The sequence below is a fragment of the Polaromonas aquatica genome (genome assembly GCF_042659145.1).
Lineage (GTDB): Bacteria > Pseudomonadota > Gammaproteobacteria > Burkholderiales > Burkholderiaceae_C > Polaromonas > Polaromonas aquatica.
In genome coordinates this window covers 168975-284317 of record NZ_JBHSRS010000005.1, presented here as the reverse complement: position 1 = coordinate 284317, position 115343 = coordinate 168975, and the positions used below count along the sequence as shown (strand labels likewise).

103 protein-coding genes and 1 riboswitch (2 of these 104 cut by a window edge) are annotated in these 115343 nt (G+C 61.4%); of the genes, 64 read left to right on the top strand and 39 right to left on the bottom strand.

Annotation, left to right across the window (positions count from 1 at the left end):
- From ACFQND_RS03625 to ACFQND_RS03600, 6 genes are all read right to left on the bottom strand, one after another.
- Positions 1–493 carry the 5' portion of an acyl-CoA dehydrogenase gene (locus ACFQND_RS03625; protein WP_371437436.1) on the bottom strand. 1298 nt of this gene lie to the left of the window's left edge, so only the first 493 of its 1791 coding nucleotides appear in the window; its start codon is at positions 491–493; its stop codon lies beyond the left edge, outside the window.
- 86 nt (positions 494–579) lie between these two features.
- Entirely contained in the window at positions 580–1512 is a 933-nt protein-coding gene (locus ACFQND_RS03620; protein WP_371437437.1) for an electron transfer flavoprotein subunit alpha/FixB family protein, read from the bottom strand.
- A gap of 12 nt (positions 1513–1524) precedes the next feature.
- Positions 1525–2274 carry an electron transfer flavoprotein subunit beta/FixA family protein gene (locus ACFQND_RS03615; protein ID WP_371437438.1) on the bottom strand — a complete coding sequence of 250 codons (750 nt, stop codon included), beginning with the start codon at positions 2272–2274 and terminating at the stop codon, positions 1525–1527.
- A 234-nt stretch (positions 2275–2508) separates the two neighbouring features.
- Positions 2509–3825 (bottom strand): mechanosensitive ion channel family protein, encoded by a 1317-nt coding sequence (locus tag ACFQND_RS03610; RefSeq protein ID WP_371437442.1) that lies wholly within the window; start codon positions 3823–3825, stop codon positions 2509–2511.
- 20 nt (positions 3826–3845) lie between these two features.
- Positions 3846–4643 (bottom strand): enoyl-CoA hydratase, encoded by a 798-nt coding sequence (locus ACFQND_RS03605; protein ID WP_377412328.1) that lies wholly within the window; start codon positions 4641–4643, stop codon positions 3846–3848.
- A gap of 10 nt (positions 4644–4653) precedes the next feature.
- The gene (locus tag ACFQND_RS03600) at positions 4654–5607 is read right to left on the bottom strand and encodes a histone deacetylase family protein (RefSeq protein ID WP_371437440.1); all 954 of its coding nucleotides are present in this window, start codon (positions 5605–5607) and stop codon (positions 4654–4656) included.
- A gap of 38 nt (positions 5608–5645) precedes the next feature.
- On the opposite strand from ACFQND_RS03600, the gene ACFQND_RS03595 reads away from it, so the two are divergent.
- The 4 genes from ACFQND_RS03595 to mltB all read left to right on the top strand — a co-directional run bounded on the left by ACFQND_RS03595 (position 5646) and on the right by mltB (position 11443).
- Positions 5646–6566 carry an AAA family ATPase gene (locus ACFQND_RS03595; protein ID WP_371437441.1) on the top strand — a complete coding sequence of 307 codons (921 nt, stop codon included), beginning with the start codon at positions 5646–5648 and terminating at the stop codon, positions 6564–6566.
- A 65-nt stretch (positions 6567–6631) separates the two neighbouring features.
- Complete coding sequence (locus ACFQND_RS03590) at positions 6632–7669, top strand: DUF58 domain-containing protein (protein ID WP_371437443.1); 1038 nt, start codon at positions 6632–6634, stop codon at positions 7667–7669.
- Positions 7670–8276: 607 nt separating this feature from the next.
- Complete coding sequence (locus tag ACFQND_RS03585) at positions 8277–10304, top strand: transglutaminase family protein (RefSeq protein ID WP_371438896.1); 2028 nt, start codon at positions 8277–8279, stop codon at positions 10302–10304.
- A gap of 35 nt (positions 10305–10339) precedes the next feature.
- Complete coding sequence (mltB, locus tag ACFQND_RS03580; RefSeq protein WP_371438897.1) at positions 10340–11443, top strand: lytic murein transglycosylase B; 1104 nt, start codon at positions 10340–10342, stop codon at positions 11441–11443.
- A gap of 17 nt (positions 11444–11460) precedes the next feature.
- Here the strand turns inward: mltB and ACFQND_RS03575 are convergent, their stop codons facing one another.
- The 5 genes from ACFQND_RS03575 to ACFQND_RS03555 form a co-directional block, all read right to left on the bottom strand.
- Positions 11461–12411, bottom strand: coding sequence for a trypsin-like peptidase domain-containing protein (locus ACFQND_RS03575; RefSeq protein WP_371438898.1), 951 nt, complete (start codon positions 12409–12411; stop codon positions 11461–11463).
- 160 nt (positions 12412–12571) lie between these two features.
- Positions 12572–13390 (bottom strand): transglutaminase family protein, encoded by an 819-nt coding sequence (locus ACFQND_RS03570; protein ID WP_371438899.1) that lies wholly within the window; start codon positions 13388–13390, stop codon positions 12572–12574.
- 110 nt (positions 13391–13500) lie between these two features.
- The gene (locus tag ACFQND_RS03565) at positions 13501–14463 is read right to left on the bottom strand and encodes an alpha-E domain-containing protein (RefSeq protein WP_371438900.1); all 963 of its coding nucleotides are present in this window, start codon (positions 14461–14463) and stop codon (positions 13501–13503) included.
- A gap of 2 nt (positions 14464–14465) precedes the next feature.
- Positions 14466–15956, bottom strand: coding sequence for a circularly permuted type 2 ATP-grasp protein (locus tag ACFQND_RS03560; RefSeq protein WP_371438901.1), 1491 nt, complete (start codon positions 15954–15956; stop codon positions 14466–14468).
- 122 nt (positions 15957–16078) lie between these two features.
- A complete protein-coding gene (locus ACFQND_RS03555; RefSeq protein WP_449301345.1) occupies positions 16079–18670 on the bottom strand; it encodes a DNA internalization-related competence protein ComEC/Rec2 in 2592 nt (863 codons plus the stop codon).
- 315 nt (positions 18671–18985) lie between these two features.
- On the opposite strand from ACFQND_RS03555, the gene ACFQND_RS03550 reads away from it, so the two are divergent.
- From ACFQND_RS03550 to ACFQND_RS03530, 5 genes are all read left to right on the top strand, one after another.
- Positions 18986–22516, top strand: a complete 3531-nt coding sequence (locus ACFQND_RS03550) for a transglutaminase family protein (RefSeq protein ID WP_371438902.1) — start codon at positions 18986–18988, stop codon at positions 22514–22516.
- Between the two features lie 158 nt (positions 22517–22674).
- Complete coding sequence (locus ACFQND_RS03545; RefSeq protein ID WP_371438903.1) at positions 22675–25464, top strand: circularly permuted type 2 ATP-grasp protein; 2790 nt, start codon at positions 22675–22677, stop codon at positions 25462–25464.
- Positions 25465–25493: 29 nt separating this feature from the next.
- Entirely contained in the window at positions 25494–26420 is a 927-nt protein-coding gene (locus ACFQND_RS03540) for a transglutaminase family protein (protein WP_371438904.1), read from the top strand.
- 42 nt (positions 26421–26462) lie between these two features.
- Positions 26463–26948, top strand: coding sequence for a RidA family protein (locus tag ACFQND_RS03535; RefSeq protein WP_371438905.1), 486 nt, complete (start codon positions 26463–26465; stop codon positions 26946–26948).
- Between the two features lie 98 nt (positions 26949–27046).
- Positions 27047–27301: riboswitch (FMN riboswitch) on the top strand.
- Positions 27302–27388: 87 nt separating this feature from the next.
- Positions 27389–27871 (top strand): 6,7-dimethyl-8-ribityllumazine synthase, encoded by a 483-nt coding sequence (locus ACFQND_RS03530; protein WP_371438906.1) that lies wholly within the window; start codon positions 27389–27391, stop codon positions 27869–27871.
- Between the two features lie 140 nt (positions 27872–28011).
- Here the strand turns inward: ACFQND_RS03530 and parC are convergent, their stop codons facing one another.
- The 3 genes from parC to ACFQND_RS03515 all read right to left on the bottom strand — a co-directional run bounded on the left by parC (position 28012) and on the right by ACFQND_RS03515 (position 33409).
- Positions 28012–30378, bottom strand: a complete 2367-nt coding sequence (gene parC, locus ACFQND_RS03525; protein ID WP_371438907.1) for a DNA topoisomerase IV subunit A — start codon at positions 30376–30378, stop codon at positions 28012–28014.
- A 143-nt stretch (positions 30379–30521) separates the two neighbouring features.
- Positions 30522–31322, bottom strand: a complete 801-nt coding sequence (locus ACFQND_RS03520; RefSeq protein ID WP_371438913.1) for a lytic transglycosylase domain-containing protein — start codon at positions 31320–31322, stop codon at positions 30522–30524.
- Positions 31323–31438: 116 nt separating this feature from the next.
- Entirely contained in the window at positions 31439–33409 is a 1971-nt protein-coding gene (locus tag ACFQND_RS03515) for a DNA topoisomerase IV subunit B (protein WP_371438908.1), read from the bottom strand.
- 181 nt (positions 33410–33590) lie between these two features.
- Between ACFQND_RS03515 and ACFQND_RS03510 the strand changes: the two genes are divergently transcribed.
- The 21 genes from ACFQND_RS03510 (at position 33591) to ACFQND_RS03410 (ending at position 55990) form a co-directional block, all read left to right on the top strand.
- Entirely contained in the window at positions 33591–34793 is a 1203-nt protein-coding gene (locus tag ACFQND_RS03510) for an MFS transporter (RefSeq protein ID WP_371438909.1), read from the top strand.
- 197 nt (positions 34794–34990) lie between these two features.
- On the top strand, positions 34991–35803 hold the full coding sequence (locus ACFQND_RS03505; RefSeq protein ID WP_371438910.1) for an SDR family oxidoreductase: 813 nt from the start codon (positions 34991–34993) through the stop codon (positions 35801–35803).
- Positions 35800–36420, top strand: coding sequence for a class I SAM-dependent methyltransferase (locus ACFQND_RS03500; RefSeq protein ID WP_377412317.1), 621 nt, complete (start codon positions 35800–35802; stop codon positions 36418–36420). The genes ACFQND_RS03505 and ACFQND_RS03500 overlap by 4 nt, the downstream gene beginning before the upstream one ends.
- Positions 36421–36555: 135 nt before the next feature.
- Positions 36556–37440: a 4-hydroxy-tetrahydrodipicolinate synthase gene (gene dapA / locus ACFQND_RS03495; RefSeq protein WP_371434630.1), complete on the top strand. Its 885-nt coding sequence runs from the start codon at positions 36556–36558 to the stop codon at positions 37438–37440.
- A 17-nt stretch (positions 37441–37457) separates the two neighbouring features.
- On the top strand, positions 37458–38609 hold the full coding sequence (gene bamC, locus ACFQND_RS03490; protein WP_371434629.1) for an outer membrane protein assembly factor BamC: 1152 nt from the start codon (positions 37458–37460) through the stop codon (positions 38607–38609).
- 63 nt (positions 38610–38672) lie between these two features.
- A complete protein-coding gene (locus ACFQND_RS03485; protein ID WP_371434628.1) occupies positions 38673–39446 on the top strand; it encodes an MBL fold metallo-hydrolase in 774 nt (257 codons plus the stop codon).
- A 347-nt stretch (positions 39447–39793) separates the two neighbouring features.
- Complete coding sequence (locus ACFQND_RS03480; RefSeq protein WP_371434627.1) at positions 39794–41230, top strand: collagen-like triple helix repeat-containing protein; 1437 nt, start codon at positions 39794–39796, stop codon at positions 41228–41230.
- Between the two features lie 12 nt (positions 41231–41242).
- Complete coding sequence (locus tag ACFQND_RS03475) at positions 41243–42931, top strand: ShlB/FhaC/HecB family hemolysin secretion/activation protein (protein ID WP_371434626.1); 1689 nt, start codon at positions 41243–41245, stop codon at positions 42929–42931.
- Between the two features lie 227 nt (positions 42932–43158).
- Positions 43159–43338 (top strand): Flp family type IVb pilin, encoded by a 180-nt coding sequence (locus ACFQND_RS03470; RefSeq protein ID WP_371434625.1) that lies wholly within the window; start codon positions 43159–43161, stop codon positions 43336–43338.
- A 35-nt stretch (positions 43339–43373) separates the two neighbouring features.
- The gene (locus ACFQND_RS03465; protein WP_371434624.1) at positions 43374–43871 is read left to right on the top strand and encodes an A24 family peptidase; all 498 of its coding nucleotides are present in this window, start codon (positions 43374–43376) and stop codon (positions 43869–43871) included.
- A gap of 60 nt (positions 43872–43931) precedes the next feature.
- Complete coding sequence (locus ACFQND_RS03460; protein WP_371434623.1) at positions 43932–44465, top strand: TadE/TadG family type IV pilus assembly protein; 534 nt, start codon at positions 43932–43934, stop codon at positions 44463–44465.
- Between the two features lie 55 nt (positions 44466–44520).
- Positions 44521–45465 carry a Flp pilus assembly protein CpaB gene (gene cpaB, locus ACFQND_RS03455; RefSeq protein ID WP_371434622.1) on the top strand — a complete coding sequence of 315 codons (945 nt, stop codon included), beginning with the start codon at positions 44521–44523 and terminating at the stop codon, positions 45463–45465.
- A gap of 8 nt (positions 45466–45473) precedes the next feature.
- Complete coding sequence (locus tag ACFQND_RS03450) at positions 45474–46871, top strand: type II and III secretion system protein family protein (protein ID WP_371434621.1); 1398 nt, start codon at positions 45474–45476, stop codon at positions 46869–46871.
- 23 nt (positions 46872–46894) lie between these two features.
- Complete coding sequence (locus tag ACFQND_RS03445) at positions 46895–48151, top strand: AAA family ATPase (RefSeq protein WP_377412308.1); 1257 nt, start codon at positions 46895–46897, stop codon at positions 48149–48151.
- Positions 48135–49448: a CpaF family protein gene (locus tag ACFQND_RS03440; RefSeq protein ID WP_371434618.1), complete on the top strand. Its 1314-nt coding sequence runs from the start codon at positions 48135–48137 to the stop codon at positions 49446–49448. The genes ACFQND_RS03445 and ACFQND_RS03440 overlap by 17 nt, the downstream gene beginning before the upstream one ends.
- Positions 49441–50427, top strand: coding sequence for a type II secretion system F family protein (locus ACFQND_RS03435; RefSeq protein WP_371434617.1), 987 nt, complete (start codon positions 49441–49443; stop codon positions 50425–50427). Before ACFQND_RS03440 ends, ACFQND_RS03435 begins: the two co-directional genes overlap by 8 nt.
- A gap of 13 nt (positions 50428–50440) precedes the next feature.
- Positions 50441–51403 carry a type II secretion system F family protein gene (locus tag ACFQND_RS03430; RefSeq protein ID WP_371434616.1) on the top strand — a complete coding sequence of 321 codons (963 nt, stop codon included), beginning with the start codon at positions 50441–50443 and terminating at the stop codon, positions 51401–51403.
- Complete coding sequence (locus tag ACFQND_RS03425; RefSeq protein ID WP_371434615.1) at positions 51400–52155, top strand: tetratricopeptide repeat protein; 756 nt, start codon at positions 51400–51402, stop codon at positions 52153–52155. The genes ACFQND_RS03430 and ACFQND_RS03425 overlap by 4 nt, the downstream gene beginning before the upstream one ends.
- 34 nt (positions 52156–52189) lie before the next feature.
- Positions 52190–52516, top strand: a complete 327-nt coding sequence (locus tag ACFQND_RS03420; protein ID WP_371434614.1) for a DUF3613 domain-containing protein — start codon at positions 52190–52192, stop codon at positions 52514–52516.
- A 17-nt stretch (positions 52517–52533) separates the two neighbouring features.
- Positions 52534–54573 (top strand): TadG family pilus assembly protein, encoded by a 2040-nt coding sequence (locus ACFQND_RS03415; protein WP_371434613.1) that lies wholly within the window; start codon positions 52534–52536, stop codon positions 54571–54573.
- 16 nt (positions 54574–54589) lie between these two features.
- Positions 54590–55990, top strand: a complete 1401-nt coding sequence (locus ACFQND_RS03410) for a sigma 54-interacting transcriptional regulator (protein ID WP_371434612.1) — start codon at positions 54590–54592, stop codon at positions 55988–55990.
- A 108-nt stretch (positions 55991–56098) separates the two neighbouring features.
- On the opposite strand, the gene ACFQND_RS03405 is transcribed toward ACFQND_RS03410, so the two are convergent.
- The 3 genes from ACFQND_RS03405 to ACFQND_RS03395 all read right to left on the bottom strand — a co-directional run bounded on the left by ACFQND_RS03405 (position 56099) and on the right by ACFQND_RS03395 (position 58415).
- Positions 56099–56380, bottom strand: a complete 282-nt coding sequence (locus ACFQND_RS03405) for a hypothetical protein (RefSeq protein WP_371434611.1) — start codon at positions 56378–56380, stop codon at positions 56099–56101.
- A 263-nt stretch (positions 56381–56643) separates the two neighbouring features.
- On the bottom strand, positions 56644–57159 hold the full coding sequence (locus tag ACFQND_RS03400) for a hypothetical protein (RefSeq protein ID WP_371434610.1): 516 nt from the start codon (positions 57157–57159) through the stop codon (positions 56644–56646).
- Between the two features lie 17 nt (positions 57160–57176).
- Positions 57177–58415 carry a JmjC domain-containing protein gene (locus ACFQND_RS03395; protein ID WP_371434609.1) on the bottom strand — a complete coding sequence of 413 codons (1239 nt, stop codon included), beginning with the start codon at positions 58413–58415 and terminating at the stop codon, positions 57177–57179.
- A gap of 14 nt (positions 58416–58429) precedes the next feature.
- Here ACFQND_RS03395 and ACFQND_RS03390 point away from each other — a divergent pair, with 14 nt between their 5' ends.
- Positions 58430–58954 (top strand): FKBP-type peptidyl-prolyl cis-trans isomerase, encoded by a 525-nt coding sequence (locus ACFQND_RS03390; protein WP_371434608.1) that lies wholly within the window; start codon positions 58430–58432, stop codon positions 58952–58954.
- Between the two features lie 59 nt (positions 58955–59013).
- Here the strand turns inward: ACFQND_RS03390 and ACFQND_RS03385 are convergent, their stop codons facing one another.
- From ACFQND_RS03385 to coaBC, 4 genes are all read right to left on the bottom strand, one after another.
- Positions 59014–59541 carry an outer membrane lipoprotein gene (locus ACFQND_RS03385; RefSeq protein ID WP_371434607.1) on the bottom strand — a complete coding sequence of 176 codons (528 nt, stop codon included), beginning with the start codon at positions 59539–59541 and terminating at the stop codon, positions 59014–59016.
- 174 nt (positions 59542–59715) lie between these two features.
- Positions 59716–60162, bottom strand: a complete 447-nt coding sequence (gene dut, locus ACFQND_RS03380) for a dUTP diphosphatase (RefSeq protein WP_371434606.1) — start codon at positions 60160–60162, stop codon at positions 59716–59718.
- Entirely contained in the window at positions 60159–60575 is a 417-nt protein-coding gene (locus ACFQND_RS03375; protein WP_371434605.1) for a hypothetical protein, read from the bottom strand. Before ACFQND_RS03375 ends, dut begins: the two co-directional genes overlap by 4 nt.
- A complete protein-coding gene (gene coaBC / locus ACFQND_RS03370; protein ID WP_371434604.1) occupies positions 60572–61867 on the bottom strand; it encodes a bifunctional phosphopantothenoylcysteine decarboxylase/phosphopantothenate--cysteine ligase CoaBC in 1296 nt (431 codons plus the stop codon). The genes ACFQND_RS03375 and coaBC overlap by 4 nt, the downstream gene beginning before the upstream one ends.
- 101 nt (positions 61868–61968) lie before the next feature.
- Between coaBC and ACFQND_RS03365 the strand changes: the two genes are divergently transcribed.
- The 6 genes from ACFQND_RS03365 (at position 61969) to ACFQND_RS03340 (ending at position 67110) form a co-directional block, all read left to right on the top strand.
- Positions 61969–63660: a CTP synthase gene (locus ACFQND_RS03365; protein WP_371434603.1), complete on the top strand. Its 1692-nt coding sequence runs from the start codon at positions 61969–61971 to the stop codon at positions 63658–63660.
- A gap of 2 nt (positions 63661–63662) precedes the next feature.
- Positions 63663–64520: a 3-deoxy-8-phosphooctulonate synthase gene (kdsA, locus tag ACFQND_RS03360; RefSeq protein ID WP_371434602.1), complete on the top strand. Its 858-nt coding sequence runs from the start codon at positions 63663–63665 to the stop codon at positions 64518–64520.
- Positions 64521–64655: 135 nt separating this feature from the next.
- Positions 64656–64946: a DUF1330 domain-containing protein gene (locus ACFQND_RS03355; RefSeq protein WP_371434601.1), complete on the top strand. Its 291-nt coding sequence runs from the start codon at positions 64656–64658 to the stop codon at positions 64944–64946.
- Between the two features lie 53 nt (positions 64947–64999).
- The gene (gene eno, locus ACFQND_RS03350) at positions 65000–66283 is read left to right on the top strand and encodes a phosphopyruvate hydratase (RefSeq protein ID WP_371434600.1); all 1284 of its coding nucleotides are present in this window, start codon (positions 65000–65002) and stop codon (positions 66281–66283) included.
- Positions 66284–66386: 103 nt separating this feature from the next.
- Positions 66387–66662, top strand: coding sequence for a septum formation initiator family protein (locus tag ACFQND_RS03345; protein WP_371434599.1), 276 nt, complete (start codon positions 66387–66389; stop codon positions 66660–66662).
- 7 nt (positions 66663–66669) lie between these two features.
- On the top strand, positions 66670–67110 hold the full coding sequence (locus ACFQND_RS03340; protein ID WP_371434598.1) for a hypothetical protein: 441 nt from the start codon (positions 66670–66672) through the stop codon (positions 67108–67110).
- Here ACFQND_RS03340 and hslO read toward each other — a convergent pair.
- On the bottom strand, positions 67097–68065 hold the full coding sequence (hslO, locus tag ACFQND_RS03335; protein WP_371434597.1) for an Hsp33 family molecular chaperone HslO: 969 nt from the start codon (positions 68063–68065) through the stop codon (positions 67097–67099). The two genes, ACFQND_RS03340 and hslO, sit on opposite strands and share 14 nt — an antisense overlap.
- Before the next feature lie 39 nt (positions 68066–68104).
- On the bottom strand, positions 68105–68629 hold the full coding sequence (locus tag ACFQND_RS03330) for a gamma carbonic anhydrase family protein (RefSeq protein ID WP_371434596.1): 525 nt from the start codon (positions 68627–68629) through the stop codon (positions 68105–68107).
- Between the two features lie 84 nt (positions 68630–68713).
- Here ACFQND_RS03330 and ACFQND_RS03325 point away from each other — a divergent pair, with 84 nt between their 5' ends.
- Both ACFQND_RS03325 and ACFQND_RS03320 read left to right on the top strand, forming a co-directional pair.
- Positions 68714–69544, top strand: coding sequence for a ferritin-like domain-containing protein (locus ACFQND_RS03325; protein ID WP_371434595.1), 831 nt, complete (start codon positions 68714–68716; stop codon positions 69542–69544).
- A gap of 120 nt (positions 69545–69664) precedes the next feature.
- Positions 69665–70960, top strand: a complete 1296-nt coding sequence (locus tag ACFQND_RS03320; RefSeq protein ID WP_371434594.1) for a class I SAM-dependent methyltransferase — start codon at positions 69665–69667, stop codon at positions 70958–70960.
- Between the two features lie 207 nt (positions 70961–71167).
- Here ACFQND_RS03320 and xerD read toward each other — a convergent pair whose 3' ends face one another.
- Together xerD and ACFQND_RS03310 are read right to left on the bottom strand one after the other, a co-directional pair.
- Entirely contained in the window at positions 71168–72070 is a 903-nt protein-coding gene (gene xerD, locus ACFQND_RS03315) for a site-specific tyrosine recombinase XerD (protein WP_371434593.1), read from the bottom strand.
- 82 nt (positions 72071–72152) lie between these two features.
- Positions 72153–73133: a tripartite tricarboxylate transporter substrate binding protein BugE gene (locus ACFQND_RS03310; RefSeq protein ID WP_371434592.1), complete on the bottom strand. Its 981-nt coding sequence runs from the start codon at positions 73131–73133 to the stop codon at positions 72153–72155.
- A 120-nt stretch (positions 73134–73253) separates the two neighbouring features.
- On the opposite strand from ACFQND_RS03310, the gene ACFQND_RS03305 reads away from it, so the two are divergent.
- Entirely contained in the window at positions 73254–74159 is a 906-nt protein-coding gene (locus ACFQND_RS03305) for an AEC family transporter (protein ID WP_371434591.1), read from the top strand.
- A gap of 107 nt (positions 74160–74266) precedes the next feature.
- Here the strand turns inward: ACFQND_RS03305 and queG are convergent, their stop codons facing one another.
- Positions 74267–75307, bottom strand: coding sequence for a tRNA epoxyqueuosine(34) reductase QueG (gene queG, locus ACFQND_RS03300; RefSeq protein ID WP_371434642.1), 1041 nt, complete (start codon positions 75305–75307; stop codon positions 74267–74269).
- A 27-nt stretch (positions 75308–75334) separates the two neighbouring features.
- Between queG and tsaE the strand changes: the two genes are divergently transcribed.
- The 4 genes from tsaE (at position 75335) to ACFQND_RS03280 (ending at position 78031) form a co-directional block, all read left to right on the top strand.
- Complete coding sequence (gene tsaE, locus ACFQND_RS03295) at positions 75335–75829, top strand: tRNA (adenosine(37)-N6)-threonylcarbamoyltransferase complex ATPase subunit type 1 TsaE (protein ID WP_371434590.1); 495 nt, start codon at positions 75335–75337, stop codon at positions 75827–75829.
- Positions 75826–77232, top strand: a complete 1407-nt coding sequence (locus ACFQND_RS03290; RefSeq protein WP_377412291.1) for an N-acetylmuramoyl-L-alanine amidase — start codon at positions 75826–75828, stop codon at positions 77230–77232. Before tsaE ends, ACFQND_RS03290 begins: the two co-directional genes overlap by 4 nt.
- A 237-nt stretch (positions 77233–77469) precedes the next feature.
- A complete protein-coding gene (locus tag ACFQND_RS03285; protein ID WP_371434588.1) occupies positions 77470–77688 on the top strand; it encodes a glycine zipper 2TM domain-containing protein in 219 nt (72 codons plus the stop codon).
- A 124-nt stretch (positions 77689–77812) separates the two neighbouring features.
- Positions 77813–78031 carry a glycine zipper 2TM domain-containing protein gene (locus tag ACFQND_RS03280; RefSeq protein WP_371434587.1) on the top strand — a complete coding sequence of 73 codons (219 nt, stop codon included), beginning with the start codon at positions 77813–77815 and terminating at the stop codon, positions 78029–78031.
- 22 nt (positions 78032–78053) lie between these two features.
- Here the strand turns inward: ACFQND_RS03280 and ACFQND_RS03275 are convergent, their stop codons facing one another.
- From ACFQND_RS03275 to ACFQND_RS03265, 3 genes are all read right to left on the bottom strand, one after another.
- On the bottom strand, positions 78054–78557 hold the full coding sequence (locus ACFQND_RS03275; RefSeq protein ID WP_371434586.1) for an aromatic-ring-hydroxylating dioxygenase subunit beta: 504 nt from the start codon (positions 78555–78557) through the stop codon (positions 78054–78056).
- Positions 78554–79888 carry an aromatic ring-hydroxylating dioxygenase subunit alpha gene (locus ACFQND_RS03270; RefSeq protein ID WP_371434585.1) on the bottom strand — a complete coding sequence of 445 codons (1335 nt, stop codon included), beginning with the start codon at positions 79886–79888 and terminating at the stop codon, positions 78554–78556. Before ACFQND_RS03270 ends, ACFQND_RS03275 begins: the two co-directional genes overlap by 4 nt.
- Positions 79889–79974: 86 nt before the next feature.
- Positions 79975–80625: a DedA family protein gene (locus ACFQND_RS03265; protein WP_371434584.1), complete on the bottom strand. Its 651-nt coding sequence runs from the start codon at positions 80623–80625 to the stop codon at positions 79975–79977.
- 63 nt (positions 80626–80688) lie between these two features.
- Between ACFQND_RS03265 and mutL the strand changes: the two genes are divergently transcribed.
- From mutL to ACFQND_RS03215, 10 genes are all read left to right on the top strand, one after another.
- Positions 80689–82635 (top strand): DNA mismatch repair endonuclease MutL, encoded by a 1947-nt coding sequence (gene mutL, locus ACFQND_RS03260; protein ID WP_371434583.1) that lies wholly within the window; start codon positions 80689–80691, stop codon positions 82633–82635.
- Between the two features lie 412 nt (positions 82636–83047).
- Positions 83048–84391, top strand: a complete 1344-nt coding sequence (gene gdhA, locus ACFQND_RS03255) for an NADP-specific glutamate dehydrogenase (RefSeq protein ID WP_371434582.1) — start codon at positions 83048–83050, stop codon at positions 84389–84391.
- 123 nt (positions 84392–84514) lie between these two features.
- Positions 84515–84892 carry a DUF1090 domain-containing protein gene (locus tag ACFQND_RS03250; RefSeq protein ID WP_371434581.1) on the top strand — a complete coding sequence of 126 codons (378 nt, stop codon included), beginning with the start codon at positions 84515–84517 and terminating at the stop codon, positions 84890–84892.
- 62 nt (positions 84893–84954) lie between these two features.
- Positions 84955–85821 (top strand): alpha/beta hydrolase, encoded by an 867-nt coding sequence (locus ACFQND_RS03245; RefSeq protein ID WP_371434580.1) that lies wholly within the window; start codon positions 84955–84957, stop codon positions 85819–85821.
- 103 nt (positions 85822–85924) lie between these two features.
- The gene (locus ACFQND_RS03240; RefSeq protein ID WP_371434641.1) at positions 85925–87130 is read left to right on the top strand and encodes a multidrug effflux MFS transporter; all 1206 of its coding nucleotides are present in this window, start codon (positions 85925–85927) and stop codon (positions 87128–87130) included.
- A complete protein-coding gene (gene miaA, locus ACFQND_RS03235; RefSeq protein ID WP_371434579.1) occupies positions 87108–88094 on the top strand; it encodes a tRNA (adenosine(37)-N6)-dimethylallyltransferase MiaA in 987 nt (328 codons plus the stop codon). The genes ACFQND_RS03240 and miaA overlap by 23 nt, the downstream gene beginning before the upstream one ends.
- A 114-nt stretch (positions 88095–88208) precedes the next feature.
- The gene (locus ACFQND_RS03230; RefSeq protein WP_371434578.1) at positions 88209–89669 is read left to right on the top strand and encodes a mechanosensitive ion channel; all 1461 of its coding nucleotides are present in this window, start codon (positions 88209–88211) and stop codon (positions 89667–89669) included.
- A gap of 170 nt (positions 89670–89839) precedes the next feature.
- Positions 89840–90484: an ABC transporter ATP-binding protein gene (locus ACFQND_RS03225; protein WP_371434577.1), complete on the top strand. Its 645-nt coding sequence runs from the start codon at positions 89840–89842 to the stop codon at positions 90482–90484.
- A complete protein-coding gene (locus tag ACFQND_RS03220) occupies positions 90468–93116 on the top strand; it encodes an ABC transporter permease (RefSeq protein WP_371434576.1) in 2649 nt (882 codons plus the stop codon). Before ACFQND_RS03225 ends, ACFQND_RS03220 begins: the two co-directional genes overlap by 17 nt.
- 159 nt (positions 93117–93275) lie before the next feature.
- On the top strand, positions 93276–93488 hold the full coding sequence (locus ACFQND_RS03215) for a hypothetical protein (protein ID WP_371434575.1): 213 nt from the start codon (positions 93276–93278) through the stop codon (positions 93486–93488).
- Between the two features lie 16 nt (positions 93489–93504).
- On the opposite strand, the gene ACFQND_RS03210 is transcribed toward ACFQND_RS03215, so the two are convergent.
- Positions 93505–93942 carry a universal stress protein gene (locus tag ACFQND_RS03210; protein ID WP_371434574.1) on the bottom strand — a complete coding sequence of 146 codons (438 nt, stop codon included), beginning with the start codon at positions 93940–93942 and terminating at the stop codon, positions 93505–93507.
- A gap of 168 nt (positions 93943–94110) precedes the next feature.
- Here ACFQND_RS03210 and ACFQND_RS03205 point away from each other — a divergent pair, with 168 nt between their 5' ends.
- Both ACFQND_RS03205 and ACFQND_RS03200 read left to right on the top strand, forming a co-directional pair.
- Positions 94111–95202 carry a PLP-dependent cysteine synthase family protein gene (locus ACFQND_RS03205; RefSeq protein ID WP_371434573.1) on the top strand — a complete coding sequence of 364 codons (1092 nt, stop codon included), beginning with the start codon at positions 94111–94113 and terminating at the stop codon, positions 95200–95202.
- Between the two features lies 1 nt (position 95203).
- Complete coding sequence (locus ACFQND_RS03200) at positions 95204–96283, top strand: lipocalin-like domain-containing protein (protein WP_371434572.1); 1080 nt, start codon at positions 95204–95206, stop codon at positions 96281–96283.
- Between the two features lie 20 nt (positions 96284–96303).
- On the opposite strand, the gene ACFQND_RS03195 is transcribed toward ACFQND_RS03200, so the two are convergent.
- From ACFQND_RS03195 to ACFQND_RS03170, 6 genes are all read right to left on the bottom strand, one after another.
- Positions 96304–96735 (bottom strand): GNAT family N-acetyltransferase, encoded by a 432-nt coding sequence (locus tag ACFQND_RS03195; protein WP_371434571.1) that lies wholly within the window; start codon positions 96733–96735, stop codon positions 96304–96306.
- A gap of 80 nt (positions 96736–96815) precedes the next feature.
- Positions 96816–97142, bottom strand: a complete 327-nt coding sequence (locus ACFQND_RS03190) for a hypothetical protein (protein ID WP_371434570.1) — start codon at positions 97140–97142, stop codon at positions 96816–96818.
- 105 nt (positions 97143–97247) lie between these two features.
- A complete protein-coding gene (locus ACFQND_RS03185; protein WP_371434640.1) occupies positions 97248–98759 on the bottom strand; it encodes a DHA2 family efflux MFS transporter permease subunit in 1512 nt (503 codons plus the stop codon).
- Positions 98760–98927: 168 nt separating this feature from the next.
- A complete protein-coding gene (locus ACFQND_RS03180) occupies positions 98928–100268 on the bottom strand; it encodes an HlyD family efflux transporter periplasmic adaptor subunit (RefSeq protein WP_371434569.1) in 1341 nt (446 codons plus the stop codon).
- Positions 100269–100356: 88 nt separating this feature from the next.
- Positions 100357–101886 carry an efflux transporter outer membrane subunit gene (locus ACFQND_RS03175; protein WP_449301344.1) on the bottom strand — a complete coding sequence of 510 codons (1530 nt, stop codon included), beginning with the start codon at positions 101884–101886 and terminating at the stop codon, positions 100357–100359.
- A gap of 97 nt (positions 101887–101983) precedes the next feature.
- Positions 101984–102574: a MarR family winged helix-turn-helix transcriptional regulator gene (locus ACFQND_RS03170; protein ID WP_371434568.1), complete on the bottom strand. Its 591-nt coding sequence runs from the start codon at positions 102572–102574 to the stop codon at positions 101984–101986.
- 87 nt (positions 102575–102661) lie between these two features.
- Between ACFQND_RS03170 and ACFQND_RS03165 the strand changes: the two genes are divergently transcribed.
- The 3 genes from ACFQND_RS03165 to ACFQND_RS03155 all read left to right on the top strand — a co-directional run bounded on the left by ACFQND_RS03165 (position 102662) and on the right by ACFQND_RS03155 (position 106767).
- A complete protein-coding gene (locus ACFQND_RS03165; RefSeq protein ID WP_371434567.1) occupies positions 102662–104464 on the top strand; it encodes an ABC transporter transmembrane domain-containing protein in 1803 nt (600 codons plus the stop codon).
- Positions 104465–104584: 120 nt separating this feature from the next.
- Positions 104585–105901: a Glu/Leu/Phe/Val family dehydrogenase gene (locus tag ACFQND_RS03160; RefSeq protein WP_371434566.1), complete on the top strand. Its 1317-nt coding sequence runs from the start codon at positions 104585–104587 to the stop codon at positions 105899–105901.
- Positions 105902–106167: 266 nt separating this feature from the next.
- A complete protein-coding gene (locus tag ACFQND_RS03155; protein ID WP_371434565.1) occupies positions 106168–106767 on the top strand; it encodes a peroxidase-related enzyme in 600 nt (199 codons plus the stop codon).
- A gap of 2 nt (positions 106768–106769) precedes the next feature.
- Here the strand turns inward: ACFQND_RS03155 and ACFQND_RS03150 are convergent, their stop codons facing one another.
- The 3 genes from ACFQND_RS03150 to ACFQND_RS03140 all read right to left on the bottom strand — a co-directional run bounded on the left by ACFQND_RS03150 (position 106770) and on the right by ACFQND_RS03140 (position 108974).
- Positions 106770–107192 carry an acyl-CoA thioesterase gene (locus ACFQND_RS03150; RefSeq protein ID WP_371434564.1) on the bottom strand — a complete coding sequence of 141 codons (423 nt, stop codon included), beginning with the start codon at positions 107190–107192 and terminating at the stop codon, positions 106770–106772.
- A 27-nt stretch (positions 107193–107219) separates the two neighbouring features.
- Positions 107220–108122, bottom strand: a complete 903-nt coding sequence (locus ACFQND_RS03145; protein ID WP_371434563.1) for a DMT family transporter — start codon at positions 108120–108122, stop codon at positions 107220–107222.
- A 69-nt stretch (positions 108123–108191) separates the two neighbouring features.
- A complete protein-coding gene (locus tag ACFQND_RS03140) occupies positions 108192–108974 on the bottom strand; it encodes an SDR family oxidoreductase (protein ID WP_371434562.1) in 783 nt (260 codons plus the stop codon).
- 121 nt (positions 108975–109095) lie between these two features.
- Between ACFQND_RS03140 and ACFQND_RS03135 the strand changes: the two genes are divergently transcribed.
- The 5 genes from ACFQND_RS03135 to ACFQND_RS03115 all read left to right on the top strand — a co-directional run.
- A complete protein-coding gene (locus ACFQND_RS03135; protein ID WP_371434561.1) occupies positions 109096–110781 on the top strand; it encodes an electron transfer flavoprotein-ubiquinone oxidoreductase in 1686 nt (561 codons plus the stop codon).
- Between the two features lie 142 nt (positions 110782–110923).
- Complete coding sequence (locus ACFQND_RS03130) at positions 110924–112201, top strand: TAXI family TRAP transporter solute-binding subunit (RefSeq protein ID WP_371434560.1); 1278 nt, start codon at positions 110924–110926, stop codon at positions 112199–112201.
- Positions 112198–113496: a PhnD/SsuA/transferrin family substrate-binding protein gene (locus tag ACFQND_RS03125; protein ID WP_371434559.1), complete on the top strand. Its 1299-nt coding sequence runs from the start codon at positions 112198–112200 to the stop codon at positions 113494–113496. The genes ACFQND_RS03130 and ACFQND_RS03125 overlap by 4 nt, the downstream gene beginning before the upstream one ends.
- Before the next feature lie 40 nt (positions 113497–113536).
- Positions 113537–114553, top strand: a complete 1017-nt coding sequence (gene denD / locus ACFQND_RS03120) for a D-erythronate dehydrogenase (RefSeq protein WP_371434558.1) — start codon at positions 113537–113539, stop codon at positions 114551–114553.
- A gap of 138 nt (positions 114554–114691) precedes the next feature.
- Positions 114692–115343 carry the 5' portion of a TRAP transporter substrate-binding protein gene (locus ACFQND_RS03115; protein ID WP_371434557.1) on the top strand. The gene runs 320 nt beyond the window's last position, so only the first 652 of its 972 coding nucleotides appear in the window; it begins with the start codon at positions 114692–114694; its stop codon lies off the right edge, out of view.

Here is a 115343-nt window from a genome sequence, read left to right as displayed (position 1 = left end):
CGGTGAGGTTCATGGTGCCGGTCCACTGACCGCTCACCAGCTTCTCAAGATAAACCGCCTTGAGCTCATCGGAGCCGGCCGTCAGCAGCGCTTCAATCGCGCCGTCGCTGAGCAGCGGGCACAGCGCAAAACTCATGTTCGCCGAGTTGAGCATTTCACCGCAGGCAGCGCCTATGGTCTTGGGCAGGCCCTGGCCGCCAAAATCCGTCGGGTGCTGCAAGCCCTGCCAGCCGCCTTCGGCGTATTGTTTGAACGCGTCCTTGAAGCCAGGCGTGGTCGTGACGACGCCGGCCTTCAGGCTTGAGGGGTTGATATCGCCTTCCCGGTTCAGGGGCGACAACACACCTTCGTTGAACTTGGCGCACTCTTCAAGCACAGCCTGCGCCGTATCAAAACCCGCCTCTTCAAAACCGGGGATTTGCGCAACCTGGTCGATGTTGGCCAGGTGCTGTATGTCAAACAGCATGTCTTTGAGGGGGGCTTTGTAACTCATCGCTTGTCTCCCGAATTCAGATATTCAATCAATCTCACAACCAAGAAAAAAGGCACCGCGCACGATGCCTTTTTTACGCCCGGTGATTACAGTGCTGCAACCAGTTCAGGCACAGCCACAAACAGGTCAGCAACCAGGCCGTAGTCGGCCACCGAGAAGATAGGCGCTTCTTCGTCCTTGTTGATCGCGACGATGACCTTGGAGTCCTTCATGCCGGCCAGGTGCTGTATGGCGCCCGAGATACCCGCGGCAATGTAAAGCTGGGGCGCGACGATCTTGCCGGTCTGGCCAACCTGCCAGTCATTCGGTGCATAGCCTGCGTCAACGGCAGCGCGTGATGCGCCCAGTGCTGCACCCAGCTTGTCGGCCAGCGGCGTCATGACGTCGTTGAACTTCTCGGCCGAGCCCAGGGCACGGCCACCGGAGACGATGATCTTCGCGGCAGTCAGTTCCGGGCGGTCGCTCTTGGCGATTTCCGAGCCCAGGAAGGTGGACTTGCCGCTGTCGGCCACGCCTGCCGGTGTTTCGATCGCCGCGCTGCCGCCTGTGGCTGCTGCCGCATCAAAGCCGGTGGTGCGCACGGTGATGACCTTGGTCGCATCCAGGCTCTGCACAACCGCGATGGCGTTGCCGGCGTAGATCGGACGCTCAAAGGTGTCGGCGGCATCGACCTTGGTGATGTCGGAGATCTGGCCCACGTCCAGGCTTGCAGCAACGCGGGGGGCGATGTTTTTGCCAGAAGCAGTGGCGGGAAACAGGATGTGCGAGTAGGCGGATGCGATGGCCAGTACCTGCGCGGCCATGTTTTCAGCCAGGCCGTGGGCAAAATGGTCGCCATCCACGTGGATGACTTTGGCGACGCCGGCGATCTGTGCAGCCGCTTTGGCTGCGGCTTCTGCACCCTTGCCGGCCACCAGCACATGCACATCACCGCCACACTGGGCGGCTGCGGTCACGGTGTTGAGCGTGGCGGGCTTGATGGAGTTGTTGTCGTGTTCTGCGATTACTAGTGCGGTCATGTCTTCAACTCCTTAGATGACTTTGGCTTCGTTCTTGAGCTTGTCGACCAGTGCGGCGACATCGGCAACCTTCACGCCGGCGCTGCGTTTTGGCGGCTCGCTGACCTTCAGGGTCTTGATGCGCGGCTTGACATCGACGCCGAGGTCTTCAGGCTTGAAGTTGTCCAGCTGCTTTTTCTTGGCCTTCATGATGTTGGGCAAGGTCACATAACGCGGCTCGTTCAGGCGCAGGTCGGTGGTGATGATGGCCGGCAGCGTGAGCGCCAGGGTTTCCAGGCCGCCGTCGACTTCGCGGGTGACCTTGACCTTGTCGCCTTCAACTTCGACCTTGGAGGCGAAGGTGGCTTGCGGCCAGCCCAGCAGCGCGGCCAGCATCTGGCCGGTCTGGTTGCAGTCGTCGTCAATCGCCTGTTTTCCGAGGATCACCAATTGCGGCTGCTCTTTCTCGACCAGGGCCTTGAGCAGCTTGGCCACGGCCAGGGGTTGCAGTTCTTCTGCGGTTTCGACCAGGATGGCGCGGTCTGCGCCAATGGCCATGGCGGTGCGCAGGGTTTCCTGGCATTGCAGGACGCCGCAGCTGACGGCGATGACTTCGGTCACGGCGCCCTTTTCCTTGAGCCTGGTCGCCTCTTCGACGGCGATCTCGTCAAACGGGTTCATGCTCATCTTGACGTTGGCAATATCGACACCCGTGCCATCTGATTTGACGCGGACTTTCACGTTGTAGTCGACTACACGTTTGACGGGGACCAAGACCTTCATTACACGGCTCCAGAGTTTGTTAATTGACGTTTACGTAAAGGTAAGCTCTACATTCTATGCTGCGGCATGTGGATGCGGGCCGCGAGGCAGCTGCCGGGAGGATCATCCCTGGCGGCCGACAATAAAAAAGAACGGTCGTTCTATTTTATTGATTATAGAGGGCTTACCCCAAGAAATCGCGGCACCTGAAGCAACAGGTGTCCGGCGGGCTTCGGTCACCAGCCATACACGATATCAGGAACCCTTGGCCGGCTCCACCGCAGCCACAGCGGCGGTATGCACCACGCGCTGCGGATACGGGATGTCTATATGGTTGTCGCGCAGGGACTGCAGGATGCGCAAATTGATGTCTGAACGCAGGTTTTGCTGGCCGTTCTCAGGGTCGGCCATCCAGTAATTGAGCGTGAATTCCAGCCCGTCGGCGCCAAAATTGGTCAAGGCCACCGAAGGCCCGGGGTCCCGCAACACGCGGCTTTGCTTCAGGGCCGCCTCCAAGAGCAGGCGCATCACCAGCGCTGCATCGCTGTCATAACCAACAGACACCACGGTGGACTGCAGCACCCGGGTATCCGTCAGTGACAGGTTTTCAATGCGGCTGGTGATGAACATCTCGTTGGGCACGATGGACTCGCGCCCCGACGACGCGCGCACCACGGTGTAGCGGGCATTGATGTCGGTGATGCGGCCCTCGAAGGTGTCTACACGCACGTTGTCCCCTATACGCACGCTGCGTTCAGCCAGTATCACGAAGCCGCTGACATAGTTGGCAGCCAGCTTTTGCAGGCCAAAACCCACACCCACGCCCACCGCGCCGCCCAGCACCGAAAGCGCCGTCAGGTCTATGCCCACGGACGACAACGCCAGCAGCAAGCCGACAAACATCAGCACCGCGCGGGTGGCATTGCTCACCGCCTTGCGCAGGGACAACTCGCTGCCGGTGGCCGAACGCAGCAGGCGCGCCTCGATGGCCGAGGATATCCATAGCGTGATCAGGAGCACCACACCGGCCGTCAATGCGCCTTCCAGCATGGTGCGCACCGACATGGTCGAGTTGCCGACCTTCCACTTGATATCGTCCAGCTCTTCCAGGATGACGGGCAGCAGGCCGCTGACCCAGAGCACCATGGCAATCCAGGCAGCCCAGGAAATGGAGCGTTCCAGCGCGCGCACCCATGGCGCGTCCTTGAACGCCGCCTGCAATACCTTGGCCCCCAGGCGAATCAGCGCCAGCGACAGCAGCACCGGAATGGCCATCCTGAAAACCGCGAGAGGAAACACGCGCGCCAGGAAGCCCTCCACCACATAGGCCAGCAACAGCAGCAGGATGGGAAACAGCACACCGTCGATGATGCGGCGCCCAAAAAGAATCGACGACTCGTCAACCGGGCCGCTGGCACGCCTGATAACCCGCACCACCAGCCAGGCCAGCAGGGCGCAGGCGACCAGCACGGCCACCTCTATCAGCGATGAGGGCCGAAGCAAGGCATCAAACCATTCATCCAGGGTATCGATACGCACATTGGCGCGCGAGCCGGAGCCCCCCGCCGCCATGCCCCCCAAACCCATACTGCCTAGGCTGGCCATTGCGGTTTCCTTTTCTCGATGAAGGCTTGCACGCCCTCCTGTGCGACCGGGTGGCTCATGTTGCAGGCCATGGACTGGCCCGCCAGCTGGTAAGCCGCTTCCACGCCGGTTTCACGTTGCTTGTAAAAAAGTGCCTTGCCCATGGCAATCGCCTCTTTGGGCTTGAGCAGTACGGACTGCACCAGCTTTTCAAGCTCGGCATCAAGTGCTTCAGCAGGCACAACACGGTTCACAAGACCGCGCACACGCGCTTCATCGGCCGTGATGAACTCCCCCGTCAGCAGCATTTCCATGGCCTGCTTGGCGGGCATGTTACGCACCAGGGGCACGCTGGGCGTGGCGCAAAACAGGCCTACGTCAATGCCATTGACGCCGAAACTCGCGTGGCTGGCCGCGACGGCCAGGTCACATTGCGCCACCAGTTGGCAGCCCGCGGCGGTGGCCAGGCCCTGCACTTTGGCAATCACCGGCACCGGCAGGTTCTGGATGCCCAGCATCATGTGTGAACACTGTGCAAACAGCTTCTGGTAATACGCCAGCTCGGGGTGGGCGCGCATGTCCTTGAGGTTGTGGCCGGCGCAAAACGCCTTGCCCTGCGCGGCGATCACGAGCACCCGCGCGGACTTGTCAATCGCAATGGCGTCGAGCGCAGCCTGCATGGCGGCCAGCATGTCTTCACTGAGCGCATTGAACGTGCTGGCGCGGTCAAGCGTCAGGGTGTGTACGCCGCGCCCGTCACGGGTGTGAAGAAGTGGCGACGATGAATTTGGTGGTACTGCATTCATAAATCAAATCCTACAAATCGGCCAGCACCCGGATATGCGCCTCAACGCTGCGGGCTAGCGCCCGCAGGTTGTAGCCGCCTTCCAGCGACGACACGATACGCCCCCTGGCGTGGCGCCTGGCAACATCCTTGATGCGCTGGGTGATCCAGGCATAGTCCTGCTCGACCAGCCCCATCTGCCCCAGGTCGTCATCGCGATGGGCATCGAAGCCGGCACTGATAAAAATCATCTCGGGCTTGAATTCTTCCAGCCTGGGGATCCACATGATCTCGACCAGCTCACGTATGTCCATGCCTTTGGTATAGGCCGGCACCGGCAGGTTGAGCATGTTGGCGGCGGGGTGATCCGTGCCGCTGTACGGGTAAAACGGGTGCTGGAAGAAACCTACCATCAGCACGCGCTCATCCCCCTTGAGGATGTCCTCGGTGCCGTTACCGTGGTGCACATCGAAGTCCACAATTGCCACACGTTGCAGGCCATGGCGCTCCAGCGCATAACGCGCCGCAATGGCGATGTTGTTAAAAAAACAAAAACCCATGGCCTTGTCATGGCAGGCATGGTGCCCCGGTGGACGCACGGCGCAAAAAGCGTTTTCGATCTCGCCGGCCAGCACACGATCCGTGGCCGCCAGCACGGCCCCCGAGGCGCGCAGTGCGGCGTTCCAGGTGTGGACATTCAGCGAAGTGTCCGGGTCTATCTGCGCATAGGGCGGCCCGCCCGCCTTGATGTCGTCTGCCAGGCGGTCGCTCAGGCCGCGCAGGGCCGCGATCATCATGCGGTCGTGTGCCAGTTCAATATCGCCCAGCGCCGCCTGCGGGGCCTCGCGTACATCCAGCGCATCCTTGACACCGGTCGCCAACAGCCAGTCTTCAATCGCATCGAGCCGCTCCGGGCACTCCGGGTGCCCGGGGCCCATTTCATGCTTCCAGCAGTCCTTGTGGGTGAAATAACCAGTCGCGTTCATCGGGAATTTTTACGAAAAATTACGGTATGGTTGACAGCATGAATGTCAAAGAAAAACTTCAGGCGCTTTTAAATCAGCTTAACACGGTCATTGTCGGCAAACCCGCACAGGTGCAGGACTGCGTCGCCTGCCTGCTGGCCGGGGGCCACCTGCTGATTGAGGACGTGCCCGGCGTCGGCAAAACCACCCTGGCCCACGCACTGTCGCGCTCGTTCGGGCTGCAGTTTTCACGCGTGCAATTTACTGCCGACCTGATGCCCAGCGATTTGTCGGGCGTCTCGATCTATGAACGGCAGAAAGAAAGTTTTGTATTTCACCCAGGCCCCTTGTTTGCCCAGGTGCTGCTGGCCGACGAAATCAACCGCGCCAGCCCGAAAACCCAGAGCGCGTTGCTTGAAGCCATGGAAGAAAAACAGGTCACCGTTGAAGGCTCAACCCGCCTGCTGCCGGTGCCGTTTTTTGTGATCGCCACGCAAAACCCGCACGACCAGCTTGGCACCTACGCCCTGCCCGAGTCGCAGCTGGACCGCTTTCACATGCGGATTTCGCTGGGCTACCCGGACCGCGCCGCCGAGCGTGAACTGCTCAAGGGAAGCGACCGCCGCGACATGGTGGACAACCTCAAAGCCGTGCTGGCACCGCACGACCTGCTGGAACTTCAGCAACAGGTCAGCCAGGTCCATGCGGCCGAGCCGCTGTTGAACTATTTGCAGGACCTGATGGCCGCTACCCGCTCGGGCCGCTGGTTTTTACAGGGACTCAGCCCACGCGCCGGCATTGCCGTCATGCGCGCCGCCAGGGCGCAGGCCTTTCTCAGCGGCCGGGATTATGTGGCACCGGACGACATCGCCGCCGTACTGCCACAAACTGCTGCACACCGCCTGATCCCCGTCAGCGATGCCGGCCGCGGCTCACTGGAGCAGGTGCGGGCCATGCTGGATGCGGTGCCTTTGCCGTGAATACGGGCTCCGTTCGCCCTGAGCCCTTCGGCGACGCTCAGGACAGGCCTGTCGAAGGGTTGCCCATGCGCAAGGCTTCGATAGGCTCAGCCCGAACGGTCTGGGTAAACCCCCTCGCCTTCATTCGCGGGCGTTTTCAGAAATGGTGGCAAAGCAAGCTGCCGTTTACCGACCATGTCACGCTGACGCAGCGCAATGTCTACATCCTGCCCACCCGACCCGGACTGATGCTGGGCGTGACCCTGCTGACGCTGCTGGTAGCCTCCATCAACTACCAGCTCAACCTGGGCTATTTGCTGACTTTTTTGCTGGCCGGCAGCGCCCTGGTCGGTATGCATGTGTGCCATGGCACATTGCGCGGCCTCGCTATGAATCTTGTAGCACCTCCTGCGCAGCATGCAGGGGCTACGGCCGCCTTTGACGTCAAACTCACGAATACGCGGCGCACTGCCCGTTACGGCATAGGCCTGAGCGTGCTCAACCCACAGGATGTGGCTGCGAAAAAAGGCAGCGAAACGCACTGGGCCTGGACCGACGTGCCAGCGCAGGGCAGCAGCACCGTGCAGGTGGCGTTCACGCCGCCCAGGCGCGGCCTGCACCGCCTGCCGACGCTGACCGCTGAAACACGCTTTCCGCTGGGCACCTTCAGGGTCTGGACGGTCTGGCGGCCGGCAGCGCAAATCCTGGTCTACCCGGCACCGGAACCCCATCCCCCGCCACTGCCTCCCGGCGAGCCACGGTCCGGCGGCGCTGCGGCGGTCGCCCGGACCCAGGACAGCGGCGAATTTGACGGCGTACGCAGCTACCGGCGCGGCGACCCCATGAAACTGGTGGTCTGGAAAAAAGCCGCCAAGGCCGACGAGCAGGGCAACGGACTGGTCGTACGCGACACCCAGCAAGCCCAGCGCCATGAACTCTGGCTGGACTTCATGCAGGCCGGAACGGCCGATACCGAACACAAACTGTCACGGCTTTGCGCGTGGGTGCTGATGGCGGACAGGCTTGGGCTGGACTATGGACTGCGTTTGCCTGCGCTGGAGGTCAAGCCTTCCAGTGGGGAGGCGCATAGGCGTCAGTGCCTGGAGACGCTGGCGCTATGTTGAACTTTCTCGCCTGTGCAAACAAGCCGGGGGGAGCCCGGCGGCTCGTAACTTTCTTTTGCTTCGCCAAAAGAAAGTCACCAAAGAAAAGGCGAGCCGCAGTCAGGGCCACTACGCTGCGCTGCGTGGTTCCTTGCGCTGCTCGGATGAGCCGGAAATTTCAGAAACTTGTCTGCTGCGCAGCCTTCGGACATCTGAAATTTTTATCCGTCTCCTCCTGTGCTGCTCAGCCCTGCCAGAACGGCACTGCGGGAGCGGGAGCAAATACGGGGCCGGGTTCCGCAGAACGCATCGCGTTCTGCTCCCCGAACCCGATTCCGTTTTCTTTCTCCAAACCCGTCCTGGCTGGGCCGAGCAGCGCAGATGGAGGCGGAAGGTCGGGCCAAACTTGTCTGAGCCGCAGGCGAGTTGTTTGGACCGCCGCCGGAATCGAGCAGCGCAGGTTGCCCGTAGCGCAGCGAAGGGACCCAGACTGCGGGTCGCCTTCTCTTTGCTTACTTTCTCTTGGGCAGAAGCCAAGAGAAAGTGAGTCGCCCGCCGGGGCGAGACCCGGCCTGGTCATACGAGCGAAGAACGTCATCAGCGCAAGCGCGCCAAGGCCAGCACACCCATGCTGACACGCATAAACACCCTTCCCCGCGACAGCCGCGACACCCTGTTCCTGCTGCTGGTCATCGCCTGGGTACTGCTACCCCAGACACCCCACATCCCAGTTTGGTGCAGCGCCCTCGCAGGCGCAGTGCTCATCTGGCGCGGCTGGCTGGCTTTGGGCGCCAGGTCCTTGCCCGGCAAATGGTGGCTGCTGGGCCTGCTGGGGCTGACCATTGCCGCAACACTTTTTACGCATAAAACCCTGCTGGGCCGTGACGCAGGCGTCACGCTGCTGGTCGTGCTGCTGACGCTCAAGACGCTGGAATTACGCGCCCGGCGCGATGCATTTGTGGTGTTTTTCCTCGGCTTTTTCTGCATGCTGAGCAATTTCTTTTACTCGCAGTCACTGCTTACGGCCTTCAGCATGATGCTGGGGTTGCTGGGACTGCTGACCGTGCTGGTCAATGCCCACATGCCGGTCGGCAAACCGCCCCTGCTGCAAGCCGCCAAAACCGCTGGCTGGATGGCCCTGCTGGGCGCGCCCATCATGCTCGTACTGTTTCTACTGTTCCCCCGGCTGGCGCCCTTGTGGGGCGTGCCCAGCGATGCAATGACGGGACGCAGCGGCCTGAGTGCCAGCATGCAGGTGGGCAACATCGCCGCACTGGCGCTGGATGAAAGCGTGGCCATGCGCATCAAGTTTGAAGGCCGGCCACCACCTCAGCAGGACCTCTACTTTCGCGGCCCGGTGCTCTCCGACTTTGACGGCCGCGAATGGCGCCCGCAGCGCTTCAACTTCTCTTCGCGTTATGGCGTGACGTCAAGCCTGGTGGTTTCGGGCGCGCCGGTCAATTACGAAGTCACGCTGGAGCCCACCAATCGCCCCTGGCTGTTTGTCATGGAAGCCGCTGAGCAAAACCCCGTGCTCCCGGGCTACCAGAGCATGATGCAGGCCGACCTTCAGTGGATGGTGAATCGCCCCGTCACCGACCTGGTGCGCTACAAGGTACAAAGCTACCCTAGCTTCCGGCATGGCCCCACCCAGTCAGCCCTTGGGCTGCGCGAGTTCACGGAATTGCCGCCCGGCTCCAACCCGCGCACACTGGACCTGGCCCGCCAGATACGAAGCGATGCCCGCTACGCCAACGCAGGCGGCGCCCAACTCGCACAGCTCGTGATGGACCGGCTGCGTACCGGTGGATACACCTACACGCTGGAACCCGGCGTGTACGGCCAGAACACCGCCGACGAGTTCTGGTTTGATCGCAAGGAAGGTTTTTGCGAACACATCGCGTCGAGTTTTGTCATCCTGATGCGGGCCCTGGGCATCCCGGCGCGCATCGTCACCGGCTACCAGGGCGGCGAACTGAACGCGGTCGGCGGCTTCTGGGTGATCCGGCAAAGCGATGCCCATGCCTGGGCTGAAGTCTGGCAGGAAGGCCGCGGCTGGGTGCGCGTGGACCCGACCTCGGCCGTCGCGCCGGGACGCACCGGCGCCTTCCAGCGCCTGGCCTTGCCCCAGGGCGTGGTCGCGCAAGCCCTGGGCAATATCAGTCCCGGTTTTGCCATGCAGCTGCGCGCCACCTGGGACGCCATCAACAACGGCTGGAATCAATGGGTACTCAACTACACCCAGGGCAAACAGCTCAGCCTGCTCAAGGACATGGGTTTTGAGTCGCCGAGCTGGGCGGACTTGAGCTACGTCCTGATCTGCATCGTCGTGCTGGCCAGCCTGGTTGGCGCTGCCTGGACCTTGTGGGACAGGACCCAGCACGACCCCTGGCTGCGCCTGCTGGCACGTGCGCGCAAGCGGCTGGCCAGGGCCGGCATCCAAAGCACAGCCGCCACCTCGCCACGCCAGCTGGCCGAAAAGGTCATGGCGCAGTCCACCGACCAGGGCGAGGCAAATACCAGGGCACTGTATGACTGGCTGATGCAGCTGGAATTGCAACGCTATGCCGACACATCAGCCATCTCCATCGCACATGGCAGGCAGCGCCTGCATCAACTCAGACGCAAATTCAATGCACTCGTATGGCCTGCTTAAAATCGCACAGCCCACCCGACATTCGTGAAAGCCGCATGACATCTCACACCCCATCCGGGTCGTTTCTTCGATCATTCACACTTGCTATATTTTCAATAGCATTCCTCACCGTGGCGACGGTGGCCAGCCATGCACAAACCCCTAAAAAAACGGTTGCAGCCAAAGCTGCGGCAATACAGGGGCCGCCCTACGCCACCCGCGCCGGGGCCATGCAGTTTGCGGACGACCTGGCCGCCAGGCGCGACCTGGACCCTGCCTGGGTGCGCGATGCGATTGGCCAGGCGCGTTACAACGCTACCGTTTCACGGCTGATGCAGCCACCGGCCAAGGCCTTTGTTAAAAACTGGCGTGTCTACCGCAGCCGCTTCATAGACCCGGTCCGCATTGCCGCCGGCGTTCGTTTCTGGAAAGCCAACCAGGCCGCACTTGAACGCGCCGAAAAGGAATACGGCGTGCCCGCCGACATCATCGTCGGCATCATTGGTGTGGAGACCATCTACGGCCGCGATACCGGCAGCTTCCGTGTCATGGACGCATTGACCACACTGGCCTTCGACTTTCCGGCAAGCCACCCGCGCGCCCGGGAACGCAGCGACTATTTCAAGGGCGAGCTGGAGCAATTCCTGACCCTGCAAAGCCGCCGCAATGCAGACCCGTTTGAGGTGCGCGGCAGCTACGCCGGTGCCATGGGCATGCCGCAGTTCATGCCATCAAGCTGGGTCAAGTACGCAGTGGATTTCGACGGTGACGGCACCATAGACCTGTGGAACAGCCCCGCCGACGTGATCGGCTCGGTCGCGAATTACTTCAAGGCCTTCGGCTGGCAGCCCGGCATGCCCACCGACTACCCCGTAAGTTTTGACAGAAGCCGGCTGGATATGGATGCCCTGATGGCGCCGGACATCCTGCCAACCTTCAGTGTGGCGAGTTTTACCGCCAAAGGCGCGGTACTGAAGGGCCCGGCCCTGCAACACACAGGCCCGCTGGCATTGATAGAGCTGCTGAACGGCGCGGATGCACCGCAGTACGTCGCCGGCACTGAAAATTTTTACGTCATCACGCGCTACAACTGGAGCAGTTATTACGCGATGTCGGTGATTGAACTGGGGTGGGAAGTGGCTGCGCGGGTCAATCCATAGGCCTTTGCCCGCCGAAGCTATTCGCTGAAACGCACACCCGGAAACAGGCCGGACAGCCAGGGCCGCAGCGGGGAGATCCGGGTGAACCATGAAGACTCCCCGTAGCGGGCGGTCCCGGAGCCATTGGAATTGACTCCCACCATCACCCAGTTGCCCTGCAACTGCATCCAGGCGGAGCCACCGCTATCGCCAGAGCCCAGCAGCCCGACCAAGCGCGTCGCGGGTTTGGCTGCACCGCCATAAGGATTGGGAATGCTGCCGTCTTCCTTCGGCAGGTAAACACCGAGGTAATTCCCGCCGTCCCCCTTGCGCGGCAGCGGCATGACGGTCTTGACCAGTTGGTCAACCACACCTTGCGCTGCGGCTTTGTCAGAGCCCCGGTAGAAACGATCCTCTTCACTCGCTGATCCGATGCCGCGGCTGCCGAAACCCACAAAGGTGATCAACTTTCCTGACTCTGCATTGCCGCCGTACAGGACGGGCTGCGGTCCGATACCAGCCAGGGGTTTAGGCAGCCGCAAAACGGCCAGGTCAAAACCGGTACGCATGTCAAAGTCGCCATTCCACTGCGGATGCACCCATATCCGGTCGGGCCTATGGATGCGGCCATCCGGCGAGCGGACCGAATAGGCATCCGGACTGGCAGGCAGCGCATACACATGTGCGGCAGTCAGGACATAGGCGTGTTTTTCATCGTTACCCAGCCATGTGCCCGAAGCCTCGCCCCAGGTTTCGTCGTCACTGGAAAACGCCAGCACGGAGCGGAATTGCGGCTGCGCAGCCAGCCGCAAGTGCGCACCGAAACCTGCGGGTTCGCGCCCCTTGGCGCCGCCCTCTTCGTGCCAGGTCGAGTCCAGAATGGTCACTGCATTTGCCGACAGGGCAAAGATGAACAGAGCCACCCCTATCGCCAGGAAAAAACTCTTGTTGCTGGGGGCGCTTTTTTTGATGTCCAGGGTGTCAGGCATGGCGCTTATTACACCATCTGGAAACGAGCAAGTTTGATTCAGCCGGAGGACTTGGATCGCCTTTTTACAAGCCTTTCAGTCCTGCAACCGGCTTTGGATGCGCGCAAGCAGCTATCAAAACAGAAGCAACCAACAAGACCCGGAAATTCGCAATGCCGGCTCAAACCGGCACGATGGTGATGTCCACCGTCATGGACTCCTCGCCCCCGCCCTGCCGCACGCCCTTGATGGGCGGGCAGGCGTTGTAGTCTGTTCCCATGGCCAGACGCACATGGCGTTCGTCAATCAGGCAGCTGTGGGTCACATCTATGCTCACCCAGCGACGTGTGGCCACGTCCAGGCAGACATCGCACCACGCGTGGCTGGCTAGGTCGGGTTCATTGGCAGCATAAAAATAACCGCTGACGTAACGCGCCGGGTAACCCAGGCTGCGGCAAATGGCGACCATCACATGCGCCTGGTCCTGGCACACGCCGGCCCCCAGGGTAAAAGCCTCCAGTGCCGTGGTGGTGACGCTAGTGCTATTTTTTTTATAGCTGACTGCGCTTGCCACACCTTGGCTGAGGGCCAAAAGTGCTTGTAAATCAGCCGTTCCGTCAATGCTCTGCGGTATGAAGCGGCGGCCAAACTCTGCCAGTTGCCAGTGCGGTTCAGCCAGGTGTGTAGCACGCAAAAAGAAGTAAGGGTGCGGCAGGCTTTCAGCGTCCGTGAACTCGGCCACGCCCAGGGTCTCGACATCGCCCGCGGCATTGACCAGGCTCCAGCGCACGTTGTCGGATTCCTTGCCGACAAAGGTGTAGGACTGGATGGTGTTGCCGAACGCATCCTGTTGGGTGTAGAGCTTTTCAGGCGCGCCCACGCTCCAGAAATTCACGGTCTGTGCGGGGCCGGACTGCGGCGTAAGCCACAACGTTTGCAATGCATACCGTAACGGCTCACTGTAGCGGTAGTCCGTGACGTGCCTGACATGCAGCTTCATGACTTATTGGCCCCCACGTTCGCTCGCTTCGCGTAACTCTCTGCCCCCCCGAGGGGGCTGGCCTTGCTTGGGGCGGCCCGGCGCTGCGGCCGCCCTGTCCTCATGTTGTGTCAATGGGTAGCAGGCACAAGAAACTCGCGGCTCAGGTGCGCGCCCAGCTCGTTCACACGGTCCAGGAACTGCGTGAGGAAGGCATGCAGGCCGTTGGCCAGGATTTCGTCTATGCGTGCGTACTGCAGGTCCGAGCGCAGCTTGCCGGCGCGGCGCAGTGTTTCGCTGGATGGGTCGCTGGTCACCATGGCTAGGTTGCTCATGACCTCGTTGAGGCAGCCCAGCAGCGAGCGCGGCATGTCGGGGCGCAGGATCAGCAGCTCGGCCACACGCTCGGGTTTGATGACATCGCGGTAGACCTTGCGATACACCTCAAAACCTGAAACGCTGCGCAGGATGGCGCTCCAGTGGTAGAAGTCAAACTCCTGGTCTTTCGCATGGGTCACGCCCAGGAAGTCGTTCTTGACGGCATGGAACTTCACGTCCACCAGCCGCGCCGTGTTGTCGGCCCGCTCCAGGAAAGTTCCCAGGCGCAAGAAGTGAAAGGCTTCGTCCTGCAGCATGGTGCCCGCAGTAACACCGCGGGACAGGTGCGAGCGAAACTTGACCCACTCAAAAAACTGCCCGGGATCGCGCTCGAAGTCGCCGCTGCGCAACATGCGCATGACCTCCAGATAAGTCTGGTTCTCGGTCTCCCAGACTTCGGTGGTCAGCGTGCCGCGAACGGCGCGGGCGTTTTCGCGCGCGTTTTTCAGGCATGAGACGATGCTTGAGGCGTTTTTCTCGTCGCGCACCATGAAGTCCATCACATTGCGCGGGGAAATGGCCTCGCCGTATTTGGCGGTGTAGGCGGGTTTGAGCTCGCTGATGCTGAGCAGGCCTTCCCAGCCAGCCAGCGCTTCGCTGGCCGACTGCGGCAGCAGGGATGTCTGGTAATTCACATCCAGCATACGGGCGGTGTTTTCGGCCCGCTCGGTATAGCGGGACATCCAGAATAAATGGTCAGCAGTACGTGACAGCATGATTAAACTCCTGCGCGTTGGGATTGCGACTGGGACTGCAGGGGCGCCGCAGCACCGGCTTCCAGAATCCATGTGTCCTTGGTACCGCCACCCTGTGAAGAATTGACGACCAGCGAGCCGTCCTTCAGCGCCACGCGCGTCAGGCCGCCGGGCACCATCTGCACCTCCTTGCCGCTGAGCACAAAAGGCCGCAAATCGATGTGGCGCGGAGCGATGCCACTGTCCACATAGGTCGGGCAGGTCGACAGGCTGAGCGTAGGCTGGGCGATATAACCCGAGGGATTGGCCAGCAGGGCCGCGCGGAATTCCTCGATCTCGGCCTTGGTCGATGCCGGGCCGACCAGCATGCCATAACCGCCGGCGCCATGCACTTCCTTGACGACCAGGTCTTTCAGGTTGGCCAGGGTGTACTTCAGGTCCTCTGGGTTTCGGCACATGTAGGTCGGCACATTTTTCAGGATCGGTTTTTCGCCCAGATAAAACTCGATCATCCTGGGCACATAGGGGTAGATGGACTTGTCGTCGGCCACGCCGGTGCCTATGGCATTGCAAAGGGCCACATTCCCGCTGCGATACACATTGAGCAGGCCGGCACAGCCCAAGGTCGAGCTTGGGCGGAAAGCCAGCGGGTCCAGGAAGTCATCGTCCACGCGGCGGTAAATCACGTCCACACGTTTGGGCCCGCGTGTGGTCCGCATGTAAACAAAGTTGTCCTTGACAAACAGGTCCTGGCCTTCGACCAGCTCAACCCCCATCTGCTGCGCCAGAAACGCATGCTCAAAATACGCCGAGTTGTACATGCCCGGTGTCAGCACCACCACGGTGGGATCGGCGGTGGCCGGCGGTGCCGAGGCGCGCAGGGTTTCAAGCAGCAGGTCGGGGTAATGGGCCACCGGGGCGACGCGGTTTTCACTGAACAGCTCGGGGAAAAGCCGCATCATCATCTTGCGGTCTTCCAGCATGTAACTCACGCCGCTGGGCACCCGCAAGTTGTCTTCCAGCACGTAGTACTCGCCGGCCCCGCTGGCATCGGGCGCACGAACGATATCGATGCCGCTGATGTGCGAGTAAATATTGCCGGGCACATCCACGCCCATCATCTCGGGGCGGAACTGCGCATTCTGGAAGATCTGCTCGGACGGAATCACGCCGGCCTTGAGGATATCCTGCCCGTGGTAGATGTCGTGGATAAAGCGGTTAAGCGCGGTAACGCGTTGCACCAGGCCTTTTTCCATGCTGGCCCATTCGTGCGCGGGGATGATGCGGGGAATCAGGTCAAACGGGATCAGGCGCTCCGTGCCCGAGCCGTCCTCGTCTTTCGCGCCATAGACGGCAAAGGTAATGCCGACTCGGCGAAATATCATCTCGGCTTCCGCCCGCCGTGCCTGCATGGTCTCAAGTGGCTGGCGCGACAGCCAGTTGCAGTAGCCCTGGTAATGCGCCCGTACGCTCTCGGCACTCACGTTCATTTCGTCAAACATCGGTCGGCTCATAAGCTTTATCTCCGGCTGCGTTCATGGCATTGTTGTGTCTCTAGCTTAGCAAGTTATGCGCCAAGGGTTTGTCCTTAAGGGATTTTTAACCCTTTGTGCCGCCCAGAAAGTTCTGATCCGGGTCAGGGAGGGCTATCAAGACGGTGATGCCAATAACGCAAACCCCGCTGGCGCTGGCAAAGCACCTGGCCGGGGTCGGCGCTGCGCCAGCTTGCAGCGCCGCAGGCAGGTGACTTGAGCACGCTGATGCCGCGTTCACGGTAACGCTCCAGCACGGATTCCACCGGGTGCCCGAAGCGGTTCCGGTACCCGGCCTGCGCCAGCGCGAATTGCGGTTTCACCTGATCCAGGAATACACCGCTTGATGAGGTTTTACTGCCGTGATGGGGTACCAGCAGAAAGTCGGCTTTCAGCTTTTCCCTTAACGCAGGATCACTCACCAGCCTTGACTCCTGTGGGGCTTCAAGGTCACCGACCAGCAGTGCGGTCTGCGCGCCGTTGGAAATGCGCAGCACACAACTCAAGGTGTTGGGCTTGCCAGTGCCCTCGTAGTCGGCTGCCACCGGATGCAGTACCTCAAAATCCACCGCATCCCAACGCCAGCGCTGGCCCGCCGCACAGCGGGTGGATTGGCGTATCGCCTGCAGTTCATGGTCGTCTTCAATCGAGCTGAGCAGCCGGGCCTGCGGCTGCATGGCCAGGACCGCAGGCGCGCCGCCTATATGGTCGCTGTCCCGGTGGCTGAGCATCAGCAGGTCTATACGTTCGCCCAGGGCCCGCAACAAGGGCACGAGTACCCTGTGACCGGCATCGCTTTCACGCGAGAACCGCGGGCCGGTGTCGTAGACCAGGCTGTGGCCGGCGGTGCGCACAATCACCGCGTTCCCCTGGCCAATGTCAGCGCCCAGCACGTCAAAATGCCCGATGGCCGGACGCACGGGCGACCACAGCAGCACGGGCAGCAAAAGCGGCACACCCAGCGCCCGCCAGTGCCATGGCAAACGCATGGCCAGCAGCGCGCCCCCAGCCACGCCGGCAAGCGCGCACCACAGTGGCGCGGCGGCCACACTGATGGAGGCCAAAGGCCAGCTCGCCAGCCATTGCAGGAAAAGCGTCAACAGGCTCACGGCCCACGCCGCAGCGTCCCAGACCGGCGACAAAAACACCCCTAACATCGCCAGCGGCGTAACCAGCAAGGTCACCCACGGAATCGCCACCGCATTCGCCAGCAGGCCGACCAGCGAGACCTGGTTAAACAGCAGCAGGGACAAGGGCGTGAGCGCAAGCGTGACCACCCATTGCTCACGCGCGGCGCCAAGCAGCCCGGCAACGGGTTTTGACAGCCAGGACCGCGATTTTTCTGCTTTTTTTGAATCAATAGTGCCCTCAGCCCCCGTACTACCTGAGCGACCAGCTCCTGAATCTGTAGCAAGATAGCCCCCACGTTCGTTCGCTTCGCGTAACGCCCTGCCCCCCGAGGGGGCTTTTTTGCCTTGGGGCGGCCCGGCGGCAAAAAGCACACCTACGGCAACAAACGACAGCCAGAAGCCAGCCTGCATCAGTGCCCACGGGTCCAGCGCCACCACGACCGCCATGGCCAGCAACCACACGACGGGCCAGGGCCACTGCTTGCCGCTTTGCCTGAGCAGCACCACGGTCGCCAGCATCCAGATGGTTCGCTGCGCGGGTACGCCCCAGCCCGAAAAGAGCGCATAAGCAGCCGCCAGCAGCAAACCACCAAGGGCACTGGCGCTGCTTGCCGGCAGCCAGAGGCACAGGTGCGGCGTGAGTTTGACCGAACGCCGCCACAGCCAGCCCAGCACCAGCGAAGCGACCCAGGCAAACATGGTTATGTGGAGGCCCGAAATGCTCATCAAATGCGCCACACCGGTAGCTCGAAACACATCCCAATCCGCCCGCTCAATCGCGTTCTGGTCGCCGACGACCAGCGCCGCCAGCACCCCCGCCAGCTGCCGGTTCGCCACGCGCCCGAAGATCGCTTCGCGCACCGCCTGGCGAGCCCGTTCCACCGGGTGAGCCCAGCTGTCGCCGAGTTTTACAGGCGGCGCATCACGTACGCCGGTGCGTACATAACCGGTGGCCTGCAGGCCTTGTTCCCACAACCAAAGCTCGTAGTCAAAGCCATGGGGATTGCTGTTGCCATGCGGGGCCTTGAGCCGCACCGTCATTTGCCAGCGCTCACCGGCCCGCAAGGTTTGTGGCTGGCGCTGCAGTTCCGGCGAAAACTCGGCAGGCTCGGTACTGTCGTTGTCTACGGGTTTGATTGGCGATGCGCCGGCCGGACTTTTGGCTGGCCGCGCGCCAAAGCCGGAATACCAGCCCAGATAAATCTGCGGCGGCAGCGGCACAGCCTGGCCGTTCAGGCGTGCTGAATCGACACCAAACCGAAAGCGCAGGCCATCCTCACCAAATTGCGGCATGGCCAGCACCCGGCCAGTCACCCGGATGTCCTTTCCTTCCAGCGCGGGACTCAGGGCCGTTTGCTGGAAAGCCACGGCCCGAAGGCCCGTCAGGCCAAAACCAAAGGCGGCAGAGATGAACAATGCCATCAGGATGGCAGGCAAATTACGGCCCCTCTGGGTGCCCTTCGTGCGCCATACAAAAACCAACGCCAGCAGGCCTGCGCAGCCCAGCGTCAAAACGGCATAGACCCACCACACAAAGAGTGAAGCCTGCTGCAATTGAAGCGCCACGCCGGCAATAAAACCAGCCAACAGGGGGCCCAGCAAGCCTGCAACTGAAACCGGCCGGGACAGGTTTTTTCGCGCTTCCGGTGAAATGTTGTCTCCCACAACCCGCCTCCCTATATTTTTTTGCATGCAGCCCCGGCATGGCTGCATGTTCAACGGGCAAGCAGCCAAAACAGTCTACAACCCCCTATTTGGCTCAGGTCTTGCTAGCATGGGTATAGAGTGAGTTGCCCTGCAGACCGGGTCTCGGAATCGACACACTCTCGGCGGATCATCTGTGCCATGTGACTGTTACAACCTTCAAGAAGCGAGACCATCTTGTCCATCCACGTTGCCCTCAGCCACATCACCCATTACAAATACGACCGACTGGTCAAGCTGGGGCCGCAGATTGTGCGCCTTCGCCCTGCCCCGCACAGCCGGACCCAGGTGCTGTCGTACTCGCTGAAGATCGAGCCGGTGGACCACTTCATCAACTGGCAGCAGGACCCGTTTGCAAACTACCAGGCCAGGCTGGTTTTCCCGCAGCCGACGCGGGAATTCAAGGTCACAGTGGACCTGGTGGTTGACATGGTGGTGCTCAATCCTTTTGATTTTTTCCTGGAGCCTGCGGCTGAAGAGTTCCCCTTCAAATACGAAGCCCCCATGGCACGGGAGCTCGCGCCCTACCTGGCGACGGAGCCCGTCACGCCCCTGCTAAAGGCCTACCTGGCCAAAATCGACCGCAAGCCCAAACGCACCATAGACTTTCTGGTGGGGCTCAACCAGCAATTGCAGTCAGACATCAAATACGCCATACGCATGGAACCGGGTGTGCAGACGCCCGAGGAAACACTGCGCCTGGCCATCGGCTCGTGTCGCGACACCGGCTGGCTATTGGTGCAACTGCTGCGCCACATGGGGCTGGCTGCACGTTTTGTATCCGGCTACCTGATACAGCTGAAAGCTGATGTCAAATCGCTGGACGGCCCCAGCGGCACGGAAGTCGACTTCACCGACCTGCACGCCTGGTGCGAGGTGTTTTTACCTGGCGCAGGCTGGGTCGGGCTGGACCCGACATCAGGCCTGATGGCCGGTGAAGGCCACATCCCGCTGGCCTGCACACCCGAGCCCTCCAGTGCGGCGCCGATTGAAGGCGGCGTGGACGAATCCGGCGTGGAGTTTACCCACCACATGGGCGTGCAGCGCATCTACGAATCACCGCGCGTGACCAAACCCTATACCGAAGAGCAGTGGGCCAAGGTGCTGGCGCTGGGCGCGGCCGTGGACCGCGACCTCGTCAAGGGCGATGTGCGCCTGACCATGGGCGGCGAACCGACTTTTGTGGCCACCAGCGACCGCGATGCCGCCGAATGGAATATCGATGCGCTCGGCCCCACCAAACGCGGCTACGCCACCGAGCTGGTGCAAAAACTGCGAGCCGAATACGGCCAGGGCGGTTTCCTGCATTTTGGCCAGGGCAAGTGGTATCCGGGCGAGCAATTGCCGCGCTGGGCGCTGAGCATTTTCTGGCGCAAGGACGGCCACCCGGTCTGGAAAAACCCTGCGCTGTTTGCCGACGAACGCCAGTCCTGCAACTACAGCGCCGAAGACGCCGCACGCTTCACGGCTACGCTGGCCGGCAAACTCGGCCTGGCGCCGGACTTCATCACACCGGGTTTTGAAGACGTCTGGTATTACCTCTGGCGCGAGCGCCGCCTGCCCGTCAACGTGGACCCGTTTGATTCAAAACTTGACGACCCCATGGAGCGCGAACGCCTGCGGCGCGTTTTCATGCAGGGGCTGGATTCCGTGGTAGGTTATGTGCTGCCGCTCAAGGCCCGCGAAAGTATTCCCGGCTCAACCAAACCGCTGGCCGGGCCCGCGTGGACAACCGGGCCGTGGTTCTTCCGTGACGAGCGCATGTACCTGATGCCCGGCGACTCGCCCATGGGCTACCGCCTGCCGCTGGACTCTGTGCCCTGGGTATCAAAAACCGACTACCCCTACATGATCGAAGCCGACCCGTTTGCACCACGGGACACCTTGCCGCCGGCGGCTGTGCTGGCGGGGCGCTACAACCTTGCTGCGGGCAGCGCTTCGGCGCAGCGTGTCGAGCAGTACCTGGCACGCTTCATCAAAGGTGTGCCACCACGTTACGAAGCCCGCCGGGTCATGCAGGCACCGACAGGTGAACAGGGCAAGCTGTCCCAGACTGCGGAGCCCGGGACCCGCGTGCCCAATGCATTTGAATCTGCCGCATGGCTGACCCGCACCGCGCTGTGTGTGGAGGTGCGCGACCCGCAGCGCGCCAACGGCCCCAAAGACCCAAAAGCAAAAAAGGAGGCCGATGCAAAAACCTCGGGGCAAGCCAGCGCGGGTGCAGGCGAAAAAGGCGCCCTCTACATCTTCATGCCCCCCATGGAAAGGCTTGAGGACTACCTGGACCTGCTGGCCGCCGTTGAAGCGACCGCACAAAGCCTGAACCTGAAAATCGTGCTGGAAGGTTATCCGCCGCCACGCGACCCGCGCCTGAAAATGCTGGCGGTCACGCCGGACCCCGGCGTGATTGAAGTCAACATCCACCCCGCCTACAACTGGGGGGAACTGGTGGAGCACACCGAATTCCTGTACGACGTCGCACACGAGACGCGCCTGTCGGCCGAGAAGTTCATGACCGACGGTCGCCACACCGGCACCGGCGGCGGCAACCACTTTGTGCTCGGTGGCGCCACGCCGGCCGACAGCCCTTTCCTGCGCAAGCCCGAAGTGCTCGCCAGCCTGATTGCCTACTGGCACAACCACCCGTCGCTGAGTTATCTTTTCTCGGGCATGTTCATAGGCCCGACCAGCCAGGCGCCGCGTATCGACGAAGCGCGCAACGACCAGCTTTACGAGCTTGAAATTGCCTTGCGCGAGATCGCCGCCAACCGGGAAAAGTATGGCCAGGATATGCCGCCCTGGATTGTGGACCGCACGTTGCGCAATATTTTGGTGGACGTCACCGGCAACACCCACCGCAGCGAGTTCTGCATAGACAAGCTGTATTCGCCCGACTCATCCACCGGCCGCCTCGGCCTGCTGGAATTGCGCGCTTTTGAAATGCCGCCGCATGCCCGCATGAGCATTGTCCAGCAGCTGTTGCTGCGCGCACTGGTCGCGCGCTTCTGGAACAAGCCCTACCACGGGCGTTTGACGCGCTGGGGCACCGAGCTGCATGACCGCTTTTTGCTGCCCAGCTTTGTGCGCATGGACTTCGGGGATGTGCTGACCGAGCTGAACGATGCAGGCTACGCCTTTGACATGGCCTGGTTCGAACCACATTTCGAATTCCGCTTCCCGATGATTGGCCAGGTAAAAACCAGCAGCATTGAACTGAGCTTGCGCAGCGCGCTGGAACCCTGGCATGTGATGGGCGAGGAAGGCTCTTCAGGCGGCACGGCCCGTTATGTCGACTCCTCCCTCGAACGTATAGAGGTACATGTGTCCGGGCTCAACGACAACCGTTATGTGGTGACCGTCAATGGCCGCGCCCTGCCCCTGCAAAACACCGGCACGGTGGGCGACTACGTGGCGAGTGTGCGTTACAAGGCCTGGAACCCCCCCTCGTCCCTGCACCCATCCATAGGCGTGCATGCACCGCTGACCTTTGACATCGTGGACACATGGATGGAGCGCTCCCTGGGCGGCTGCCAGTACCACGTGGCGCATCCGGGGGGCTTGAGTTACGCCACCCTGCCTGTCAACTCCTATGAGGCGGAAAGCCGCCGGCTGACGCGGTTTTTCCAGATGGGCCATACCCCCGGCAAGATGCGGGTCAGCCCCGCACAACCTAGCCGCGAATTCCCGTTCACACTGGACCTGCGTTAGGGGCGGCTGGACGGCCTGTCATGGGCCGCTTACAAGGACCGGATACTGGAATAAAATCCAGCTTCCGGACGTGGCTGGATCTGCGCTGCTTTTTGCTGACACCGGACCAAGCCAAACACCCGGCTCCCGGCTGGCAAACCGCAAGCATATTGGGTAACGTGGAAAACAATAACAAGTCACTTTTTGCAGCGCACGCGCTGGAGGCGCCGGCCGACCTGGCGTCGGCGCTGGCCATGCCTGCCCTTGCCGGGCATTTCGACGAGTTGCGCGGGAGCACAAAAGCCAGGCCGCCATTGCCCCAGGCTTCTGCACAAAGCCAGTCGCAGTCACAGCCCTCCGCTCCGCTTGCCAGGATAGGCGCGCCTTCTGCAGCGCCCGTTGCCGGGCCGGACTCAAAGACCAGCCCGGCAGCAGCAGTTGCGGGCATTGAAGACGTCGACGCTGCGGCAGAACCACTGGCACAACCCTGGACCACGTTCTTCAACTTTCTCGGCACGGACGGCTTTCATGACCTGAACCGCCGAACCGCCAACCTGCGCCGGCAGATCCGCGACAACGGCGTGACCTACAACGTCTACGCAGACGCCAACGGGCCGCAGCGGCCCTGGTCGCTGGACCTGTTTCCGCTCATGCTTTCGCCGCAGGACTGGTCGCAGATCGAGACCGGCATCCAGCAGCGCACCCGGCTGCTCAACCACATCATGGCCGATGTGTACGGGCCGCAAGACCTCCTGGCGCAAGGCATCCTGCCAGCCGCGCTGGTGCAAGGCCACCCCGGTTACTTGCGCGCCATGCATGGCGTGCAGCCTGCAGGCGGGATCTTTTTGCACATCGCCGCTTTTGACATGGCCCGCGGACCGGACGGCCGCTGGTGGGTAGTGTCCCAACGCACACAAGCGCCCTCAGGCCTGGGTTACCTGCTTGAAAACCGCCTGACCATTTCCCTGCTTTTCCCGGAGGCCTTCCGCGAAATGAAGGTGCAGCGGCTGGCCGCATCGTACAAAGCCCTGGTAGATGGCATGAAGGCCCTGAGCCGGGGTGAGGACAGCCGCATCGTGCTGCTGACACCCGGGCCTTACAACGAAACCTACTTTGAACACGCCTACCTGGCCCGCCACCTCGGCTTGAGCCTGGTCGAGGGCAGCGACCTGCTGGTGCGGGATGAAAAGCTCTACCTCAAAACCCTGCAGGGGCTGGAGCCCGTGCACGGCCTGCTCAAGCGGCTTGACGATGAATTCCTTGACCCGCTGGAGCTGCGTTCGGACTCCACGCTGGGCGTGCCCGGCCTGCTGCAGGTGATTCGCGCCGGCAATGTGCTGGTGGCCAATGCGCCCGGCTCTGCCTTTCTGGAATCCCCTGCTCTGCTTGGTTTCTTGCCTGCACTTTCGGAGCACTTTCTGGGCGAAAAGCTCAGCCTGCCCTCACTCGCCACCTGGTGGTGCGGCGAGCAGGCGGCGATGCAGGACGTGTTGCCCCAGCTCAGGAACTGCGTCATCAAGCCGACCTACCCCGGCTCAGGCATGGAGTCCGTCATAGGCCAGTCGCTGTCGCAACGCTCGCTCGATGAATGGGCCGGCCGCATTGTGCGCCAGGGCGACGACTACACCGTCCAGGCCTACCTGCCATTGTCCCAAACCCCGACCTGGCAGGGCGAGCGAATCGTGCCGCGCTCGGCCATGCTGCGTGTCTTTGCCGTCCCGGATGGCACGGGCTCATGGCAGGTGCTGCCCGGGGGACTGGCACGGCTGGCTGGTAAAAACGAAAACATCGCCTCCATGCAGCACGGCGGCAGCAGTGCCGATGTCTGGGCGCTAGGGGCCATGCCGACAATACCGGCCACGCCGCGCCCCGCAGCAGACCCTGTCCCGGCAGCCCATGCTCCCATCATCAATACCTCCAGCCGCAAGCGGCCTGTGACCAGCCGCTCCGCAGAAAACCTTTTCTGGCTGGGCCGCTACACCGAACGTGCAGAAAACTCCCTGCGCCTGGCCCAGTTGACCCTGCAAAGCCTGGGCGGCGAGGACCAGTCTTCACAACCACTGCTGCTGTGGCTTTCTGAAATGGCCGTGAGCAACGCCCTGGTGCTGGATACCGTGCCGCTCGCGACCCAGGCACGCAAAGTGTTCGAGCGCTCCCTGATTGCAGGCCTGGCCGACACCGAACAAACCGCCAGTGTCGGGTTTAACCTCAGGGCCCTGAAAAGCGCGGCGTCCGCCGTGCGTGAACGCCTGTCGCAGGAACAATGGCATGTGATCGTGCGCGCGGAAGCCGATTTTTTCAGCCGCTGTGAAGCCTTCAAAAGCGCCAGCCACCACGGCCCGCACTCGCTGGAATACTCGTCCGTGGAGGCCTTGCGCACGCTTGAGTCAACAAGCGGCTTCCTGGCCGCCATGACGGGCGCGCAAACCGACCGCATGGTGCGCGATGACGGCTGGCGGCTGCTCAGCATAGGCCGTTTCATCGAACGCCTGGCCACCCTGTCCGCTGCGCTCGCGCTGGGCTTTAGGACCGGCGCCGTGTTTGACGCGGGCGGCTTCAATGCCATGGTGGCGCTGTTTGACAGCACCATCACCTTTCACGCGCAGTACCAGCAACGGCGCGACATACCTGCATTGCTGGACCTCCTGGTACTGGACCGCGACAATCCGCGCTCCCTCAGCTGGGTCATACAGATGCTGGAAGGCCGGCTTGCCAAGCTGGCCACCAGCACACCCGGGGACCTGCCGAGCCTGGCCGCCACCCTGCCTGACCCGGCGAGCTGGGTAGTGGCGCAGCCGCCGGAAACACCGCTGGCCCCGGCACAAACAGGCACGGCACACCAGCCCCATGACGACCTGGTCGAGCAGTTGGAAAAATGCCAGTCTTCGGCCTTCGAGCTCTCGGACAACATCAGCCGCCGCTACTTCAGCCATGCTGCGGCGGGCAGCCACCACAGCCTCGGGGCCTGAGCCTGAAAAGACACCTGTCAAAGACTCCCATGCTGCTCCACGTTGTTCATGAAACCCGCTACCAGTACGCCCCCTCGGTTGACAATGCACACCATGTCGTGCATCTGAAGCCGGCCAGCCGCGCGGGCCAGGCATTGCTTCGTCACGAACTGCGCATCAGCCCCGAGCCGGCACATCAGCGTGAAGTGATGGACGTTTACGGCAACAGCAGCACCTTCTTTTCGCTGCAGGCCAGCCACGACGAGCTGATCGTTGTGGCGGACAGCATAGTGTCAACCACGGCATCCAGCCATGGCCTGGATGCGGATGACTTCATCGCCAGGACGCAACTGCCTTGGGAGCAGGTGCGCGAACAGTTTCGCTACCGTGCCGGCGCGGCTTACCACAGCGCATGGGAATTCCGTTTTGCCTCGCCTTATGTGCCCCGCAACGACGCCTTTGCCCGGTTTGCGCTGCCCAGCTTCACGCCGGGCCGCCTCCTGCCGGAAGCCGCGCATGATTTGATGGAGCGCATACACGGCACCATGGCTTATGAAAGCAACAGCACCGAGGTCAACACGCCAGCGCTCGAAGCCCTGCAACAGGGCAAAGGTGTTTGCCAGGATTTTGCGCACATCATGGTGGCCTGCTGCCGCGCCTTGGGGCTGCCTGCGCGTTACGTCAGCGGCTACCTGCTGACGCAGCCGCCGCCCGGGCAACCGCGGCTGATAGGCAGTGACGCCTCCCATGCCTGGGCCTCGGTCTACTGCCCGGAACCGGGCAAGCCGGGCGCAGGCCACTGGCTCGACCTTGACCCGACCAACAACCGGGCACCCGGCGAGGACTATGTGACCCTGGCCACCGGGCGCGATTTCCTGGACGTCTCGCCCCTGCGCGGCGTCATACGCGGCGGTGCGCAACATATCCTGGACGTCGGCGTGACGGTGACCCCGATTGAATCACTGCCGGTCAAATGATTTTTCAGCCTCCTTCTTTTTAACCCTCCTCAGGAAAACACCATGAGCAAAAACCAGCATCCCATTTACGCAAAGCTTGAACAACTGGGCATCACCCTGCCCCCACTGGCCATCCCTGCCGCGGCTTATGTGCCCTACGTGCAAACCGGCAAACTGATTTTTTTGAGCGGCCACATTGCCAAAAAAGATGGCAAGGTCTGGGCCGGCCAGCTTGGCAAGAACGTCAGCACCGAAGAGGGCAAGGCCGCCGCCCGCCTGGTGGCCATCGACCTGCTGGGAACCCTGCATGCCGCGCTCGCCGCCACAGGCAAGGACCTGGGCAATGTCACCCGCATCGTCAAGCTCATGAGCCTGGTCAACTCCACAGGTGACTACACCGAACAGCACCTGGTCACCAACGGCGCGAGTGAGCTGCTGGGTGAAGTTTTTGGTGCCGGTACTGGCGCCCATGCACGCAGTGCATTTGGCGTGGCGCAAATCCCGCTCGGCGCCTGCGTGGAAATCGAGCTGATTGCCGAAGTGGACTGAAACACCGGCCTGATTCACGGCAAACCAGGCGCAAGCACCTGGCCTGCACGGAATCACCACACGCCTTAGAATCACATGGTTCCGGCCAAACAGCCGGACAGCGTTCTCAGGGCGGGGTGAAACTCCCCACCGGCGGTGATTGCAGGCAACTGCATCAACCCGCGAGCGCCCGATTTTTAGTTCCGTTTCTGATTCGATGCGAGATTAGGCGCGCCGCTGCAGACAGTGCTGTAGCACGGCAAAGCGGCGTAACGACATATCGCGTTGAATCAGTAATGGAATGTGAATCGGGGTCAGCAGATCCGGTGCGATTCCGGGGTCGACGGTCATAGTCCGGATGAAAGAGAGCGCGATGTTTACGGCTGCACCCCGGCTTGAAGCGGGGGCGCGGCCGCAGGCTCGTGCGCCCTGATTCTGGTAACAGCTATCTAGAGGCCTCCATGAGTCAGAAAAATACCTCCGCACCGCACACGGCACGTTTTGCCTTCGTCCAGTCGTCCTGGCACAAGGACATCGTTGACCAGGGGCGCGCGGGCTTCCTCGCCGAACTGGCAAAACACGGCATTGCAGCCGAAGCCGTTGACCTGTTTGAAGTACCCGGTGCATTTGAAATTCCGCTGCACGCGAAAAAGCTTGCCAGCTCGGGCCGCTATGCAGCCGTCATCGCCTGCGGGCTGGTGGTGGACGGCGGTCTCTACCGCCATGATTTTGTCGCCACAGCCGTGATCGACGGGCTCATGCGCGTACAGCTCGACACCGGCGTGCCGGTGTTTTCAGTGGTGCTGACACCGCATCACTTTCACGAGCATGAAGAGCATCGCAACTTCTTCACCCGGCATTTGCTGACAAAGGGCGCGGAGGCAGCCCAGGCTTGCCTGCAAACACTTGCCAGCCTGCAAAAGGTCGAAGCAGCGCTGGCCTGAACGTTCAACATCCGGCATGCCGGATGCTACAAAATAGATAGCTGGTTGCGCTCATAAACAGGGCGCAACAGGCCATTTAGATGCAAAAAGTGGCCGCCCCGAGCAAGAAATGACTCCCTCGTGGGCAGCGCGGGGCTTACTTACTCAACTCGCTCTACAGATGCGGGTTTGAAGCCCAGGTCGGCCGCCTTGCCTTTGCGGGCGCGGGCGGCGCGGGCATTGTTCAGGCTGCGGATTTCAAGCGTTTCCTCGCGCGCCTTGCCGCCGCGGCCAATACCCGTTATGCGCACGCTGCGGGTGTAAGCGGCGGCGCCTGCCAGGCTGTCCTTGGCTTCAAGGTCTATCAGCATCAGTCCGCGCCCGCCCGCAGCCTGCAGCTTGAGTTCGGAGATTTCAAACGTCAGGATGCGGCCGCCCGTGGAAGCACAAGCCACGTGGGTGGCAGGCAGCAGGGGCACAGGGCCGGAACTGCCCGAGACATGCGAAGGTTTGCAGATCGACTCACCCTCGCCGCAGTTGATAAACGCCTTGCCTGCCTTGAGGCGCGAAACCATGTTTTCGACATTGGCGAGGAAACCATAACCACCGCTGCCGCTGAGCAGCAAGGTGGCGCTCGCCGGTCCGGCGAAATAATGCGCCGGCTGCGTGCCGGGTTCCATTTCAATCAATGTTGTCACCGGCTGGCCGTCACCACGCGCGCCCGGCAGCAGCGACACCGCCACCGAGTACACACGGCCAGTGCCTTTGGCGGCGGTACCGAACACCAGCAAGGTATCCACCGTCCGGCATTCAAAGGTGCCGTACAGCTCGTCACCCGCCTTGAAGGCAAAACTCGCCGCGTCATGGCCATGGCCACTGCGCGCGCGTATCCAGCCTTTGCTGCTGATCACCACGGTGACGGGTTCATCAATCACCTTGGCTTCGAACACGGCTTTTTTCTCGGCCTGGATCAACGTACGGCGCGGGTCGGCAAACTGTTTGGCATCGGCTTCGATTTCCTTGATCATCAGCCGCTTCAGGGCGGCGGGGCTGCCAAGGATTTCTTCCAGCCGGCCCTGCTCTTCACGCAGGTTTGTGAGTTCCTGCTCGATCTTGATGGCTTCCAGCCGCGCCAGCTGGCGCAGGCGGATTTCAAGAATGTCTTCGGCCTGGCGGTCGCTAAGCCTGAAGCGGGCTATCAGCGCCGCTTTCGGCTCATCCGACTGGCGGATGATGGCGATGACCTCATCGATGTTGAGCAGCACCAGCTGCCGCCCCTCAAGGATGTGGATGCGGTCCAGCACCTTGTCCAGCCGGTGCTGCGAGCGCCGCTGTATCGTGGTCTGGCGGAACTCGATCCACTCGGCCAGCATCTGCCGCAGGGATTTCTGCGCCGGTTTGCCGTCCAGGCCAACCATGGTCAGGTTGATGGGTGAGGAACTCTCCAGGCTGGTATGCGCCAGCAGGGTCGTGATGAGTTCGGACTGCTCGATGCGGCTGGTCTTGGGCTCAAACACCAGGCGCACGGCGGCTTCCTTGCCCGACTCGTCACGTACCACGTCAAGCACCGACAGCAGCGTTTGCTTGAGCTGGACCTGGTCCGGGCTCAAGGCCTTCTTGCCGGTCTTGATCTTGGGGTTGGTCAGCTCTTCAATCTCTTCCAGCACTCTTTGCGTGCTGACACCGGGCGGCAACTCCTGCACCACCAGTTGCCACTGGCCGCGTGCCAGCTCTTCAATTTTCCAGCGTGCACGCACCTTGAGTGATCCGCGTCCGGTGGTGTAGGCTGCGGCGATCTCCGCTGCATTTGAAATGATCTGGCCACCACCCGGATAGTCGGGGCCGGCAATGACGCTGTACAACTCATCATCGCTGAGCTTGGGCGTCTTGATCAGCGCGATGCAGGCATCCGCCACTTCGCGCAGGTTATGGCTGGGGATTTCAGTGGCCAGGCCCACAGCGATACCGCTGGCGCCATTCAGCAACGTGAAGGGCAAACGCGCGGGCAACTGGCGCGGCTCTTCAAAGGAGCCGTCGTAGTTTGGCGCAAAGTCGACCGTGCCCTCGTCCAGCTCGTCAAGCAGCAGCGTGGTGATGCGCGCCAGCCGCGCTTCGGTGTAGCGCATCGCTGCCGCCCCGTCGCCATCGCGCGAGCCGAAATTACCCTGGCCGTCGACCAGCGGATAACGCTGGCTGAAGTCCTGCGCCATGCGCACCATCGCGTCGTAAGCCGCCTGGTCGCCATGCGGGTGGTATTTACCCAGCACATCGCCGACCACACGCGCACTTTTGACCGGCTTGGCGCCGCTGTTGCCGTTGGCCCCGCCAAAGCCCAGGCCCATGCGCGCCATGCTGTACAAAATGCGCCGCTGCACCGGCTTCTGGCCGTCACACACATCGGGCAGCGCGCGCCCCTTGACCACGCTCAGCGCATATTCAAGGTACGCACGCTGCGCGTACGCGGCAAGCGAGTCCTGGTCAGCGGATTCAGGATTGGCCGATTCGGGGTCTGCAGTGAAAAGATCCATTGTTATTCAGGACAAGGTAAAGATAGTGGTCGGCAGTTTCAGCAAGGAAGTGCCAAAAAATTGTGCGTTGGAGCCTGCCAGGAACAGTCGAGAGCTCAGGCAAGCCGGGAGGCATGCAAGCACCCAGGCAAAGATGATGCGGGCTAGTTCTGCTCCATTTTCAGATCCGGTAAAGCAGGCAGCTCCGCAGATGGGATCACGGCTTGCGCCGCCTGGGACGGCAGCATATTGCTGCGGCCCGAAGCACCGCCCATCATTTCCATGCGTACCCGGCTGGATGTTCGCACCCCGCCTGGCGGCTTGAGGTTGCTGTACAGCTGCATGACGGTTTTGACGTAATTCCTGGTCTCGGGATAGTTCGGAATCTTGTTGCCAGCGCGCTGCACAGCACCTTCGCCTGCGTTGTAGGCTGCGATGGCCAGCTCAAGCTGCCCTGGAAAAAGATTGATCAGGTCGCGCAGGTAACTGGTGCCTGCCCGGATATTGGTTTTCGGGTCGGTGAGTTTTTTGGCTATGGGCGAATTCTTGTCGGCCTTGACCCCGTAGCGTTCGGCGGTCGGTGGTATCAGCTGCATCAGGCCAACCGCGCCCTTGGGCGACACGGCATGGGTGTCAAAACCCGACTCAGTCGCAATCAGGGCCTGCAGCAACTCGTAGTCAATGCCGTGCAAAACTGCGGCATCCCGCAGCAGGTGCTTGACCGCCTTGTAGTTGGGTGACACGTCAAAGTAAGCCAACAGCCTGGGCGGCGCATACGCACCACCCACATATTTTTCCGTCAGCCCGGCCGGTGCTTTACCTCCTGCGCCAGCAGAAAAACTTTCGTTGCCCCGGAAAAAAAGCTCGTACCGTTCGTCGAGCCGCTCGGCTGAAAAGTGCGCCACCCCTCTGGCATCCACATAGCCCCACACATCCGCCCGGGCAGGAGCGGTATACAAACCCATCAACAATGCGGCCAACGCCAGCGAAAGCAGGGCGCGCCAGCGCACGCCAGCCCGCGCCAGCGATGCCGCAATGGCTGCCGGATGGCGAATTCGCAATGTATTCAGGGCAAGAATCATCAAATATCGATTTCCACGGCGTCCCCGTGCAACTCCATCAGCTCACGGCGAGCCGCGGCTTCACCCTTGCCCATCAACCTGGTGATCAGGTCTTCGGTTTGCAGGAAGCTCTGGTTGCCCAGTTGCACAGGCAACAGGCGGCGGGTGTCGGGGTTGAGTGTGGTTTCCCACAGTTGTTCCGCGCTCATCTCGCCCAAGCCCTTGAAACGGCTGATGCTCCAGGAGCCCTCCTTCACGCCTTCTTTGCGTAATTTATCAAGAATTGCCGTCAACTCACCCTCATCCAGCGCGTAAACCTTGGATGCCGGCTTTTTGCCACGCGCCGGCGCATCCACCCGGAACAGCGGCGGCCTGGCCACATAAACATTCCCGGCCTCAATCAGTTTGGGGAAATGGCGGAAAAAGAGCGTCAACAGCAGCACCTGGATGTGCGATCCGTCCACGTCTGCATCACTGAGGATGCAGACCTTGCCATAACGCAAGCCGCTCATGTCCGGCGTGTCGTCCGGCCCATGCGGGTCCACGCCGATTGCCACGGCGATGTCATGGATTTCAGTGTTTGCGAACAGCCGGTCGCGCTCGACCTCCCAGGTATTGAGCACCTTGCCGCGCAGCGGCAGGATGGCCTGGCTTTCCTTGTCGCGGCCCATCTTGGCGCTGCCGCCGGCGGAGTCGCCCTCGACCAGGAACACTTCGTTGTGCGCCAGATCCCGGCTTTCGCAGTCAGTAAGTTTGCCGGGCAGCACGGCAACGCCGGAGCCCTTGCGTTTTTCGACTTTCTGGCCGGCCTTCTGGCGCGTTTGCGCGGCCCGGATGGCCAGCTCGGCCAGCTTCTTGCCGTAATCCACATGCTGGTTCAGCCACAGCTCCAGCGCCGGGCGCACATAACTTGACACCAGCCGCACGGCGTCACGCGAGTTCAGCCGCTCCTTGATCTGGCCCTGGAACTGCGGGTCCAGCACCTTGGCGCTCAATACATAACTGGCGCGGGCAAACACGTCTTCGGGCAGCAGCTTGACGCCCTTGGGCAGCAGCGAATGCAGCTCGATAAAATTCTTGACCGCATTAAAAAGCCCGTCGCGCAGGCCGCTTTCATGCGTGCCGCCGGCACTGGTTGGAATCAGGTTGACGTAGCTTTCGCGCACCGGCTGGCCGTCTTCGGTAAAGGCCACGCACCAGCTGGCGCCCTCGCCCTCGGCAAAACTGTCGTGCGAGGCATCGGCAAAACCCTCGCCCTCGAACATGGGGATCACCGGGTCGGCTGTCAGCGTCTGCATCAGGTAGTCGCGCAGGCCGCCTTTGTATACCCAGGTTTGGGTTTCCTTTGTTTTTTCGCTCGTGAGCGTCACCGTCACGCCCGGCATCAGCACGGCCTTGCTGCGCAGCAGGTGCGTCAACTCGGCCATGGGCAGGACGGAAGACTCGAAATATTTGGCGTCCGGCCAGGCGCGCACCGTGGTGCCGCATTTGCGGTCGCCCTCACCCGCCTTGCGCAGGTCCAGCTTTTCGATGACATCACCGCCCGAAAACACCAGCCGGGCCACCATGCCCTCCCGATAGGAAGTGACTTCAAGACGCTTGGACAAGGCATTCGTCACGCTGACACCCACGCCGTGCAGGCCGCCTGAGAAGCTGTAGGCGCCGCCTTTGCCCTTGTCAAACTTGCCGCCGGCATGCAGGCGGGTAAAGACCAGCTCGACCACCGGCGCCTTTTCTTCAGGGTGCAAACCGAAGGGAATGCCCCGGCCATCGTCCTCGATGCTGACCGAGCCATCGGTGTGCAGCGTGACCTTGATCTTTTTGCCGTGCCCGGCCAACGCTTCGTCAGCCGAGTTGTCGAGCACCTCCTGGATGATGTGCAGGGGGTTATCGGTGCGGGTGTACATGCCCGGACGCTGCTTGACGGGCTCTAGGCCCTTGAGCACGCGTATCGAGCCTTCGGAGTATTCGGGGGATAGTTTGTCAGCCATGGAAGGATGGATTGTAGACCCGGATGATTTTAAAGCTGTACAAATATACAGCATCAATACATGAGGCCGACTATCCATGTGCTGCGCGCATCAAATGGCACAAAAACTTTCAGCAGCAGGAGCACGCCTGTTTGGGTACATTCACCGGATGCAACCCAAAAATCAAAAAAGAAATCTTTCCATGGCGCAGGTGCTCATCTGTGGCGCCGCCATCGTCACACTGTCCATGGGCATACGCCACGGCTTCGGCCTCTGGCTGCAGCCTATTACCCAGGCGCAGGGATGGACGCGCGAGACCTTTGCCTTTGCGATCGCCATCCAGAACCTGGCCTGGGGTGTTTTTGGCATCTTTGCGGGCATGGCGGCCGACCGCTTTGGCGCTTTTCGCGTCATCGTCGGTGGCACCCTGCTGTACGCGCTGGGCCTGGTGGGGATGGCGCTGTCGCCCACAGGGCTGCTATTTACCCTGACGGCCGGCGTGCTGATTGGCGCGGCGCAGGCCGGCACCACCTATGCGGTGATTTACGGTGTGATAGGGCGCAATATTTCAGCCGACAAACGTTCCTGGGCCATGGGCGTGGCAGCCGCAGCGGGTTCCTTCGGCCAGTTCTTGATGGTGCCGACCGAAGGCTTTCTGATCAGCAGCCTGGGCTGGAAAGAAGCCCTGCTGGTATTGAGCGGCGCCGTGCTGTTGATCGTGCCGTTGGCTTTGGGCTTGCGGGAAACCAGCCTTGCCGGCGGTGCATCGGCCAACCGTGAGCAGACCATTGGCCAGGCGCTGAAAGAAGCATTCAAATACCCGAGCTTCCAGTTGCTGCTTGCGGGTTATTTTGTCTGCGGCTTCCAGGTGGTGTTTATTGGCGTTCACATGCCCAGCTACCTGAAGGACAAGGGCCTGTCGCCGCAGGTCGCCAGTTACGCGCTGGCGCTGATCGGCCTGTTCAATGTGTTTGGCACCTATGCCGCAGGAGCCTTGGGCCAGAGGATTGCCAAAAAGAACATATTGGCATTTATTTATTTTGCCCGCTCGCTGGTGATCGCGGTTTTCCTTATAGCGCCGCTCAGCCCAACCAGCGTTTATATTTTTGCCAGCGTAATGGGCCTGCTGTGGCTGTCGACCATCCCCCCGACCAATGCGGTGGTGGCGCAGATCTTCGGCATCCAGCACCTCTCCATGCTCAGCGGCTTTATCTTCTTCAGCCACCAGATCGGCTCCTTCATGGGGGTCTGGCTGGGCGGCTACCTGTATGACCGCACCGGCAGTTATGACATCGTCTGGTACATCGCCATTGGCCTGGGCATTTTTGCCGGACTGGTCAATTTGCCGGTTCGGGAAGCGCCCATCAAACGCATGGCACCAGGCCAATTGCCATTGGGGGCCTGAGTTGATCCGTCCCCTTCTCCTGAAAACAGCCGGCTGCATAGCGGCGCTGGCAGCCCTGCTAGGCGTGTTTGCCCTGTACACACAGCCGGATTTTCTGGTCACACTTGCGAACCAGGTCTGGGCCTGTTTTTAGGCCCCAGCCCACGTTTTCAAGGCCATTTCGGCCTGCAAGTCAATAGGGACGGGCACAATAAGCTATGAAAATTATAGTAATCACCGGTGCTTCCGATGGCATAGGCGCTGAAATGGCGCGCCAGCTGGCCGCCCGCCATGGCGCGGAGCTTGGCCTCGTGCTGGCCGCAAGGGACGAAGCCCGACTCCATCAAGTGGCAAACCAGTGCACCGCACTGGGCGCCCAGGCGCTGGTCGTCAGGACCGACGTGTCACTGGAGCCCGCCTGCCGCGCGCTGATCGCCTCCGCCGCGCAACACTTTGGCCGCGTAGATGCACTCATCAACAACGCCGGCATGTCCGCCCAGGCCCTGTTTGAGGACGTCAAGGCCGATGACCTGGCCTGGTACGAGCAATTGATGCGCATCAACCTGTGGGGCAGCGTCTGGTGCACCCATGCCGCCCTGCCCTGGTTAAAACAAAGCCGCGGCAGCATCGTGGCAGTGTCCAGCCTGGCCGGGCTGATAGGTGTGCCAGGGCGCACAGCCTACAGCGCGACAAAATTTGCCATGACCGGTTTTTTTGAAGCATTGCGCGCGGAACTGAAAACCGCAGGAATCAGCGTGACAACGGCCTACCCCGGCGTTGTTTCCACCAATATCCGCCACCACGGCTTTAATGCTGCGGGTGTTGCCGCAGGCTCCAGCGGCCTGAAAGAAGACGACGCCATGAGCGTCGAGGAATGCGCCCGGCTGATCCTGCAAGGCATGGACCAGCGTGAACGAGAGGTCGTCATGACAGCCAAAGGCAGGCTGGGGCGCTGGCTCAAACTGATCGCGCCCGCCAAGGTTGAAGCCATGGCGCTGGCAGCCCTTAAAGACGAGGTCAAACCCCATTGAAAGATATTGATTTGCATGGACTGGAAGCCGCATCGATCTGGGTGCAACGCTGGTCGCACCTTGTCAAGCCTGGCGGGACAGTGCTGGACGTCGCCTGCGGCCATGGCCGCCATAGCCGGTGGTTTTATGAACAAAACCACCCCGTGGTCGCCGTAGATCGTGCGCAGGCAGCTATTGAATCAATAGCAAATACGATCCCTGCCGGCGCCTGTGAAACTGTTGTTGCCGACATTGAATCGGGACCCTGGCCCTTTACAGGCCGGCAGTTTGACGCGGTGGTGGCCACCAACTATCTCTGGCGCCCACTGATACCCACCCTCCTGGCCAGCCTGGCAGCCGGCGGCGTGCTGATTTACGAAACCTTTACGCAGGGCAATGAAACCGTGGGCAAGCCGTCCCGCCCGGATTTTTTGCTGCGCCCCGGCGAATTGCTCGATATCTGCAAGGATTTGCGAGTGGTTGCTTTTGAAGAAGGCTTCCAGGACGAATCCGCAACGCCGCTGGGACGGCCAGCGCGGTTTATCCAGCGCATTGCAGCGGTACGCCCTCCCGCAGAACGGGTTGCAGGCGCATCCCCACAGACACAACAAATCCCGCCGCGCTATCACTTGCCCTGAGAAACCACCCTGGGAACCCAAAAGCCCGGCCAGAGTCTGACCGGGCTCTGGGTAGAATGCTAGATTGGTTTTTGGACCGGTCTGTACAAATCCCGAGCCAGGCCACCGACCACCCCGACAAGTTACATCCAAGACATGAAAACCCTTACTGGCAGCATCGTTGCACTGGCGACACCCTTGCATGAAGACGGCAGAGTTGACTACCCCACCCTGCGCAAGCTGGTGGACTGGCATGTCACCGAGGGCACCGACTGCATAGGTGTGGTCGGCACCACCGGCGAATCGCCTACCGTCAATGTTGAAGAACACTGCGAGATCATTCGCGTGTCTGTCGAACAGGCTGCCGGGCGCGTGCCCATCATGGCCGGCTGTGGCGCCAACTCGACGGCCGAAGCCATCGAGCTGGCCAAATTCGCAAAACAGGTAGGCGCCGACAGCCAGTTGCAGGTCGTGCCCTACTACAACAAACCGACGCAGCAAGGCCAGTACCTGCACTTCAAGGCAATTGCCGAAGCCGTGGGCGACCTGCCCACCGTGCTTTACAACGTGCCCGGCCGCACCGTGGCCGATATGGCGCACGCCACCGTCCTTCGCCTGGCGCAAATACCGGGCATCGTCGGCATCAAGGAAGCCACCGGCAATATCGAACGTGCACAATGGCTCATCAAGGAAGTGCCCAAGGGCTTTGCGGTGTATTCCGGCGACGATCCGACGGCAGTGGCCCTGATGCTGTGCGGCGGACAGGGCAACATCAGCGTGACCGCCAACATTGCCCCGAAATTGATGCACGAGTTGTGCGTGGCGGCAATCGCAGGTGATGCGAAACGCGCCATGGAACTGCAACTGAAGTTGCTGCCCCTGCACAAAAACCTGTTTGTCGAAGCGAATCCGATTCCCGTCAAATGGGCCATGGCCCGCATGGGCCTTTGTGGCCCAACCCTGCGCCTGCCCATGACCCCGCTGGAAACGTCGAATGAAGCAACTGTCGAGGGCGCGTTGCGCCTTTGCGGTTTGATCTGATTTTTAAGGAACCCCAAGTGAAGACATTGCAACAACGCACTGGATTGTGGACGGCAAAAAACGCGGCAACCGCCTCGATACTGATGGTCACATTGCTGCTGGCAAGCTGCTCTACCGTCAGCGACCTGATGCAGGGTGACAAGATCGATTACAAATCGAACGGCAAGGCAGGCCCTTCGCTGGATGTTCCACCCGACCTGACACAGCTTTCCAGGGAAACGCGCTACGTGGTGCCGGGCACGGCCGTCAGCGCCAATGCCTTCCAGGTAGGCCAGGCATCCTCCCAGACCGTTCCGGTCGCAGCCACCTCTGTCGGAGATGTACGGATTGAGCGCGCCGGCAACCAGCGCTGGCTGGTCGTCAACCGCCCCGCCGACAAGCTCTGGAGCCCGGTGCGCGACTTCTGGCTGGAAAGCGGCTTCCTGCTGTCGCTGGACCAGGAAAACCTCGGCATCATGGAAACCGACTACGCTGAAAACCGCGCCAAGCTCCCGCAGGACTTCATCCGTTCAACCATAGGCAAGGTGTTTGACGGTTTGTACTCCACCGGCGAACGCGACAAGTTCCGCACGCGCCTGGAGCGCAATGCTGCCGGGGGAACCGAGATTTACATCAGCCACAGGGGCATGATAGAAACCCTCAACACCAACAATACCAATGCAGGCCAGGCAGGCGCCAACACAACATGGCAGGCCCGGCCATCCGACCCGGAACTTGAAGCCGAATTCTTGCGCCGCCTGATGGTCAAGCTCGGTGTGAACCAGGAGCAATCCAGGGCACTGATCGCTGCGGGCGCCTCGCAACCCACTTCACGTATCGCCAATGTCAATGGCACACCCGTCGTCCAGATGGATGAAGACTTTGACCGCGCTTGGCGCCGCGTTGGTCTGGCACTGGACCGCACGGGCTTCACTGTAGAAGACCGTGACCGGGCACAAGGCACTTATTTCGTACGTTATGTAGCCCCCGTTACCGATGCCAAGGAGCCCGGGTTCTTTGCAAAACTCTTCAGCGGTTCCGCCCCTTCCGTGCCACCGCTCAAGTACCGCATTACCGTGAAGAGCCAGGCCAATGCCACGACGGTGTCCGTGCTGAATGCCCAAGGTGCCCCTGAAGCCTCAGCCAATGCCCAACGCATTGTTCAGGTGATTGCCGACGACCTTAAATAACAAGACGGCGCGACGCGTGGCAACCCTGCGACCGCGGCCACGCCACGCACCGACGCTGGACCCGTGTTGAGATTCAAAAGCCTGGGCAGCGGCAGTTCAGGCAACGCCACGCTGGTCGAAGCAAGCGGGCTTGTGCCGTTCCGGCTTTTAATTGATTGTGGGCTGGGGCTCAAACACCTGTCGCATCGCCTCGGGCAAGCGGGGCTGCAGCCCCAGGATGTCCACGCAGTGTTCATCACCCATGAGCACGGAGACCACATAGGCTGCGCCCGGGCGCTGGCCCTGCGCTACAGGATTCCTGTATGGATGAGCCGCGGCACCCATGCGGCCATCGGGTCCCCTGATTTTGATGGCCTGCTGCACATCGCCCGTGATGGCGATGCCATAAACCTCGGCGGCCTTCAACTAATGCCCTTTACAGTGCCGCACGACGCCAGGGAGCCCCTGCAACTCAGTTGCACAGACGGCGCCTCAAAACTCGGCATCCTGACCGATCTGGGCCATGCCACGGCGCATGTCATGGCGCATCTGGAAGCCTGCAACGCGCTGCTGCTGGAGTGCAACCACGATGCGGAGATGCTGGCGCAGTCGACCTACCCTGCCTTCCTGAAAAAACGGGTCGCTGGCCCCTACGGCCACCTGTCAAACACGGCAGCAGCCGAGGTCGCACACACGGTAAAAAATCCAGGCCTCAGGCATGTCGTAGCTGCGCATCTAAGCGTGCAAAACAACCGCCCGGCACTGGCTCAAGCCATGCTTGCAGAAGCCCTGTCCTGCACGGAAGGCGACATTGTTGTGGCAGGCCCGGACAACGGGTGTGGCTGGCTGCAGGCCTGAGCACGGGACCAGGTGGTACAGAAACAAATGAGGTGAGCGCCTAAACATGGAGGTAGAAACCCGCGTAGCGCCGCAGGGTCGCCTCGCATCAGTTGCCTGGGTATTTGTATGGTTTGCTCGCCGTGACATTGAGGCAAACGTTACGGCAAACGTTACGAAAAGATAACCGCGCGTTACGAAACATACGCTTATTTTTGGCTGGAACCAATATTCGTCAGAATTCGAAGTTTATTTTTCCCCTTTTAAATCAATGACTTGCATGTTGACACAGAACAATTGACGCAGTAGTCACCCGTCGGCATGCATGTTGCCTTGTATTGATCTCACGTTTACTTCTGGAGGTCAATATGGTCAACGGTTACTTGAACGATTTGACGCTGCGACGCAGCCTGGTGGCGACGGGTGTCGCTATTCTTCTGGGGCTCACTGGCTGCGCCAGCAATGGTGCTCCCGGTGCTCCCGGTGCTGCTGGCGCTTCTGGTACGGCAAACCCAGGAGGAGGAGGAGGTGGTGGTGGTGGTGGCACCCCATTCGTCACGCCAAATGCCGAGGTACTCGGCCCCGTCAACGGCGTGATCCAGCAAACCGGCAACTCGACAAGCACGCTGGGCGGCGCTGTCGGCACCCTGGGTACGCAACTGGTCGCAGCCTTGCCGGGTGGGCTGAACAACCCCCTCACGCAAAGTGCCGGCGGCGCACTGGTAAAAGTTGGCGATGCGGTCGACTCTCTGGGCACAGGCCTGACCAAGGGCCTGGGCCAATTGGGCAAGGTAGAGAACCCCGTCGGCGTCACCGTGGGTTCTTTGGAAGGCGTGGTGGTCAACACCGGGCAGGCTGTCAGCGTGCTGGGAAAAGGCGTCTCGGCAGGTGTGCCACAACCCGGCATTGTGGGCAACCTGGTCGACAAAACCGGCGTGGGCGTCAGCAACCTCGGCGTCGGTCTTGGCAACACGCTGGACAGCGGCGTGGTTCAGCAGGTCACCCGCACAGCCAGCAATGTGGTCGTGCCCATCACCATCGGGCTGCTCCAGACAACAGAGCGGGTCGGTGAAACAAGCGGCCTAGGCCGGCCGGTTGCCAACCTGCTCACCACCGTCGGCGGCACGGTGAATCAGCTGGGTGTTCGGGTCACCGGCGATGGCAAGACGCCGGTGATAAGCCCCGTCGGCCAGGTCGTCGCCAACACCGGCGCAAGCGTAGCCATACTGGGTGGCGCCGTCGTGACACCGTCGGGAACGCCTGGCTATGGGTCGTCCGGACTGGGCCTGCTCACGCCGGTAACCGGATTGCTTGGTGGCCTGGGCAATGGTGGCTCGACAGGCAATCCGCTTGCGCCGGTAACAGGCCTGCTGGGCGGCCTGGGCGCAGGGAATGCGGGGTCGTCAGGACTGCTTTCACCGGTGACTGATCTTGTCGGTGGATTGACTGGGGGGCTGGGGAGCGGAACCAGTCCGGCCGGTGGCCTGCTCTCGCCAGTTACCGGACTGCTTGGCGGCTTGGGCAGCACTGGCGGCGGCTCGCCAAACAATCTGTTGGCTCCCGTTACGGGCTTGCTGGGTGGCCTGGACTCTGGCGGTGCCGGCGCAGGCCTGCTCGCGCCGGTGACAGGTCTTGCCGGTAGCCTGACCGGCGGCGCTTCATCTCCGGGCGGTGCGTTGGCGCCTGTGACCGGGCTTGTGGCCGGTGTCACGGGTGGGTTGACGGGAGGCAACGCCACAACTAACAATGTGCTGACGCCTGTACTCAACCTGCTCGGAGGCCTGACCGGCGGACTCAAAAAATAAGGAGGAGCCGGTTTGAAGCATCACTGCGCCATGATTCTCGCGGGAGCGGCCATTCTGGGCGCGGGGGCGCCGCGAGGCGCCCTGGCCCAGGCCGGTGGAGGCAATCCTCTTGACACCCTGCCGGTCGCGCCACGGATCGAAATCCGGCCCGGCGGCGTGGTCAGTCCACCAGTGGCCGCGCCCACGACGGCGCAACAGGTGATGGCAGTCCGGCTGACACCCGCACGTTTCGACATCGAAGGCGTGCAGTCCATTCCGTTTGCAGAAGTGTCATCGCGGTTTGCCCCACTGGCACACCGCGAAATCACGGTCGGCCAGTTGGTGGAGGTGGCGCGCGAAATCACACAGCTGTACCAGGACCGCGGTTACGCGCTGTCGTTTTGCTACGTGCCCACGCAGGACTTCAAGGACGGCATCGTGCGCATTGTGGCCGTGGAAGGGCATGTCAGCGAGGTGCGCATTGAAGGCGACGCCGGCAATGCAGAACCGAAGATTCGTGAGATGGCCGCCCGCATCCAGGCAGACAAGCCGCTGCGCCGCGCAACCTTCGAGCGTTACGTCGGCCTGCTGGGCCAGTTGCCAGGCCTGCGTGTCCAGGCCAACGCCCTGCCCCCCAGCAATACCGACGGTGCCACCGTCATGACGCTCAAGGTGACGCGACGTCCCGTCACTGCTTCGGCCAGCGTGGATGCACGGCAATCCAGACCACGCCTGTTGTTGACGGGGTCGCTGAACGACGCCATCTTTTCCGGCAGCCAGTTAAGCGCATCGGTTATTGCATCGCCCTTGCCGGGCGAAACCTTCCAGTCAGCCCAGTTCACACAGTTCATCGGCAGCAACGGACTGAGCGCCAGGATAGACGCATCGCATTACCGTGGCGACCCCGATGCACAGTTTGACGCAAACCGCAGTACGCAACGCAGCGTGATCAACGACCGGCTGGAGCTTTCGGCAAGTTATCCGCTGGTCCTGAGCAACACCATGAGCTTCGTGGTGAGCGGCGGCACCTACGCGGTGAACTACAGCGATGGCTACAGCAACCCGTCCAATGGCGCGGTACTGGCCTACGACACGCGTGTGCGCGCGGTTTTCGGCCAGCTCAGCTATACCTTGAGCCTGCCCGACACGGTACGCCGGCTCAGCATCCTGCTGGCGCATGGTATCAACGGCCTGGGAGCCCAGGCCACGGCACGAACCAATGTGGCCGGCCTGGCAGCGGTCAACCTGGCAAACACGGGCTTCAGCAAGGTCTTGCTGCAAGCGAGCCAGGCCAACCAATGGTCCGGCGGCTTTGGCAGCGTCATTTCACTGATGGGGCAATACAGCCCGCACATCTTGCCCACCACCGAGCGCATTTCGTTTGGGGGCTTGCGCATGGCCCGGGGTTACGCCCCTGGAGAAGCTTCGGGAGATTCAGGCTGGGGCCTGGGTGCGGAGCTCAACCGCAGCTTCGCAGTGGATGCAGCCTACCTGAAGCAGATACAGCCTTATCTGCTACTTGAGATAGCACGTGTCTACAACCAAAGCGGCACATTCACGCCATCCCAACTCAAATCCATTGCCATGGGAGCCCGGCTGTCTGATCAGAAATTTTTTACTGTTGATGTATCGGTAGCCAAACCCGTGGGAGACCAGCCCATTGAGAACGTAGAGCGCCGCCCGCGTTTCCAGGCCTTTTTGAACTACAGGCTGGCACCGTGATCAGCGCTCATTTTGTGTTGCACACGTCGAGGGTCTTCCCGGTGAGGCAACACGCCATCAGCAGTTGCAGGCACGCCTGATATTTGTCGCAAACCTACCGTACTTGTACGTATTTGACTTCGAAAAATACTGCTAGCATGAATTCGTTGGGGGCGAGTTTGAATGAAAAATTATGAAATCTGAGTTGAATTTGAACTGCAAGTTTGTCTTTAAATCAGGAGCTCATTATGGGAAATTCTGTCATTCGCTTTTTGAAAGATGAAGAAGGTGCGAGCGCCATCGAATACGGCCTGATCGCAGGCTTGATTGCAGTCGGGATTCTTCTTCCCGTAGGGGATATTGGCAAATACCTGACTGTCATCTTCACAAAAATTGCAACGGCCATCACAACGGCAGGCACACCCTAAAAACACTAATTCGACCACTTGTGCAATCAGCAGGGATGTACATCTTTTTGCTGTATCTGCTTTTTGCTGCGGCATTCGATTTACGCGAGCGCCGTGTCCCCAACTGGTTGGTCATCGCAGGATGCCTTTCAGCCGCACTCACTTTGCTGCTGGATATCCAACCTCTGAGCCTGACAGGAACGCAGGCGGTGACTGGTGCCTTTGCCGGATTTTTTGGCCTGCTTATTTTCTATGTACTGGGGTTAATGGGTGCGGGCGACGTCAAGTTCGCCGGGACTCTCGGGTTGTGGATCGGGTGGCAAATGATCATTCCAGTCTGGGCAGTCGGCACCATGATCGCTGGAATGCACGGTGTTTTTACCCTGATTACCCGTTGGCTTGCGCGAGGAGCAGGCGTGCAAGTCACTGAGACCAAAACGAATTTGACGCAGCCAGCACGCTTTCACAGGGACAGATGGAAACGGCAAACACCTTATGCCGCCTGCCTCGCCGCAGGTACGGTGATTGTCATGTTCTGGAATTCGGCAACCTAGCGGAGATGCAGCGAACGACAGGATTCAAATCTCGGCTAAGGGTGACATAGGGAGACTTTCATGACTCGAAAAAAGAAGGCTGAGGAGGGTGCCAGGCATCACGGCTCTCAAAGCCGCTCCGTAAAAAAAACGCGTGGCGTTGTGGCCATTGAATTCGCTTTTATATTTCCTGCGTTTTTCATACTGTTCTACGCCATCATCACTTACGGCCTCATCTTTGCAGCACAACATACATTGGCGCTTGCAGCAGCAGAAGGTGGACGCGCGGCATTGCGCTATCCCGGAGGAGCGACGGACTCCTTGAGCATGCGGCAAAACAATGCCTGTGCCGCAGCGCTGTTGCCTCTGGGCTGGCTTCGGAACATGGGAGGCCTGGGTGCAGGATCGGGCTGCAGCGCCAGCGCGTCAGCTCCAGGCGTCTACGTCAAGGATGATGGCTGTCCCTACGCGCCTTTGCTGCGCTGCTTCACCGTGACAGTGCGCTATGCCTACCAGGACCACCCCATGGTGCCACAGTTGTTCGGGAATTTTCTTCGCCTGCCAACGCCGAACGCCCTGCAAGGGGCAGCCGTGGTTCAAGTAAGCGCACTGTGAATCATCCGGATCAAAAAAACAATGTGCCGCAGTCTCGCGGTAGAGAGGCATCATCGTGGTCAATCTCGGAAAAATCATCGCGGCTGTTCTGGTCCTCGCAGGACTTGCGCTTGGCATTTATGCCTGGACGCTAAGCCGTCAGCCCGTGCTGTCGGGCCCTCCCCCAGTCGCAGCCAAACCCAGCTATGCGGTGGTTGTGGCAAACAAGCCCCTGCCGGCAGGGCAGGCCATCAAGGCAGAAGACCTGCGCATCGAACAGTTGCCGATGCAGCCGACGGACGCCTTTCATGACCCGCAACTGGTGGCGGGACGCGTTCCCATCATGGACATGGGTGCCGGCTCGCCCATCGTAGACCAGCAGCTGGCCTCCGGCCTGTCCATCAAGATTGCCGAAGGAGAGCGAGCCGTGGCCGTCAAGGTGGACGAATCCGTCGGCGTAGGCCACAAGGTACGCCCTGGTGATTTCGTTGATGTGTTTTTCGTGCTCAAGCGCGATGGCAACGAGATCGACAGCAGCCAGGCGCGATTGCTGTTGTCGCGCAAGCGCGTTCTGGCTTATGGTGCAAGTTCGGTGGACGGTGTGCAGAAAGACCCTGGCCAGGCATCCGGCGGCGGTGCGCGAACGGCCATCCTGGCGGTGCCTGTAGAGGAGGTCAACCCGCTCGTTCTTGGCGAAGCCAATGGGCGCCTGCTGCTGGCCTTGCGCAACCCCAAAGACACCGCCGAACCCGATCCAAAGACGATGGCGTCCTGGATGCAGACAGCGTCTCCCGCCTCGCGCAAGCCATCGGCAACTGAGCCTCTGGCCGCATCCGATCGTGCTGCAACCGGAACCGCCCTGGCCACCCTCGCCGGCCGCACGCAAGCCGTCTCCCCGACGGTCCGCGCCGTGGTGGCCCAGCGTGTCAACGCCCGCTCCGGCAGCACGCTTGCGGCAACGTCCGGTGCAGCGAGCGTGGAAGTCATTCGCGGCGGCAAGCAGGAAATCGTGACTTACTAAAACATCACATGCCTCACATCTTCCATTCCATCCCTTACGCCCCGGCTTCATCCTTTGTACTCAGGTCATGCCTGCTGCTCGCATGTACTGCAACGGTACCGTTTTCAAGCACGGCCCAACCGGTGTCCCAGGAAATCCCCCAGGAGAAATCACTTTCCCTGCAAGTGGGCGCCCAGCGCGAAATCCTGATTGAGCAGGGGCTGGAACGCATGGCGATCGGTGACCCAGGGGTTGCTGATGCGAGCATCCTGCGTTCTGCCAGGGGCAAGGCAGGCGCGCGCATCCTGGTACTGGGAAAAGCTGCCGGCCAAACCAGCTTGCTGGTATGGCCCAGAGACGGAAGTGCACCACAGCGTTACACCATCCAGGTCAGTGGAACTGCAGCAACACCCCTTTCAGGCAAGGGGAGTGTTGAAACCTACGGCAAGACGGTGGTGATCGAAGGGCGCCTGCCCGACGCCGACAGCCACCGGCAACTGACAGCGGTAGCTGGCGATGCCTCGGGAAAACCCGTTGTCGTCGACCGCTCCGTGGTTGATGTCCGGAGCAACACGGTTCAGGTGGACGTGAAGATTGTGGAGTTCAGCAAAAGCGTTTTGAAAGAAGCTGGCTTTAACTTTTTCACCAATCGGGGGGGCTTCGGTTTTGGCATATTCAGACCGGGCGGCGTGCAGTCAATTTCGGGCGGGGGCAATGCAGCCCCCATCGGTTTTGGCGGCGTCACACCACTCACGCAGGCATTCAACCTCATATTCAGCTCCAGCAACAGCGGCATCGTGACGAATCTTGGGATTCTTGAGGGCAACGGCCTGGCGCGTGTGCTGGCTGAACCAACCCTGGTGGCACTGTCGGGACAAAGCGCGAGCTTCCTTGCCGGCGGCGAGATTCCCGTGCCGGTGCCACAAAGCCTGGGCACCATCAGCATCCAGTACAAACCATTCGGCATAGGCTTGTCATTAACACCGACGATACTGGCCACCGACCGTATCGCACTGAAAGTCGCACCGGAAGCCAGCGATCTGGACTTCACCAACGCTGTCACCATCAACGGCATTGCCGTGCCTGCCATCACCACACGCCGGGTGGACACCATGGTTGAACTCGGCGACGGCGAAAGCTTTGTAATAGGCGGACTCGTCAGCCGCACAACCCTGTCCAACGTCGACAAGGTGCCCATGCTTGGCGACCTGCCAATAGTCGGCACCTTCTTCAAACGCCAGAGCTACAAACAGAACGAAAAAGAATTGGTGATCGTGGTCACGCCGCATCTGGTCAAGCCCATCGCCAAAGGCACCGACCTGCAGCCCATGCTGCCGGGGCGCGCAGAGCAGCGTGATGCCGCCGTCTGGCGATCTTTCCTGGCTGGGGGAGCGAGCAAGGATTCGCTGCCCGGATTTTCCGACTGAACAACAAGGTGCCTGCCCGCAGCATGAACGCCCGACACTTTTCCCTTGTTGAACCGGTGACCCAGATTTGCCTGTGGGTATCTGGTACAGCCGAGTATGGCCACCAGCTTGAAGCCACCCTCGCGGGACAGTACACCCTGGCCCGGGTTGCGCCGGACATGGCCTTGCTCAAGGAGCGTCTGGCCACCCTGCTACCGGTTGCGGTGATTTTCGACTTTTCACCGCCCGATGCGCAAGCGATAGCCGGGCTGGTCGAGGACGTGCGCAGACTTCAACCCGGGCTACCGGTGCTGGGCGCAGGCTCGGTCGGCCAACCCGGTGCCACGCTGGCGGCCCTGCGCGCTGGCGTGGACGATTTCATCGGCCCGGAAATGGCCGCTGAAGAGGTACTGCAGGCCCTGAGAAAGTGTATTTCTGCCGCGCACATATCTGAAACCGGCCGCGTGGCCATGCTGCTGGGCGCTCGCAGCGGCCTTGGCGTCAGCACCATTGCCTGCAACCTGTCGCAGGTACTGCGCGATGCCGGCCACGCAGCGCGTCCTGAAGTGGCCCTGCTGGACCTGGGTTTACCTGCCGGCGACGGCTTGCTGTACATGGACATGAACAGCGATTTCAGTTTCGTTGATGGCGTACGCAATCTGAAGCGGATGGACCAGACGCTGGTCCAGACCACGCTGGCGCGCCAGGCCGGCGGCGTGGCGGTGCTGCCGCTTCCCGCCAATCTGGCACAGATGCGCGAGATCTCGCATGGCGACAGCGTGGCACTGATCAATCGCCTGCGCGATTTTTTTCATTTCCAGGTTGCCGACTTCGGTGGTTTCTCCAACCTCGATTTCCTCGCACAGGTATTGAACCGCACCCAGGGCGACCGGGTATGGGTAGTTTGCGACCAAAGCCTCGGGGCTATCGTCTCCACCACCCAGTTGCTGGCTGAGTTGCGCGATCGCGGGGTGGATCTGAAGGATTTTGGCCTGGTCGTGAACCGCTTTGACGTCCATGTGGACATCGTCGCCAGGGACATCGCGGATCGCCTCGGTCTCACGCTGGATGCCGTTCTGCCGGCGCGCGGCCCGGCGCTGATGAACGCCTGCAGTCGCGGGCAAATGCTGGCAGTGACCCACCGAAGCGATCCTTTCATTCATGGCCTGCAAGGGCTCGCCCGGCAACTGCTGGACCAGTCAACATCCAGCAGCAAGCCACTGCCGCGCTCGCCATGGGTAGAAAAACTATCGCATTTCGCAGACAAATGGAGAGGAGGCGCCCATGTCAACGGAGATTGAATTCGCGGACGACGGTCAGGCCTTCATGCAGACCCAGCAGTTCCAGGACATCAAATCCTGGGCACATGAACACCTGCTCAACCGCATCGAGGAGCTGGGCGCGGAGTTCGGCCGCTGGTCGCGAGCGGCCATCCGGCAGTTCGTGGACCTGGAACTGGACAGTTTCGTGCGGCTGCAACGCGTACCCATCAACGACGCTGAAACCCGCCTGATTGCCGAGGCGCTAACCAAAGAGCTCTCTGGTTTCGGCCCCATCGAGGACCTGCTGCAGGATCCCGCGGTCGAAGATATTCTCATCAACGGGCACAAGCATGTCTATGTGTCCCGCCACGGCATCCTGCAGCGGGTGTCGCTGCGCTTCACTGACGACGACCACGTGCTGCGCATCGTGCGGCGCATCCTGGCCCCCATCGGACGGCGTCTGGATGAGTCCAACCCCATGGTCGACGCCCGCCTGCCGGATGGTGGCCGCATCAACGTCATCATTGAGCCCCTGTCCATCGATGGCCCGGCTGTGTCCATACGCAAATTCCGCAAGGATCCACTGAGCCCGGCCGATCTGGTGAAACTCGGAACCTTCGACACGGCCATCTGCCAACTGCTGGAGATGGCCGTTCAGGGACGATGCAACATCATCGTCAGCGGAGGGACCAGTTCCGGCAAAACCTCGCTGCTCAATGCGCTCGCCACGTTTGTGCCTGAAACCGAGCGCGTAGTCACCATCGAGGACACAGCGGAACTGTCGCTCAATCACCCGCATGTGGTGCGACTCGAAAGCCGGCCCGGCGGTTTCGATGCATCAGGCGTGGTCGCCATTCGCGACCTGCTGCGCAACAGCCTGCGCATGCGGCCCGACCGCATCATCGTCGGCGAGGTTCGCGGTGGTGAAGTACTGGAGATGATGCAGGCCATGAACACCGGCCATGATGGTTCCATGGGCACCATCCACGCAAGTTCGCCACGCGAATGCATCTACCGGCTGGAGATGCTGGCCGGCTTTGCCGGTTACCAGGGCAGTGAGGTGAGCCTGCGCCGCCAGATCGCCAATGCCGTGGACTTCATCATCCAGATCGGCCGCCTGTCCGGCGGCCAGCGCCGCATCCTGTCCGTGACTGAAGTCACCGGACTCAACGACAGCGTGGTGGCGATGCAGGAGCTCTACCGCTACGAGCCCATCCTCAACCCGGATGGCACCGAACGCGATCGATGGGTCACGCTAGGCATCTCGCCGCACTCGCCCAAACTCGCACGCTTCCGGCAGGCACTGCAAAAACTCAATGGAGACGGTCGTGTCTAGCGCGGCCCTCACCGTCATGAGCCTGGGACTGCTGCTACTGGCAGGAGGCCTGTCGTTCTGGCTCTGGGCGCAAGGGCGCCAGTCACGCCAGGCCGTTGGCCGACATCTCGACAAGCGCCTCGCAGCGGAAGCCAGTGAACGTGCGGAGGTTTTCTTCCATCCGGGCGGTCGGGCCTCGGGCGAGAGTACGGAAGGCGCCTCGAACGTGGCGACCGAAGGCACGCCGCTGCTCAGACAGTGGGTTGAACGCCTGAAGCGCTGGCTGCTACCGGCCTGGCAACTGGGCGTGCTCAGTCCGCGCGCCTTGCTTGGGCTGCTTGGCCTGATCATTGTCCTGGTGGTGTTTGCCGGGCTCGGTGCGGGCATGGTGGCAGCGGTGGGCCTGGCCGTGATGCTGATACTGGCATTGTTTTTTTACGTCTGGTACCGCGCACAGCACCGCAGGCGCCAGCTCGTGCATCAATTGCCAGGATTTCTCGACTCGATGGTGCGACTGATCAGTATCGGCAACTCCACACATGCGGCGTTCCAGATTTCAGTGCCCGCAGTCAAGGCACCGCTACGGCGCTACCTGGACGACGTGAGCGCGCTGCTCAGGGTCGGGGTGGAACTCGAGCCGGCACTGTTGCAGGTGGCTCGCGGCATGAAGATCGATGAACTTCACCTGCTTGCATCCATCCTGGGCCTGAGCGTGCGCTACGGCGGCCGGGCCGACATACTGCTCGAGCGCATGGCCAATTTCATGCGCGACCGCGAACAGGCCGACGCCGAGCTCATCGCGATGTCTGCGGAAACACGCCTGTCGGCCTGGGTACTGGGCCTGCTACCCGTGCTGGTTGGCACGGGCATTATCGTCATCAACGCATCCTATTTCATGCGCATGTGGGACGACGCCACCGGACGCAGCATGCTTTACGGGGCGCTTGGCCTGCAACTGACAGGCGCGTTCCTGTTGTACCGCCTGGCGCGGCTGAGTTGAGGTGCCGCAAGCCATGACAGCACAGCAACTTTTGATGGCTGCCGCAGGGCTGGTAGCGCTGGGAATGCTGGCCCTGGGCGTGCTCCTGCTGGTCCAGCAATGGCATCGCACGCAGGGCCTGCGTGCCATCGACCGGGTCATGCATCGCAATGCCAGCAGTTCTGTGGCAGCAGACCGGTCCCGGCCTGTTGCCGCGCAGGAAACACAGGAGGTGCTCTGGACGGCATCCCTGCGCGAGGAAGGCGCCGCGGCCCGCTGGCTGAACTCCCGGATGGGGCGGCTGCTCGTGATCGACGAAGACCGGCGGCTCATAGAGCAATGCGGTTTCCCCTCTCTGCGGGCGCAACTGATCTTTCTGGCGACCCGCGTTGGGCTCGCGATACTGCTGCCGGCGCTCTACTACGCGCTGGCGCCCGGGCCTGCACATGTCATTTATGCTGCATCACTTTTTGCAGCGGGCGTGCTCGGCCCAAAGTTATTTTTGGGATGGTTCGCCGCCCAGCGCAAGCGCCAGGTAGCGCGGGAACTCCCGTTGCTTGTGGACCTGATAGGCCTGCTGCAGGGCGTGGGACTAAGCCTGGACCAGACGCTGCAGGTCATAGCGCACGACTTCCGGATGGTGCTCAAGGTGCTCGGCAAGGAGCTGGACCTCGCCAACCGCCAATACAGCCAGGGCCGCACGCGCGAACAGTCCCTGCAACGCTTCGGCCAGCTTCACGACAACGCGCATCTCGGCAACCTGGTTGCCCTGCTGGTCCAGGTGGACAAGCATGGCGGCGCGGTCCAGGAGCCGCTGCGCCAGTTCAGCGAGCGTTTGCGCGAAACACGCAAGTCGGAGATGAAGGCGCAGATCGGAAAGATCACCGTAAAGATGACGGTTGTCATGGTGACAACGCTGTTGCCGGCCCTCATCCTTGTAACTGCCGGGCCGGGCTTCCTGGCCGTTATCCGTTCCCTGGGAGCCATGACCCGATGAAAGCCAGAATCTTTTCCCTTGCAACAAGCGTCGCAAGCACATTGGTGCTTGCAGCTTGCACGGCGCCCTCCGGTTATGGACTGGCATCCGACCGCGCTTCTGCGGCAGTGCCTGAAGAAGTCCCCATCAACACGAAGAGTACTTACGTCAACCTGATCCAGCAGATGCAGCAAAAAGGCTTGTGGTTTGCTTCGCTGGCGCATATTGACGCCTTTGAACAGCAAAGCGGTGTGTCGCCCGAAACGCTGCTGATGCGCGGCGACGCCTTGCGGCAGATCGGGCAACACGACGAAAGTGCAGCTGTCTACCGCAAGCTGATGGGCACGCCGGTCGAGGCGGCAGGCTACCGCGGGCTAGGGCTGATTGCCGGTGCTCGCGGTGATTTTCTCCAGTCGACCCAGATGCTGGAGCAGGCGCAACGCCGCAACCCTACAGACGCGATCGTACTGAGCGACCTGGCCTATGCCTATATGCGGGCAGGCCGTGTAGCCCAGGCACGGGTTCCGGTCATGCAGGCATCGCAACTGCAGCCGGGCCTCGCGAAAGTTCAGGGCAACCTGGCTCTGTTTCTGCTGGTCGATGGCCAGCGATCACAGGCCGAAGCCATGATGGATGGCGCCAAAATGCCGGCCAGCCTGCGCGAGGCTATTGAGCGCGAAGCGCAGCTTGTTCAACCAGGCCATGCGGTTGTGGCCGATTCCGCCGGCGTTCCATTGCGGCTCAAGGCCTCTCAATGGCCGTTCAGCAATTGATGGCTTTCAAGCCCACTTATCAAGGAGCTCTTGCATGAACAGGAATATCGTTATTGACCAACTCGCCTGGCAAGCCAGCATGTTGCTCGTGATAGCAGCGCCAAGCGTTCCGGCCTTGGCCCAGACTCCGCCGGTCCCAGCGCTAACAAGCGCAGCGGCAGCAGCCGCAGAACCCGTGCGCATAGGCGATGCCACTCGCCAGTTGCTGTCCATGCAGCGCAACGCCGCCGGGCCCGACCGGCCGATTCCCGGCGAGCAGGCCGGGCTGAGTTACCAACGCTACCTCGACAGCTTCAAGCACCCAATTCCGGAGCGCACCGGATCAAGTATCTCAAGTACAGGCGGCCCCAAAGCGCAATAGGACGCTTTCAGACACCCATGCGGACACGCCCACGTCTAGCCAGCAACTACCTCCAGCGTTCACAGCAGCAGGGAGCGGTCGCCATCATGGGCGCCATCTGGATGATGGTGGCGCTTATCGTGCTGATGGGCCTGGATATCGGCAACCTGTTCTGGCAAAAGCGGGAGTTGCAAAAGATTGCCGATATGGCCGCGCTGGCGGGCGTGCAGGGGACGAGCGCTGGATGCGCAACGGTCCGGTCGTATGCCCAGTCTAATGCGCAGCTCAACGGGCTGCGGTCGAGTGGCCTGAATGCAGATACGTTCTTGCCGGCTGATTGCGGAAACTGGGATCCCAGGCTGCCTCCGGTTGTAGAGTCTGGCGTCAATTGCAATCCGGCTTGCTATTTCGACAAATCCCGCACGCCAGTGAATGCCGTGCGCGTAACGGTCTCCCGAACGGTTCCTTATTTTTTTGTTTTTAACTGGGGAAGCGACGGACGGCTGATGAAAGCGACAGCCACGGCAGCCGGGACATCGTCCAGAGCGGCGCTAAATATCAGGAGCACGCTGGTGACAGTCGACAGCAGCAAGTCCACTTTGCTCAATGCCGTGTTCGGGGGTCTGTTGGGAGGCAGCCTGAACCTCGGGGTCGTGGGCTGGCAAGGCCTTGTGAACACGAATCTTAACCTGCTCAGCTACCTGGACAAGCTGGCAGTGAATCTTGGCGCCGCCGCTGGGGACTACAACACGCTCCTTGACACAAACGCATCCGCCGGAGCGCTGCTGCAAGCCGCCATAGATGTTCTGCAACGTGACGGAGGCACTGCTGCGGTGGATGCCATTACGGCATTGATTGCCTTGCAGGCGGCAGTGCCCTCTTCCGCACCTCTTTTGAAACTGAAAGATATCTTGCAGGTGCAGACCGGAACGCCAGCAGCGGGGCTGGACCTTGACTTGCAGGCATTTCAACTGGCGCAAGGGCTGGTTCAGCTTGCGAACCAGAAGAATGCGGTCCTTGCAGCAGTCTCACTTCCAGTTCCCGGTATCGGATCGGTAACTGTAAACCTGAAAGTGATCGAACCACCGCAGCTGTCGGCCATAGGCAACCCTGAACTGGCCAAGTCCGACCCAACCGGCCCAAATGCCATTTTCGTACGTACGGCACAGGTGCGTACATTGCTATCGGTTAACCTGAACTCCCCACTGACGAGCCTCGCCACAACGCTGTCTGCGGCAGTCGGCAACATCGTTTCTCCAATCACCAATCTACTCAACAGCGTCCTGACGCTGAATCTCGTAGATGTGCTGAGTAATCTCCTGTGTCTCGGCTGTACCCGGAACGTGACCGACATCATCGTCCTGCCAGCCCCTTTCCGCTTCGACGTGAATCTGGAACTGGCAGCAGGAAAAGCCTACGTCTCGGATTTCAGTTGCAACTCAAGCACGAACAAGTCATTGACAGTGCCCGCATCGACTGCGGCGCTCGAAGTGCGTATCGGAAGCATGGGTATTCTCCCCGCCGATGCGGTGAACAATGCGTTTGCCAGCAATAGCGCGCCAACGGTGGCCCCTGTTCCATTAATAGACATCGGTGTCAAGTCCTGCACAGTGACCTGTGTCGCCGGCATCTGCCTCCCAGCCGTCTGCCAGCCACGCCAGCCATTTGCCGGGGGCGGCTTGGGCCTCATGGCCGATGCTCCGCTGGCCGCTTCTTCGCAAGTGCTGCAGTACTCGGCGCCACCAGCCACGGCTCTCCCCGAAATTGCCGAGGCGCCGGCCTATCAGTCGATTTCGTCCTCCAACATTGTTAACAGCCTGTCCACCACCTTGTCAGGCGTCAGCATTCAAGCATACAAGCCAAAGATTTCCGGCAGTGGCCTTGGCAACGTACTGTCGGGAGCAGGAACGATCATCGACACTGTGGTTGGCTTGCTTCAAACTGCTGTGTCCACGGTTCTCTCACCATTGCTGGATCCAATCGTCAATTCGCTCTTGCAGACGCTGGGAATTGATTTAGCCCAGACCAGTGTTGGCGCCCGGCTGAGCTGCCAACAAGGCGCAGAACTGGTTTACTGAATAGAGACACCCCGACATGCGAACCCCATTCCACTTCGATGAACTCGACCTTTATGTCTGGGAAGGCAAGGCCGACGTTCTTGATCGCATCGCGCGTTGCATGGCCAGCTTCGACGTGGAGGTCATCCGCGCCGACGGTATTCCTCAACCTCAGGAGCGTCTCAAGGGCCGGGTGGGCGTGGCGATCATCAGCGTCACGGTGATTGATGGCGGTGGATTGTCCATGGCAAGCGAGGTGCTGCAAGGCATGCCGGTCATCTGGGTTGCCGCGGCGAACCGGGACCGAGACACGCGGCTCTATCCGGCGGAATACCAGCACATCCTGCCCTTCGACTTCACCGGGGCCGAGCTGCGCACCCTGGTGACCAAACTCGTGCAGCAGTTGCGCGCCCACGACGCCACGCCGGACCGGCCTGATGTCCTGGTGGCCAACTCCGAGTGCATGCAGTCGCTGCTGAGCGAGGTAACGGCCTTCGCCGACTGTGACCACAACGTGTTGGTGCACGGCGATACCGGCGTAGGCAAGGAACGGATCGCGCAGCAGCTCCATGTGGGGCACAGCCTCTACGGCAAGGGACCATTTGTCCCGGTGAACTGCGGCGCCATTCCGGATGGCTTGTTCGAGTCGCACTTCTTCGGGCACGCCAAAGGCTCTTTCACAGGCGCGGTGCATGCGCACAGGGGTTACTTTGAACAAGCCACGGGCGGCACGCTCTTTCTGGACGAGATCGGCGACCTGCCGCGCTACCAGCAGGTCAAGCTGCTGCGCGTGCTGGAGGACAACGTGGTGACCCGCCTGGGCTCGACTGTACCCATCAAGCTGGACTTCCGCCTGGTAGCCGCAACCAACTGTGATCTGCGCGAACTGGTGCAGTCGGGCGACTTCAGGGCCGACCTGTTCTACCGGCTCGCTGTGATCGAGCTTCAGGTACCGTCACTGGAAGCCCGGGGAGCGGTGGACAAAATCGCCATTTTCAAGGCTGTCATGGCATCGGTCATGGGCGAGGCGCATCGCGAGAGCCTGCATGATTTGCCCTATTGGCTGACCGACGCCATTGCGGACATGTATTTCCCGGGGAATGTTCGGCAACTTCGCAACCTGGCGGAACGTGTTGGCGTGATCGTGCGGCAAATGGGCGCCTGGGACCAGACGCTGATCGAACGTGCGCTGGCATTGGCCCGCCGCATGTCGCCGGCACCAGGATCCGCCCCCGCCGACACCGAACCAGGCGAGCCTGCTTCGCGCAGAAACTGGGATGCGACGGAACGCAACCGCATCATCAGCGCACTGGAAACCAAGGAGTGGCGGCGACTGGAAACAGCGCAATTCCTTGGAATCAGCCGCAAAGTACTCTGGGAAAAGATGCGCAAATACCAGATCACCAATGGCGAACCCGGAATCCCTCAACCGGACTAAATGCCGATGACACTCCCGTTTTCTACGGGTAGATAGGCACTAATCGCGAAAAGCATAAAAAAAGCCGCCTCACGGCGGCTTTTTTTGACTGACCGAAGAATTACTTCTTCATTGCGTCTTTAGCAGCGTCAGCGGCCTTCTTGGCAGCGTCGCCAGCAGCAGCTGCTGCGTCTTTGGCTGCGTCAACTGCAACGCCAGCGGAAGATGCGGCTTGCGTTGCTGCACCAACGGCAGCAGAAGCGGCGCCAGCGGCGGCATCAGCTGCAGGGGCTGCGGCAGCAGCAGGAGCGGATGCATCAGCTGCTGGAGCTGGGGCTGGAGCAACGGCGGCTGGAGCAGCAGCAGGAGCTTCTTCTTTTTTACCGCAAGCAGCCAGGGCAACAGCTGCAACCAGAGCTGCCAAAACGAGGGACTTATTCATTTTTACTATCCTTGATGATTGAAAAGAAAACAATTTCCGGAAATTGTCAAAAAACAAAACTGAGAACTCAGGTGTTAATTGACCAGGTAAAAGGACTCGAGCTCTTTTACCTAACTTGTGATTGTAGCCCGGTTTTACGGATATGAAAAAGTTCCCGTTTGCAAGGAAAAGGCGCGCATTTCCTTGCTCAGGGAGGGCACCGGGGCTCCGCGCAAGCCCGAATACACAGCAATTAAATCCCCAGCGTTGTTGCGGGAAAGGCAGGCGAGCTTCTGCGCAGGCATTCGTCGAGCCGCTCTTTTAATACCACTCGCCGCGCGGCCTCCGGGCCGGCAACTCCGGCGCAGCGCTCCAGGTCAAGCCGCTGAAACACCCAGGAAGGACTCCACAGCGCGCTCGGCAGGTCGTCAGCAGAAATGGAAGTATTGCCCCGGCACTCGACAATATGCGCCCATGTGCGCCGCCAGGTCACAAAACGTGCATGGCGGCGAAGCACCTCGTCGTAGCTCCTGGCCAGCATGGTCAGCTTGCGCCCGGACTTTGACCAGTCGTTCAATGATTGCGCCACCACCCGCTCGCCCAGCGGCCAATCCTCAAAACTGCTATCGCTCAGGATGATTTCACGCCAACCCTGCGCCGCCGCCGTGGCAAAAGCCATGCGAATCATCTCCGCGAATTCTGCAGGCCCGCTGAAACGTCCTTGCAGCAGCGAAGGCAAGGGTGTATCGGAAAGGCTTTCGGCATCCATGCTGGCGCACTCCTGATCTACGAATGTTCTGGTAAACCCACTGACGGCAAAGCAACCCGGACCCATCCCGCTTCATGCCAGTCTGCCAGCAAATCCAGCGCGTCCGGGCTGGCCTTGCCCAACTCCCGCGCGGACAGCGCGCGCTGGTCCGCGAGACGCTGCATCAGGCGGGCATCTGCGCCTTTGGCCCGGTAACTTTCACCGTTCATGAAGACATGGTGTTTGTCATACATCATCCGGGTCCGAGCATCAAGACATATGCCCACACCACCATCAGAAGGATCCCACTCGGTGCCGGGTGCATCAAACCACACAGAAGGCTTTACTTCGGTCATGTACTCGCCCAGGGCGCAAGCCACGGCAAGCGGATCCTGCAATGCCTCCAGAACGGCCTCGGCCGCAAACGTCGCCAGCGTCGCAGGCAGTTCGGCAGGCGTAGCTGTTGCGGTTTGATCGGGATCACGATACAGGACCGGCCCGCGATTGGTCCGGCGCACGCCCTGCCCTTCAGCATCGCCAGGAGATACCTCGGTCGCATCCTCGCTGAATTCCGCCAGGCGATGCAGCAATTCCGCCGCCAGCTCACCCCGGGCCGGTGCCCGAAAACCAATGGAATAGGTCATGCAATCAGCGGTTTTTCCGTCAGGGCCTGTGGCCGCCTCGGCAATACCGTCGTGCGCATAGCGCGGCGGCAGGTACAGCATGTCTCCAGCCTCCAGCACAAATTCCTGCCCGGGCTCGAAGTTCTGCAAAATCTTCAAGGGCACATCGGCCTGCAGCGTCAGGTCTTTTTGTTTGCTGATTTTCCAGCGGCGGCGACCGCTTGCCTGCAACAGGAACACGTCATAACTGTCGAAATGCGGGCCTACGCCACCTCCAGGCGTGGCAAACGAGATCATCAGATCATCCAGCCGCGCATCGGGTACAAAGCGAAATTGCTGCAACAGCTGATGTGCCTTTTCATCATGCAAATCCACGCCCTGCACCAACAAGGTCCATTCCGCCTGGCTCAGGGGCGGCAGGCTGCGTGCTGCAAAAGGGCCCGGCTTCATGCGCCAGCCCGTCTTATTCTGGACGATCAGCCGGGACTCAACCTCCTCGCGAGCTGCCAGATTGAACAGCTCGGCGCGGCTGAGCACGGGCTTAAAGCCAGGCAAAGCCTGACGCACCAGAAGGGGTTTTTTCTGCCAGTGACGGCGCATGAATTGCGCGGGCGTCAAACCCGCAAGAAGGGACAAGGCTTGATTTACATCCATGGGACAATTGTCGGATGAAAATCACCCCGCAATGCGTCGTTGCCCTGACATGGACGCTGAAAGACACTTTGGGCGAAGTACTGGACGAACTGGACGAGCCCGTCGAATTTTTATTGGGCGGCAACGACCTGCTCGCAAAAATTGAAGAGGCCCTGCAGGGGCACGAGGCTGGTGACAAAACCGACCTGCACCTTGAACCCGAAAACGCTTTCGGCGACTATGACGAAAACCTTGTTTTCCTGGAGCTGCGCAAACTGTTTCCTGCCGAACTTGAAGAAGGCATGACCTTTGATGGCAACGCCCTGCCCGCGGGAACCAGCCCGGACATGCCTAAAAACAGCATCTATACGGTGACGGAGATTTATCCGGACCATGTTGTACTCGACGGCAACCATCCACTGGCAGGTATCGCCTTGCGACTGTCGCTGAAAGTGGAGTCGGTCCGGGAAGCCACCGAGGCGGAAATAGGACAAGGCTCCATGGGCACCGGCTTTTTCAAGCTCGAACCCATGGAACCGGGCAACCATACCCTGCATTAACCGCACCAACAGGGCGGTGCTGCAAGCGCGGCGTGGCGGTGCAGCACCGTCTCCGGGGGCTACATGCGGTACAACTGGCCGTTTTCAATCCGCACGCGGTCGCCAGCCCTCAAATCCACCTGCGTCGCCAGGTCATAAGCACGGTAGCTGCCATTGTCGACCTGTACGGAAACACGATACACATCCCGGACCTGCGTGTTGCCGCTATTCTGGATGGCGTTCCCGGCCACTGCACCGCCCACCCCGCCGGCGATGGTGGCCAGGTCTTTCCCTGTGCCACGACCTATCTGGTGTCCAATCACCGCACCGGCAATGCCGCCGATCACCGCACCGGCAGCACCTGGACGGCCAGGCTCTTGCGTACGGATAAGCTCAACATTGGTCACCCGTCCGTATTCCACCCCGCCTACCTGGCCCCCCATGCTTGAGGGATACGCCGTGCCGGCGGGATAGGCATTCCCCGCCGGATAAGCTGTCCCCGGATATCCCTCAGGCGAGGCATACATGGGTTGCGAGGCGCAAGCGGCCAGGCCGGCAAGCAAGGCAACGGCCGAAATTGCTGAACCAAAACGAAATGATGAACGCATGGGGTTCTCCTTTGAACAAGATTGACAGCGGCAATCACCGCTGATAGTCCTATTCAAACCGCCGCACAGACCGTTTCCCATCGGCAGACAGAGGGCATGCACCTAGGATGGGCCTCACGCGCCTTGTAGGCGCAGGCCGATCGCCTGTAAAAGCGATGTAAAGAAAAGGCCTTGCTAGGCCTTGCCTGTCGAACCGTATCCGCCCTCGCCGCGCTCGCTGGCCGGAAACTCGGTCACCACATTAAATTCGGCCTGCGCCACAGGCACGATGACCAGTTGTGCAATGCGTTCCATCGGCTCTATGGTGAATGGCACATCGCTGCGGTTCCAGGCGCTCACCATGAGTTGGCCCTGGTAATCGCTGTCGATCAGGCCCACCAGGTTGCCCAGCACAATGCCGTGTTTGTGGCCCAGGCCGGAGCGCGGCAGGATGAGCGCGGCATAACCCGGGTTGTGCAGGTAGATCGCGATACCGGTCGGCACCAGTTGCCAGGCGTTCGCAGCCAGCGTCAGCGGCTTGTCCAGACAGGCACGCAGGTCCAGGCCGGCACTGCCGGGCGTGGCGTAATGGGGAAGATTGCCCTGAAGGCGGGGGTCCAGGATCTTGACGTCGATTTTCATTTGGTGTTTTTCTGTTGTGCTTTTTTAACTTCTTCGGCAGCGCGCTGCAGCAATTCACGAACACGTTGAGCCGGGGCACCTGAGGCATTCCGGTTGATCCTGAAAATTACCCATGCGGCATATGCCAGCAGCGCCGGAACAAACAGGAAGCCAAGGCCGGGCACAAGCTTCGCCAGCAGCTGTGTACCTATCCATGCCGCAACCACCCACTTCACATGCGCGAAGAATGTGATGCCGGCCAAGGGCTCAAGAGCAGCCTTGGCCGGGCTCGGCGCCGCAGGCGCGCTCACCTGTTGGACAGCCTTGGGCTGGAGCATGTTTTCACGCGTACCCAGCGCCGCATTGCTGGCCGTCAGCCGTTCAACGTAGCGCGCAAAGTCGCCATCCGGCGGGGTGTCTGAAGAGTGCATCATGAAGCTTTGGCTTTCTGGCCCAAAGCAGGCCGTGCAGCCATCCGGCCAGCGATTTCCTGGACCAGTCGCCGGGCGAGCAGCAACTTGGACGCCCTGGGCAGCTCGGTACTGCCCCGCTCGTCCACCAGCAGCAGCGCATTGTCGTCCAGCCCAAAAGTGTCAGGCCCTATGTTGCCAACCAGCAGCGGCACATTCTTGCGCAGGCGCTTGGCCTGGGCGTTCTCAAGCAGGTCATGGCTTTCTGCCGCAAAGCCGACGCAAAACAGCTTGCCCGCCAGTGCGGCTGCCGACTGCGCGACCGTTGCCAGAATGTCGGCGTTCTCCGTGAATGCCAGTTGCGGCGTTTGGCCCGAGCCGTCTTTCTTGATTTTCTGGGTCGATGGCGCACTCGGCCGCCAGTCGGCCACCGCCGCAGTTGCTATAAAAACAGTAGCTGCCTGCGCGCTACCTGTCACGGCCTGGAGCATATTTTCTGCTGATTTCACGTCAATACGGGTCACACCACGCGGCGTGGGTAGGCCCACAGGCCCCGCAACCAGGGTCACATCCGCACCGGCCTCGCGTGCAGCCCGGGCAATGGCAAAACCCATTTTCCCGCTGGACAGGTTGGTAATGCCGCGCACCGGGTCAATCGCCTCGTAGGTCGGCCCGGCCGTCACCAGCACGCGCTGGCCAGCCAGCGTTTTGGGCGTAAAAAATGCGATGACGTCTTCCAGCAACTGCTCCGGCTCCAGCATGCGGCCATCACCGGTCTCGCCGCAGGCCTGAAAACCGTTGCCGACGCCCAGTACCCGCGCACCGTCCGCCTCAAGCTGTACAAAGTTGCGTTGTGTCGCCGGATGCGCATACATCTCGCGATTCATGGCCGGCGCCACCAGCAAAGGCACCTTGTCGATGGGCCGCGCCAGGCACATCAGGCTCAGCAGGTCATCTGCACGGCCATGCAGCAGTTTGGCCATGAAGTCGGCGCTCATGGGCGCAACCAGGATGGCATCGGACTCGCGCGACAGATTGATGTGAGCCATGCTGTTCGGCTCGCGGCTGTCCCACTGGCTGGTGTAAACCGGTCGCCCGCTCAGGGCTTGCATGGTCACCGGCGTGATGAACTGCTCCGCAGCCTCGGTCATCACCACCTGCACCGTGGCTCCGGCCTTGATGAGGGCGCGGCACAGCTCGGCCGACTTGTAGCAGGCGATGCCCCCGGATAGGCCCAGCACGATGTGTTTGCCCGCAAGGTCCAGCGCCGGTCCTTGGCCCGGGTCAATTACTGCAGGATTTTCTTGATTCGTCATGCCCCGCAATGTATCAGTTTGCTGTTTTCCGCAGCCTGGGCAGGGGTCAACCCTTATAATCAGCATTTCCCACCTCTGCGAACTTATGGTTCGTATCTGACATGACCAAATTTGTCTTCGTCACCGGCGGTGTGGTGTCTTCCCTGGGCAAGGGAATCGCCTCAGCCTCCTTAGCGGCGCTCCTCGAATCGCGCGGCCTCAACGTCACTCTCATCAAGCTGGACCCGTACCTCAACGTGGATCCGGGCACCATGTCTCCCTTCCAGCATGGCGAAGTGTTTGTCACCGATGACGGTGCAGAAACCGACCTTGACCTGGGCCACTATGAGCGTTTTATCGAAACGCGCATGCGCAAGGCCAACAATTTCACCACGGGCCAGATCTACAAAAGCGTGCTTGAAAAAGAACGCCGCGGCGACTACCTTGGCAAAACCGTGCAGGTCATCCCGCACGTCACCAATGAAATCCAGGAGTTCGTCAAACGCGGCGCCGGTTTTGAAACACCCGACGCCGTGGACGTTGCCATTGTCGAGATAGGCGGCACTGTCGGCGACATCGAGTCCCTGCCCTTCCTGGAAGCCGTGCGGCAGATGAGCCTGCGTCTGGGCACCAACAACACCGCCTTTGTCCACCTGAGCTATGTGCCCTGGATCGCAGCAGCTGGTGAACTCAAAACCAAACCGACCCAGCACACCGCCAAACAACTTCGTGAAATCGGCATACAGGCCGACGTGTTGCTGTGCCGCGCCGACCGCCGCATCCCGAATGAAGAGCGCGAAAAGATCTCGCTGTTTTCCAACGTCCCCGAGTGGGGCGTGATCTCCATGTGGGACGTGGACACGATTTACAAGGTCCCGCGCATGCTGCATGAGCAGGGCCTGGATGGACTGATCTGCGACAAGCTTCGCCTGAACACGCCGCCGGCCAACCTCAAGCGCTGGGACGACCTGGTGTACGAAACCGAACACCCGAAAACTGAAGTCAACATTGCCATGGTCGGCAAGTATGTGGACCTCTCTGACAGCTACAAGTCGCTCAATGAGGCCCTGCGCCACGCCGGCATGAAAAACCATGCCAAGGTGGTCATTGAATATGTCGACTCCGAAACCATCACGCCCGACAACGTTTCGCGCCTGACCAAGTTCGACGGCATCCTGGTGCCCGGCGGCTTCGGTGTGCGCGGTGTCGAAGGCAAAATCTGCGCGGCGCGTTTCGCCCGCGAGAAAAAAATGCCTTACCTGGGCATCTGCCTGGGCATGCAGGTCGCGACCATCGAGTTCGCGCGCCACGTTGCCGGCCTGAAGGACGCCAACAGCACCGAGTTCGACCCGGCCACCCCGCACCCCGTGATTGCGCTCATCACCGAGTGGAAGGACGCTGACGGTACGATCAAGACACGCGATGCCAAGTCCGATCTGGGCGGCACCATGCGCCTGGGTGCGCAAAGCTCCGATGTCTCCAAAGGCACGCTGGCGCACAAGATCTACGGCGACGTGGTGACCGAGCGCCACCGCCACCGCTATGAAGCCAATGTCAATTACCTCGATGCGCTGCGCAAGTCGGGCCTGGTAATTTCCGCACTGACACAGCGCGAGCACCTGACGGAAATCGTCGAGTTGCCGCAGGACGTCCACCCCTGGTTCATGGGCGTGCAATTCCACCCTGAATTCAAGTCCACGCCCTGGAACGGCCACCCGCTGTTCAATGCCTACATTGCCGCTGCGCTACAGCAGCGCACCACGGCAGGCCAGGACAACAAATCTGCCGGAAAACCCCTTAAAGTTGTGGCCTGACCATGAAACTCTGCGGATTTGACATAGGCCTGAATCAGCCGTTTTTCCTGATTGCAGGCCCCTGTGTGGTGGAGTCCGAACAGTTGCAGATGGACACCGCCGGCACGCTGAAGGAAATCACCGCATCGCTGGGCATTCCATTTATCTTCAAGTCCAGCTACGACAAGGCCAACCGCTCCAGCGGCACGAGTTTTCGCGGCCCAGGCATGCACAAGGGCCTGGAAATTCTGGCCAAGGTCAAACGCGAACTCGGGTTGCCCATCCTGACGGATGTGCATTCCGAAGCTGACATTGCCACGGTAGCCGCAGTAGTTGACGTGTTGCAGACGCCGGCCTTCCTGTGCCGCCAGACCGACTTCATCCACGCGGTCGCGCAATCGGGCAAGCCGGTCAACATCAAAAAAGGTCAGTTCCTGGCGCCCGGTGACATGAAAAACGTCATCGACAAGGCCCGTGCCGCCGCGCGCGAAAAAGGCCTGGACGAAGACCGTTTCATGGCCTGCGAGCGCGGTGCCAGTTTTGGCTACAACAACCTGGTGTCCGACATGCGCAGCCTGGCCATCATGCGCGAGACCCGGGCGCCCGTGGTGTTTGACGCCACCCACTCGGTGCAGTTGCCCGGTGGCAACGGCACCAGCAGCGGCGGCCAGCGCGAGATGGTGCCTGTGCTGGCGCGTGCGGCGGTCGCCGTTGGTGTCGCCGGCCTCTTCATGGAAACCCACCCGGACCCGGCCAAGGCCATGAGCGACGGCCCCAACGCCGTTCCCCTCAAGCACATGAAGGCCCTGCTTGAGACCCTGCTTGAGCTGGACCGGGTTACCAAGAAAAACGGCTACCTCGAAAACGACTTTGGAGCTTAGCATGCGAGACGCCGCTCGACAATTCACCATTGATATCCAGGACAGGCGCAGCCATTTTTCCGACGGGCCGCCCCCAGGAAAAATAACCCCCTCGAGGGGCAACGTAGTACACGAAGCGACAAGCGTGGGGGCTCCATGAGCAGTGCTTACATCATTGCCAACGTCAATGTCACCAATCCGGTGCAGTACGAAGAGTACAAAAAGTGGTCGTCTGCAGCCATGCAGGCACACGGCGCCGAAGTCTGCGTACGGGGCGGCAAGGTTCAGGTACTGGAGGGCGACTGGTCGCCCGACCGGCTGGTGATTCTGAAGTTTCCCAGCGTCGAAGCAGCCAAAACTTTTGATGCCTCGCCCGAATACGGCAAAGCCCGCGCAGCCCGGCAAGGTGCAGCCATCATGCGCATGGTCGTGGTCGAAGGCGTTTGAGGCGTATGGATCCGGTTTTGTAATTTTTGATTTTTTGATTTGAAAGAACCTAAATGAGCGCAATTGTTGATATCGTCGGCCGCGAAATTCTCGACAGCCGTGGCAACCCCACCGTTGAATGTGACGTGCTGCTGGAGTCCGGCGTCATGGGCCGTGCGGCTGTGCCTTCCGGCGCCTCCACCGGCTCGCGAGAGGCCATCGAATTGCGCGACGGCGACAAATCGCGTTACCTAGGCAAGGGCGTGCTCAAGGCGGTTGAGCACATCAACACCGAGATCTCGGAAGCCGTGCTGGGCCTGGACGCCAGCGAACAGGCCTTCCTCGATCGCACCATGATTGACCTGGACGGCACCGAGAACAAATCCCGCCTGGGCGCCAATGCCATGCTGGCCGTCAGCATGGCCGTGGCACGGGCAGCAGCCGAAGAAGCCGGCCTGCCGCTCTACCGCTACTTTGGCGGCAGCGGCGGCATGCAGATGCCCGTGCCCATGATGAACGTGGTCAACGGCGGCGCACACGCCAACAACAACCTGGACCTGCAGGAGTTGATGATCATTCCTGTGGGCGCACCGAGCTTTCGCGAAGCCGTGCGTTATGGCGCCGAGGTTTTCCATGCGCTCAAAAAAATCCTGCACGACAAGGGCATGAGCGTGGCTGTCGGTGACGAAGGCGGTTTTGCACCCAACGTACCCAGCCATGAAGCGGCTATCCAGATGATCCTGGAAGCCATCGACAAAGCCGGCTTTGTGGCCGGCGAGCAGATCGCCCTGGGCCTGGACTGCGCCGCGTCGGAGTTTTACAAGGACGGCAAGTACGTGCTGTCCGGTGAAGGCCTGAGCCTGGACGCCACCGAGTGGACCAATATCCTGGCCACCTGGGTCGACAAATACCCCATCATCAGCATTGAGGACGGCATGGCCGAAGGCGACTGGGACGGCTGGAAAATCCTGACCGAGCGCCTTGGTAAAAAAGTGCAGCTGGTCGGTGACGACCTGTTTGTCACCAACACCAAGATCCTCAAGGAAGGCATCGACAAGCACATTGCCAACTCCATCCTGATCAAGATCAACCAGATCGGCACCCTGACCGAAACCTTCGCCGCAATTGAGATGGCAAAGCGCGCCGGGTACACCGCCGTGATTTCGCACCGCTCCGGCGAGACCGAAGACACCACGATTGCCGACATCGCCGTCGGCACCAATGCCGGCCAGATCAAGACCGGCTCGCTGTCGCGCTCTGACCGCATGGCCAAGTACAACCAGTTGCTGCGCATAGAAGAAGACCTGGGTGATGTTGCGACCTATCCCGGACGTGCAGCGTTTTACAACCTGAAGTAATGACCCCCACGCTCGCGCACTCCGTGTCGTTCGCTGCCCCCCGAGGGGGCCGCGTTTCGTCTTGGGGCGGCCCGGCGACGAAACATCACTCTCCAGATTAGGCATGAGCTCACGCTTCGTCCCGGCTATCCTGATTGCGCTGCTGGTGCTGCTCCACGCGCAACTCTGGATGGGCCGGGGCAGCATTCCCAGTGTGCAGGAGATGCAGCACCGGCTGAATGAGCAAAATGCAAAAAATGCGAGTGCCCAGGCCGGCAACGACCAGCTGGCAGCCGAGGTCAGGGACCTGAAAGAAGGCATGGAAATGGTTGAAGAAAAGGCGCGCAGCGAGCTGGGCATGGTCAAGCCCAATGAGATTTTTGTGCAGGTCACAAAATAAACCACACGTGACGGTTTTGAATGTGACGCTGGCTGGTGCACCGGGCAGCGGAAAATCCCGGTTGGCCGCGGCACTGACGCAGGCACTCAACAAGGCCGGCTGGCCTGCTGCCGTAGGGCTTGCCGACCCGGCAACGCAAGACAACAACGCCCTCATCCTGCTCATGGGACTGGAGTCCCAGGCAGAGGACATACATGCCGCAGACCAGACAATCCGGGCAGCACTGACCCGCGCCGGCACCGTCTATGACGTACTGTATGGTTCCATGGAAGAGCGCCTGGCCCAGGCCCTGGGGCTCATCGAAAAGCGACTCACGGGAGCCGACCCGCGCTCACCGACGAAAAACAACAGGCCCTGGATCTGGGTGTGCGACAAATGCAGCGACCCGCAGTGTGAGCACAGGCTGCTCACCGACCTGCTGGCGAAACGGCTGATTACTGCACCGTAGCAGGCGGGGGGTGCTGGCGGCCGGGGTGGGTAAATATCTGCGCCGCGTCCACCGGGTCAAAATCGTACTGCGCGCCGCAGAACTCGCAGGTCACACCGACGTTGCCACGCTCGGCAATCACACTTTCAACTTCCTCTGGCCCCAGGCCGCGCAGCATGTTGCCGACGCGCTCACGCGAGCAATTGCAGGCAAAGCTGGGTGTCAGGGGTTCAAACCGGGTGATGGGCTCTTCCCAAAACAGGCGGCGCAAAATCGTGTCGGCATCAAGCGTCAACAGCTCTTCGCGTTTGAGCGTTCCCGCCAGCATGGCGATGCGCTTGTAATCCTCGTTGATGCCTATCTGGTCTTCATTGGCATCGCTGTCGATTTGCCCTTCCAGGTTGCCCTGGCCTTTCACCGGCAGGCGCTGTACCAGCAAACCAGCTGCCACATTGCCGTCCGCCGCCAGGATCAGTTTGGTATCGAGCTGTTCGCTCTGCAGCATGTAGTGCTCCAGCACTTCACCCAGGCTCTCGATTTTTTCACGCTGGTCACCGAACAGCGGCACCACACCCTGGTAGGCCTGTTGCCCGGGCAGCTTGTCTTTCGGGTCCAGCGTGATGGCACAACGCCCTTCGTTGTTCACATTGACCAGCTGGCTCAGGGAGCTGCCGGCATCAACCACACCCGTCACGGTGGCGGTCGCACGCAGGCTCAGGTCGGGCTGGACTTCAGCCACCGCGAGTTTGACCGGGCCATCGCCCAGGATCTGCAGCACCAGCGCGCCGTTGAATTTGATATTGCCCTGCATCAGCGTGCCTGCCGCCGCCATTTCACCCAGCAGGTGCATGACCTCCACCGGGTAGCCGCCAGCAGCTTGCCTGCGCTTGAGGATTTCCTGCCAGGAATCCGTCAGGCGCACGAGCATGCCGCGCACTGGCAAGCCGTCAAAGATAAATTTATGAAGTTCAGACATATCAGGGGGAGAAACAGGGAAAAGGTGAAAAAAATAGGCTCAAGCCAGCTTCTTGAGCCCTGACTTGTAGCGGTTCGCGTTGTCTATATAGTGCTTCGCGCTCATTTTTAAACCCTCAATCTGCTCGGGGGTCAATTGGCGCACGGCTTTGGCAGGGCTGCCCAGGATCATGGAACCGTCCGGGAACTCCTTGCCCTCGGTCACCAGCGAGCCCGCGCCCACCAGGCAGTTCTTGCCTATTTTTGCGCCATTAAGCACCACGGCCGCAATGCCGATCAGCGAGTTGTCGCCTATGGTGCAGCCATGCAGCATGACCTGGTGGCCGACGGTGACATTCTCGCCAACGACCAGCGGCAGGCCATGGTCGGCGTGCAAAACGCTGTTGTCCTGGATATTGGAGCCACGCCCCACGGTAATCGTCTCGGTGTCGCCGCGTATCACCACGCCAAACCAGACACTGCTGTCTTCTGCGAGCGTCACGTTGCCCAGGACCTGGGCATCTTCGGCTACCCAGGCAGAGGCATGGATGGATGGGGTCAGGTTGTCCAGCTGGTAAATCGCCATGGTTGTCCTTTGTAGCGGGAAGTAAACGCGGTTTGGGTGGGGTGTACAGAGATTGTAAGGAGCCCTATCGCTGACAATCAGGCCATGAATGCCAAGCCGCCCGCCAAAGAGCTTCGCCAGCAGGCCCTGGAGGCCCTTCTGGAGCCAAATCCGGAAAGAAAAGTGGCCATGGCCGCCTGTTTATGCGCGCAGCCAGCTACTCTTTTAATAGCAAGCGACATGCCCCCGGAAGCCTTTCAGCAGCCGCAAACCCTGCCCGGCTGCCCGGCGCGGCCTGAATTGCGCTCGCACCTGGATGTGCCCAAACGCTCGCCCTTCACCACCGAAGGCCTGGCAGCACTGCTGCATGCCGTCACGCACATTGAATTTAATGCCATCAACCTGGCGCTCGACGCCATCTGGCGTTTTGACGGCATGCCGCATGCGTACTACCTCGACTGGCTCAAGGTCGCGGCCGAGGAAGCGCAGCATTTCAGCCTGCTGCGCAGCCATTTAAAAACAATGGGTTACGACTATGGCGACTTCCCCGCCCATACCGGCCTGTGGGACATGACTGAAAAAACCCGGGGCGACGTGCTGGCACGCATGGCCCTGGTACCGCGCACGCTGGAGGCGCGCGGCCTGGATGCCACCCCGCCCATGCAGGCCAAGCTGCGCAAAGTGGGCACAGCCCAGGCCCTGCGCGCCGTGGAGATCCTTGACGTCATCCTGCGCGACGAAATCGGCCACGTGGCGATAGGCAACCACTGGTACCGCCACCTGTGCGGCCTGCGCGGGCTGGACCCGGTTACCACCTATGCGGTGCTGGCCCGGCAATATGGCGCACCTCGATTGAAAGGCCCGCTCAACCTGGACGCCCGCCGCGATGCCGGGTTTGATGAAGAAGAACTGGCCCTGCTCAGCCACGGCACCTGAAGGCATCGGCTATCGCCTACGTACACCGGGGCCCCAGTCGGACAGGCTGAAAAAGCCCATGCGCTGACAAAAAACCTGATCGGTATTAAGCTTGTAGTGCTGAAAAAAGGAGCTCGCCTGATGATCCCGAACCTGGTTTCAAGTCTCTCGTCACATGCACCCAGCCTGCCGCCCGATGTCTCGGTGCAGTTGCCCCAGGGTCAGCTTCTTGGCGCGCCCAATGCCCCGGTCAAGCTGACATTCTCAAGCTGGTCCAGCATTGCGCGCCTCAAGGCAGGCCAGATCGGCGCTCTGGCCGAGGACTACGTCGAGGGCAAACTGCAGCTTGAAGGCGCCATGCGCGATGTCATGCGTGCGGTGACCCGGCTGTTGCCAGGCAATCCCGTGGAAAGCGACACAGGCTGGTGGTCTGGCCTGCTACGCCGGGCCAGGTCCATGGCGGCCCACACCCATGCAAAAGACGCGGCGCAAATCCAGTTTCACTATGACGTTTCAGATGCGTTTTACGAACTCTGGCTGGACCCGCGCCGGGTGTATTCCTGTGCCTACTACCGTGACCTGACGGATACCTCCATCACGGTTGCCCAGGCGCAGGAGGCCAAGCTGGACCATATCTGCCGCAAGCTGATGCTCAAACCGGGCGAGCGTTACCTGGATGTTGGCTCCGGCTGGGGCGCCCTGCTGCTCTGGGCCGCCGAACACTACGGCGTGGATGCTACCGGCATCACCCTGTCAAAGAACCAGTACGCCTATGTTCAGAAACTCATTGAACAAAAAGGCCTGGGCCACCGTGTGCGTGTGGAACTGCGCGACTACCGGGACCTGCCGGAAGACAAGCCCTTTGACAAGATTTCATCGGTCGGCATGTTCGAGCATGTAGGCCATGCCAACATGACCGCCTACTTCACCAAGATCATGCACCTGCTGGCACCCGGCGGGCTGGTGATGAACCACGGCATCACCGCAGGCGGCCTGGAAAACCGGCAGCTAGGCGCCGGCATGGGCGACTTCATTGAGAAATACATCTTCCCCGGCGGCGAGCTGCTGCATGTCAGCGCCGTGCTGGAGCACATGTCCCGCGCCGGGCTGGAACTGGTGGATGCCGAAAACCTGCGCCCACACTATGCCCGCACACTCTGGGACTGGTCAAACGCGCTGGAGGCGCGGCTCGATGAAGCACGCAAGGTGCTCGCCATAGACGGCGGCAACGAACGCGCCGAAAAAACCCTGCGCGCCTACCGCCTCTACCTGGCTGGCAGTGCCATGAGTTTTGAGCAGGGCTGGATATCCCTGAACCAGTTGCTGGCCGCCAAGCCCTCCGGCGATGTGTCCAGCACCACGGTCAAGGGCGCCCAGTCGGTCTACCCCTTCAACAGGGACTATATGTACACCCCTGTCCAGGCTCACTGCGTGTAGCCTGTTCCCCCCTCAAGGGGGCGGCGCCTGCGGTCTGGCGAAGCCAGTCCCGCGGCCCCCACTGGTTGTGCCCGCTGTACTCTTCAACTCAGCATGAGCCGTGGAACCGGTTTTGCCGGGCCAAAGACGGGCGGCCCCCCGACGGGCTGGAGCCCGCGACCTGCAAGGCCCGGGAGTTACACGCAGTGAACGACCGTGGGGGCCATATCACCCTCTCGGGTGATGCTTTCCGTGCAAAGCCTTCAGGCGCTCACGTGCCACATGCGTGTAAATCGTGGTGGTTGAAATATCGGCATGCCCAAGCAGCATTTGAACCGCCCGAAGGTCCGCGCCGTGGTTCAGCAGATGGGTGGCAAAGGCATGGCGCAGGGTATGCGGCGACAGCGGCGAGGTGATGCCCGACAGCAAGGCGTATTTTTTCACCAGCATCCAGAACATCACCCGGCTCATGCCGTGGCCTCGGGCGGTCACAAACAGGTCCTCGGTCTGCTGGCCGCCCAGTATCTCCGGCCGGCCCTCGGCAAGATAAAACACCACGGCATCGCGCGCAACCTGGCCAAAAGGCACCAGCCGCTCCTTGCTGCCCTTGCCCATGACACGCAGCACGCCTTCATTCAGGCCCAAATGAAAAGTCTTGAGCCCCACCAGTTCGCTGACACGCAGGCCGCTGGCATACATCAGCTCCAGCATGGCGCGGTCGCGCTGGCCCAGCGGCGTACCGTTATCGGGCGCGGCCAGCAGGGATTCGACCTGGGCCTCGCTCATGACCTTGGGCACCCGCAAAGCCTGTTTGGCGGATTGAAGCTTCAGGGTCGGGTCGGCCGTAATGAAGCGCTCACGCAGGGCCCAACGAAAGTAGCGCTTGAATACTGTCAATCGCCGGTTGGCCGAAGTTGCCTTGGTGCTAGCGTGTTTGGCCGAGAAATAGCGGTTGAGATCGTTCTCAGAGGTGTCGTCGAGCTTGCGCCCCCCCTGCTCCTTCGTGCCCAGCCAGGCTGCATAAAGCGAGAGGTCGCGCCTGTACGCAGCCAGCGTGTTTTTCGACAGCCCGTCCTCCAGCCACAGGGCGTCTATGAATGCGTCAATACTGGACTGGCTGGCGGAATGCATGCCTGCGACCTTACCAAAGATCCGGGCGAAAAAAAGCCGCCGGGCAGAAATCCTGCGCGGAGGCCTGGCTGTAAGAGCCCGTTCAGTCCAGCTTGAGCTTGGCAGCGTCAACCACCTTTTTGTAGACCTCGTACTCCGCCTTGATCTGCGCCGTGAACTGCTCAGGCGTGTTGGCAACAATCAGCGAGCCGGTGTCTTCAATGCGCTTGCGGATGGCTGGGTCTTCCAGGGATTTTTTCACGCCGGCGCTTACCTTGTCGACCACCTCTTTCGGCAGGCCCTTGGGACCCAGGATACCGTAATAGGCCATGCGGTTTACGGGCTCCAGGCCCAGTTCCTTGAAGGTAGGCACATCAGGCAACACGGCCAGGCGCTGCGGCGCTGCAACCACGATAGGCACCAGCCGTTTTTGCTGGATGAAAGGCAGCGCGGAAGGCAGGTTGTCAAAAATCATGTTGACTTGGCCTGCCACCGTGTCATTCAGTGCCGGGCCGGCACCGCGGTAAGGGATGTGCGTCACAAACGTGCCGCTCAGGCTCTTGTACAACTCCATCTGCAGATGGCCAATGCCGCCTGTGCCCGACGATGAGTAGGAGTATTTACCGGGGTTTTTCTTGAGCTCGGCAATGAACTCCTTGTAGTTTTTCGCCGGAAAGCTTGGGTGCACCGCAATGATGTTGGGCGTTGCAGCAATATTGATGATGGGCGTGAAGTCCGTGAGCGTGTTGTACGGAATCTTCGGGTTGATGGCCGGATTCGCCGCCGTGGTCGACACCGTGGCCACGCCCAGCGTGTAGCCATCAGGCACAGCGCGGGCGAGCTCAGTCGCGCCCACAACACCGCCGCCGCCCGCTTTGTTTTCAACAATGACGTTTTGACCCAGCGCCTTGCCCAGCGGATCGGCAATCACGCGGGCCACGATGTCGGTTGTGCCGCCCGGTGCAAAAGGCACCTGCAGCTTGATGACCTTGTTGGGATAGCCCTGGGCAAATGCAGAGCCCGCCCCGGTGGTCAGCACGAGTGCGGAAAGGGCAGATAAGGCAAACAGGTAACGACGTTGCATGGTCAGGTCCTTCAAATGAAAACAGCCTGAATGGTAAAGGCAAGAGGCCTGTCTGGATGTTGTGGATTACGCATAAGGGCAAACCCGAGTCGCGCACAATTTTGGGGTTATTCTCAGGCGGTGAATTACGCTCAACTTCTTTTCCCCGACTTTTTCCTCATCGCCTGCGGCTACCTGCTCTGCCGCCATACAGCCCTCAACCGCAACATCTGGGAACCGGTGGAAAGCCTGGTGTACTACGTCCTGTTTCCGGTTTTGCTGTTCCAGTCAATTGTCAAAAGCCCGCTGGACCTGGGCGCGACCTCCAGCCTGATCAGCGCGGGGCTGCTGATGGGCCTGGGCGGTATCGCAATGGCCTACAGCCTGCCCTACATTCCCTGGCTGGGCCGCCATATTGACAGGCGCGAGCATGCAGCCAGCGCCCAGGTGGCTTTTCGCTTCAACTCCTTTATGGCCCTGGCCCTGGCCGACCGGCTCGCGGGCAGCGAGGGCCTGCAGCTGATTGCGGTGCTGATCGGCGTTTGTGTGCCGCTTTTTAATGTTGCCGCCGTCTGGCCCATGGCCAGGCACGCCGGGCGCGGCTTTTTACGTGAGCTGGTGCGCAATCCGCTCATCATTGCCACGGTCGCGGGCCTGATAGCCAACCTGCTGGGCTTTTCCATGCCGACCTGGCTGGAGCCTGCCGTCACACGCATTGGTGCCGCGTCGCTGGCGCTGGGCCTGATGGCTGCCGGCGCCGGCATGCAGTTTGGCCACCTGTCACAAGCCAAAACACTGGCGGCAGCGGTATTGTCGATAAGGCATCTGTTCATCCCGCTCCTTGCATTCGGCCTGGCGAAAGCCTTTGGCTTGTCCTATACACAAAGCACCATCCTGCTGGCCTTCTCTGCCGTACCGACCGCATCAAGCGCCTATGTGCTGGCCACCCGCATGGGCTACAACGGTGGCTATGTAGCGGGCCTGGTGACCTTATCGACGGTGCTGGGCGTGGTGAGTTTGCCGTTTGCGCTTGGAGTGCTGCGATAGCGCTGAAACCAAAAACAAAGACTCTTGATCGCTACAAAATCAATAGCTGCTTGCGCGCTTTTTAATTGGGCTACAGGCACTTTTTATTCAAAAAATGACCGCCGGACTCATGCAAGAGCCCAGTCAATGTGCTCCTGAACCACCTCGCCGACGTGCCCGCGCCGTGCCAGCAATGCCCGGCGTATCCCCTCGTCGCATCCGGCACGCAAGGCATTGCCCATGGCCACGGCAATATTGCGCAACCAGCGCTCATGCCCAATGCGGCGTATCGCGCTGCCTTCGGTGAAGCGTAAAAACTCTTCTTCGCTCCAGGCAAACAGGGTCACAAGCTGCTGGCCCGTCAAACCCTGGCGTTCATCAAAGTCGGGCAAGGCGCTGCGCTGCGCAAACTTGTTCCAGGGGCAGATCAGCTGGCAGTCGTCGCAACCATAGATGCGGTTGCCCATCAGCGGCCTCAACTCCAGCGGGATAGACCCGTCGTGTTCTATGGTCAGGTAGGAAATGCAGCGCCGTGCGTCAAGCTTGTAGGGCGCAACAATGGCCTGCGTGGGGCAGACGTCTATGCAGGAGGTGCAACTGCCGCAATGCGGTGTCACGGGCTCGCTGGGCGGCAAGGCAAGGTCCACGTAGATCTCGCCGAGAAAAAACATGGAGCCCGCTTCGCGGTTGAGCAGCAGCGTGTGCTTGCCGCGCCAGCCCTGGCCGGACCTTGCTGCCAGTTCGGCTTCAAGCACCGGGGCGGAGTCTGTGAAAGCGCGGTGGCCCAGCTTTTCGACGTGTCCGGAAATCCGCTCGCCCAGTTTTTGCAAACGGTTACGCATGACCTTGTGGTAATCGCGCCCACGAGCATAAACGGAGACAACGCCTTCGGCCGGCCGCTGCAGGCGGCTGAACTCCACCGCCTGCCACTCCCCCGACGAGGTGGGGGTGGATGCCGGTAAATAATCCATGCGTGCAGTGATGACGCTCACGGTGCCGGGAATCAGCTCGGCCGGCCTGGCCCGTTTTAGCCCGTGCGACGCCATGTAATGCATGTCACCATGAAAACCTGCTGCCAGCCAGGCCGATAATCCGGGTTCTGCTGACGATAAATCAACGCCGGCAATGCCAATTTGCGAAAATCCAAGCTCGCGCGCCCACGTTTGAATTTGACTGACAAATTGTTGATTGACCTGATGACTGTTGAGAACCACCCGTTGATTGTAAAAAGTATTGCCTGGCAAGACGAGACGGCTACGCAGGCCTTCGCTCAGACGCTGGCAAGCCGGCCCTCCATCGGCAATGCCATGATTGAACTCAGCGGCGACCTGGGCGCCGGCAAAACCACATTTGTGCGCCACCTGCTCAAGGCACTGGGCGTGCAGGGCCGCATCAAAAGCCCGACCTATGCCGTGGTGGAGCCCTATGCCGTAGATGTCCCGGGTTTGGGTTCAACATTGAACATCTGGCACTTCGATTTTTACCGGTTCAACGATCCGCGCGAGTGGGAAGAAGCCGGCTTCCGCGATATTTTTGCGAGCCCCGGGCTCAAGCTGGTCGAATGGCCTGAAAAGGCAGGCAAACACCTGCCAAAACCGGACCTGCTGCTGGCCATTGAGGTGCAAGGCAACGAATCGCGTACGGTCACATTGACGGCCCACACAGCCGCCGGCAAGGAACTGCTCGCATGAACAAAAAAACACCTTCGAGTAAATCGGCCCGGCCCACCCGCCGTATGGCCCTGCAAATGGGCACGGTGGCATTGCTGCTTGGCACGCAGCACATCGCGCGCGGCGCAAGCATTGTGGCCGTGCGGGTTTGGCCGTCCAAGGATTACACCCGCCTCACAATCGAGTCCGATGGTGAAATCAAGACACGCCAGTTTTTTGTGGCCGAGCCGCCGCGCCTGGCGGTGGATATTGAAGGCATTGACCTGATACCCGCCCTGCGCGAACTGGTGGCCAAGGTCAAGTCAGATGACCCGAACATCTCGGGCATCCGCGTCGGGCAAAACGCACCCGGTGTGGTACGGCTGGTGATAGACCTGAAGCAGCAGATACTCCCGCAGGTGTTCACGCTGGCGCCAGTTGCAGCCTACAAGTACCGGCTGGTGCTTGACCTCTACCCGGCACAGGCTGCGGACCCGCTGGAAGTCCTGATTGCGGAAAAACTCATAGACAACCGATCAACCGCGCCCCGTACTGAAAATCCCCCGGCAGCGGCCCACGACCCGCTGGGCGACCTGATTGCCCAGCAGTCGGGTAAACCGGCCTCAAGTGCATCATTGTCGCCAGGCAAACCTGCAGACAACAAAGCGCCGGCGGCAAACTCAGTACCGGCAAAACCACCAACGGCGATCGCCTCCGCGCCCAATGGCAAAACCGACCGGCTGGTGATCGTCGCCCTGGACCCGGGCCATGGCGGTGAAGACCCCGGCGCGATCGGTCCCGGCGGCACGCGTGAAAAGGACGTGGTGCTGCAGATTGCCCATCGCCTGCGCGACCGCATCAACCAGCAGCCGAACATGCGGGCCTACCTGACACGTGATGCCGATTTTTTTGTTCCACTCCAGGTCCGTGTGCAGAAAGCACGCCGCGTGCAGGCCGATCTTTTTATCAGCATCCACGCCGATGCCTTTTTCACGGCCAGGCCGCAGGGCGCAAGCGTGTTTGCGCTCAGCGACAAGGGCGCGTCCAGCAGTGCCGCACGCTGGATAGCCGACAAGGAAAACTCGGCCGACCTGGTGGGCGGCATCAATGTCAAAGCCAAGGATGCGCAGGTTCAAAAAGCCCTGCTGGACATGAGCACCACCGCACAGATCAAGGACAGCCTCAAACTCGGAACCGCCATGCTGGGTGAAATCGGCAGCGTGGGCAAGCTGCATAAACCCAAGGTCGAGCAGGCCGGTTTTGCGGTATTAAAAGCACCGGACATTCCCAGCGTGTTGGTCGAGACCGCCTTTATCAGCAATCCCGATGAAGAGGCCAAGCTGCGCAGCGATGACTACCAGGTGCAACTGGCCGATGCGCTGATGCGCGGCATCAGCCGCTACTTTGCGCACAACCCGCCGCTGGCACGCAACCGGCAGATATAGCACGCCCGCCCTGCAGCGCACAAGGAATCACCCCTCGCTGCACACAATATGTTTCAACCGAAACGCTGTGCCCACAATCTGCAACGGTTTTCTCCTACAGAATTAACCTTTGGCATGGCCTACATTCAATTCACAGGCAAAGCCGGATCATCACAGCACCAAACAAGGTTGCTGAAATGGACGGCGGTAGTGATAAATGAGTGAAGAGCCTGGAACTTCCAATAAAAGGTACTCAATATGAACTCGAAACTATTAATGTCAACGGCCGCGTCCGTGATCGCACTGTCGGCCATGGTGGGCTGTGGCACCAACCCCACCAACGCACAAATAGGTACGGCCACCGGCGCAGTGCTGGGTGGCGTTGCAGGCAACGCCCTCTTCGGCGGCACGCTGGGTACAGTCGGTGGCGCAGCTGCTGGGGCCGTGATCGGCAACGAAGTTGGTAAAAAACGCTGACCTGTTCGCGGGCGGCGCAGGCCGGCCCGCGCATGGGCGCAAAGGGATGGTTCAAGCAGTTGAAGCCCATCCCTCTTATTAAAAAAACATAATGGGCCTGAACGGGCTTTAGAAAGTATCCAGAATGAAATCAAAACTCCTGATGACCATGGCCGCATCCATCCTCGCCTTGTCGGCCATGGCGGGTTGCAGCTCCAACCCCACCAGGACCCAGATCGGCACCGGCGTAGGTGCCGTTGTTGGCGGTGTGGCCGGTAATGTGCTGCTGGGCGGCCCGCTGGCCACCATTGGCGGCGCAGCCGCTGGTGCGCTGATCGGCAATGAAGTCGGTAAAAAACGCTAAGCGGCAAACCCGGCAGATACGGTCAAACGGGGTAAATCAGTGAGTTGAGAATCATCTCGCTGTCGTACACGCAAAGGCGGCTCCTGAATTTCAGGGTGCCGTCTTTTTTTATGATGTCGTCGATATACCGGCCCACGTTGTAGACCTCGCTCACACTGCCCGGTTTGGTCCGGAATACCGCATAGTTCGCCTCGGCCCGAACCACGTCGCCTTCCTGCGAGAGGACTCGCGCAGGGCTGACGACATGGCGCATGTAATAAGGGCCGTGGTAAATGGTCTGCGTGATGCCATAGACCCGGTCTTTCATCATGCCCTGGCTCTCCAGCGCGATCAGCGCCAGCGGCAGGCCGCGGTCGAAGTTTTCCCGGGCCTGCACCTTGTACTGCCCATCTTCAACAAAGAAAAGCGGCCAGTCGTCAAAACGTTTTTCATCCAGCGCGGCTGCGTAATCTGCATTGAGCCGGTCGATCTCGTATTGCAGTTGAAGCCTTTCAACCAGATCAAGGCGAACGGGGTTGGTGCTCATACCGCCATCACCTTTCGCCAGTAAACGTACATGCTGCGAATCAGTGTTTCAGTCACCATGTGTTCCGTCATCTCGGTACCGGTGCCGCCCAGCTCACACAGCGTTGCCCCGCTTTCACCGGCCTGTTCAAAACCATCCTGGCTGAACTCTATGACCTCGCCATCGTCCGCGCTGACAAAGCCTGCCGGCCCGAACAGGTTGGCCTGGCGCAGGCGCCGCTGTGTCATCTCGGGCGTGTCGTCGGCAAAACCGAAATGTGTCCAGACAAAATCAAACTCGCCCTGCCCGCGCGGCACGATGTGGCGTGTGCTCAAGGAGTTCACCTGCTGCTGGATGATCAGGCTGGGGAACAGCGTGATCATGGTCACTGTCGGCATGATGTCGCTGCCCGGGCTGGATGGATCCGCCACCCGCCACCAGGGTTCCGGCACAACGTCCAGCAAACGGTCGTCATGCAAGGTCATGTTGGCCTTGAAGCTGGTCACGCCCTCGGTGACGGCGGCATTGCTGCCGCCCTCGTTGCGGCGCGAGATCATGACGGCATGGCGGCCCTGGGCATCCATCACCATGCGGCTTTTCTGGTCGGCACGCCACAGGCCGAATGTCACAAACCAGGTGTGCAGCAGGCCCGGGTGGTAAGGGTCTTTGATGTTCTCCATCATCAGTTTCCAGTTGCCTGGAATCCGCTGGCGGTTGTAACCCAGCAGGGTCAGTTTTTTCGCCCCCTCGGGGCCTTTGAAGATACGGTCCAGCCACGGCATGACGTTGGGGCCAAGATAGTCCTCCAGCGGCTCCGTGTCTTCGCTGAAAGTGGCAAACACCAGGCCGTGCAGAATGCCCACGCGCAGTTTGGTCAGGCCGTGGTCCTTCAGGTCAAAGCCTTCGGGCATGCCGCCGTTGGTGCAGTCCCCCTCCTTGACGCCATCCTTGAAAGGCAAACCCGCCAAGTCGCCATTGAGCTTGTAGGTCCATTGGTGGTAGGGGCAGACAAAACTGCGGGCATTGCCCTGCTGTGTCTGGCAAAAGCGCACGCCGCGGTGGGCACAGCGGTTCTCGACCACGCGGATGCCGTGGTCCGCACCGCGATCTTTTGGCGCCACGCGGTCTCGGACCATCAGGACCTGCCGCTCCCCCACATGGCTCAGCCTGTAGTCGCCCACATTCGGGATTTCAGCCTCCAGGCCGACATAACACCAGTGCGCGCCGTAAAAGATCTTCTCAAGCTCACGCTGGTAAAGCTGCGCGTCGGTGTAGGCCCAAAAGGGGACGCGGCTGGAGCCGGGCTGGCTCCAGCGCGAAAATTCAGTGCTTGAAAGGGTCGGCGCGTTCATGGTTCCCCGCTTTGAAATGGCGAACAGAAATAATACGCTTACTTATTACCTGCCAGCAGCCGGGGTTTGCCCGAACCCCATGCTGATCAGGTGGATGGCCTTGCCTTGCGCCCGGCCTTCCACGCACCAAACAGCACCAGCAGGCCCGGAATCAGGATCATGGCCCATATTATTTTTTCCAGGTGTTCCTTGACAAAAGGCACGTTGCCGAAAAAATAGCCCGCCGTGACGATGCCGCCCACCCACAAGACCGCACCGCCGATGTTGTAGAAGGTGAACTTGCTGCGCGTCATTTGCGACACACCGCCCACAAAAGGCGCAAAGGTGCGCAAAAAAGGCATGAAACGTGCGGCCACGATGGTGATGCCGCCATAACGCTCATAAAACGCATGGGCCTGGTCAAATGCCTTTTTGTTGAAAAACCGGGATTGCTCCCACTGGAAAACCTTGGGGCCGAAGTAGCGCCCGATGGAGTAATTGCACTGGTCGCCCAGCACCGCGGCAACAAACAGCAGGCCCACGGCCAGCGGGTAACTCATCAGCCCCACACCGCACATGGTGCCCACCACAAACAGCAGGGAATCGCCGGGCAAAAACGGCATGACCACCACGCCGGTTTCCACAAAAATAATCAAAAACAACAGGGCATAAACCCAGACGCCGTAGTTGGTGACAAAAGCCTCCAGGTGTTTGTCGATGTGGATGATGAAGTCGATGAGAAAGGTAACAAGTTCCATGCCCCCGATTTTGACAGGTCCGCGGGCAGCGCTTCCCTGCCCCTCAGCCTAAAATTCATGGCAATGAATGATCTGACCCAAACCCGCCGCCCCATCCGCGACCTGCCCGATGACCTGATCAGCCAGATTGCAGCGGGCGAAGTGGTGGAGCGACCGGCCTCCGTGGTGCGCGAACTGGTCGATAACGCGCTCGATGCCGGCGCCACGCAGGTCACCCTGCGGCTGCTTGCAGGCGGCGTACGGCTGATCCTGGTTGAAGACGACGGCCTGGGCATTCCGCGCGAGGAACTGTCCATCGCCCTCAGGCGCCACGCCACCAGCAAGATCGCATCGCTGCAGGACCTGGAAGCCGTGGGCACCATGGGTTTCAGGGGCGAGGCGCTGGCCGCGATCAATTCGATTGCCGACATGAGTTTGTTGTCCCGCACCGGTGACTCCGAACACGCCTGGCAACTGGACGGCCGCACCGGCGAACTCAAACCCGCCGCGCGCAACCGCGGTACCAGCGTGGAGGTGCGCGAACTGTTTTACGCCACACCGGCACGCCGCAAATTTTTGAAGACAGACGCCACCGAGCTTGCCCATTGCATTGAAGCCGTGCGCCGCCATGCGCTGGTGCGGCCCGATGTCGGTTTTGCGATCTGGCATGAGGGCAAGCTGGTCGAGCAATGGCGCGCCTGCAGCGCCGGCTCCGCGCAGGAAGCCCACGACCAGCGCCTGGCTGACGTGTTGGGCAGCGACTTTGTGACCCAGTCTGTCATCGTCAACTATGAAAGCTCGGCCCGGCGCGCCGACGGCTTGCCCGCCCTGCGCGTCTGGGGGCGCGCCGGCATTCCGGATGCGGCACGCTCGCGCGCCGACCAGCAGTTTGCCTACGTCAACGGCCGTTATGTGCGCGACAAGGTGCTCACGCATGCGGCACGCAGCGCCTATGAAGACGTGCTGCACGGCCACCGCCAGCCGGTGTATGCGCTGTATGTCGAGATGGACCCGGCGCGCGTGGACGTGAATGTGCACCCGACCAAGATCGAGGTGCGTTTTCGTGACAGCCGCGAGGTGCACCAGGCGGTGCGCCACGGCACCGAGAACGCGCTGGCCACGCCACGCTCAAGCCTGCCCGGGCACACAAACAGCGCCGAAAACACCGCGGAGAACCAAAACCATGCCTCGCAGGGCTCATTTTCAGATGAAAACAGGCCTGTAGCCGCCTATTCCTGGGCGCAACCAGCTATCAATTTCGGAGCACCCAGAAACCACGGGGTTTCCGATTTTGAGGCTATGTGGCCGTCGCCGAATCCCTCAGCCGTTCGTCCCGAGCCCTTCGGCGCAACCCAGGACAGGCCTGTCCAAGGGTCTGACGCGCCATATGCCCCGACCGGTGCGGGCCAAATGGTCAACACCGACCTGCCTCCCGGCGACTGGCCACTGGGCCGCGCCATCGCGCAGTTGCAGGGTATTTATGTGCTGGCCGAGAACACCCAGGGCCTGGTCATCGTGGACATGCACGCCGCCCACGAACGCATTGTTTATGAACGCCTGAAAACCCAGATGGACAGCAGCAGCGGCACAGGCATCGCCAGCCAGCCGCTGCTGATCCCCGCGACCTTTGCCGCCAGCCCGCAGGAAGTCGCCACCGCCGAATCCAGCGCCGAAACCCTCGCCACCCTGGGCCTGGAGATCGCGCCGTTTTCACCAAAAACACTGGCCGTGCGCGCCGTGCCCACCAGCCTGGCGCAGGGCGATGCGGTAGAACTCGCCCGCAGCGTCCTGGCCGAGCTGGCCCAGCACGATGCCAGCACAGTCATCCAGCGCGCGCAAAACGAGCTGCTGTCGACCATGGCCTGCCACGGCGCCGTACGCGCCAACCGCAAGCTCACCATCGACGAAATGAATGGCCTGCTGCGCCAGATGGAAGCCACCGAACGCTCAGACCAGTGCAACCACGGCCGGCCGACCTGGCGCCAGGTGAGCATCAAGGAACTGGACGCATTGTTCCTGCGCGGGCGCTGAGCGCCATATTGCGACTGGCGGCGCAAGCACCTTTTCGGGGATCGGAAGACACACATCCAGGCCCGAACCTTGCGGCCTGGCTGTCTCACCCCATTTTTCCATCGAATTTTTAGTCAAATCAGCCGCTAGCCCTTTAACCTTGAGCGCAGGAGGCTATGAATTGTGTAGCAAGCCAGCGCCGTGAAACAGACCGATGCAGCCCTCCGGAACCTGAACATCGCAGCCGCCCATGCTCGTTTCACCCCATAGCGGTGCAATCCTGACCCACCCCTCCCATCAACAACACCAATCAGGTGCGTTTTGACGCGCGCGCCTTGGTCACGCACCAATATGGACATAAGCCCATAAGCATTTGGCATAATGTCGGGTTGCGCTGCCGCATAACCCCTGTTTTTGAAGAAAGCCTTTGCATATGAAGTACGAGTCCGTCGACCAATTCCTTGAACAGGTCGCACAGCGCAACCCCGGACAACCCGAATTCCTTCAGGCCGTGACCGAAGTCATGGAAAGCTTGTGGCCTTTCATCCAGAAACACCCAAAGTACGCCGAGCACGGCCTGCTGGAGCGCCTGGTCGAACCCGAGCGCACCGTCATGTTCCGCGTTTCCTGGATTGACGACCACGGCACCGTACAGGTCAACCGCGGTTACCGCATCCAGCACAGCATGGCGATTGGCCCGTACAAGGGCGGCCTGCGTTTCCACCCCTCGGTGACCCTGTCGGTGCTGAAGTTCCTGGCCTTCGAGCAAACCTTCAAGAACGCGCTGACCACGCTGCCCATGGGCGGCGGCAAGGGCGGCTCCGACTTCGACCCCAAAGGCAAGAGCCCCACGGAAGTCATGCGTTTCTGCCAGGCTTTTGTGTCGGAGCTGTTCCGCCACGTGGGCGCTGACACCGACGTGCCGGCTGGCGACATCGGCGTGGGCGGCCGCGAGGTCGGTTTCATGGCCGGCATGTACAAGAAGCTCAGCAACCGCGCCGACTGCGTCTTCACCGGCAAAGGCCTGGCTTTCGGCGGCTCGCTGATCCGTCCCGAAGCCACCGGCTACGGCACGGTGTACTTCGCACAGGAAATGCTCAAGACGCAGGGCAAGTCATTCGAAGGCAAGACTGTGTCTGTGTCCGGTTCGGGCAACGTGGCGCAGTACGCCGTTGAAAAAGCCATGGCCCTGGGCGCCAGGGTCGTGAGCGTGTCCGACTCCAGCGGCACCGTGTACGACAAGGACGGCTTCACCACCGAAAAACTGGCCATCCTGATGGAGATCAAGAACCACCGTTATGGCCGTGTGAACGACTATGCCGCCCAGGTCGGCGCCGAGTTCCAGCCCGGCAAGACGCCATGGCACATCCCTGTGGACGTGGCCCTGCCCTGCGCCACGCAAAACGAGCTGACGGTCGAAGACGCCGCCGTGCTGATCAAGAACGGCGTCATCTGCGTGGCCGAAGGCGCCAACATGCCATCGACCATCGAAGCAGCCAAGGCCTTTGAAGCCGCCGGTGTGTTGTACGCGCCGGGCAAGGCCTCCAACGCCGGTGGTGTCGCTACGTCAGGCCTGGAAATGAGCCAGAACTCGGCCCGCCTGTCCTGGCCGGCAGAAGAAGTCGATGCCCGCCTGCTGCAAATCATGCAGGGCATCCACTCTGCCTGCCTGAAGTACGGCAAGCGCGCCGACGGTTCGGTGAGCTACATCGACGGCGCCAACGTGGCCGGTTTTGTCAAGGTCGCAGACGCGATGCTGGCCCAGGGCGTGGTCTGAGCACCTGCCGGTATCGACAAAAAAGGGGCCTCACGGCCCCTTTTTCTTTGGGCAAGCGTCATCTGCAGACTGGCATTACCATGGACCGTCCACAAGCGCCACAATCGCCTTTCAGGAGACTCCATGAAGCAGCTCATCCTCGCCAGCGTCCTGGCCTTCGCCGCAGCCCCCTTGTTGGCACAGCAGCCCTCTGCAGCCTGTGAGGCCAAACGTGCCCGCATTGAAGCCCAGATCAGCCAGGCGCAGGCAGCAGGAAACAGCCGGGAAGTGGCTGGCCTGCAAAAGGCCTTGCGCGCCAACAAGGCCCATTGCAGCGACGCCTCACTAGCCGCCGAGCGCGAGCGCGAGATCCGCAAGGCGACTAAAAAAGTGGCAGCGCGTGAAAAGGAACTGGCCAAGGCCAAACGCAAGGGCGATCCCGACAAAATCGCCCAGCGGCAAAGCAAGCTCGATGAAGCACGCCAGGAACTGGCCGAGGCGGAAAAACCACTACAGCCCTAGCCGCTGCAACGGGCTGAGCCTTTTTTGAGAACTTTTTGCCGGCTGCACCACTCCATCAGCCGATGAAACGCTGGCCCCTGCTTGTCTCCCTGGTTCTGATAGCTGCCATCACGGCCGGCTGCGCAGCCCTCGACGAAAAACAGCGCGCCTGGATTTTCCAGCCCAGCGACCGCAGCTGGAACGGCGCCCTGGCGGCGGCCGACGGCATGGACGACGTCTGGATCGACCTCAAGGCCCGGCCCAAGGAAGAGCCCGGCAGGCTGCATGGCCTGTGGCTGGCCGCCGAACGGCCGGATGCCCCCATCCTGCTTTACCTGCACGGCGCCCGTTACAACGTGACCGGCTCGGCACCGCGCATGCGCCGCATGCAGGAGCTGGGTTTTTCAGTGCTGGCGGTGGACTACCGCGGTTTTGGCAAAAGCACACCCTTGTTGCCTTCCAAAGAAAGCGCCTACGAAGACGCCCGCAGCGCCTGGGACTGGCTGGCGGCAAAGTACCCCGGGCGCCCACGCTATATCTTCGGCCATTCCCTGGGCGGGCCGATTGCCATCAACCTGGCCGCCGCAGTGGACGACGAGCGCGGCACGATTGTCGAAAACACTTTCACGTCCATAGCCGACGTGGTCAGCAGTTCCAAATGGGGCTGGTTGCCGGTCTCGATGCTGATCACCCAGCGTTTTGAGGCCGTGCGCCAGGTCGGCAAAATCGGCTCGCCGCTGCTGGTGGTGCATGGCGGCGAAGACCAGCTCATACTGCCGGACCTGGGGCGCAGGCTGTTTGAAGCGGCGGCAGAACCCAAGCTGTTTGTGCTGGTCGAGGGCGGCTCCCACCACAACACCAACCAGGTCGGCCAGCCGCAGTACCGGCAGGCGCTGGCGCAACTTTTTTCGCTGAAGCAAGAGGCGCGAACCAGCCTGGTCAGCCCATAGTCCGGCCGGGCAATCTGATAACCTCAGACGAATGCCTGTGTCCACCCCTGAAATTTCCGCAACTGCCTCTTTGAGTTCTACCAACGCCAGCGAACAGGCCCCCATGTCCGCCGGGCTGATTGTCCTGATCCTGGCCATGCTGCTGGGCATACAGCCCGTCACCACAGATTTGTACCTGCCCGCCCTGCCGGCGCTGACCGAAGGTTTTTCCGCACCCATGGCACAGGCGCAGCTCACGCTGAGCGCGCTGCTGCTGGCTTTTGGCCTGTCCCAGCTCATCTGGGGCCCGCTGTCCGACCGTTTTGGCCGGCGCCCGATACTGCTCTGGGGCCTGACGGCCTACACACTGGCATCCATTGCCAGCGTGCTGTCGCCCTCCATCGCACAACTCATCACCTGGCGCATTGTGCAGGGCGCGGCGATGGGTGCGGTTGTGATGTGCGCGCGTGCCATTGTGCGGGACCTCTACCCGCCGAAAGATGGCGCCCGCATCATGTCCAAGGGACTGACCGGCCTGGGCCTGCTGGCCTGCATCTGCGCGCCGCTGGGCGGCCTGCTGACGGAGCTGTTCAGCTGGCGCGTTGCACTGATGGCGCTGACGGTATTTGGCTGCATCACGCTTGCGCTGATCGCGCTCCGCTTCAAGGAAACGCTGCAGCACAAAAACCCGCATGCCCTGCGTCCGGCCACGCTGTTTCGTACCTGGCTTGAAATTCTCCGCAACCCGGCATTTCTTGCATATTCGGCACTGTCAGCAGCCACTTATGGAGCGCTGTTTACCTTTCTCGCCACTTCCTCATTTGTGTTCATCAAGATATTCGGCCTGAGCAATGCCGGTTACGGACTGATGATGTTTTTCACCGGCATTGCCTACATCGCAGGGACTTTTATCTGCAGGCGGCTGTTGCCCCGTTTCGGCCTGCGCCAATCGCTCGCCATCTCCGGGGCACTGTGCCTTGCAGGCGGTGCGCTGATGGCAGGCCTTGCCTGGGCCGGTGTGCAGAACGTCTGGGCCATCATCCTGCCGCAGCTCCTTTTCATGGTCGGCCACGGCATCAACCAGCCCTGCGGCCAGAGCGGCGCGGTCGGCCCCTTTCCGGCATCAGCCGGCGCCGCATCGGCCATCAACGGCTTCCTGATGACAGTGGTGGCGTTTTGCATAGGCGGCTGGCTGGGCGTGCACATGGACGGCACCATCATGCCCATGGTCAATGGCATGTTTTTCTGGTGTGCAATGATTGCCATCACTGCCTGGACGGTGGTGAGGAAATACGGGGAGCTTGCGCATGAAACCGCAACAAAGCCCTGACGGCGCCTCAGGCATGAACAAATACATTGCCATCGCCGGCCCTACGGCATCCGGCAAAACCGCTGCTGCGCTGGCGATTGCGCAGCATTACCCGGTTGAGATCATCAGTGTTGATTCGGCCCTGGTGTACCGCGGCATGGACATAGGCACAGCCAAACCCACAGCGGCCGAACTCGCTGCCGCGCCGCACCACCTGATTGACATTCGCGACCCGCTACACGCCTACAGCGCCGCCGAGTTTGTCGCCGATGCAAAAACACTGATCGACGAGATCTCTGCGCGCGGCAAGCTGCCGCTGCTTGTCGGCGGCACCATGCTGTATTTCAAGGCCTTGTTTGACGGGCTGGACGACATGCCCAAAGCGGACCAGGCCATACGCGCGATGATTGCCGCTGAAGCACTTGAAAAGGGCTGGCCGGCGCTGCATGCCGAACTGGCAAAGATCGATCCGCTCACAGCAGACAGGCTGGAGCCGCAGGACTCGCAACGCATCTCGCGCGCGCTGGAGGTGTTCAGGGTTTCAGGGCAGCCACTGTCATTTTTCCACCAGCGTAATGCTACAAAAACCGTCGCTGATGGCGCACAGCAACCGGCGGCCGCAGCCCTTATCTCCCTTGAACCGACGGAGCGAAGCTGGTTGCACGAACGTATTGCCGCGCGTTTTGATGCCATGCTGGCCGCCGGTTTTATCGACGAGGTCAAGACCCTGCGCGCGCGCGGCGACCTGACGCCCGACCTGCCCTCCATGCGCTGTGTGGGTTACCGCCAGGCCTGGGAAGCTCTTGACGGTACATCGCCCATGGCTGAGCTGCGCGACAAGGGTGTCTTCGCCACGCGGCAGCTGGCCAAACGCCAGATCACCTGGCTGCGCTCCATGCCGCAGCGCCATGTGATTGCCTGCGATGGAGAGCAGCCCCTGGCGCTCATCCTGCAAAAGGTCGCGCAGTTCCTCGACGGCGCATGAACCGGGCGGGCAAGCCGCCTGCTTGATAAGGACCGCCATTGATGCAAGAATGAGACGCGCCTTCAGCGCACCTGTCTCGCCTGCCCCGAGTTTTTATAACAAAAGGAGCGCATCATGGACCTGACTACCTTTGCCACCGCCCTGCAATCCAGCCTGGGTGCGCATATCCCCAGAATTCTCGGTGCCGTGGCCATTCTTGTACTCGGCTGGCTGCTGGCCGTCACTGCACGTGCCGCCGTGCGACGACTGCTGGGCGTGCTCAAGGTCAATGCCCGCATAGAGGAAAGCTCGGGCGTGCAGATGGATGCCGAGTCGCCCGTGGCCATAGGCGTTTTCTGGCTGGTTCTGCTGGCCACGCTGATCGCGGTCCTCAATGTGCTGGACCTGTCCTTGCTGACCAACCCCTTCGCCAGCATGATGACCGACATCATCGGCTACCTGCCGAAGCTGCTGGCCGGCGCGGCGCTGTCCCTGATCGCCTGGCTGATCGCCACCGTGCTGCGCGCGCTGGCCACGCGCGCACTGGCAATGACAAGCATGGATGAAAAGCTGTCGAGCGAGGCCGGCATGACGCCCATGAGCCGCAATGCCGGCAACGTGCTGTTCTGGCTGGTCATCCTGATGTTCCTGCCCGTCATCCTCAGCGCCTTCCAGCTCAATGCCTTGCTGGAGCCTGTGACCCTCATGCTCAACCAGTTGTTGGGCATGGTGCCCAGCGTATTCGCGGCGCTGTTGATAGGCGGCGTGGGTTACATAGTGGGCCGGGTGCTGCGCGGCCTGGTAAGCAACCTGCTGGCCGCGGCCGGCGTGGACAGCATCAACCAGCGCATAGGGCTGGACAACTCCATACGCCTGTCCACCCTGGCCGGCACCCTGGTGTTCATCTTTGTGTTCGTGCCTTCGCTGATCGCCGCGCTCGATGCGCTGAAGATAGATGCCATTTCTCGCCCCGCCGCTGACATGCTCAGCCTGATGTTTGCCGCCGTGCCGCGCCTGGTGGCGGCATCGGTGATCCTGCTGCTGACCTGGTACGTGGCGCGTTTTGCATCGCGCCTGCTCGCCAGCCTGCTGGAAAGCGCCGGAGCCGACAACCTGCCGCAAAAGATGGGCCTGCAGCATGTGCTGTCGGGCGCAGGCCGGCCCTCTCGCCTGGCATCGACGCTGCTGATGTTTTTTGCCATGCTGTTTGCTGTCACCGAGGCGGCCAACCAGCTCGGCTTCAGCCAGGTGGGCATCATGGTCGCATCCTTTATCCGCTTCGGCGCAGACATCCTGCTGGGCGGCGCCATCCTGGCTGTTGGCTTCTGGATTTCCAACGTCGCGTTCGATGCCATCCACAAGGCCAGCGGCAAACACACGGCCGGGCTGGCCGGTGTGGCACGCATTGCCATCCTGGGCCTGGTGATTGCCATGGGCCTGCGCGCCATGGGCATCGCCAACGAGATCGTGCACCTGGCCTTTGGCCTGACGCTTGGCTCGGTGGCCGTGGCAGTGGCCTTGTCTTTCGGCATTGGCGGGCGCGAAGCCGCCGGCAAACTCATGACACGCTGGCTGGAGCGCTGGTATAAGGATTAGCCCCCACGCTCCCCCACTTCGTGTGGGTCGCTGCCCCCCGAGGGGGCCGCCCGCCTGTGGCCCGGCAAAGCCGGTTCCACGGCTCATGCTTGATTAGCCTTCATGGTCGCGCCCTTGAGGGGTAGCAGGCTACACGAAGTGAGCCTGAAAGGGGGGGTTAGGATAGTGCAATGCTGCAAGTCCGTGATCTCGCCAAACGCTACCTGGATACCCCCGTCTTCGCTGACGTTTCGCTGGACGTTGCGCCCGGCGAGTTTGTCGCCATCGTCGGCGAATCCGGCGTAGGCAAATCCACGCTGCTCAACTGCATGGCCGGGCTGGACAGCTGGGACCAGGGCTCGGTCCTGCTCAAGGGCACAGACCTGGGCACGTTGGCCGACGACCAGCGCGCGCTGCTGCGCCGCCGGCATGTGGGTTTTGTGTTCCAGGCCTTTCATGTGCTGCCGCACCTGGACGTCGCACAAAACGTTGCGCTTCCCCTGCTTTTGCTGGGCCAGCCGGACGACACACGGGTTCAGGCCATGCTTGAAGCCGTGGGCCTGGCAGGCCTGGGCGGGCGCCTGCCGCAGCAACTGAGCGGCGGACAACTGCAGCGTGTGGCGATTGCCAGAGCCCTGGTGCATCGCCCCGGCCTGCTGCTGGCTGACGAGCCCACAGGCAACCTGGACCCCAGCACCGCCACCAGAGTCATGGACGCGCTGATGGCGCAAACCCGGGAACACGGTGCATCGCTGGTGCTGGTCACGCACTCCGAAGCCGCTGCAGCACGGGCAGACCGGGTATTGCACCTGAGCAGTGATGGCATCACCAACTAGGACCACCCTGCCGCCAGGCGCGGCCGCCTTCACGCTCTTGCCCAGGTTGTTGCGCCAGCTTTCATGGCGCGAGTTGCGGCATCACCCCTGGCGCAACCTGGCGGCCATGGCAGCCGTGATGCTGGGCGTGGCGCTGGCGTTCTCCGTGCAATTGATCAACGCTTCGGCTCTGAGCGAGTTCTCGCAGGCGGTGCGCTCCGTCAACGGCCAGCCCGACCTTGAATTGCGCGCGGTGCAGGGCAGTTTTGACGAAGCCATCTTTGAACGTGTGGCGAATCACCCGCAGGTCGCCGCGGCCAGCCCCATGCTGGAGCTGGCCAGCTATGCCGTTACACCTGCAGGACAACGATTGGCCCTACGCATCGTCGGCCTGGACGCCCTCGTCGTGGCGCAGCTTGCACCGGCCCTGATGCCTGTGCCTGCAGCGGATGCAGACCGCTTTGCGCTGTTCACACCCGGCGCGGTTTTCCTGAACCCCGCAGCGCGGCAGAAGCTGCCGGATACCGGCTTCCAGCTACAAAGCGGCCTGCAACTGCTGAACGTCAACGTTGCCGGCTCCGTGAGCGCAGGCGGCGCGCCATTGGCGGTGATGGACATTGGCGCGGCACAGGAGCTGTTTGGCAAACGCGGGCAGCTGTCGCGGATTGATGTGCGCCTCAAGGCTGGCACTGACCAAGCCGCTTTTATCCGCTCACTGGAACTGCCATCAGGAGTCACAGCCGCAGAGCCAGGCGATGCTGCGCAGCGCGTCAGCAACCTGTCGCGCGCCTACCGCGTCAACCTCACGGTACTTGCGCTGGTGGCGCTGTTTACCGGTGCCTTCCTGGTGTTTTCAGTGTTGTCGCTGAGCGTGGCCAAACGTGCGCAACAGTTTGCCCTGCTGGGCGTGCTGGGCCTGACCGGGCGTGAGCGGCTGCTGCTGGTGCTGGCCGAATCCGGACTGCTGGGCCTGGTTGGCAGCGCCGCCGGCATTGCGCTGGGCACCGGCCTGGCAGCGCTGGCCTTGCGCCTGCTGGGCGGCGATCTGGGTGGCGGCTACTTTGCCGGTGTGGCGCCCAGCCTGCAATGGAGCGGCTGGGCCGCCGCCATTTATGGCGCGCTGGGTGTTGCCGCATCGCTGGTCGGCGGCTGGTGGCCAGCCCGGGCCGCACAAAAACTGCCTCCCGCGCAAACCCTCAAAGGCCTGGGCGCAACATCAAGCAATGGCCACGGGCATTGGCTCAGTATCATTTTGATAGCTGCCGGCGCTCTGTTGGCGGCGGCCCCGCCCGTATTTGGCATTCCACTGGCGGCCTATGCATCGGTCGCGCTGCTGTTGATAGGCGGCATCACCGCCCTGCCCTGGCTGATCGCGCTTCTCTATGACCGACTTGGCCCACTGGTTGCGCACCGCCTGCTGCCCCTGCTGGCCGTGGAGCGCGCCCGCCGCGTGCGTGAAAGCGCAGCCGTGGCCGTCAGCGGTGTGGTGGCATCGCTCAGCCTGGCGGTCGCGCTCACCGTGATGGTGGCCAGCTTCAGGGACTCCGTCACGCACTGGCTGGACGTGGTACTGCCGGCCGACCTGTACATGCGTACCGCGCCGCCTTCGGGCTCGTCGTCCGTGGCCGGCGACACCGTGTATTTCACGCCGGAGTTTGTCAATGCGATGGCCAGGGTCAAAGGCGTGAGCCACGTCAGCGCGCTGCGCAACACCACGCTGCTGCTTGATCCCGGCCAGCCCGCCGTGGCGCTGATTGCCCGGGAGATCACGGACCCGGCCAGCACATTGCCCCTGGTGGGCAGCGCCCTGCCGGTGCCGCCCGGCCATGTGGCAATTTATGTCAGCGAGGCCATGGTGGACCTTTATGGCGCCCGTCCGGGCACTGTTTTCAGGCGACTCTCACAATCATTTAGTGCCCTGGCCTCCGTAGAACGGGCGCAGCCAGCTACAACTTTAATAGCGCCACCAGCTGCTTCAAGCCCCACCATTTTTTATGTCGCCGGCGTCTGGCGCGATTACGCCCGCCAGTTCGGTGCGATCGCCATGGACCAGCGCGACTTCGAGCGGCTGACAGGCGACCGGCGCGTGAACGACCTGGCGCTCTGGCTCGATGCCAATGCCAGCAGCAGCGAGGTCGAGCAGGCCGTGCGGCTGGAGGCCGACCGCCTTTCGGGAGCCGGTGCCCTGATCGAGTTTGCCTCGACACGGCAGATCCGGGCGACATCGCTAAAGATTTTTGACCGCAGCTTTGCCGTGACCTACTGGCTGCAGGGCGTGGCGATCGCGATAGGCCTGTTTGGCGTGGCGGCCAGTTTCAGCGCGCAGGTGCTGGCGCGCCGCAAGGAGTTCGGCCTGCTCGCGCACCTCGGCCTCACCAGGCGGCAAATCCTGGCGGTGGTGGCCGGCGAAGGCGCGGCATGGACATTGATAGGCTCCGTCGCTGGCCTGGCGCTGGGGCTGCTGGTGGCCGTCGTGCTGGTGCATGTCGTCAACCCGCAAAGTTTTCACTGGACCATGGACCTGGTACTGCCATGGCTGCGCCTGCTGGGCCTGTGCGCGGCGGTGGTTGCGGCCGGCACCGTCACCGCCTGGCTCGCGGGCCGAGCAGCGGCCGGAAAAGACGCCGTGCTGGCGGTCAAGGAAGACTGGTAACCGGCAGCAAGGCCGGGCAGGTGTTGCAAGCTATCACGGCATCCGCATTGATGGCTGCTTTCTTTTGCTTACCAAACTCACGTATTTGACGCGGCATTGTCATGAATGCATTGCATTGCGCCCTTACCATGAAGGTTCAACTCACACGAGGCTCTCCCCATGGCATCCGCTCAATACCGTATTGAAAGCATGGACCCATTGCTGGGTACGTTGCTGCCGCCCACTGACTACAAACATGTCTTCGCAGATTGCTCGCTGGCCGTCGCGGTCGCAGTCAAAAGTGTGAACGACCCCACGCGCCAGCAGGTACGTGTGGTGCACATACCCAGCGGCGAAGTTGTTTTCCAGACCGCAACGACAACGCCGCATTAGCGGCGTAGTGGCGCGTTCAGTCAGTGATGACCACCAGCACGCTGCAGGGCGCGTTCTCGATCAGCGACTTGGACACCGAGCCGCGCCACCAGCGGGCAGCCCAGCCCTCCAGGTGCTTGTGCCCGACCACGATCAGGTCGGCGTCAATTTTCTCGGCATACCTGGCGATTTCATCGACCACATCGCCAAGCACCACCTCGCCATGGGCCTGGTAGCCCGATGCGGCCAGCTGGCGCAAACCCTCGTCCAGGATGCCGGTGTACTTTTCCTTCTCGTACTCGGCCAGGTTTTTGTCGTAAATGCCGCCTTCAACACCAATCACCTGCATGGACAGCGGCGTCACCGCGATAAGTGTCAGCGACGCCTGGCTCCACTGCGCAATATCACGGCAATCGAGTAATGCCTTTTGCCCGGATTTGGAACCGTCATAGGCCAGCAAAATTCGTTTGTACATGGCGCACCTCCTGGGTAGGGTGAAGAACAGCTTTGAGGATAGCCTTTACAGGGTCGGCACGCAACTGCGCTGCGATACCACGCTGCTGAAGCCCCTTGAGCGAATGACAACCGGTGTTGGGACCACCCGTGCTTCCCGCCAGACAGGTCCTGCGCGAGAATCAGGGCCATGAACGCATCAAAGACACTTCAGGGCCCCTGGCTCAACACCGCCATTGCCCGCATCGAGGCGGACTACCAGCGCAGCGCCGACACGCACCTGATCGCCCTGAACATGCCGGCATTTGCCGCGCGCGGCATTGACCTTTACCTCAAGGACGAATCCACCCACCCCACCGGCAGCCTGAAGCACCGGCTGGCGCGCTCGCTGTTCTTGTATGCGCTGTGCAATGGGCTGATTCACGAAGGCTCCACCATCGTTGAAGCCTCCAGCGGCTCCACCGCCGTGAGCGAGGCCTACTTTGCGCGCTTGCTGGGCCTGCCGTTTATCGCCGTCATGCCGCGCAACACATCGCCGGAAAAAGTCGCACAAATTGAACACTACGGCGGGCGCTGCCACTGGGTCGGCAGTGCGGCCGAGGTTTATGAAGAAGCCCGCAAGCTGGCACTGGAAACCAGCGGCCACTACATGGACCAGTTCACCTATGCCGAACGCGCAACCGACTGGCGCGGCAACAACAATATTGCGGAAAGCATGTTCGAGCAGATGACGCACGAGCGGCATCCCGTGCCGCGGTGGATTGTGGTTGGCGCAGGCACGGGCGGCACCAGCGCCACCATTGGCCGCTACATGCGCTACCAGCGGCACCATGGCCCTGCCTGCCAGTTATGCGTCGCCGATCCGTCGGGCTCGGTATTTGGCGCGTACCACCGCAGCGGCGACGCCAGCCTGGAGGGCGCCGGCTCGCGCATTGAGGGCATAGGCCGCCCGCGAGTGGAAGCCAGTTTTATACGCGGTGTGATCGACCGCATGATTGAAGTGCCCGATGCGGATTCACTGGCCGCCATGCAGGCGCTCTCGGCCTTGCTCGGGCGCAGGGTCGGACCGTCCACCGGCACCAACTTTGTAGGCATGCTGGCGCTGGCGCATGAAATGCTGGCACGCGGCGAAGAGGGCTCCATCCTGTCATTGCTCTGCGATTCCGGTGAGCGCTACCTGCCAACCTACCACGATGCCGACTGGGTGAAGGGCAAGTTTGGCGACTGCACACCGGCGCAGCGGCATGTCACGCAACTGATGCATCCCGGACTGGCCAATTGACATGCGCGCCCCCATGCCGGTGAACCTGTTGCGGCGCCACCTCATTGCAAGCGGTGTGGCAGGCGCGCTGGGGTTCGCCGGGCCATCCCGCGCCCTGCCGGCCAAAGCGCTGGCCTTCCCGCGCGACCGGGGCGCGCACCCCGACTTTCGCACCGAGTGGTGGTACATCACGGGGCAGGCTACATCGGGCCAGCGTGTGTTTGGATTTCAGCTCACGTTTTTTCGCTCGCGGGTGGAAAGCACGCAGGGCATGCGCTCAAAATTTGCAGCCAGGCAGTTGCTGTTTGCGCATGCAGCCATCACCGACGTGGCCGGCAAAAAACTCTGGCACGACCAGCGCATCGCGCGCGACGGTTTTGGTGTGGCCCTGGCCAGCGAAGCCGACATGAACATCAAGCTGCGCGACTGGTCCTTGCAAAGCCAGGGAGGCCATTACACCGCCAGCCTGCCCACAACGGACTTTGGCATCAACCTGCAGTTCACGGAAACGCAGCCCGTGCTGCTACAGGGCAAACAAGGCCTGTCGCGCAAGGGCCCTGAAGAAAAGCAGGCGAGTTATTACTACAGCCAGCCCCAGCTCGCCACGACCGGCAAACTGCAATTGAAAGGCCAGGACTTTGAAGTGAGCGGCAAGGCCTGGCTGGACCATGAATGGAGCCAGGAACTGCTGCACCCGAACGCGACCGGCTGGGACTGGATCGGCATGAACCTGATTGACGGCAGCGCCCTCACCGCCTTCAGGCTGCGCGACAAGGCCGGCGACGCGCTATGGGACGGCGGCTCGTTCAGGGCGCCAAAAGGCAAGCCGTATATCTTCAGCCGCGGCGAGGTTATTTTCAAGCCCACACGCTACTGGAAAAGCCCGCTGACCCAAACCACCTACCCGGTCGAATGGATGGTCCGCACGCCGGCGGATTTTTATACCGTCAGGGCCGTGATAGACAACCAGGAACTCGACAGCCGGCAATCCACCGGATCGATTTATTGGGAAGGCCTGAGCGAGCTGATCGACAGCAATGGAAAAAAGGTTGGCAGCGGTTATCTGGAAATGACTGGGTATGCGCAGCCACTGCGGATGTGAGATTTCACCGCCAGGTCGTATCAGCTGTCATTGAGCAGCCCCCGCTCAAGGGCCTGCACCTGATTCTGAAAAATCGCCATGGCAGTCGACATGCGTTTGAAGCCGAGTTTTTTGTAAAACGGCTCGCTGCCCGGAACCGCGTACAGGATGATCTTCCTGTGATGCGTCGATAAGGCCACCAGCCTGGCCACAACCTCCCTGCCAAGCCCGGTTCCCTGATGGTCCGGATGGACCGCCACATCGCAGATATAAGAGCAATCCACACCGTCAGCCAGCGCCCGCCCTGCGGCGACCAGACGTCCGGCGTCATAGGCAAAACACTTGAACATGCTGTTTGAAAACACGCGCTCCAGGTCAGCAGGCGCCTTGTGGCCCAGCGGAGCCGCCAGGTACAGCTTTGAGAGTTCATCCCAATCCAGTTCCTCCTGGGAACCCTTCCATTCAAGCGTCATGGCGGCCTTCCGGTATTTGAGTCAATGTATGCAGGTTTTTTGGTCAACCCGGCTTTTGCTTGTACCGGGTGTCTGGTCAGTTATTTTCCTGACCCGGAACGGTTCCCGCCATACAGCGGACCAAAACGCCAGGCCAGAAACAGGGCCATGAGCAAAGCCCCCAGACCGGCAACCGCGACATGCGTGAGCGCTGAGAAACTGAAACTGCCGGCAAAAAACAGCAGCGCGTAACCCACGCCAAAGTTGAATGCGCCCCAAAGCACATTCAGGGAGGCGGAAGATTCGCCCTGCCCGCGCGGCGTGGCAAAAGGCGTGGGGAAAGCACGCCCGGATATGCCGTTGGTGATATGGGGAATGCTGTTGGCCAGAAAAGCGCCGGCGAAGAAATAGAACAGATAGTCAAGCATGGTGGACTCCCTCCTGGCCTGAATGTAGCGCTCATCGAGCGCCTGGTGCCTCACCTACCGGGTGAAGCGTCAAACGCTTCACCTCTTGCCCAGGACTTTCAGGTCTCAATGCGCCCCGGCCGCAGCATCCGCGCTGCCTGCACCGCCGCCCTTGGCGGGACGCGCCAGGTAGACCAGCGGAATCAGCGCCAGGAAGATCAGTGCCGAGGCATAAAACACGTCCGATGCGGCAAGCATGTATGCCTGCTGGTCCACCAGCCGGTTGATGCTGGCCAGGGCCTGCTCGGGTGTCAGCCCGGCGCTGGCCAGGCCTGCCATCGCGCTGTTGGTTGCGGCGCTTCCGGTATTGACCGCGTCGGCCAGTTGGGCGTGGTGCAGGCTGGCCCGGTCCTGCCAGATGGTGGTGGCAATCGAGGTGCCGAACGAGCCCGCGGTGATACGCGCAAAGTTGGACAGGCCCGAGGCCGCCGGAATGCGGTCTGGCGAAATGCCCGACAGCGTCAGCGTCACCAGCGGTATGAAAAAGAAAGCCATGGAGACACCCTGGATGATCGTGGGGATCAGGATGGTCTTGAAGTCGGCCTGGGTGTTGAAGTTGGAGCGCATCCACAGCACCAGTGCAAAAACGACAAAGGCAAAAGCTGCCATGCGGCGCGGGTCCACACGGTGGATGTTCTTGCCGACAATCGGCGAAAAAATCAGCGCCATCAAGCCCACAGGTGCCATGATCATGCCGGCCTGCGTGGCGGTGTAGCCCATGTATTGCTGCAGCCACAGCGGCAGCAGCACGACGTTGCCGAAGAACAGGCCATAGCCGATAGACAGGGCCAGCGCGCCGGACCAGAAGTTGCGCCGCTTGAAAAGCGTCAGGTCCACCACCGGATGCTCTTCCGTGAGTTCCCAGATGACAAAGGTAATCAGGCCGACCACCGCCACAATCGCCAGCGCAACCACTGCGCCGGAATGGAACCAGTCATGCTCCTGGCCTATGTCGAGCATGACCTGCAGCGCGCCCACCCAGATGATGAGCAGCGCCAGCCCTATGGTGTCGATGGGCAGTTTCTTGGTCTTGCTTTCGCGCTTGTGGAAGATGGCCCAGGTCACAAAGGCGGAACCAATGCCCACCGGAATGTTGATGTAAAAAATCCAGGGCCATGAAATGTTGTCGGTGATCCAGCCCCCAAGCAGCGGCCCGAGTACGGGCGCAATCAGGGTGGTCATGGACCACAGCGCCATCGCCATCCCCGCCATCGCTTTCGGGTAACTCGACAGCAGCAGGGTCTGCGACAACGGGATCAACGGCCCGGCGGCCAGCCCCTGCAGGATACGGAAGATGATCAGCGTGGTCATGTTCGGCGCCAGGCCGCACAGCCACGAGGTAACGATAAACAGGATGATGCTGGCCATGAACAGCCGCACCTGGCCGAAGCGCTGCGACAGCCAGCCGGTGAGAGGCACCGAAATGGCATTGGCCACACCAAAGCTGGTGATGACCCATACCCCCTGGTTGGGGCTGACACCCAGGTCGCCGGCAATGGCCGGCAGGGAAACGTTGGCGATCGACGAGTCGAGCACGTTCATGAAGGTCGCGGCGGACAGCGCCAGCGTGCCCCACATGCGGGCCGAACCCGTCAGGGGCGGCAGCGCGATGGGTTCGGCTTCGGCGGGCGCCGGCGACGAAGCCGCCGCAGTTGGGAGAGTGGATTCGGAAGCCATGGACGCCTGCAAATTAAGCCGGGAAGTTACACCAGCGGGTCATTCGGAAAATCGGGACGGCAACCTGGCTTATAGCGATGCCGAGGCCACTGCGCCGGGCTTGGCGACAGGGCTGACTTTTGCCTGGCTGGACGATGCATCAGGCTTCAACGCGCCAATGACCCTGGGTGCGCTGACTGCTGCGCCGGCCTTGCCAACGTTGGCGGCAATCACGCGTTTCACGTCCTGGTCCGCGGCATCGCCGGGCACGCTGTAGGCATGCACCTCTGCCTGCGCCGCAGGGCGCGGCGCATCAGCCAGCATCTTGCCGTCCTTGTTGCTTACGTCGACTTCGGCGTCCATGGACAAGCCGACACGCAGCGGGTTGGCTTCAATCTGCTTGGGGTCCAGCGCGATGCGCACGGGTACGCGCTGTACCACCTTGATCCAGTTGCCGGTGGCGTTTTGCGCGGGCAACAGGGAGAAAGCCGCACCGGTGCCGGCACCCAGGCCTGCGACCGTGCCCTTGTATTCAACTTTTTTGCCATACAGGTCGGCCACCAGCGTGACGGGCTGGCCTATGCGGATGTTACGCAGCTGCACTTCCTTGAAGTTGGCATCGACCCAGACCTGCTTGAGCGGGATGATGGACATCATCGGCGTGCCGGCGGCCACGCGCTGGCCCAGTTGCACGGTACGTTTGGCCACGTAGCCATCGACAGGCGCGGGCATGGCAGCGCGCTGGGTGGCCAGGTAGGCCTCGCGCACCTTGGCAGCGGCCACCAGCACGCTGGGGTGCTGCTCGATGCTGGTGCCTTCGGTCAGCGCCTGGTTGCTGCTGAGCTGTTCGCGCGCGGCGGCCACACCGGCCTGCGCTGCGGCCAGCGCGCTTTTGGCGTTGGCAAGCTGGGTCTCGGCATGGCCGAGTTCTTCACGGGACACCGCACCGTTGCCTGTGAGGGATTGGCGGCGGTTCAGGTCGTCGTTGGCGCGGGCGATGTCGCTTTGCGCCCTGACCACGTCAGACTCCCGCAGTGTGATCTGCGCGGCCAGCGTGCCATTGTTGGCGTACAGCGTGCGCACCTGGCGCACGGCCTGGGCCAGCGCGGCCTCGGCCTGGTCCAGCGCAACTTTTGCGTCGGCCGGGTCAAGCTGCACCAACGGCTGGCCGGCTTTCACAAAATCGGTGTCGTCGGCCATGATGGCCATGACGGTGCCGCCGATCTGCGGCGTGATCTGGATCACATTGCCCTGCACATAGGCGTTGTCGGTGGACTCGTAATGGCTGGCGACCAGGTATTCATACGCGGCCCAGCCCAGGCCGGCGAGCACCACCACGCTGGCCAGCGCGGTCAGCGCCTTTTTGCGCTTGGGGTTGCCTGCAACTGGTTCGTTGGGCAGGCTGGAAGAGGAGGATTGAGGTGCGTTCATGATGTTGGAAATACGTTATTGAAGCGTTAGGGATGCGGTGCTTTATTTACAAAGGCAAAAGCGGCCGGGTTGTGTCTTTCAGCCGGTTTTAAAGCGTTGCGGGCTTGTTTTTGGCATCAAATGTGCCGCTGGCCGGCGTCTGAAGCCCGCCACCAGCTATTGTTTTTGTAGCAATCTGGGCTTGGCCGGGCACGGCCTGATCCGGCACATAACCGCCACCGAGGGCACGGATCAGCGCCACCTGCGTGTCGAGGGCCCGGGCAGCCAGGTCTACCGCACCGCGGCGTTGCGCCAGCACATTGGTTTCTGCGGTCAGCACATTGAGGTAATTGCCCAGGCCGGCCCTGTAGCGCTGCACGGCAATCTCGTAAGCGCCTTCTGCAGCGTTCTGCGCAGCGCGCTGCTGGACCTGCTGGCGCGCAATGGCCTGCATGGAGGTAACCTGGTCGGCCACGTCGCGCACGGCGTCAAGCACGGCGGCGTTATAGCTTTCAACTGCAGCATCCAGGTCTGCGGTTTTGCCGCGCAGGTTGGCGCGCAGGCGGCCCGCATCAAAAATCGGCAGGCGCAAGGCCGGGCCAACGCCCCACTGCTGGCTGCCCGACCTGGTCAGGTTGTTCAGGCCAATGCTGGAGAAACCGGCAAATGCGATGAGGTTGATGTTGGGATAGAACTGGGTCTTGGCATTGGCCACGTCCTTGACGGAGGCTTCGACGCGCCAGCGGGCGGCCGTGATGTCGGCCCGTCGGCCCAGCAGGTCTGCCGGGATCGCGGCCATGGCTCCCGTCATCGCTACGTTTTTAATAGCCGACTGCGCAGGCGGTACGGTGGCCAGGGCCACATCCGCCTGCCCAATCAGGGCCCCGAGCGCGTTGCGCGTCAGCGCCATCTGCTCCTGCAGCGACTCCAGCTGCAGCCGGGCCTCGGGCAGGCCGCCTTCGCTCTGGCGCAGTTCAAGGCGCGTGTCCAGGCCGGCGTTCACGCGGTCCTGCACAAGCTTGAGTGTTTCTTCACGTTGCGCCAGCGTGCGCCGTGCAACCGTGGCCTGCTCGTTCAGGCGCACCAGCTGGAAGTAGCTGCGCGCGACATTGCTGGCCAGCAACACGCGGGCAGCTTGTGCGTCAGCCTCGGCCGCATGCACGCTGCCCAGGGCGGCGTCCAGGGCTGCACGGTTCTTGCCGAAAAAATCAAGCTCCCAGCTGGCATTGAGCTGGGCCGTGCCGGTTTCCTGGATAGTGCCGGCCAGTGGTGCAGGCACAAGGCCGTTTTTTGTATAGAGCTGGCGCGTGGCGTCCAGTTGGCCGCTGAGTTGCGGCAAGGTGGCGGCATCGGCCACTTCGGTCACGGCCTGCGCGCGTGCCAGGCGGGCCTGCGCGATTTTCAGGCTGGGGCTGGTTTCCAGCGCCTGGGCCACCAGCCGGTTCAGTTGTTCGTCGCCAAAGTCACGCCACCATTCGGCGGCAACCACAGGGGATGCTTCCGCCGTGGCCGGCAAACCCAGCGAAGGCGCATCGCGCAGCACGGCGTTGGGCGTTATGCCCGACATGTCGGCACAGCCGGTGATGCCGGTGGCAATCAGGCCCGCAGCCGCCACACTCGCGGCGGCAATCAGGGCCATGCGGAAAGAGGCGCGCCACACCGGCATGGGGTGAGCGTCCTGCTGCGGCACGGCCAGCGCGAAGGAGGAATTGGCGCCTGAAGAGACAGGGGTAAGCTTATTTTTCATTTTCAACTGCCGATGTTTGGGTCTGGAGTAGCGATGGTTTTTCTGCTGTTTTTTCCGGCATGCCATTCAGGGATTGCGCGGTATCGAGGATGCGGCGCAGGTAGCCTTTGAGGATTTGCCACTCCTCTGCGGAAAAGCCCGAGAGGTGCGCGTTCTGGACCCGGCAGAGGATTTCAGGAATCCCTTTGGCTGCCGTGCGCCCTGCTTCCGTCAGCTCAAGATTGACCACGCGCCTGTCGTCCGAAGAGCGGACGCGGCGGCACAACTGCTTGGCCTCCATGCGGTCGAGCAGGCGGGTCATGGAGCCGGCGTCCAGTTCGCACACGCGCGCGAGTTCAGCCACCGTCGAGGCGTGGCCCATATAGAGCTTGAGCAGCGGAACCCACTGCGCATTGGTCAGGCCGGTCGGCTCAAGCTCGCGTTCAATGTGCTGGCTGGCCACGGAAATAATCCGGCGCATCAGGTAGGCCACGCTTTCATCGGGCTTGTAGCCTTCGGCGCGGTAAAACTCCACCATCGGGCATGTCAGGTCGCCGACGAGGGGGTTGCAATCAAGCTTGGATTTGGTTTTTGAAGCCATGACCAAATAATACATGCTTAAGCAAATATTGTCAAGGCTGCATTTGCAACGGCATTCTTTATAACGTAAAACCATTAAACTCGGCGCATGGCTACTTCCTCCGCATCTTTCAACGCCCCCAAGGGCTCCCCCCGCTCACTTTCCGGCCTGCTGCCCTTTCTGCAGCCGTACTGGGGCCAGATCGGACTGGCGGTGTTTTTCCTGGTCATGGCGGCGATCGCCACCCTGGTGTTTCCGCTGGCCCTGCGCAGCCTGATAGACGGCGGGCTGGTGAACGCCGGCCTGACCGATGCCGGCAAGGGCGAGCAGTTGATGGCCTTGCGCCAGCACTTCTTCGAGCTGTTTGCGGTGGCCGCCGCGCTGGGGCTTTTTTCAGCCGGCCGTTTTTACATGGTCAGTTGGCTAGGCGAGCGCGTCACCGCCGACCTGCGCAATGCGGTGTACTCGCATGTGGTACGGCAAAGCCCGGAGTTTTTTGAGACCACTCAAACCGGCGAAGTGCTCTCGCGCCTGACCGGCGACACGACGCTGGTGCAGACGGTGGTGGGCTCGTCGTTGAGCATGGGCCTGCGCAACGCGGTGATGGGCGTGGGCGCGCTGATCATGCTGGTCTATACCAATCCCTACCTGATGGTGCAGGTGCTGGGCGTGCTGGTGCTGATCGTCGCACCGTCGGTGTGGTTTGGCCGCCGCGTGCGCAAGCTCTCGCGCGCCAGCCAGGACCGCGTGGCCGATTCAAGCGCGATTGCAGCGGAAGTGCTCAACGCCATTCCCGTGGTGCAAAGCTACACCGCCGAAGGCCGTGAAGCCACGCGGTTTAATGTCTCGACGACCAATGCCTTCAATGTGGCGGTACGCCGCACCAAGGCGCGCTCGGTGCTGGTGGCCTTCATCATTATTGCCACCTCGGCGGCGCTGCTGTGGGGCCTGTACCAGGGCACGCAGGCGGTGATGCGCGGCGACATCACGGCAGGCCACCTGGGCCAGACCGTGGTGTATGTGATCATCCTGGCCAGCGCCACCGCCGTGCTGGGCGAGGTCTACGGCGACCTGCTGCGTGCAGCAGGCGCCACCGAGCGCCTGATGGAGCTGCTGGCCTCGCGCTCACCAGTGGTTTCACCGCCCAACCCAGTTGCAGTCCCGGCGATCAATGGCGGCAGCAGCATCAAATTCGAAGCGGTGACGTTTCACTACCCGTCCCGTCCCGCACAGGCTTCGCTGAACAACTTCAGCATGCACGTTGCACCCGGCGAGACCGTCGCCATCGTGGGCCCCAGCGGCGCCGGCAAAAGCACGGTGTTCCAGTTGCTGCTGCGCTTTTACGACCCGACTTCCGGCTGCATCGAACTCGACGGCGTACGCACCTCGGACATGGCGCTTGAAGACCTGCGCCATCGTGTCGGCATCGTGCCGCAGGACGCGGTGATTTTCTCGACCAGCGCGCTGGAGAACATCCGCTACGGCAAACCCGGCGCGACGGATGAAGAGACCAAAGCTGCTGCAAAAGCTGCCTTTGCGCATGACTTCATCAACGCCCTGCCCGAGGGCTACGACACCTTCCTTGGTGAGCGCGGCGTGCGCCTGTCGGGCGGGCAGCGCCAGCGCATTGCGATTGCACGTGCCATGCTGAAAAACTCGCCACTGCTGCTGCTGGACGAAGCCACCAGCGCGCTGGACGCGGAAAGCGAGCGCATGGTGCAGGCGGCACTGGAGTCCGCCATGCAGGGCCGCACGACGCTCGTCATTGCCCACCGCCTGGCGACGGTGCAGCAGGCCGACCGCATCCTGGTGCTGGACCACGGCAAACTGGTCGAGCAAGGCACACATACCGAGCTGGTGAACCAGGGCGGGGTGTATGCGCGGCTGGCTGCACTGCAGTTCACCACCTGAGCCAAACCGCAGAATACAAACTATGTGGTTTTTGCATAACAACACATAAAGCTTGCCTTGGACATTTGACCGGCAGACTCCTAAGCTCTGGGTTATTGATTTTCCCAAAAGGAGTGTTTCATGTCACATGCATCCGCCCCAGTTACGGCCGTCACGCCCGGCTCGCATCCCCTGCCCTCCTACCTGCAAGCCGACAACCTTGGCCCCTGGGGCAACTACCTGCAGCAGGTTGACCGTGTCATCCCGCACCTGGGCAGCCTGGCGCGCTGGGCCGAGACACTGAAACGACCCAAGCGGATCCTGGTTGTTGACGTTCCCATCCATATGGACGACGGCACGGTGGCGCACTTTGAAGGCTACCGCGTGCAGCACAACGTCTCGCGCGGCCCCGGCAAGGGCGGTGTGCGCTTCCACCAGGACGTGACGCTGTCCGAAGTGATGGCCCTGTCGGCCTGGATGTCGATCAAGAACGCCGCGGTGAACGTGCCTTACGGCGGTGCCAAGGGCGGCGTCCGCGTCGATCCGAAAACCTTGTCACGCGGCGAACTGGAGCGAGTGACACGCCGCTACACCAGCGAGATCGGCATCATCATCGGCCCCAACAAGGACATCCCGGCGCCTGACGTCAACACCAACGAGCAGATCATGGCGTGGATGATGGATACCTATTCCATGAACACCGGCTCCACCGCCACCGGCGTGGTCACCGGCAAGCCTGTCGACCTGGGCGGCTCGCTGGGCAGGCGCGAAGCCACAGGGCGCGGCGTGTTCACCGTCGGCGTCGAGGCGGCCAAACACATAGAGCTGGATATCCCCACCGCGCGGGTGGCAGTACAGGGTTTCGGCAATGTGGGCGGCGTGGCCGGCAAGCTGTTTGCCGAAGCTGGCGCGCGCGTGGTCGCGGTGCAAGACCACGGCGGCACGATTTACCGCGAAGCCGGGCTGGATGTGCCGGCACTGCTCAGGCATGTGGCCGAGACCGGCAGCGTGGGCGGTTTTGCGCAGGCAGAAGTGATTGCCAATGACAAGTTCTGGGACGTGGACTGCGACATCCTGATTCCCGCGGCGCTGGAGCAGCAGATCACAAAAGACAATGCCGGGCGTATCAAGGCTCGCATGATCATCGAAGGCGCCAACGGCCCCACCACGCCGGAAGCCGACGACATCCTGCAGGAACGCAATGTGCTGGTGCTGCCCGACGTGATCGCCAACGCCGGCGGCGTGACCGTCAGCTACTTTGAATGGGTGCAGGATTTTTCGAGCTTCTTCTGGGACGAAGCCGAAATCAATGCTCGCCTGGTGCGCATCATGAAAGAGGCTTTCGCCGGTGTCTGGCTGGTTGCCCAGGACCACAAGGTCAGCCTGCGCACCGCCACGTTTATCGTGGCCTGCAAGCGGATATTGCATACGCGCGAGTTGCGCGGTTTGTACCCCTGATACGGGGCAGCGTTTGCAGACGCTGCGCGCGCAGCCGGTCGCTCCTTTTTTGATAGCTTGCTGCGCGCAAATACATTGGGCTACAGCCTCTTTTGACACCTGAAATGCCTTGATTCGACGTTCAAGAGGGCTGTTTGGGTGTTCTGGGGATACGCCTTCTTTTGCCGTGCAGGCAAGCCCATGGCCTGGCCATGAAAAGCACCGCGCCCGGGCAGGCGCCACCTCCCGTATCATGCAAACTGATCCAAAAAATGAGAGACAACACCATGCCATTACGTTACCCCACCCCCGAACTGAAAGACCTGCCCGAAGACATCAAGGCCAAAGTGCTGGAAGTGCAGGAGAAAGCCGGCTTCGTGCCCAATGTGTTTCTTGCGCTGGCAAGGCGGCCGCAGGAGTGGCGTGCGTTCTTCGCATACCACGATGCGCTGATGCTGAAAGAAGAAGGATCCAACCCTGCCGGCTCCCTGACCAAGGGCGAGCGCGAGATGATAGTTACCACCACCAGTGCCGCCAACAAGTGTCTGTACTGCGTGGTGGCACACGGCGCCATCCTGCGCATTTATGAGAAAAAACCGCTGGTGGCGGACCAGGTCGCCGTGAACTACCGCAAGGCAGACATCACGCCGCGCCAGCGCGCCATGCTGGACTTTGCGATGAAGGTCTGCCAGCACTCCGACGAAATTGAGGACGCCGACTTTGATGCGCTCAAGGCGCACGGCTTCGATGATGAAGACGCCTGGGACATCGCCGCCATCACGGCCTTTTTCGGCTTGTCAAACCGCATCGCAAGCTTTAGCGGCATGCTGCCCAACCCCGAGTTTTACCTGATGGGCCGGGTGCCCAAGGCGCCCAAGCCGGCCTGAGCTTAGTTCTCCACCAGCTTGCGCATCCAGTCCGGCAGCGTTTTGGATTTTTGCGCCGGAAAGTCCACCCATATCGTGGTGGCCCCGCCCGCTGCGCAGATCACGCCGGGCGCATCGGCACGCTCCATCGTGCACCAGCTCTCGAACGTGCTACGCGCAGGGTCGCTGACATACATCTTCACCAGAGCGTCGCCGGGGTACTCAAGCTGCTTGTAGAAATTGCAGAACGCATTGACGATCACCGGGCCTTCGCTTTTGGGGTCTGGCCGGCAGCCGACGGAATACATCCAGTCTATGCGTATGGTTTCCATGTAGCGGAAATAGGTCCCGTTATTGAGATGACCCATGGCATCCATGTCGCCCCAGCGGATGGGGATGCGCATTTCGTAGACCAGTTTTTTCTTCTCTGGAATGTCAATTTTCATGGTTTGGATCAGCTCTTTTAAATCGGTTTAACGGTGAGCCCGTATGGAAGCAAGAATACCCGCTGCAAACAACAGGCAGGCCAGCGCCTGCACCTGGGTCGGCCAGCGCCCGTCCCAGGCAAAGGAATAAGCCAGGGCAAACAAGGTCTCGCTCACGATCAGCTGGCCGCACAGGCTGGCGCTCAGGCGCCGGCTCGCGATGTTCCAGAGAATCGTTGCCAGCCAGGTCGAGCCGAACCCCGTTGCCATACAAAGCATGGCCGCTTGCGCCCAGTCCGTCCTGGCCAGCAGCACCTTTGCATCAGATCCCGCGGCCAGCCAGAGCGCCAGGGCACCCAGGCCTGTCGCCACGCCCAGCCAGTTGGCCCAGGTCGTGGCACTGACTTCCGGATGCTTTTTTAGCCACGCAGCGTTCACCAGGCCAAAGACCGTCCAGAACACCATGGAGGCCACGGCAAACACCACACCGCGCCAGAAATCCAGATGCGGAACAGCCTCGCCCGCCGTCGCACCTGCACCGTGCGATGCCTGCGTCATCAGCCCCAGGCCCAGCAGAGTCAACACCAGTCCCGGCACCAGTGCCCCCAAGCGCAGGCCAGCAGGTTTTCCCAAAAGCATCATCCAGACAGGAATGGTCCCGATGATGAGGCTGGGCACTTCGGTGCCCGCATCACGAATGGCAAACACCAGCAGCAGGTAATAGCCGGTAAACCCCAGCACACTCATGCCAAGCGCGGCCAGTGCCTGCCGGGCGTTCGGCCAGGCGGACTTGCGCACTGCAAGCATCAGGAACAATGACACAGCGCCGTATGACAAAAACCGGCCGGCCGTGAAGTCCACCGCAGGGAAACCGCTCACCATGCGCGGCGCCACAAACACCAGGCCCCACAGTGCGCCGGCAGCCAGCCCCGCCAGAATTCCGGTCAGCACCCCGATACAGCCAAAGCCCGGATACAGGGACGCCCAGCAGGCAACACAGCAAGCATGCGGGCCATATTTTCAGACCCCAAAGCCATCATCGGCGGCAATCACCGCACCATTGACAAAATGGCTTTCACCGCTGGCCAGCATCACCAGCAGCGCATCCAGGTCCTGCGGTTTGCCGACCCGCTTGCGCGGCAGCATCTGCACCAGTTTTTTGCCCTGCTCGGTTTCCCAGTGGTGATGATTGATTTCGGTGTCGATATAGCCCGGGCAGATGGCGTTGACATTGATACCGAACTTGCCCCACTCCAGCGCCATGGCCCTGGTCATCTGCACCACGGCAGCCTTGCTCATGCAGTACACGCCGATTTGCGGCAGCACGCGCAGGCCGGCCATTGATGCGATGTTGATAATGCGCCCACCCGCATAGGTGCCCGGCGCAGCACCTTTGGCACGTGTCAGCATGCGCTTGCCGACTTCCTGCGCCACAAAAAAAGCGCCCTTGACATTGGTGCCGAAAATGAAATCGTAGTCCTCCTCGCCCACGTCCTGCAGGCGCTGCGTGGTGCTCACGCCGGAGTTGTTGACAAGGATGTCTATGGGGCCGACCTCGGTTTCGGCATGCGCCACACCGGCCTTGATGCTGGCGTGGTCGGTCACGTCAAGCTCAATGACATGCGCGGCGCCGCCAGCGGCTTCAATCTGGGCACGCAGGTCCTTGAGTTTGTCCAGCCTGCGGCTGGCCAGCACCACGGCAGCACCAGCCCGGCTCAGGGTTTTTGCAAACTGGGCACCCAGCCCTCCAGAGGCGCCAGTCACCAGCGCGACTCGCCCTGAAAGATCAATGTTGTAGGTCATTAGGGGCTCCTCTCAATAAAGATGTGAAATCCGGTCCTCTGCCCGACAGCCTGCATTCACCGCATAAAATCATCCGAGAGGCAGACCGCCATTCCTGAAATCATTATCAGCGAGTCCCACGATGAACAACCAAGAAATTCTGGCCCAGTTCGGCCCCCGTGAAGCCATGGAATACGACGTTGTCGTAGTGGGCGGTGGACCCGGCGGCCTGGCAACAGCCATCCGCCTGAAGCAACTGGCCGCAGAAAAAGGCACGGACATCTCGGTCGTGGTGCTTGAAAAAGGTTCCGAGCCCGGCGCCCACATCCTCTCCGGTGCGGTAATGGACCCCAGGGCGATCACCGAACTGATCCCCGACTGGAAAGAGCAAGGTGCACCGTTGAACCAGCCCGTCACCAGCGACGAGGTGCTGTTCCTCAGCGAAAAAGGCGCCGTGAAGACGCCCGCGTTTTTTGTACCCGACTGCTTTCACAACGAAGGCAACTACGTCATCAGCCTGGGCAATGTGGTGCGCTGGCTGGCGCAACAGGCGGAGAACCTTGGCGTTGAAATTTTCCCGGGCTTCCCGGCAGCAGAAGTGCTCTACAACGATGACGGCTCCGTCAAGGGTGTTGCTACCGGCAACCTCGGCGTCGGCAAGGACGGAGAACCCACCGAAAACTTCCAGCTCGGCATGGAGCTGCATGGCAAGTACACCGTGTTTGCCGAAGGCGCGCGCGGCCACCTGGGCCGCCAGCTGATTGCAAAGTTCAAACTCGACGAAGGCAAGGACCCGCAGGCCTATGCGCTCGGCGTGAAAGAACTCTGGGAAATCGACCCGGCCAAGCACAAGCCCGGCCTCGTCATCCACACCGCCGGCTGGCCCATGGACAGCGCGACCTACGGCGGCGGTTTCATGTACCACCTGGAAGACAACAAGGTCACGCTGGGCCTGGTCACAGGGCTGGACTACAGCAACCCCTACCTCAGCCCGTTTGAGGAGATGCAGCGCTGGAAGACCCACCCCGCCATCCGCCAGTACCTGGAAGGCGGCAAACGCATCAGCTATGGTGCGCGTGCGATCACAGCCGGCGGCGCCTTGAGCCTGCCCAAAACCGTGTTCCCCGGCGGTGCGCTCATCGGTTGCGAAGCCGGCTACCTCAACGCCAGCCGCATCAAGGGCAGCCACGCGGCCATCAAGAGCGGCATGCTGGCCGCCGACGCGGCGTACGCCGCGGTGACCTCTGGCCGCCAGCACGATGAACTGGCAGCCTACCCGGAAGCCTATGCAAAGAGCTGGCTCGCCGCTGAACTGGACCAGTCACGCAACTTCAAGGCGTGGTTCAAGAAGGGCCTGTATGTCGGCTCCTTCATGACCGGCATCGAACAGTGGCTGCTGCCCAGGCTGGGCATCAAGAGCCCGCCATGGACCATTCACCGCAACAAGCCGGATTACGCGATGCTCAAGCCGGCAGCGGAATGCCAGCCCATTGTTTATCCAAAACCCGACAACAAGATCACCTTTGACCGCCTGAGCTCGGTGTTTGTCTCCAACACCAACCATGAAGAGCAGCAACCTGCGCACCTGACGCTGAAAGACGCGAGTGTTCCGGTCGGCATCAACCTGGCAAAGTACGCCGGGCCAGAAAGCCGCTACTGCCCGGCTGGCGTGTACGAGTTTGTGAAAGACGAAGACAACACGGACCGCCTGCAGATCAATGCGCAAAACTGCGTGCACTGCAAGACCTGCGACATCAAGGACCCGACGCAAAACATCGTCTGGGTCACGCCCGAAGGCGGCGGCGGGCCCAACTACAGCGGTATGTAAGGCGGGCCGAAAGGCGCAGTTATCTGCGCCGACCTCGCGTTAATCCGCCTGACAACATTCACGGCTTTGCGCTATAAAGGTACACACCCCCAACAGGAATAAGCCTGTGCGCATGGCTAGGTTGTATCAACGCAAATGGCTCTTGATCCGGCTTCCAGTCGTCGCGCTTGCCGTGGCGACGATCACCTGCCTGTGGTTGCTGGTGTTCCCCATGCCGCCCGCGCAACTGAGCATTACCACGGCCGCCACCGATGGGGCTTATTACCGCCACGCGCAACACTACGCTGAACGTTTTGCGGCGCATGGCATCACGCTGGATATCCAGCCCTCGGAAGGGTCCGAACAGAACCAGAAACGCCTGCGCCGGGCGGTTGACCCGACTGACCTGGCCTTGATGCAAGGCGGCTTTGGTTACCTCGGCGCCTCACTGGACCGGCGCGACCGCAGCCGCATCGAGACGCTGGCCAACGTGGACGTCGAAGCGGTCTGGATATTCACGCGCAACCGGGAGCTCGACTCGCTCAACCAGCTGCAGGGCATGCGCGTGGCCATAGGCCCGGAAGGCAGCGGCAGCCGCAAGGTGGCGCTCAAGCTTCTGGAACAGGCCAGGATCGCCATGTCGGAGCTGACACTGTCAAAACTCACCGGCAGCGCCGCAGTCCAGGCCATGCGGCAAAACCAGCTTGACGTGGTGCTGATGGTGGCACCTACCGAATCCTTCGCAGTCCAGAACATGCTGGGCCTGCCGGGCATACAACTGGCCAACCTGCGCAAGTCAGCTGCCATCACTGAACGCAACCCTTACCTGGAGCCGCGCCTGCTGGCACAGGGGGCGCTGGACACCCGGCTGCCTCCGCGCGACATCACCCTGCTCACGACCTCAGCCAGCCTGGTCGCCCGCGAAGACCTGCACCCTGCCCTCAAAAGGCTGGCCATCGCGGTCGCCATGGAGGTCCATACGGGTGGCGGGCTGTTTCACCGCGCAGGTGACTTCCCTTCGCTGCGGCGTATCGACTTCCCGACGGCGCCCCAGGCGCGCGAAACGCTGATCCACGGCCTGCCGCTGCTGGAGCGGCTGTTGCCCTTCTGGTGGGCGCAACTCACGGAACGCATCCTGCTGATCGTCCTGCCCGTCACATTGATGGCTTTCTGGCTGATGCGGCTGATCCCGACCTACCTGCGCTGGGTGCTGGAAAGCCGCGTCAACCGCTGGTACGGCGAGCTCAAGTTCATTGAAAACGACCTGAGCCAGGAAACCCTGTCCGGGCTGGACCTCACGCGTTTCCTGCTGCGCCTGAACAGCATAGACAAGGCTCTGATGGCTTTTGCCTGCCCCAAAGACCTGATGGCACGTTGCTACACGCTGCACCAGCACATTGAATTTGTGCGCCAGCGTCTCTACAAAATGCGCGGGCGATGAAACTGCTGCTGCTCTACCGCAGGCGCTGGTGGCTGTTCTACCTGCCGCTGGTGCTTTGCACCGCAGCGGCCCTTTGGTGGTCGGCTACCCACTGGCTGGTGTTGCCGCCAGGCAAAGCCGTGATTGCGGCAGGGTCGCCGCAAGGCAGCTATTCGCGCCTGGCACAGCGCTATGCAGAACAACTGGAGCGCACCGGGCTGAATGTGGAGATCGTCTATTCGGACAAGCAGAATGGCTCGCTGGAACAACTCATGGATGCACGCAATGCCGCCGGCATCGGCTTTGCGCACGGCATCTATGCAAACGCCCGCAGCCCGGTGCAGGCCCTGGCAGTTGTGGGCCAGGAACCTGTCTGGGTTTTCTCTGGCGCCGACGGCCCCGCATCACTGGCCCAGGCCAAAGGTGCCCGGGTGGCAGCAGGCGCGGCTTCATCCTCGTCATTCATGGCAGCCAAAGTCATGCTGGAGCATGCCGGCCTGCGTCCTGCCGACGTGCACTTTGACCCCGCCGTCGGTGTAGCCGCGGCAGAAGCACTGGCAGACGGCAAAATCGACGTGCTGTTCCTGGCGGCGGGGGAAGACTCACAGGCCGTGCAGTTGCTCACGCGGCAAGGCAATATCCAGCTGCTCGGAACCGAGCATGCGGGCGCGCTGGTTGCGCAGGAGCCCCACCTGCAACCGCTGCTGCTGCCGCAGGGCGCGATCGAGCTGCGCGGCGACATTCCACCGCGCGACCTGACGCTGATGAGCCTGCAAACCCATCTGCTGGTCCGGCCGGAGGTGCATCCCGCCCTGCAGCGGGCCCTGCTGGATGCCGCCATCGCCATCCATGAAGGCCCGAATTTTCTCCAGCGGCATGGCCAGTTCCCCAGCTTCAGGGGCAGCGATTTCCCCCTGTCGCCTGTTGCCAGGGCCTACAGCCTGGGCGCCCGGCCCTGGCTGGAAACCCTGCTGCCATATGGCACGGCGCAGCAGGTGGAGCTGCTGATGTTTGCAATCATCCCCATCCTGGCCATCGCACTGATATTGCTGGCCTGGATTCCACGGCTGTTCGACTGGCGCATCAGTGCGGCACTGAACCATTTTTATGGTGACGTGAAGTTCCTTGAAAGCGATATGGACAAGATTGCGACCGAGAACCCCATGGCGCTCAGGCGGCTGCTGGAGCGGCTGGACAACATCGAGCGGCAGGTGGTTGCGCTTGATCTGCCGGACGAATTTTCTGACCGCTGGTACACCCTGCGCGAACACCTGGCTGCGGCCCGGGAGCGGCTGCTGAAACTGCGCTCCCGCTGACTCGGGCTGCCTCCCGAAAAAATATACAGGAATTTCCCCCATGCACATCGTCATCACCGGCGGCGCCGGATTTCTGGGCACCAGGCTCGCACGCGAACTTCTTGCGCGCGGCCGCTTGTCGCTGGCGGGCAGCGCGCAGCAAACCATCCAAAGCATCACACTCGTGGATCGCGTGGCGCCACCCGCAGACCTGGCGGCGGACAGCCGTATTCATGCCGTGACAGGTGATTTAAACGGAATCTTCGAACAAAATACGGCTGCAGCCCCCGTATTACTTGCGCAACACGCTATCATTTTTCACATGGCTGCCGCCGTCAGCGGCGAGTGCGAAGCCGATTTTGACCTGGGCATGCGCAGCAACGTGGACGCTACACGCGCCCTGCTGCAGGCCTGCCGTGCACTGAAGACCTGCCCCACGGTGGTGTTTGCAAGCTCCCTCGCGGTCTTCGGCAACTCGCCGCAACAAGCCCTGCCTGCCGTGGTCGACGACAACACATTGCCGACACCGCAGAACAGTTACGGCATCCAGAAATTCATCGGTGAGCAGCTGGTGGCTGACTATGCGCGCAAAGGTTTTATCCGGGGACGCAATGTGCGTCTGATGACCGTCAGCGTACGGCCAGGCAAACCCAATGGTGCAGCCTCCAGCTTTTTGAGCGGCATGATCCGTGAACCGCTGGCGGGCATCAGGGCATGCTGCCCGGTTCCCAGGGAGACGGCCTTCGCACTGTCATCCCCTGCTCGCACGGTCGAAGGGCTGATACGTGCTGCGCAAGCCAGCGATGCCGAATGGGGCGCCCGCACCGCCGTCAACCTGCCCGCGCTCAGCACCACGGCCGGCGACATGGCAGCGGCACTGGAAAGGCTGGCAGGCAAGGAAGTGGCCGAGTTGATTGACTGGACGCCCGATGCGGCCGTCGCCGACATCGTGACCCGATGGCCGGCCAGAATCGATGCCGCACGCGCACGGGCGCTCGGTCTGCAGCCGGACGGTGATTTTGCAGAGATCATTGCCGCCTACATGCAAAGCCTGGGCATGACGCCACTCGGCCGGTGAGGCGAGGACGTCCGCCAACACCGTTTAAGCGAAAACCCGCGCATGCCGGCCCCATCCCTGCAGTAATAATGGTCCGCTTGCGGCTACAGGTCGTATTCGCAGAAGTATTGAAATACCAGCAACCATTTTGGAGACAGCATGAAACTTTCGAAACTGCTTATCGGTATGACTATGGCCATGGGCTTGATGGCCTCGGCGAGCGCACAGACGACCATGCGCATCAGCATTTCCACCGCGCAGAACTCCCACCAGGGCGTGGCGATCGACACATTCGCAAAAGAAGTGGAAAAGCGCACGGCAGGCCGCTACAAGGTCCAGACCTTCTACAACGGCTCACTGGGCGGCGAACGCGAGTCCATCGAAGCGGTGCAACTGGGCACCCAGGAACTGGCTTTCTCGTCTACCGGCCCGGTGCCCAACTTCGTACCCGAAACAAAGATCCTCGATGTGCCCTTCCTGTTCCGCGACAAGGCACATGCACGCGCTGTGCTCGACGGTCCTATCGGCCAGGACATGCTCAAGAAATTCGACGCCAAGGGTTTCAAGGCGCTTGCCTGGGCTGAAAACGGTTTTCGCCACATGACCAACAGCAAGCGCGACGTCCGGCTGCCCGAGGACCTGAAAGGCCTGAAGATGCGCACCATGGAGAACCCGGTGCACATTGCGGCCTACAAGGGCCTGGGCATCATCACCACGCCCATGGCGTTTCCGGAAGTGTTCACCGCGCTGCAACAAGGCACGGTAGACGGCCAGGAAAACCCGCTGTCGGTCATCATGTCCGCCAAGTTTG

What these genes read in the sequence shown, in the direction of transcription:
- ACFQND_RS03265 (WP_371434584.1), bottom strand. Translation starts at nt 80,625, where the DNA reads ATGGAACTTGTTACCTTTCTCATCGACTTCATCATCCACATCGACAAA.
- ACFQND_RS03400 (WP_371434610.1), bottom strand. Translation starts at nt 57,159, where the DNA reads ATGGATGCCGAAAGCCTTTCCGATACACCCTTGCCTTCGCTGCTGCAA.
- ACFQND_RS03185 (WP_371434640.1), bottom strand. Translation starts at nt 98,759, where the DNA reads ATGTGGGGCACGCTGGCGCTGTCCGCCGCGACCTTCATGAACGTGCTC.
- ACFQND_RS03155 (WP_371434565.1), top strand. Translation starts at nt 106,168, where the DNA reads ATGCCATTACGTTACCCCACCCCCGAACTGAAAGACCTGCCCGAAGAC.
- ACFQND_RS03170 (WP_371434568.1), bottom strand. Translation starts at nt 102,574, where the DNA reads ATGGCTTCAAAAACCAAATCCAAGCTTGATTGCAACCCCCTCGTCGGC.
- ACFQND_RS03440 (WP_371434618.1), top strand. Translation starts at nt 48,135, where the DNA reads ATGTCAACGGAGATTGAATTCGCGGACGACGGTCAGGCCTTCATGCAG.
- ACFQND_RS03285 (WP_371434588.1), top strand. Translation starts at nt 77,470, where the DNA reads ATGAACTCGAAACTATTAATGTCAACGGCCGCGTCCGTGATCGCACTG.
- ACFQND_RS03275 (WP_371434586.1), bottom strand. Translation starts at nt 78,557, where the DNA reads ATGAGCACCAACCCCGTTCGCCTTGATCTGGTTGAAAGGCTTCAACTG.
- ACFQND_RS03575 (WP_371438898.1), bottom strand. Translation starts at nt 12,411, where the DNA reads ATGCCTGACACCCTGGACATCAAAAAAAGCGCCCCCAGCAACAAGAGT.
- ACFQND_RS03270 (WP_371434585.1), bottom strand. Translation starts at nt 79,888, where the DNA reads ATGAACGCGCCGACCCTTTCAAGCACTGAATTTTCGCGCTGGAGCCAG.
- tsaE (WP_371434590.1), top strand. Translation starts at nt 75,335, where the DNA reads ATGACTGTTGAGAACCACCCGTTGATTGTAAAAAGTATTGCCTGGCAA.
- ACFQND_RS03615 (WP_371437438.1), bottom strand. Translation starts at nt 2,274, where the DNA reads ATGAAGGTCTTGGTCCCCGTCAAACGTGTAGTCGACTACAACGTGAAA.
- ACFQND_RS03520 (WP_371438913.1), bottom strand. Translation starts at nt 31,322, where the DNA reads ATGGGTTTGTATACCGCTCCTGCCCGGGCGGATGTGTGGGGCTATGTG.
- ACFQND_RS03395 (WP_371434609.1), bottom strand. Translation starts at nt 58,415, where the DNA reads ATGGATGTAAATCAAGCCTTGTCCCTTCTTGCGGGTTTGACGCCCGCG.
- gdhA (WP_371434582.1), top strand. Translation starts at nt 83,048, where the DNA reads ATGAAGTACGAGTCCGTCGACCAATTCCTTGAACAGGTCGCACAGCGC.
- ACFQND_RS03390 (WP_371434608.1), top strand. Translation starts at nt 58,430, where the DNA reads ATGAAAATCACCCCGCAATGCGTCGTTGCCCTGACATGGACGCTGAAA.
- ACFQND_RS03620 (WP_371437437.1), bottom strand. Translation starts at nt 1,512, where the DNA reads ATGACCGCACTAGTAATCGCAGAACACGACAACAACTCCATCAAGCCC.
- ACFQND_RS03205 (WP_371434573.1), top strand. Translation starts at nt 94,111, where the DNA reads ATGAACGCATCAAAGACACTTCAGGGCCCCTGGCTCAACACCGCCATT.
- ACFQND_RS03150 (WP_371434564.1), bottom strand. Translation starts at nt 107,192, where the DNA reads ATGAAAATTGACATTCCAGAGAAGAAAAAACTGGTCTACGAAATGCGC.
- ACFQND_RS03345 (WP_371434599.1), top strand. Translation starts at nt 66,387, where the DNA reads ATGAGCTCACGCTTCGTCCCGGCTATCCTGATTGCGCTGCTGGTGCTG.
- ACFQND_RS03160 (WP_371434566.1), top strand. Translation starts at nt 104,585, where the DNA reads ATGTCACATGCATCCGCCCCAGTTACGGCCGTCACGCCCGGCTCGCAT.
- ACFQND_RS03240 (WP_371434641.1), top strand. Translation starts at nt 85,925, where the DNA reads ATGTCCGCCGGGCTGATTGTCCTGATCCTGGCCATGCTGCTGGGCATA.
- ACFQND_RS03310 (WP_371434592.1), bottom strand. Translation starts at nt 73,133, where the DNA reads ATGCAACGTCGTTACCTGTTTGCCTTATCTGCCCTTTCCGCACTCGTG.
- ACFQND_RS03585 (WP_371438896.1), top strand. Translation starts at nt 8,277, where the DNA reads ATGCTGACACGCATAAACACCCTTCCCCGCGACAGCCGCGACACCCTG.
- coaBC (WP_371434604.1), bottom strand. Translation starts at nt 61,867, where the DNA reads ATGACGAATCAAGAAAATCCTGCAGTAATTGACCCGGGCCAAGGACCG.
- ACFQND_RS03125 (WP_371434559.1), top strand. Translation starts at nt 112,198, where the DNA reads ATGAAACTGCTGCTGCTCTACCGCAGGCGCTGGTGGCTGTTCTACCTG.
- ACFQND_RS03135 (WP_371434561.1), top strand. Translation starts at nt 109,096, where the DNA reads ATGAACAACCAAGAAATTCTGGCCCAGTTCGGCCCCCGTGAAGCCATG.
- ACFQND_RS03225 (WP_371434577.1), top strand. Translation starts at nt 89,840, where the DNA reads ATGCTGCAAGTCCGTGATCTCGCCAAACGCTACCTGGATACCCCCGTC.
- ACFQND_RS03245 (WP_371434580.1), top strand. Translation starts at nt 84,955, where the DNA reads ATGAAACGCTGGCCCCTGCTTGTCTCCCTGGTTCTGATAGCTGCCATC.
- ACFQND_RS03460 (WP_371434623.1), top strand. Translation starts at nt 43,932, where the DNA reads ATGACTCGAAAAAAGAAGGCTGAGGAGGGTGCCAGGCATCACGGCTCT.
- ACFQND_RS03420 (WP_371434614.1), top strand. Translation starts at nt 52,190, where the DNA reads ATGAACAGGAATATCGTTATTGACCAACTCGCCTGGCAAGCCAGCATG.
- ACFQND_RS03195 (WP_371434571.1), bottom strand. Translation starts at nt 96,735, where the DNA reads ATGACGCTTGAATGGAAGGGTTCCCAGGAGGAACTGGATTGGGATGAA.
- ACFQND_RS03465 (WP_371434624.1), top strand. Translation starts at nt 43,374, where the DNA reads ATGTACATCTTTTTGCTGTATCTGCTTTTTGCTGCGGCATTCGATTTA.
- ACFQND_RS03280 (WP_371434587.1), top strand. Translation starts at nt 77,813, where the DNA reads ATGAAATCAAAACTCCTGATGACCATGGCCGCATCCATCCTCGCCTTG.
- ACFQND_RS03430 (WP_371434616.1), top strand. Translation starts at nt 50,441, where the DNA reads ATGACAGCACAGCAACTTTTGATGGCTGCCGCAGGGCTGGTAGCGCTG.
- ACFQND_RS03610 (WP_371437442.1), bottom strand. Translation starts at nt 3,825, where the DNA reads ATGGCGGCGGGGGGCTCCGGCTCGCGCGCCAATGTGCGTATCGATACC.
- ACFQND_RS03230 (WP_371434578.1), top strand. Translation starts at nt 88,209, where the DNA reads ATGGACCTGACTACCTTTGCCACCGCCCTGCAATCCAGCCTGGGTGCG.
- ACFQND_RS03425 (WP_371434615.1), top strand. Translation starts at nt 51,400, where the DNA reads ATGAAAGCCAGAATCTTTTCCCTTGCAACAAGCGTCGCAAGCACATTG.
- ACFQND_RS03250 (WP_371434581.1), top strand. Translation starts at nt 84,515, where the DNA reads ATGAAGCAGCTCATCCTCGCCAGCGTCCTGGCCTTCGCCGCAGCCCCC.
- ACFQND_RS03515 (WP_371438908.1), bottom strand. Translation starts at nt 33,409, where the DNA reads ATGGCTGACAAACTATCCCCCGAATACTCCGAAGGCTCGATACGCGTG.
- ACFQND_RS03480 (WP_371434627.1), top strand. Translation starts at nt 39,794, where the DNA reads ATGGTCAACGGTTACTTGAACGATTTGACGCTGCGACGCAGCCTGGTG.
- ACFQND_RS03375 (WP_371434605.1), bottom strand. Translation starts at nt 60,575, where the DNA reads ATGATGCACTCTTCAGACACCCCGCCGGATGGCGACTTTGCGCGCTAC.
- hslO (WP_371434597.1), bottom strand. Translation starts at nt 68,065, where the DNA reads ATGTCTGAACTTCATAAATTTATCTTTGACGGCTTGCCAGTGCGCGGC.
- ACFQND_RS03330 (WP_371434596.1), bottom strand. Translation starts at nt 68,629, where the DNA reads ATGGCGATTTACCAGCTGGACAACCTGACCCCATCCATCCATGCCTCT.
- mltB (WP_371438897.1), top strand. Translation starts at nt 10,340, where the DNA reads ATGACATCTCACACCCCATCCGGGTCGTTTCTTCGATCATTCACACTT.
- kdsA (WP_371434602.1), top strand. Translation starts at nt 63,663, where the DNA reads ATGAAACTCTGCGGATTTGACATAGGCCTGAATCAGCCGTTTTTCCTG.
- ACFQND_RS03200 (WP_371434572.1), top strand. Translation starts at nt 95,204, where the DNA reads ATGCGCGCCCCCATGCCGGTGAACCTGTTGCGGCGCCACCTCATTGCA.
- ACFQND_RS03505 (WP_371438910.1), top strand. Translation starts at nt 34,991, where the DNA reads ATGAAAATTATAGTAATCACCGGTGCTTCCGATGGCATAGGCGCTGAA.
- ACFQND_RS03510 (WP_371438909.1), top strand. Translation starts at nt 33,591, where the DNA reads ATGGCGCAGGTGCTCATCTGTGGCGCCGCCATCGTCACACTGTCCATG.
- ACFQND_RS03190 (WP_371434570.1), bottom strand. Translation starts at nt 97,142, where the DNA reads ATGCTTGACTATCTGTTCTATTTCTTCGCCGGCGCTTTTCTGGCCAAC.
- ACFQND_RS03470 (WP_371434625.1), top strand. Translation starts at nt 43,159, where the DNA reads ATGGGAAATTCTGTCATTCGCTTTTTGAAAGATGAAGAAGGTGCGAGC.
- ACFQND_RS03570 (WP_371438899.1), bottom strand. Translation starts at nt 13,390, where the DNA reads ATGAAGCTGCATGTCAGGCACGTCACGGACTACCGCTACAGTGAGCCG.
- ACFQND_RS03540 (WP_371438904.1), top strand. Translation starts at nt 25,494, where the DNA reads ATGCTGCTCCACGTTGTTCATGAAACCCGCTACCAGTACGCCCCCTCG.
- mutL (WP_371434583.1), top strand. Translation starts at nt 80,689, where the DNA reads ATGAATGATCTGACCCAAACCCGCCGCCCCATCCGCGACCTGCCCGAT.
- ACFQND_RS03175 (WP_449301344.1), bottom strand. Translation starts at nt 101,886, where the DNA reads ATGGCCCTGATTGCCGCCGCGAGTGTGGCGGCTGCGGGCCTGATTGCC.
- ACFQND_RS03605 (WP_377412328.1), bottom strand. Translation starts at nt 4,643, where the DNA reads ATGAATGCAGTACCACCAAATTCATCGTCGCCACTTCTTCACACCCGT.
- ACFQND_RS03385 (WP_371434607.1), bottom strand. Translation starts at nt 59,541, where the DNA reads ATGCGTTCATCATTTCGTTTTGGTTCAGCAATTTCGGCCGTTGCCTTG.
- ACFQND_RS03180 (WP_371434569.1), bottom strand. Translation starts at nt 100,268, where the DNA reads ATGAACGCACCTCAATCCTCCTCTTCCAGCCTGCCCAACGAACCAGTT.
- ACFQND_RS03530 (WP_371438906.1), top strand. Translation starts at nt 27,389, where the DNA reads ATGAGTCAGAAAAATACCTCCGCACCGCACACGGCACGTTTTGCCTTC.
- ACFQND_RS03450 (WP_371434621.1), top strand. Translation starts at nt 45,474, where the DNA reads ATGCCTCACATCTTCCATTCCATCCCTTACGCCCCGGCTTCATCCTTT.
- denD (WP_371434558.1), top strand. Translation starts at nt 113,537, where the DNA reads ATGCACATCGTCATCACCGGCGGCGCCGGATTTCTGGGCACCAGGCTC.
- ACFQND_RS03535 (WP_371438905.1), top strand. Translation starts at nt 26,463, where the DNA reads ATGAGCAAAAACCAGCATCCCATTTACGCAAAGCTTGAACAACTGGGC.
- dapA (WP_371434630.1), top strand. Translation starts at nt 36,556, where the DNA reads ATGAAAACCCTTACTGGCAGCATCGTTGCACTGGCGACACCCTTGCAT.
- ACFQND_RS03215 (WP_371434575.1), top strand. Translation starts at nt 93,276, where the DNA reads ATGGCATCCGCTCAATACCGTATTGAAAGCATGGACCCATTGCTGGGT.
- ACFQND_RS03560 (WP_371438901.1), bottom strand. Translation starts at nt 15,956, where the DNA reads ATGAGCCGACCGATGTTTGACGAAATGAACGTGAGTGCCGAGAGCGTA.
- ACFQND_RS03365 (WP_371434603.1), top strand. Translation starts at nt 61,969, where the DNA reads ATGACCAAATTTGTCTTCGTCACCGGCGGTGTGGTGTCTTCCCTGGGC.
- dut (WP_371434606.1), bottom strand. Translation starts at nt 60,162, where the DNA reads ATGAAAATCGACGTCAAGATCCTGGACCCCCGCCTTCAGGGCAATCTT.
- ACFQND_RS03600 (WP_371437440.1), bottom strand. Translation starts at nt 5,607, where the DNA reads ATGAACGCGACTGGTTATTTCACCCACAAGGACTGCTGGAAGCATGAA.
- ACFQND_RS03595 (WP_371437441.1), top strand. Translation starts at nt 5,646, where the DNA reads ATGAATGTCAAAGAAAAACTTCAGGCGCTTTTAAATCAGCTTAACACG.
- parC (WP_371438907.1), bottom strand. Translation starts at nt 30,378, where the DNA reads ATGGATCTTTTCACTGCAGACCCCGAATCGGCCAATCCTGAATCCGCT.
- xerD (WP_371434593.1), bottom strand. Translation starts at nt 72,070, where the DNA reads ATGCATTCCGCCAGCCAGTCCAGTATTGACGCATTCATAGACGCCCTG.
- ACFQND_RS03290 (WP_377412291.1), top strand. Translation starts at nt 75,826, where the DNA reads ATGAACAAAAAAACACCTTCGAGTAAATCGGCCCGGCCCACCCGCCGT.
- ACFQND_RS03590 (WP_371437443.1), top strand. Translation starts at nt 6,632, where the DNA reads ATGCGCAAGGCTTCGATAGGCTCAGCCCGAACGGTCTGGGTAAACCCC.
- ACFQND_RS03445 (WP_377412308.1), top strand. Translation starts at nt 46,895, where the DNA reads ATGAACGCCCGACACTTTTCCCTTGTTGAACCGGTGACCCAGATTTGC.
- ACFQND_RS03410 (WP_371434612.1), top strand. Translation starts at nt 54,590, where the DNA reads ATGCGAACCCCATTCCACTTCGATGAACTCGACCTTTATGTCTGGGAA.
- ACFQND_RS03210 (WP_371434574.1), bottom strand. Translation starts at nt 93,942, where the DNA reads ATGTACAAACGAATTTTGCTGGCCTATGACGGTTCCAAATCCGGGCAA.
- ACFQND_RS03565 (WP_371438900.1), bottom strand. Translation starts at nt 14,463, where the DNA reads ATGCTGTCACGTACTGCTGACCATTTATTCTGGATGTCCCGCTATACC.
- ACFQND_RS03220 (WP_371434576.1), top strand. Translation starts at nt 90,468, where the DNA reads ATGGCATCACCAACTAGGACCACCCTGCCGCCAGGCGCGGCCGCCTTC.
- ACFQND_RS03325 (WP_371434595.1), top strand. Translation starts at nt 68,714, where the DNA reads ATGAATGCCAAGCCGCCCGCCAAAGAGCTTCGCCAGCAGGCCCTGGAG.
- miaA (WP_371434579.1), top strand. Translation starts at nt 87,108, where the DNA reads ATGAAACCGCAACAAAGCCCTGACGGCGCCTCAGGCATGAACAAATAC.
- eno (WP_371434600.1), top strand. Translation starts at nt 65,000, where the DNA reads ATGAGCGCAATTGTTGATATCGTCGGCCGCGAAATTCTCGACAGCCGT.
- ACFQND_RS03320 (WP_371434594.1), top strand. Translation starts at nt 69,665, where the DNA reads ATGATCCCGAACCTGGTTTCAAGTCTCTCGTCACATGCACCCAGCCTG.
- ACFQND_RS03415 (WP_371434613.1), top strand. Translation starts at nt 52,534, where the DNA reads ATGCGGACACGCCCACGTCTAGCCAGCAACTACCTCCAGCGTTCACAG.
- ACFQND_RS03165 (WP_371434567.1), top strand. Translation starts at nt 102,662, where the DNA reads ATGGCTACTTCCTCCGCATCTTTCAACGCCCCCAAGGGCTCCCCCCGC.
- ACFQND_RS03140 (WP_371434562.1), bottom strand. Translation starts at nt 108,974, where the DNA reads ATGACCTACAACATTGATCTTTCAGGGCGAGTCGCGCTGGTGACTGGC.
- ACFQND_RS03355 (WP_371434601.1), top strand. Translation starts at nt 64,656, where the DNA reads ATGAGCAGTGCTTACATCATTGCCAACGTCAATGTCACCAATCCGGTG.